A 115,343-nucleotide genomic window follows, 5' to 3' on the forward strand; every position below is an offset into this window, starting at 1 on the left:
GCCGCCGAGGCGCGCGCGAAGATCGTCTATGAACGCCTCATCAACGTGACCGACGATCCCGGCATCAAGGAGGCATTGGGCTTCCTGATGACGCGTGAAATCGCACATCAGAAGTCCTTCGAGAAAGCGCTGCATTCCATTCAGCCGAACTTTCCGCAAGGGAAGTTGCCCGGCGATCCGGAGTTCACGAGCGTCTACTTCAACATGTCCAAGGGCGAAGACATGCGAGGTCCATGGAACGAAGGCGGCGACTGGCGCTTCATCGAAGACCCGCAACCTGCCGTGGATGGCGGCGATGGGCTGGCGACCGTGAACGTCTCGGAACAGGACGTCGAGACGCTTCAGGCGATGGCGTCGCGCACGGCGTCGGACCCGGCGGCGGATCCGACTACGGGTGCGGATCTGGGCGCGGGCAAGGCCAACCAGGTGTAAGCGTGCACGTCCTTGGAGGCGCGTGCCGCCTCCAAGGCATTCCTTCATCGAACTTCATTCAGGAGCAACCATGCTGTCACCTACGCTCACCCCGCCGGGCTTCGACCTCGTCCGCGCCAACGTCGAGACCTGTCTTCGTCTGACGCTGACCATGAACGACGCGCTCCGGCAGTTCAGCGAACTCAACCGGAAGACGATCGACACGGCACTCTCCGGAGAGTCTTACCAGACTGCACTGCTGGCCCGCTGGCCGAGCTATGCGCTGAACTATGCGACTGAGGCATTCGAGACGCTGCATGCCACCGCAGCGGATGTCATGGCGACGCTCGTCGCACCCACGACCACGGACAAAGCGCGGATCGTGTACGACGTGAGTGACACGGCCGACACGCCGCGCCCGAATGTGATTCTCGATGCGGAAGGCGAAGTGGTGAGGCGCCTGACGCCTTGACCGTTTCTATACGACCGTGGAGCAAGCAATCATGACCAACGAACCTTCCGACCCCGTCGAACGGGCCGACACGCGGCGCGAGGAACTCGGCACCGGGGACGTCGAGGAAAAGCCTGACGGCACCATCCGGCAACGCGAACACGGCAGCATGGACGCCAGCCTGGTTCCGAAGGGCAAGGACCATCCGGAAGAAGGCGCTTATGCGCCGGAGCACGATCACAAGGATCCGGATCTCGAACCCGATCCCGCACAGACTTCCCCTTCACAGCAGAGCGGCAAGAGGTAGACATGAAAGCACTCGTCTGGCACGGCAAGAAAGACATCCGCTACGACACGGTTCCCGATCCGGCAATCGAAGACGGACGCGACGCCATCATCAAGGTCTCGACCTGCGCCATCTGCGGCTCGGACCTTCATCTCTTCGACGGCTTCATGCCCGGCATGAAACATGGCGATGTCATGGGTCACGAATTCATGGGAGAAGTGGTCGAAGTGGGCCGCGACAACACGGCGTTGAAGATTGGCGAGCGAATTGTCGTGCCGTTCACCATCACGTGCGGCGAGTGCGATCAATGCAAGCGTGGCAATTTCTCCGTGTGCGAGCGTTCCAATCGCAACAAGGAAACCGCAGAAAAGCTATTCGGCCACACGACGGCCGGCCTGTTCGGCTATACCCATCTGACGGGAGGTTATGCGGGCGGGCAAGCGGAGTATGTGCGCATTCCGTTTGCGGACAAGACGCATATCAAGATTCCGGACGGACTCACTGACGAACAAGTCCTCTTCCTTGGCGACATCTTCCCGACCGGCTGGCAGGCGGCGGTGAATTGCCAGATAGAACCGACCGATACGGTCGCAATCTGGGGCGCGGGCCCTGTTGGACAGATGGCGGTGCGCAGTGCCGTACTGCTCGGCGCGAAGCAGGTGGTGGTGATCGACCAAGTTCCCGAGCGTCTGGCCATGGCGCAGGCAGCGGGTGCGATTCCGGTCAACTTCAAGGAAGAAAGCGTGCTCGACCGGCTTCGTGACCTCACGCAAGGCAAAGGACCCGAGAAATGCATCGATGCAGTCGGTATGGAATCGCATGCGACGCGCTCGTTCGATGGCCTCTATGACCGCGTCAAGCAAGCCGTCATGCTGGAGAGCGACCGACCGCATGTGCTGCGCGAGATGATCCATGTGTGCCGGCCTGCGGGTGTGTTGTCCGTTCCGGGCGTCTATGGCGGACTGATCGACAAGATTCCCTTTGGCGCAGCCATGAACAAGGGATTGACCTGGCGCATGGGCCAGACGCATGTCAATCGCTGGAGCGAGGACTTGTTGAAGCGTATCGAGGAAGGTCAGATCGATCCGTCGTTTGTCATTACGCACCGCATGAAACTCGCGGACGGACCGAAGATGTACGAGACGTTCAGGGACAAGGAAGATGGCTGCATCAAGGTCGTGCTGACGCCCTGAAGGCCTTGAGATAAAGTCCGCGCCATCGTCAGGATGGCGCGGTTGCGCCCCAAACTACAGCACGATCTCGCCGTCTTCCTCGCCGAGCCAGTAATGCACGCGCTCGGCGCTTACCTTGATGAGCACGATACCCGGCGTTGCAAAGCCTTCCGAGAACCACTTCGCGATGTCTTCATTCCAGTGCGCCTTCATCGCGGGCTTTTCGCGGATCAGTTCAGCATTGCCTTCCACGGCCACGAACAACTGCGGCTTTCCGCCCGCGCCCGGCGCGCTGGTGAACGACAGCCCAACCTTCGCGTCCGCCTTGATTTCCTTCACCATATGCGTCTCTTCGGACGTGAAGTAGTAGCTGTCGCCGTCGAAGCGGACATCGCGGTTATTGCTCATGGGTCGGACAGCGATGTTGCCGTTCAGCGCGCGCGTGGAGAGCATCGCGAAGTCGATGTCTGCCATTTTTTGCGCAACTTGTTCCAGGTTCAGTGTCGTCATGGCTCATGCTCCTGATGGTGGTTTCAGAGGGTCATGAGCCGGACTCACGCAACCGGCATGCCACGCGTCAAACTCAATGCTATGACAGCTTGAACTCGCTCACGGCCATGGCCAGTTCCATCGCCTGTGTTTGCAAAGCCGAAGCCGCCGCAGCCGATTGCTCGACCAGCGCCGCATTCTGCTGGACCATCTGATCGAGCTGGGACACGGCCTTGTTCACTTCCTGGATGCCGCGCGTCTGCTCGTTCGCCGCATCGGTGATTTCCGCCATGATGGTCGAGACGTTCGCCACGCTGCCGACAATCTCGTTCATCGTCTCGCCCGCGCTGCGGACCTGATGCGAACCGGACGCCACTGCATCGACTGTCGATGTGACGAGGCTCTTGATCTCCTTCGCCGCCTGCGCACTGCGCGCAGCGAGCCCGCGCACTTCCGACGCCACCACCGCAAAGCCGCGTCCCTGTTCGCCGGCACGCGCCGCTTCGACGGCCGCGTTCAACGCAAGGATGTTGGTCTGGAAAGCGATGGCATCGATCACGCCGATGATGGAGCCGATCTGATTCGACGAGTCCTCGATCTCGGTCATCATGGTGATCGCCTCGCCGACCACCTGACCGCCCGCCGATGCCGTCGCCGCCGCCGATGCCGCCGTCACGTTGGCCTGATTGGCGGCCTTGGTCGAATGCGCAATGGTCGAGCTGATTTCCTCCACCGACGCCGCCGTCTGCTGCAAGCTCGCCGCGGCCGATTCCGTGCGCCCCGACAGGTCCTGATTGCCCGCCGCGATCTCGCTCGATGCGAGCCGCACCGATTCGCTCGAATCCCGTACGCGCGTCATCACGTCGTGCAGCTTCTTGATGAAGGTGTTGAAGGCGTGCGCGATCTGCGCGACTTCGTCGTTGCCGTCGGCGGGCAGCCGTTGCGTGAGGTCACCCGTGCCCGAGCCGATGGAATCCATCGCGTCGCGAATCGACGAAAGCCGCTTGAGCGCAATCGACGTCACCAGTCCGACGACGAGCGCGCCCAGCGCAATGATCACGAACAGCGCGATGGCGGACGTGAGGATCATCGAGCGCATGCCGGCAGTGGCTTCGGCCTTGTCGAGCGCGATGATCAGGGTCCAGTCCGTACCGGGCACTGCGCGCGCATGCGCGAGCACGTCCTGCGTGCCTGCGTGGGTGTCGAGCGGCTCCGCTGCGCCAACCAGGTTCTTTAACGCCGTGCCGGACAGGTCCGGGAACAGGTCCGTAAGCGGCTTGCCGGTCAGCTTGCGATCCGCATGCGCGACGATCGATCCCTTGCCGTCCACGAGCACGGCGAAGCTGGCGGGCGTCGGATGCACGGAGAGCACGTTGTCGATGACCGAGTCCATCGCCACCGCGCCCGAGACCACACCGGCCAGCTTGCCGTCGCGCTTCAGCGCCTGCGTGAACGCGACGATCAGCTTGCCCGTCGATACATCCATATACGGCGCCGTGACCACCGGGCCGCCTGCGCTGACCGCCGCCGTGTACCAGGGGCGCGTGCGCGGATCATAGTCGGGCGGGAGCTTGGTGGGCTCGGAGAAGAGCGAGGTCTTGTCCTCGTAGCCGGCAAGCACGTTGACGAAGTTGCCCGCCGATGCAATCTGCTTGAAGACCGGGACCGGGTCCGCCGAGAGCGCGGCGTCCTGGATCGACACGATCATCTGCTTCTTCGACGCAATCCATTCGCCGATCCCGCTGACATGGCCGCTCGCCACGGCGGACAGGTTCTCGCTGATTGTCTTGTTGTTATAGGAGCGCGCAACCGTATAGCTGAGCGCGGCGTTGGCGATGAGCGCGATCACCAGCACAGCAATGCTGGCCGAGACGACGCGCGAGCGAATGGTCGAAAACATGTATCCCCTTAAGTGCCTGCTGAAAAGTTATTTTCAGACATTACGGCCCTGTCAGGAGAAACTTGAGACGCGCGAGGCAAGGTTTTAGCGGAAAGGTCTAAACGGCGTCGCTGGCGGCCATTGCACCAAACTGGAGCGCTGCAAGCTGGGCGTACAGCGGCGAGTCGCGCAACAGCTCGGCGTGGCGTCCCTGCGCGACGATCCGCCCGTGCTCCAGCACAACGATCCGGTCGGCCTGCTGCACGGTGGCGAGCCGATGCGCGATGACCAGCGTCGTGCGGTTCTGCGCGGCGTTGTCGAGCGCGGTTTGCACGAGCCGCTCGCTGGCGGCGTCGAGGGCGCTGGTGGCTTCGTCGAGCAAGAGGATGGGTGGATTGCGCAGAATCGCGCGTGCAATCGCGATGCGCTGCCGCTGTCCGCCCGAGAGCCGCACGCCGCGCTCGCCGAGGAAGGTGTCATAGCCTTCCGGAAGCTGCTCGATAAAGTCCGCCGCAGCCGCCATCTCCGCCGCGCGGCGCACCTGCGCGGGCGACGCGTCGGGCATGCCATAGCGGATGTTGTCGAGCACGCTGCCCGAGAAGATCACCGAGTCCTGGAGCACGACGCCGATCGACTGCCGCAACGCGCCGAGCGACAGGTGCCGCGTCGGCACGCCGTTGATCGAGATGTTGCCGGACTGCGGATCGTAGAAACGCAGCAGCAGCTGGAACAGCGTCGTCTTGCCCGCGCCGGATGGCCCGACCAGCGCGACGTGTTCACCAGGACGCACCGCAAGCGAGAACGATGACAGCGCCTCGATGCCGGGACGCGACGGATACGAGAAACTCACCTGATCGAAACGAATGCCCTCGCCTTTGGATGGCATCGGCACGGGCGTGGAGGGCTCGGTCACCGGCGAGCGCGCCGCGAGCAGTTGCATGAGCCTGTCGGTGGCGCCGGCGGCGCGCTGGAGATCGCCCCAGACTTCGGCCAGTGCGCCGACCGCGCCCGCCGTGAACACTGCGTAGAGAATGAACTGCGACAACTGTCCCGCCGACATCTGCCCCGCCAGCACTGCCTGCGCGCCGAGCCACAGCACGAACACGATGGCCGCGAAGACGAATACGATGACCACGGCCGTCAACGCGGCGCGCGCGCGGATGCGGGCCAGCGCGGTCTGAAAGGCCCGTTCCACGGCCGCGCCGAAGCGCTTCGATTCATATGTCTCCTGCGTGTAGGACTGCACGGTCGGCATCGCGTTGAGCACTTCGCCGGCCAGCGCGCTCGCGTTCGCGACCGTGTCCTGACTGGCACGCGAGAGCCGACGCACGCGCCGCCCGAAGAACACGATGGGCGCAACCACCACGATCAGCACGGCAATGATGTAGCTGGATAGCACCGGGCTCGTCAGCACCAGCATGCCGATACCGCCCGCAGCCAGCAGCGCGTTGCGCAAGCCGAGCGAGAGACTGGTGCCGACCACGGTCTGGATCAGCGTGGTATCGGTGGTGAGGCGCGAGAGGACTTCGCCGGTCTGCGTGAACTCGAAGAACTGCGGGCTCATGCGCATGATGTGGTCATAGACCGCGCGGCGCAGGTCGGCGGTCACGCGTTCGCCGAGCCATGACACCCAGTAAAAGCGCAGCGCCGTGGCGCCCGCGAGGATCAGCGAGACGATGAACAGCGCGATGAAATAACGATCGATATGCGCGCGGCTGCCGCTCGCGAAACCGCGGTCGATCAGATATCGGAAGGCCATCGGCAACGCGAGCGTCGCGCCCGCCGAGGTCAGCAGCGCCAGGAACGCGAGCGCCCAGCGCCCGGCATAAGGGCGCAGGAACGGACCGAGCGCGAAGAGCGGACCCAGACGGCGGGTAGAAGCTTCAGCAGATGACATGGGCAAGAACAGTGTGTGAATGAGCCGATGGTATCAATCTATCGAGTGACGGATTCACAGACCGCTTTCCGGATTGCCGCGCGAAGCGGCACTCATCTTGTCGCGCAGTTGCTCGCGTTCCTCGGGCGTCATGCGCTGCCAGCGTTGCCAGTGCCGGCCTCCGCGGCAGCCGCCGTGTCCTCCGCGTGCCCGAAAGCCGCCGAACAGAATGCGGCACAAGACCAGCAAGCCGAGTGCGCGCGGATAGTCGATCAGTTGGGCATCGACGAAAAGGCCGGGCACGACCCAGTTCCACAGCTGCATGACCACCCAGCCCACCGCCGCGATGACAAACACGAGCAGCACGGCCTTGGCGAAGAATTTGCGGCGAAACATCATGTCATCTCTCCTTGCGTTCAAGATTCGAAATCGTCATGGGACGCCTGCAAGCGGGTACGCAGATGCAGCACCGCGTAACGCTTGCGCGCCAGTAGCGTGTTGATGCCGATACCCGTCGCGGCCGCGATCTCCTTGAAACTGCGGCCGTCGAGTTCATGGGCGATGAAGACATCGCGTTGGTTGGGCGGCAATTCGTCGAGGGCGGCTTGTAGCGCTGCAAGCAGCGCCGCGCGTTCGTAAGCGGCCTCGGGACCCACTTCGGGCGATGGCAGCGCGAGATCCAGCCGATAGTCTTCGTCGGTCTCGTTGTCGTCGATGGAAAGCGGTGTTTCCTTCTTCTTGCGAAACCGGTCGATGATCCGGTTGCGCGCGACACGGAACAGCCAAGCGCCCATCTGCTCGATCGGATCCGTGAGCCTGTAGGCCTCGACCAGTTCTTCGAACACGTCCTGAAGAATGTCCTCGGCGTCGTCCTGATCGATCACCCGCCGACGAATGAAATTGCGCAGCCGCGGCCGCTCACGGGCGACAGCAGCTGCGATTTCACGATCCTGTTCCGGCAGTGGGCTCGGGGTGTGCGGCGTTTCCATACCCGTGATGACGTTTCGGGGACGGAGATATTGTGGCGTGCCCGGATTATTTTTTATTTCTGTTGCCGGGCAGGTGCAGCAGCCTGCTTCAGCCGTCCGTCGAAACCGTCACGGTTTCCCATTCGCGCAACTCGCTCTCCATGGCGGACAGCTTGCCTCTCACCAGCCCGAGCGCATCGCTGCCGAGCAGAAGATGGGCCGGCGGATGGTCCGACGCGATGGCGGTGAGCATCGCCTGCGCCGCCTTGCGCGGATCGCCGAGTTGCTTGCCGCTCTTCTCCTCGCGCGCCTGGCGGATCGGGTCGAAGACCGCGTCGTAATCCGCGATGGAACGCGGCGTGCGACGCATCGAGCGGCCCGCCCAGTCCGTGCGGAAAGAGCCGGGCGCAACGGCGGTCACGGCAATGCCGAACGACGCCACTTCCTTGCCGAGCGCTTCGGAGATGCCTTCCAGCGCGAACTTGCTGCCGCAGTAGTACGTGATGCCGGGCATGGTGATGAAGCCGCCCATCGACGTGATGTTCAGGATGTGGCCTCCCCGACGTTCACGCATGAAGGGCAGGACGGCCTTCATCATGGCGACCGCGCCGAACACGTTCACGTCGAACTGCTTGCGCATCTCCGACAGCGGCGATTCCTCCATGACGCCTTCGTGACCATAGCCGGCGTTGTTCACGAGCACGTCGATGGGTCCGATGGTGCTTTCGATCTCCGCGACGGCAGGTTCGATGGCGTCGAAGTCGGTCACGTCCAGCACGCGCGCAAAGGCGCTGTGGGTCGAGGACAGAGCTTCGAATTCACGCTTCGCTTGTTCACTTCTCACGGTACCGACGACCTTGTGTCCCGCCGCCAGCGCCTCCAGTGCGAGCGCCCGGCCGAAGCCGCTGCTGACGCCCGTGATAAGCAGGGTTTTCTGGGTGGATGCCATGGAATATTTTCTCCGTGATGTGTTTCGGAGTATGCAGAATAGTATGCTTTGGCGGAACGGATCAGCTACAAATCGCTATTTATGTTGCCTAAAACTATGAGCCATCAACCCTCATCCGGCCGCAAGCGCACGATTGCGCTGCTGCGCTCGCTCGCGCCCGAGGAAGGCTATAACCTCACGACGCTGCCCAGCGTGCGCATCCTGCGCTCGAACCGGCCGCTGGCGCGCACGCCGGTTCTGTATGACCCGGGCATTGTGATCGTGTGTCAGGGGCGCAAGCGCGGGTACTTCGGCGAGCGTCTGTATTTGTACGACGAGGATCATTATCTGGCGGTGTCCGTGCCCGTGCCGTTCAGCATGGAAACCGATGCAAGCGCCGAGCGCCCCTTGCTCGCACTGTATCTCCATCTCGACTTCACGCTGGCGGCGGAGCTTGCGGTGGAGATCGATCGCTCGGGATTCGCGGCACCGGTGCAGGCGCCTCAAAGCATGATGTCCACGCCCATGGACGATGCCATGCAAGGCTCCGTCCTGCGCTTTCTCGAAGCGCTGCACAGGCCGCTGGAAGCGGGCGTGCTGGGTCCGGGACTGCTGCGCGAACTCTACTTCCGGGTGCTCACCGGTGCGCAGGGCAGCGCGATGCGTGAGGCGCTGGCCATGCGCGGGCAGTTCGGGCGAATAGGCAGATCATTGCACATGATCCACGCCGGGTACGCGCAGGCGCTCGACGTCACGCAACTGGCCGAGGAAGCCGGAATGAGCGTGCCGAGCTTTCATAGTCACTTCAAGACCATTACCCAGGTTTCACCGATGCAATACGTCAAGTCGACACGCCTTCATCAGGCACGCTTGCTGATGGTGCGCGAGGAACTGACGGCAGAGGCGGCGTGCATGGCCGTGGGCTATGCCAGCGCATCGCAGTTCAATCGCGAATTCAAGCGCTTGTTCGGTTTGACGCCGGCGGCGGAAACCCGACGCATGCGCGAGAGTTTCGCCATACCGGCGGCGTTTGACAACGCCGAGTACGTGTCGTCGCATTGAAGCGTGTCAGGCAGCCGTCGATGCAGTGCGTTTAGCATCGGTGCAGGCGGAGTGGAATGCATCAACCACGCGCCGGAAAGGCGAAGCGTCGTGTATATCTCTTGCAAGCATGAAATAGCAGAGATAGGGAAAGATCTGCTCGCTCAGCATGTCGCTGCATTCAACCGGCAGCATCGCGGTGATGTTATCGATGGCCATGATCTCGATGCCCGACTTCGTGCGACAGACCGGCGCGGCAAAACTCGTCGGGCTCGCATACAGCGGAAGCGGATTGCGTGGATGCGTTGCCTCGCAACTCACGTCGCCGATCAACCTGATTTTCGTATGCGGGCCGATCATTGCATCGTTCAGGAACAGCGGCGTGTCGGCGGCCAGCTTGATGCAATTGAAGACGAGCTCGTAGTCGTGAAGCCGCTCACGAAGCTCGGGGTGCTCCTGCGTGATCTTCGGTGAGCGATCGTACGCGAGTCCAAGTTCGTCGAGCAGCCATGTCACGCCGCTGCCGGATTTCCCTCGATCTCCGATCACCAGCGTGCGCGGCGCGCGGAAATCACTGCGCACAATGGCTCGTGCATAGCGGACGAGTGCGTTCACGCTTGGAAATTCATCCGGTACATGGTAGGGCCCGGCGCGGACGCCTTGCCTTTGCTTCCAGATGTCGAGGCATGCCGTCGCCGCAGCCATGCCGGCAAGATAGCCCGCGCCGCCCGTGACCAGTTGCGCGCTGAAGTTGTCCCTGATCTGTTCGAGGTCGTACAGGAAGCCGCCGCCGCGTTCGAATCGTTCGAGCAGACTGGCCGATCCCTGCTGCCGTTCATAGGCGTGCGCGAAGTACATATGCCGATGCCGCAGCGGGAACGTCGCATCAGGCAATTCCTTGAGACCGAGAATCAGCGTGTCACGATGAGAGAACCGCCAGCTGCCGCTTTCGACGAGCGTACATCCCACGTCCGAATAAGCGGAGTTGGGATAGATGCGCTTCTCCGATGATTCGACGCAGACCCTGAAACCGTTCTTGACCAGAATGCCCGCATGAATGGGAATCAGCGGGGTCCGACGTTCCTTTGCTCTGTATTCGGCGCGTAGCCACAGGGTGTGGTTCATGCTGCGTGCTCCCATTGAGCGTCTGCATTGGGTTTCGTGGCTTCGTGAAAGAACCAGGTTTCGATCGCGCGAAAGTGGGCGTAATCGCGAGTCAGTTGTTGCGGGCTATCCGCGACGAGCATCGCGTAGCCGGGATGTCCGAACGTCTGCCCGGTTCGTTCGAGTCTCGTGCCTTTTGCAAACGTCAGCTTGATGCTCATGAGGCTCGGCACGGACAGGAAGCACGCGAGGTCGGGTTGTGAGGCTATCTGACCGGCGAACTTCGAATTCATGTAGATGAAGCGGGCATGACGCGCGGGTGCCGTCACGCATGCCGCCTGTCTGGCTTCAAAGAGGTGAGGCGCGACCACACTGTCCGCCAGTACCGATACCTGGCTAAAGCCGTTACATTCCTCGACGATCGAATAGTCGATTCCGCCTGCAAGCCTCGCCCCCGTTTCGATCAGACGAGGGCCGTTTGCCGTCAGCATGACTTCTGTGTGGGCCGGGCCGTTGTGGATCTCCAATGCATCGAGAACATCGTGCACATACGCTGTCAGAATGGGGAACTCGGGGGCATCGCGGCGCACCGAGTCCGCGTATTCGTCGATGATCTGCGTGTGCCGGTGATGATTCGCTTCATGCCAGATATCCGTTACGAAGTGCCACCCTTCTACCGACACGGTGTTCACGACGAAATGCCGGCCCTCCAGATATTCCTGGACGACGTATTCATCCTTGATCTCGCCAACCACATTAAGGCGGCCAATATTGCGCTCGAAGATCGCGGCGATATCGGCCTTGCTTTCGCAGATGCCGACGCCGTCCGAATACGCGCCGAGCGCGGGTTTCATGACCACGCGCCTGAAGCCGGACGTCTCATACCATGTCAGGATGGCGTCGAGATCATGCGAATGGAATTGCGCCGCGCACGGCACGCCATTGAGGCGCAGCGCCTCGACCATGTGGTACTTGTGGCGATGCAGCCGTGAAGTTCCGGCGGGATTGCATGGAACGTCGAAGAACTGCGCCAGCTTGTTCGCGGGAATGACCCCGCTGTCCCCCGCCACGACGATAGCCTTGATCCGGTAGGGTTTCAGCTCGGAGACGAGTTCGAGAATGGCCGCGTCATCGTGCGATGTCAGCTGGAACTCGCGGCTGCACCAGTCGGGACATGCCGTCGCGGGGTCCGCTGCCATCGGACCCATTCTCACATGCACGCATTGATAACCGCGCCCGTGCAGCGTCGGCCCGATATAGAAGCCCTTTCGGTCCGCACCGACAATAACAACAACCTGTCTTTGAAGTTTCACGGAAGTCCCTCTATGAAGTTAAGGCGTCTGCACGCGCCGGCGCCTTCCTGATGACGACGATCGTCTGTCCGGGTTCGGTCGCCGCGCCCACGGGCAAGGTCTTGAGCAAATGATTGAGCCGCCAGCGCAGGTAGTGGTCGTGGGATAGCTTGTCGATCCAAGGCTTGAGGTCCGCAAGCCATTGCTGCACGTCCCAGCGTGAAATGTGCAGCTCCTGATGCACTTCGGCGGACATCGCGGCGAAGTCGATCGTTTCCAGAATCTCGCCAGCGGACAAGCCGCGGCGATGGAAGAATCCAAAGCTTTGCAGCAATGCGTTCGACCACTCGCATAGCGTGAAAGTCGTGCGCTGTGAAGCGATCGTCTGGTCCAGCCATGGCTCGCAAATGACGAGGCCATGGCGGGCCACGCGTGCGCCTTCCCTGATTGCGTCCCTGGGATTGGCGATGTGATGCAACGAGTTGGCGATCAGCACCCAGTCGAAGGTGTTGTCTTCGAATGGAAGGCGGCGCATGTCGCACACTCTTGCATCGATACCGGCCCGCTTCAGCGCGGACAGTGAAGGCTCGTACACGTCCACGCCGCTGACGTGCATGTGGTGCGTGTGTTTCAAGGCAAGCAGCGTGCGGCCTTCGCCGCATCCCATCTCCAGCAGCGTGTCGGGATACGGCGTCAACTGGCTCAGCCGCTCGACGAGACGTTGCTCGAGCACTCGCAAAGGAGAATCACACATGACACAAGGTCTCCGTCATTGCATCGAAAAGGCGCTGGCCGCACGGCGTAAATGCCGCCGATGAACGGAGAATCGCGTCTCCCTGAATGAACTTGTCGAGATAGACGGCCTCTCGTGCAGCGAAGGACAGCGGCAGCGCGGACAGGCTCATGCGGTCCATCTCGGCGCGCGGCGGACAGGAAGCCTCAGTGCGGCGGATGGCATCTGGCGCGTGCCGATAGGCATGCAGCAGACGGAAGAACACGAAATGCGCATGCAGAACGCCCTTCAAGGGCCGCAGCGTCTGCCGTGCAGGCGACGCGGCGAGCGCTGCGCCATTCGTCAGCAGCGGATCGAACGTCATGAGCATGTTGAGATAGATATGCGCAGACTCGTGGACGATGCGGTCGAAGTAGAAGAAGTGCGTGGACGTCTCGGGCGTGTCCATCGGGGGACGCACGAGGACCGTACCGAAGGCGGAAAGACTCGATGCGGCTTCCGCCGAAAACGACTGCGGCATCAACTGCACGACGGAAACGAGACTGGAGATCTCGTCCGCGAGATGAGGCTCGCTCGCGGCGAGCGCCATTTGCAGGGTCGCAAGATGACGTCGCGCCGATGCGGCTGTGCAGCGGGGAATGCTATCGGCGTATTCGAGGTAGGTTGCGGATTCGGGTGCGTCGATCGAAAGATGACTTGCGTCTGAAAGCGTCGCGGCGCGGTGAGCGCGCATGAAGGACAGCGCGATTTCATCCATCCGCTCGCGAACTTCGAAGCGATCCGCATAGGGCATGTGCAGACATCGGCGCAAGGCTGCACAGCGCGCGGCGACAGCGCGCACGTCGGACTGCGCCATGTCTTGAAGCAACATGAAGTAGTCGAAGTACAGTCGCGGAGAAAAGCGGCGCGCGGTATCCAGTCCTTCGACTTCTTCCTCGAGACCAGCGGCCGATCCCGGCAATACACGAGCAATCTGTAGCAAAACCTTTTGCAGAGAGTCTTTCATGTTCTCCTGCAAGGCGGTGCGAATGAGGATGCTGCGTCCGGATGATGGCAGCACGAGGTCTTGCCATGGGTCCGGTTCACGGAGAAATCGGGGAGTGGTTTTCATCGGACTGGCGAACGCATGACGCGTCCGCATGAACGGAAGAAATGCGGGGCGGCGGGCCGCTACATGAGGGCGTAGCGGCTGCGTACCCCGCGTGCGGTCACATCAGATACTGGACAGTGGGAACGAAATCCGTGCCGTCGGCGACGATGCCTTCAGGCAGCGTGAACGCTTGATCCTGCGGCGCGATGAGGTCGTTGATGACTTGTTCGGTGGTCAGATTCACGGTTGCATTCATGATGCTTCTCCAAAGTGAGGTCATCTGGATCAATCTGCTTTCTCAGGTGAGAACCAGCGTCCAGTCATGAATGTATGCCGCATGTGTTAGCGCGAAATTATGGGTTTGATCGTTGCGGAATTGCTTCGACGCCAGCCACGCGAAAGCATTGAAAACCATCCAGCCCGCGACATGCATATGCCGTAAAACGACGAGCCGTCTCGAACGTTCGGATTGAATTGCTGCGATGCGACATCTATAGGACCAGTTGCACGATCGTGCGAATACCGAATCATGAAATTGTGCCGAAATCGTCGCTTTCCGTGGGCCGTGGTGACAAGACTGGCTTGTTTGGCGTTCTTAAGATAGCGCCCACTGAACCACTGGTATTCAAGTGGACATATGGCGGTTAGTCAGCTTCCAGTGGGTTCAGACGGCGTGACGCGGTGCTTTAGAGCCGCGCATTCGCGGTGATAGACGACCAGCGCTCAGTCGGCTATCTGCTCATGGTGCTCGAGCGCGATCCCACGGCATCGTTTTCAAGGCTATGAGCAATCTTATGAACCCGCGAGACTGTGCAGGCATTCTTCCCTTCTCTCACTGCGTGCGCTCGGCCGGCACCGAGGACTTCGGCATCGGCTTGATTGGTGCGCTTGAAGGACTCGTCGAGATCGATCACTGCGCACTGGTGAACGTCAAGCCGCGTCATGCGGAAATGGCGGCGTTTGCGAGCCGCCGCAGAGGTGTGGGTGTTGGCGTTGGTGCGCAACTGACGCAGGCGTATATCGGCGGATGCTACCGGGAAGATCCGCTGGTGCGGGAATTCTCTATCTCCGGAGATGCGCTGACCACGCCGGCGATGCGGTCCCTGAAACCCGCGTCCACTTTCAATGAAGCTTATTTCGAACGCTTCTTCGTGGAGCCGGGCCTGGTGGACAAGCTGTCCATCATCGTTCCCGATGTAGAGCACACGTCTTATCTCAGCCTCTATCGCTCGAAGGAAATGGGCTGCTTCACGGATCAGGACAAGGCGCGTATCTGGGCCTTCACTGAGTTGCTCGCTTCGCTCGTTTCGATTCATACACGGCTCTGCGCCACGCCGCGCGTGCCACGTGAGGTGTCGGTGAAGTGGCATACGGCTTTGTCGGAACGCGAACGTTGTGTCGCGAAGCTGCTTGGACGTGGTGAGACCGCGAAGACCGTGGGGGCGATGCTCGAACTTTCTCCGGCCAGTGTGGTGACGTACAAGCAACGCGCGCTTGCCAAGCTCGGCATCGCGACCCAGCGTGAGCTCGTCGCGCTGACAGCGTTGCTCGGCTGATGCACGACACATGTCTGTCCTGTTTCGATAGGACAGACATGCACAATTGATCGCTCTACACTGCATTTGCTCGACTGATCGCAATCAACAAGACGCGGCGCCGGGCTCATCTTCTGAAGCGTCTGTTCAACATGGTTCGGATCTCGAATGAACAGACGCCGTTCAGCCTCCTTGAATTGATCGCGACGAATCGTCGCCAGGAAAGAAGGGACATCATGCGCGTGTTACTCATTGAAGACGATCTGCAAGTCGGTCAAAGCCTTTTTCGTGCACTGAAGGAAGCGGATTATCGCGTCGACTGGGTGCGCGATGCGCGCGCCGGCGGGCTTGCCATTCATGCGGCTTATTACGCTTTCGTATTGCTCGATCTTGGACTTGAATGTGGCGGCGGGCTTGATTTGCTGCGTGCTTCGCGAGAAGCGGGTAACAAGGTGCCCGTGCTGACCTTCACCACGTCAAGTGATCCGCATGCGCGTGTGCGCAGTCTTGATATCGGTGCGGACGACTGCGTGATCAAACCGTTCGATGAACGCGAAGTGCTCGCGCGGATTCGTGCTGTCTTGCGGCGGCAGGCGGGGTATGCGACATCGCGTATCGGCGATGAAAAGATCGGGCTCGATCTTGACCATCGAACGCTGTGGAGAGATGGGGCGGCTTCGTTGTTGTCAGCGCGTGAGTTTGCGCTCATGCATGCATTGTTTGAACGGCCTGGTGCGATTCTCTCGCGCTCGCAATTGGAAGAGCGGATTTATGGATGGGGCAAGGAAGTCGAGAGCAATGCGCTCGACGTGCTCATTCATTCCATGCGCAAGCGGTTTGGACATGCGCTCATTCGGAATGTGCGGGGGATGGGATGGATGCTGGTTCGTGGGGAGCACGGGTCTCGCGCGGCTATGGCGCATTGATGGAATGGCGCGCTTTAGTTGTCCGTGGCCGGGTCCCGCCTGGCGCTTCTGCGCAGGATGTCTGCGGGTACGCCAAAGGTACGGAGAAACGCGCGGCGCATCCGTTCCCGGTCCGCAAACCCCGTTTCCTGTGCCACTACGTTGATCGTGTGACTGCCCTGCTCGATCATGAATCGGGCTGCTTCCAGGCGGAGTTGTTCAACCGCTTTGGCCGGTGACTGGCCCGTCTCGGCCACGAAGGCGCGGCTGAACTGACGAGGACTGAGGCTGGCCACATCGGCAAGTTCCTCGATGGTGAGCGGATTGCGCAGGTTGCGGCGAATGTGTGTGAGGACGAGTTCGATCCGGTCGGACTTGGGCGTCATGTCGAGCAGCGCGGAATGTTGCATCTGCCCGCCAAGCCGACGCTGATTCATGACGAGAAGCCGCGCGACCCTTTTTGAGGTCTCGGCGCCGAGGTCGTTGTCGAGCAATGCCAGTGCGAGATCGATGCCCGCCGTCATGCCGGCCGACGTCCAGATGGGGCCGTCGTTGACGAAGATCCGGTCTTCCTGCGTGATGACATTCGGGAACCGCGCCCTGAATTCTGCTGCATGCGCCCAGTGCATGGTGGCGCGCCTGCCGTCGAGCAATCCGGCCTCGGCCAGGACGAATGCTCCGCTGCATATCGATGTGATCCTTCTTGATGCTTTGGCCGCTTCTTTCACGAACGCCACTACGGCTGGGGCGGAGGCCGGGATGCTCATCTCCGTGATCGACCCTACGATGACCGTGTCGAACGCGGTATCGCCGAAAGCTTCAGTCTCCAGCTTCATGCCGCCCGAAGACTCGACGGGCCCACCGTGTTCAGACAACACATGGACATCGTAGCTCTGGCCTGCGTGCGGCAGGTTCGCGATCTCGAACACCGTCAGGGCTGCGAGGCTCATCATCTGGAATCTCTTCGGCACTATGAAGCCAACACGGTGCATGGCTGATCCTGCAGTTTTGCGGTTTTGCGGTTTTGCGGTTTTGGGGCTTGGGGATGTCATGAAAGGTGGCAACAACGACATGGATCGTAATAGCTCGCGACGCTAAGGTACAAGCACTTCTCTCACCGCTTCGCAGCAACAAGGATTACCGTCATGTCGAAAATCATCCGGGCCGCCGCCGTGCAGATCGCGCCTGTTCTTTATAGCCGGGAAGGGACTGTTGATAAGGTCATAAGGAAGATTCTGGAGCTCGGTCAGCAAGGCGTTCAGTTTGCGACGTTTCCTGAGACTGTCGTTCCCTATTACCCGTACTTTTCGTTTATCGAATCTCCGTTTGCGATGGGGGCTGAGCATTACAGGCTGCTGGAACAGGCGGTGACGGTGCCTTCGGATACGACGCGGGCCATCGGCGAAGCGGCGCGGCAGGCGGGGATGGTGGTGTCCATCGGCGTGAATGAGCGCGACGGTGGGACGCTCTACAACACTCAACTGCTGTTTGATGCCGATGGCACGCTCGTGCAGCGACGTCGGAAGCTGTCGCCGACTTATCACGAACGAATGGTCTGGGGAATGGGCGATGGGTCAGGGTTGCGGGCTGTCGATACTGCTGTCGGACGTGTTGGGCAGTTGGCCTGCTGGGAGCACTACAACCCGCTCGCCCGCTATGCACTCATGGCCGATGGAGAAGAAATTCATTCGGCGATGTATCCGGGGTCGTTTGCGGGTGATCTTTTTTCAGAGCAGATTTCGGTGAATATCCGGCAGCATGCGCTGGAGGCGGGGGCGTTTGTCGTCAACGCTACGGCCTGGCTGACTTCTGAGCAGCAACAGCAGATCTTGCGGGATACCAATACGACTCAGGTCGGGCCGATTTCAAGCGGATGCTTTACCGCGATTGTTTCGCCTGAAGGGGAGTTTTTGGGTGGGGCGCCGTTGCGCGAGGGTGAAGGCGAAGTCATCGCGGATCTGGACTTCTGGCAGATCGATAAGCGCAAACGGATGATGGATTCACGAGGGCATTACAGTCGGCCGGATGTGCTTGGGCTTGTCATCGATCGTGAGCCGAAGTTGCATGTTGTGGAGAGGTCGGGGTTTGCGATGGGGGATGAGGCGGCGATTGTTTGAGCTTAATGTGGTTTGAGTCACTTATAGGAGCAGGCAATATGGACTTCAACGATGTCATGCTGGAACGCAACGCCGAATTCGTAAGCGCCGAGTTCGCGCCGGAGCTGAAGATGATGCCGTCGACCGGAACCATCGTCGTCGGATGTGTTGATCCTCGGGTCGACCCCGCTTTTGTGCTTGGGTTGAAGCAGGGTGAGGCTGCTGTGATTCGCAACGTCGGTGGGCGGGTCAACAAGAATCTGCTGGAAACACTGGCGGTGCTGAGAGTCGTCTCGAAGGCCGCAGGACGGCCCGATGGTGCACGCAATCTGGTACTGCTTCAACATACCGATTGCGGGATCATTGGATGTTATAAGCATGCGCCTGCTCTGCTGGCAAAGCATCTTGGAGTCGCGGCCGACAAGCTTGATGAGCTCGCTATCACCGAACCCTATGAGGCAGTGGCAATTGATGTGGCCGCCATTCGCGCGAATTTGGATCTCGACGATAGCCTCGTCGTGTCGGGGGTGGTTTATGACGTCAAGACCGGGCGCGTGAGGGTTGTCGTTCCTCCTGGGCCGTTGCGGGGGACTTCGAGGTGAGGTCGGATCAAGGTGAGCCAAGCCGTAGCGACGATGGCTGACGACATCCGGCTGGAGTCGCAGCAAAAAGTCGCTGGCGCTGCGCTGATTGGCTGCGGTCAAAGGATCGAGGAACAGCGCCTGACCGACATCGTGGGCGCGATCGCGGGGGCGTCGAATCAGGCCATCATGCTGCACTACCCCTTCATCCGCTCCTCCAGATACCGCACCGCCCGCGCGCAGCGTTCAGGTAACGGCCATTCCGCACGATGAATGATCCACGAGGTTTCGAGCACGGGTGACCCGCATTCCATCACCTCGATCTTGTCCTGCTGCGCGAACGCCACCCGCGCATAACGCGGAATGACGGTGAATCCCAGCCCGCGCGCCACGAATTCGAGGATGTGCGCGATCTGGTTGCTGAAACCGTTGCGCGGCAGGTCCCCGATGCCCGCGTTCTTCCGAAACCGACGACTCAGCAAGCGCTTCGCCATCGCCCGCCCATCCGGATGATCGATGAAACCGAGCGCTTGGAGATCGCTCCACGCACGCACTGTTGCGCCCGCCGGCACGACGAGTTCCAGAGGCTCCTGCAAGAATCTGCGCGCGGTGAGACGCGTGTCATCGGGTTCGAATGTGACGATGCCTAGGTCGTATCGATTGGTCAGCACCGCGTCGAGTACTTCCGGATCCGGCGCGAAACAGTGACGAATCCTCGATTGCGGATGCTGCGCCTGCCACTCCAGCATTAACGGAAACAACGCCAGCCCGATGCCTCCCGGCGTGATCAAGCCAATCTCTCCGGCCTCTTCTGCGGGACTGGACACGCGCGCATCAAGCCGCTGGCGCGCCTGTTTCACCGCGTCGCAATAGTCGAGCAGCGCATGCCCCGCAGGCGTCAGTTCGATGGCGCGCGGTCGGCGTATCACCAGCAGGCCGAGCGCATCTTCCAGATGGCGCACATGTTGAGAGACAGCCGCCTGCGTCAGATCGAGCCGTTTCGCGGCGCGTGTGAAATTGCCGAGTTCGGCCAGCGCCGCGAACGTGCGCAGCCATTGCGGATTGAGCATGAAGAGTTGTGGCCGGACCAGGGCCCGTTCGTCGGTCAGGGCTTCGCTGAACGGCCGATCGCTTCACCGGCGACCGTCTCTGATCCACTCTGAGCGGTCAACCATCGACACTGACACTAAGCCGCCGGTGGCCGAGGCAAAAGGCAGTCGCACATGCGACGCGCAGACGCGCCAGACCATGCTCCCTTTGGTTTCATCGATGTGCGAGCGCCTGGACGCGCACCGCTAAGCCATATCGCAGCGCGGCACCCGTATCAGCGGCATGCTGGGCAGCCAGGGTCAGGCAATCCATCCACCGTCGACGGTCAGGCTCTCGCCGGTCGTATAGCCGGCCTCGAGACTGGCAAGATAAGCTACCGCCGCGGCGATTTCTGCCGGTTTGCCGAAACGGCCCACGCTCGCGAGCTTTGTCATGGTGGCGTGGTCTTCCGTGCCGGGCTGTGGCGCAAGTTCCGTATCGATCGGACCGGGCTGGACCGCATTCACGGTCACGCCGTATTTGCCCAGTTCGCGAGATAGCCCGCGAGTGAAGCCCCTGAGCGCGAACTTCGATGCTATGTAGAGCGTCACGCCAGGCAGAGGCGCGGCTTCGCCAAAGGCCGAGCCTACATTGATAATCCGTCCCCAGCCCGCCGCGACCATCCGCGCGGCTGCGTCTTTGGCCAGTTCGATCGGCGCACGAACATTCAAGTTGAAGTGCGTGTCGTATGACGTTTCCGAGGAATCGAGAAAGGGTCCATATTCGACCGTGCCAGCGTTGTTCACGAGGATATCGAGCCGCCCCTCGAAGCGGCCGCCGAACACCCCGCTGATTGAATCGACAAGGCTTCTGACGCCTTCGGGCTTCGACAGGTTAGCGCCGACAGCCTCAGCCTCGCCACCGGCATCACGGATCTCCTTGACGACTGCATCGGCACGCGCCGGGCTCGACGCATAGTGAACGATGACGGATGCGCCGTCGCGCGCAAGACGTGCAGCAATAGCTGCACCGATTCCTCGCGAAGCACCCGTAACGAGGGCGAGTTTGCCTTTTAGAGCTTGGGTCATGGCTTTCCTGAGCAGGTAGATTGCAAAGCGGTTCTCTGGCCTGTATGGCCGACATGGACCGCTGGATCGGAGCCAACGCGTTCATGCACCGGCTGATGCGTATCCTCCGCTCGGGTGGCATCGTTCGGTAGCGGCGAGTGAGGAATAGCTCCTATTCCTGCTGCGAGGGGGCGGACGGAAACAGGCGGCACCCAACTGCGAAGCAGCTAGGCTGTGGGGTCTTCGCTGGATCGGCGATCGTTGAGAAGGTGCTCAACAAACGCGACGAAAGCACGCGTCTTCGTCGTTGCCATGCGGCCCGATGGAAATACGGCCCACAGGTCGATTGGCGGCAACGTCCAGTCAGTCAGGACGGCTTGAACTGTGCCGTTCGCGAGCTCGGGGGCGAACATCCATTCCGAAGCAACAGCCAGGCCGATGTGAGCGAGCACCGCCGCGCGCATGCCTTCGGCTGCATTCACGCTTACTCGGCCAGACAGGGTGACGTTCGAGTCGGCGCCGTCACCGCGGCTGAACAGCCACGATTCGCCGCCACCTCGCACGGAATAAACGACCGCCTGATGTCGGCCAAGGTCGGCAGGTGTTTGCGGAACTCCGGCTGCCGCGAAATATGACGGTGTGCCGATGACGAGCCGCCGCCCCGTGGACATGCGACGCGCGGTCATGGTCGAATCGTCCAGAGCGCCCATACGCAATGCGACATCAACGCCCTCTTCGAGCAAATCGACGGACCGGTCATCAAGTACGACATCGATGCTCAGGTTCGGGTGTTGATCCAGAAAAGACTTCAATGCCGGCAAGACGTGGAGCCGGGAAAATGTGACGGCTGCGCCTATGCGCAGTCGTCCGGACAGGCCTTCCGACGACTCACGCGCGGCCTGTTCGGCGTGCTCGGCCTCATCGATGGCCCGGCGGGCGTGGTCGTAGAACCGCTGACCGGCATCCGTCGGCGCAAGGCCACGTGTCGACCTCAATAGCAGACGGACGCCCAGACGGTCCTCCAACTGCGCGACTGCCTTCGAGACAGCTGGCTGACCCACTTTCAACCGGCGAGCGGCGGCGGAGAACGAGCCCGCATCGACAACTGTGACGAAAGTCTCCATCGCAACCATGCGGTCCATGTGCATTCTCCTGGCAGGGTATCGGCCGAAGTGCGCAGTGTAGCGAAACGACGACCTGCCTCGACCAACCGATCCGCCGATAGCCGTGCGCGGTCCCGCCATGCCGATACGCACGGCGTCAAGAAGCATGAGCACACTGTCGATCCCTTCGTTGGCTGCACTGATCGCCCTATGCGCCATCGCCGTGGCGGGGCCCACGTGGCAACAGGAACTTCCACCCTTCGATCAGGACAAGGCGCCGCTGATGATCGTCCTCGAACTCGCGCGTTCGATGGATGCGACCGATGTCGCGCCGAGCCGGATCGAACGTGCAAGGCAAAAGGTGCTCGATCTTTCAGCTGTGCGCAAAGGTGCGCGCACCGGGTTGCTGGTCTTCGCCGCGAGCGCGCATCTCGTCGTGCCGCCCACGGAAGATCCCGCGTTGCTCGCGCTTTATGTGCCTGCGCTCTCGCCTGAATTGATGCCACATGACGGCAGGAACGCCGCTGCGGGCCTGGCGCTTGCGAAACGCGTGTTGCACGAGGCCGACGACGCAGCGGGCACGATTGTCTTCTTGAGCGACGGTTTCGATGAAAGCCATACGGATGCCTTCGTTCGAATGGCGAAGGAATCGCGGCATCCGTTGCTTTGGCTCGCGGTAGGCACGGAACGAGGCGGCGCGATCTACCTCGATGGGAGAGACATCGTGTTCGGGTGTGTCGCACTGGCGGGTGTCGCGCTCGTGATCTGGTTTTATCCGCGCATGCGTGCACTGGTTGAGCGCGGCTGGCGCCGGTGGTCGGCATGGAGCAAAGTGCGCGCGGAAGGCGAGTTCGCCGCCTGGCGGAAGCTTCGAAAGGCCGAGAACGCGGGCCGGATGTCGCGCATCGTTCCAGCACTTTACCGATGGATGGACGCCAACCCGCGTTATCCGCGTCCGGCGCAACTTTGCAACATCGGCGAGTCAGAACAGAGCGACTTGAAGCGATTGGCGGATTCAGCGATTGTCCAATATCGATGCGGTGGCTGCGCCGAATAAGCGTCGCCCACGCGTCTGCGGCGTCACACCGGCTTCAGGAGAAGTCGAAGAACGAAACGCCTGGCGTTGCCTCCGCTCAACGCTGACAGCAGCGGATAACAGCGCCGTTTTCGTAAGCAACGCCGGCAAGCAGAGTCAACGTTCGGATTCGTGTACGAGTCGTTTGAATCGCCTTGATCGTCAACTCATGGTTCACGCTCTCTGCCAGATCATCCAGACCCGATGCTTCGATAGTCGTGCGGCAATCCCGACGTCACACAAGGCGCAGAAGGCAACGAGCGAAACCGACTGGTTATCGCGACTTCCCACACATTTTCCCGAACATTGTCGATTTCCGGCCATCAGCTTCGTCGTGGATATACACATCCAAAGGAGTTCCCATGAAATACCTCGGCCTGGCCTACTTCACCCCCGAAAAATTCGCCGCAATGTCGCCGGACGCCGTCAAGGCATTGGTGAGCCAATGCCCCCAACTGGACGAGAAGATGCGCGCCACCGGCAAGGTTGTGATATCCGCATCCCTCGGCGATCTCGATAACTGGCGAACACTTCGCCCTCGCAGCGGCAAGACGCACGTCACCGATGGGCCTTACACGGAGTCGAAGGAAGTCGTGGGCGGCCTGTTCATCATCGAAGCAGACAGCCTCGAGGACGCATTGCGCATCGCGTCCATGCACCCGGCTGCCACGCTCGGCGAAGAAGGCGGATGGGCCGTCGAGCTGATCCCCATGGATTTCTATCTGGCTCCATAAGGCCTGGCGCCGGTCTCAGGAACGGGTTCGCGTTCCTGTCCCCGCGAACACCGTCAAGGCTTCGTGAGCCATGGCGGCGGTGTCCACTTCATCGCGACCGGATCCAGGCTGGCGGCGGATCCCCGATGATCGAGCCGCCCCATTCCGCCTTTATTGCTCAGGAAAATCCGCTCCGCAAGCAAGTTCCCTGACATCCTCGAAGGCCTTGCGCTGGGTGTCGAGCCGCGCCATCGCCAGGCGATACGCATCGTTGCCGAGCAACAGCCGCAGCGGCGGCGCCGCCATGCCGACGACCGTCCGCATTGCCTGAGCCGCGCGAGCCGGATCGCCGCGCTGCTTGCCCGATGCGTCGCGGGTGGCTTTGCGGCGTGCGCCCGCCGTCCCGGCATAGTCCTCGATGACGGTCTTCGATTCGATGATCGAACGCCCCGCCCAGTCGGTGCGAAAGCCGCTCGGCTCCACGATCGTGACCTTGATGCCCAGGGGCGCCACTTCCGCCGCAAGCGCTTCCGAGAACCCTTCGACTGCAAATTTGGTCGCATGGTAATAGCCGGTCGCACCAAACGCCACCAGCCCGCCGATCGACGACAGATTCAGAATGTGACCGCTCCTGCGCGCTCGCATATCCGCGAGCACGTGGCGCGTCAACGCGAACAAGCCGAACACATTCGTTTCGAACTGACGGCGTATCTCGACATCCTCTCCTTCCTCGATCGCCGCGACATATCCATAGCCCGCGTTGTTGACGAGCACGTCGATGTGCCCGAACGCTTGTCGCGCGGCTTCGGCGGCCGCAACGATGCTGGCGCCGTCCGTCAGATCGAGTTTCAGCGAGCATGCACGTTCCGGATGGCGTGCCTGCAATGCGTCCAGCGTCTGCGTGTTACGCGCCGTCATGACGACGCGCCCGCCCGCTTCGAGGACCTGCTTCGCCAGTTCGCGGCCGAGTCCCGTCGAACATCCTGTGATGCACCAAACCTTGTCAGTCGTTTTCATGCGCTGATCCTCTTGAGTTGGCAGAACGCCCGATTCATGGTTTGCGACCGTGCTCAACGCGTGCGAACAGGACGCACGACGATGTCGTTCGTATCGACATCGGCGGGCTGCGTGATCGCGTGCAACACGGCACGGCCGATCGCATCGGGCTGAATGCTGATTTGCCGATAGGTCCGCATCAGCTCGGCGGCGGCGGGATCCGTGATCGTGTGAGCCAGCTCCGACTCGACGACGCCCGGATAGACGCACGTCACGCGCAGCGTGTCGCTTTCCTGCCGCAAGCCTTCCGAGATGGCCCGGACCGCGTATTTCGTGGCGCAATACACGGCCGCCGTCGGCGACACGGCGAGCCCGCCGACCGACGAGACATTGACGATATGGCCGTGACCCTGCGCATCCATCAGCGGAAGGACGGCGGCGATGCCGTGCAGCACACCACGGATATTCACGTCGATCATGTGGTCCCATTCGTCCACTTTGAGCGAACGCATCAACGAGAGCGGCATGACGCCTGCATTGTTGACGAGCACGTCCACGCCGCCGAACGTGTCCTTTGCCAGCGTGACGAAGTCCTGCATCTGCCTGCGATCGGTGACATCCAGTGCCTGCCAGGCGACCTGCGCGCCGCCGGCACGCAGGTCGGCAGTCAAGGCTTCAAGGCGTTCCGTGCGGCGCGCGCCCAGCACGAGCCGCGCGCCAGCGGCCGCCGCCACGCGGGCGATGCCTTCGCCAATACCCGCCGAGGCTCCGGTGATCAAGATCGTTTTATCGGTGTGTGTTGCGTGCGTGTTCATGTGGTCTGTCGGTCATGAGTGAGCGCCCGGTTGATAAAAGTGTCGCGACATCTGGACAATACGCGCCGCCGCTGCGAAGATCGAGTGGCTTTCGTTACATGGGCTGGTAACTGGACATTACCAATGGCAGACTTCTTCGACGGGATGGATGTCTTCGTGGCTGTCGCCGAGACGCTCAGTTTCCGGCGCGCGGGCGAACGTCTCGGCGTCACGCGGCCCGCAGTCAGTCAGGCGATCGGCAGGCTGGAGACGCGAGTGGGCGTTGCGCTTTTTCAGCGCACGACGCGCAGCGTGCGCCTGACGCCAGCCGGCGAGCGGCTCCATGCCGCGCTTCTGCCCGCGCGCACGGCGCTGGCCCACACGCTGGATGCCATCGGCGACGAACAGGGCGAACCGCGCGGCACGATACGGCTGGTGGTGTCGTCGATAGCCGAGAGCGTGATGCAGGGGCGCTCGCTTGCCCGCTTCATGGAGCGGCATCCGCGCATCGCACTGGATGTGTTCGTCACGGACGACGAATTCGATATCTTCAGGGAAGGCTACGACGCAGGCGTGCGACTCGGTGAGGTGATCGAAGCGGACATGATCGCGGTGCCGGTGTCGCGTGCGCAGCGGCAGATCGTCGTGGCGTCACCGGCTTACTGCAAGCGTCGGGGCAAGCCGGCACATCCGCGCGAGCTCGTGGAGTTCGATTGCATCGGATGGCGCCCTGCTCCCGATACGGCGCCTTATCGATGGGAGTTCGCCGAGTCCGGCCGCCCGTTCGATGTCGCGGTGCAACCGCGGACGACGACGAACGATATGCGTGTGATGATCCACACCGCGCTGGCCGGCGCCGGCATCACGTTCGGTATGGCGGAAACCTTCACGCCGTATCTCGCGCGCAAAGAACTTGTGACGATGCTGGACGCGTTTTGCCCGGAGATTCCAGGGTTTTATCTTTACTTTCCTGGGGGCAATAAAGTGTCGACGAAGCTGCGTGCGTTGATTGAGTGCCTGCGTATCGGTGATGATGTCTGAAGCTTTGCTTATCCGGCGATTGGCTGGTCCGATTGCGCAGGTCGTTCGTGTTCGATTCGAGCGGAGCTTGCATCGTGACTGGGCGCGCTCATTGCGTTTTTTCTCTGGGGTTGGGAGACGGCCAGCAGGCAGTGTGGCGGGTGGATCCGAATCTGGCATAAACCGAGACGTTGGTCTCTTGTCACGCATACGCGGTTCTGCAATTCCCAGTATCCGCGTTAATCACAAGCGCACCATTTCTCGCCGCATACGCGTTGCGACGCACCCGATGCACACGCGGCAAGGGATACGCGGAAGATCGTGGTGCACGAGGTGGGAGTTGTAGATCAGGTACAGCAGGCGCATCGCCCATTCCGCTTCGTTGATCGCGAACTGAGTGGGCGGATCGAGCGACTGGTCCGCTTTCAAGCGTGCAAGATGGGCAAGCAGTGTATTTTGGCCATTGCGGACGCTCGCCGATCAGACGCCGTGCGGCTGCTGTCCGTCAATTTGCTGTCGTTGGTATGCGGTGCAGTTGGATATCGGCTTCAAAAAATTGAATAGCAATCTTAATGCTACATTCGTGCCATTCGTCCGGCTTTCTCAGATGGCAATTTCACGTCGTCGTACTACGCCGCTGGGCACCAATGGTCTCGGCTCGTTGAACGCGCCGAACCCCTATTGTGTAGCGTCGACTAGATGCGCAAGCCTTCCTGCCCTCTAGAGGATACGCAGCGCCTGGCTGTCGCCCCCGTAGGCTTTTGCGGCAGGCGTCAAGGGCTATTCGTGCTCGTGCTTCAGGATGTACTCACCTCCGACAATCGTCTTGTACACATCAGCCACGAGTTTATAAGCACCCGTTCCGTCAGGAATAGCGTAATCGAGTTTTGCCTCGATGTGCGTCGTTTCGTCCATGGCCTGTACCACGAGCGTTAGTATGCCCATTACCGAACGCCTAAATTTAGACCCTGCTGAAGCTGCGGGCTTCACACCGTGAAATGCCAAGGACTCGCAAAGCTGTCGAACTGAGTCGTCGTCGAAGTCCATTGCACCGGCCTGATGCGCGAACTTGTTTCGGATCGACCGTATAAGGTGTAGATCTCGACGCGCGTTTTTTGGAATCAGTCCAAGCAAGTAGCAGAAATCAATACGGGCTGAGAATGTCCCGAGCGGACCATTGAACTCAAAAGCCCTCCTAGAGACCTTCTTATCATCAACGATTCGACTCTTTAGCAAGAGCATTAAGCGATCGTCGATGAATGCTGCTGCCATCAGCGCTGCCCCCCGGTCACTCTCATTCGTAAGGGACGTCCTGAATGCAAAAACATCACGCACTCTCTCGCGGCTGGGTCCATCGGGTATATGCGCGAGAGCGTTGTTAACCATCTCGCCCATTGCCGCCAAAACTCTTTCGGCGTTCTCCCTATCCAGGTCTGAATTCATCGCCCGTTCCTCAATATCCCATTCAGGTAGCTCACCCTAGTCTAGGGTGGCGCTAAAGTTGCGGGGCAGGTGCCGCCTGCCTGCTCACGACGACTGGTCGCGGCAGAGGGTGCGAGTCGTGCTTAAGCGACATTGACGGACTGGGGAGAGCGTGAACGGACGAGTGAAACGGGCCGTGTTCGTCAGGCATTTTCCGAGCGAGACCCGATCTTGATATTTCGGGCATTGAACGCCTTCGAATCTCGCCCGCATGAGAGTGATAAGGTCAGTATTCGGCCAGACGTCTATGGCCAGCGTTGTCTCATATGAAGCATAGCTGTCAAAGAACATGCGGCGGCTAGAGACGGAGGGCGGTTTCAAGTAACCCGTTGTATGAATATTCGTCCACGTTGGGAAGGTATCGACCAGCGTAAACCGCCTCCTGCGCAAAGCCGAAATATCCGAAAAGGCGTTCGAACTTCGGCGCGGCGAGAGATGATACTGACAAAAGCGGTTGCTCCGTTTCGAGAAGGTCGAAGGCCGTCTGAAAGAGGCGTACGCCCAACCCCTTGCTCTCAAAGTTTGGACGTATACGCAGTGTGCACAGCTTCTTTTCAAGCATCGTATGCTTAACGATTAGAAGTCCGACTGTCAGCTCATCACGTCGCTCGATCAGCATTGTGCGCTCTCCGTTGCGAATGCCTGGAATGACCTTAGTTGCAAACCAGTCATCGAACTGCGGGTAGCTGAACCGAAGAAACGCCGCATCCTCCGCTGCCAATCGCAGAGCTTCGTCCAACAGCCACGGACTTCGTTCCAAAGACGCCTTCGTTAGCAGATAGTTCATCCGCCCTCCTTTTCTTCCGCGGGCGTGTGCGATCCGCTCCCATCACGCTGCGGTCCTGTTGCTTGTCCTGTTGTATCCTTAACAGGCAGGGCCGTCGCACGAACCTCACCGTGACTTATGAGCAGGCCACATAGAACCTTGGCGCCATCCCAGAGCATGCTTCCCATCGCACCGACAATCATCGCCACTACGACAAACTTCCCGACCCCAAACTCTACGATTTTGAACCTTGCAAGAGTCCCGAACTCTTTCACAGGATCGGAACCGGCAGACTTCCAATGATACCCCAAGCTGTTTCGGACACGCTTAAGGCTGACATCGAGGGGTAGTTGAGTACCATACACACAATACTGAGCCCAAAAGTCTTCGTCTTCTAGAGACCGGGAGGCCTTGAACAGCTTATCTTGAAAGACGATGTCTTTGTCGCGTGAGCGCATTAGAAAAAGGTGGACCTTCGAGAACTCGAGGAAGCGGCCAATTTGGCTTTCAAGGCGCGGCGGAGCGCCGCGCCTCACGTTCAGGCGGAAGTCAATGTCTTCCGTTCTCTGCCAGGACGGTTGCCACCAGTCGCTTGTCCGCTCTCCCGCACCAACGCAGTAATAGTGCTTTTTGAACTCGAGTAGCCGGAAACGTACATATACCCGCTCAATACTCCGTCCCGTTGACTGAGAAACGGCATTCGCCCGGGTCACCAGTTCGCGAACAGAAATGGATAACGCATCATGTCCTACGTGCCGTGTTTCGGTGATGGCCCCGTTGGCGCTGACCACGGCGAAGCTCTTACCGATGTTGGCGGGGTCGTAGACGACCGAGTCTGAACCTTGAGATCCAGCGTGTGCGACTGCCCAGCTTTCGTTGAAAATGGCGGGAATCGCTTGGGCCTGCGTCAAAGTCGCAGATAGGTCAACGATCGACGTGACCGGCATCTTCTGCGGAAAAACCAATTCGATGGAGTCAGCCGGTTCCCCGAGATCCAACATTAGTCCAATGTCCAAAAGCGAGTCCTGGCTCTTCGAATGCCGATCCGGATCGCGCTCCCATATATTTAGATGAAGCTCGGGCAATGTCGAGGGCGATTGCGAGTGTGCTGCAACCGGTGTGGATCTCGGCTGACCGCCGCGGGCAAAGCAAAGCAGCCCGTAGGTAGAGAGTGTGTTACTTGTTGCCATGGGCTTCAGATGTAGCAGAACGACTGCGGCGGCGTATTGGACGGCAGATACCTGGATAAAGGTTGCGGTTGTGAGAAGCGGATTGGTTCGGAGACCTTTATCGCAAAAGCTTTCATTCGATCCTTGAAATACGCATCGAACTTTTCTCGAGTGACCCCTGCCCGAGCCTCGGTCTTGGCCCAGACTTTTACAGGAGTGTCCTGGAAAATCTCTTCTACTTTGAATCGACCGATGACGCGCGAAATTGGAGCCGTTGCGTAGACAAAGACCTCACTCACATTTTCTTTAAAAATCACCCGCCGGAATTCAAATCCCTTTTCCCCTGCGAAGATAGCATTCGCATACTCAGGATGAATAGACAAGAGAACGCGTTTTTTCATGATCACCGGAGAGCTGAAGGATATGTTCAAGTTGCGACGTTGAGATCTGGAAGAAACCCCAATACATATTGGCACTGATGCCGATCTGCTCGATCAAGGCCTTGCGGTTCGGCCGCTTGGAGAGCGCAAGGTTATATGTGAAGCGAATAACCCAAGGATATCGCTTGTTCTGGTAGAAAGTGCGCAGTTCCGAATCGGAGAAGATGCTGTATGGAGCACAGTAAGCGAGGAAGCTTTCCACCGTTGCAAAATTATTGATATTCGTCAACTCTTCGACTACGCACAACGACGTAACGACCGAAGTGTAGTATGCCGATCCGCCATCCGCAGTCCGGTAGATCAGCAAGGTGTCGCCCCGCCGCAACTGCTCAATACCGCTCATAGCTGCCAGATATATTTTGTGAATACTATTTGTGTGTGAGATATCCTGAAGGATTGAAGAGCTCTCGGTTTTCAGCAAGGAATCGGGCAGCAGGCGTGAATGCCACTGCGGGTAGAGTGACAGGATGAAGTGGCGGCCGACCCCGATTGGTACTCGCGGATAATCCCGCACCACGTCGTTCCATACCAGATCCAAGCGCCGCTCAAGAACCAGCTCTTTTCCATTGTCCGTGTGCTTGACAGCCTCCTGCACAAAGCCATAGCGCAAGAACAGATCGACCAACGCCGAATGCTTCGAAAAAATCGTTACGTAAAGGGCTTCCACGCGCAGATGTATGGCAACATCGAACGCCCTCTTTATAAAACGCTCCCCAAGCCGTGTGCCGTGCGGATTGATTTTGAATGTCCCGATCTTCAGCCTATGGGAACTTCGCAGTGGTGGAATGGTGTCGGCAACCGGCCCGTTTTCCTGCTTTAAATATAGGAAACCGTCTAGAAGCCCTGCGGCGTCACGGAACGTGTATGCCTGGTGATCTCCCTTTTTTTGGAACCATTCGGCAAACTCACCGTAGTCGGATTTTAAAGAATCGAAAAATGGATCGTTAAGTGAGATATCCTTGAATTTTTCGAATCCAAGAAGCACATCGTGCATGCCAGGTCCTCAGGCTTCAGTAGTTTTTCTGGTTACGACTCCGTCCCAGACGGAGGAGAGGCTCTCGGTGACTCCGAGATCCATTCGACCATCTGCGAACGACGCGCGAAATTCGCGGGTGGGACGCCATATTTTAGCGGAATATTTTATTACACAAACGCTCGTGTAACCGCCTTTCATCTGAAAATCTGTTACAACCTCGGTGATTTTTCAACGCGACTCCCACGTCGACGCCCGTAGGCGCGGGCTCTCAGCCCCAGGTCCGCCCGATGGCGCAGTGGATTTCAGCATGTAGGGGTCTTTCAATGTCCGTTTTTTAATCGTGGACTGCGCCGACAGACAACGCTGCCGCGGCTGACCGTTTCGACAGCAGTGATGCACGCGGGCCCGAAGAGCACAAAGCCATCTGTCACCGCCGATCTGTGTTCGGCATCATGTGGCGGGGCGTGCTGACCTATCGGCGACCCCAAACATCACAACGCTGGAGTGATGGTCGAGCGGCCGCGTACTTCAGCTTGCCCCCGCATCGAGTTATAGCCGCGAGCCCCACGAATTGCGAGCAGACGAAACCGGTTCAACAACACCCGATGTCGTCAGTCGCGAGCGCTCGCGTGAGTCGAACGTGACCGATTGAGCGAATAAGTTTCCAAGAAGCAGATGTTGGTGCAGGGAAAGCTGAGACCGACTAGAAGACTCCCCTATTTCCTAGTATTGTCAGGCTAAACCCCTTGCGCCGTCGTCCGGTGACCATTGCCAATGAATACGATACTTCAAAACGCCGTTCAGTCGATTCAGATCGGCGTCGAGGACTTTCAGTCATCTGATCCCCGAAGAGTCCTGTCCGCAACCCGCAACATCACAGCTGGTGTGCTGTTGCTTTTCAAGGAAAAGCTGCGACTTTTGTCACCCGCGGACTCCGACGAGGCGTTGATAAGGCAAAAGCTCGTACCGGAGTTCAAAGCAGATGGAACAGTACACTTCAAAGGGCAAGGAAGAAAAACTGTCGATATCCAGCAAATCAAGGACCGCTTCAAGTCGTTGAATATCACCGTTGACATGACGACGGTTGATAAAATTAGCGATATCCGCAACAACGTCGAGCACTATCTGACTAACGAGTCACCGAGTGCGATCAAGGAACTCGTGGCAGGATCGTTTTTGATCATCCGCGACTTTTTGACGAAGGAACTTGACCACGAACCTGTGGACCTGCTGGGGATGAAGACGTGGAACGTGTTACTCGAGACCGCGGAAGTCTTCGAAAAGGAACGCAAAGAGTGCAAAGACGCCATCGAAGCTATCGACTGGGGAAGTTCCACGATGCACGGTATGGCGACTGAGCTAACCTGTCCGAACTGCGAGTCGACACTGATAAAGCCGATTGATCCGGACGTGTCAGCGGTATCGGACTTGGAGTTCAAATGTACCGTCTGCGGTGAGGTGTCTGAACTCGTTGACATGCTCGAAAAGGCGCTTGCGGATTTTTTTGCCTATGAGATTTATTCGTCCGTCAAGGACGGCGGAGATTCGCCGCTCGCGACTTGCTGGGAGTGCGGCCGCGAAACATACGTCGTTGAGGATGGAGAGTGTGTTGCCTGTGGTACAACTCCGAAGCACGATCGTTGCGCGGTATGTCATGCGCACCTTGGTCCGGATGAACAGGAGTACAACGGCTTGTGCGGGTATCACTTCCACCAAGCGACGAAGGATGACTGACCTCGGAAGGCGCGTCGCACCTGTTAGGAGTAGGCCGCGCGCCGGACGGGCAGTTCATTTCTCGTTCATCAATTGGTGAGCACAAGGCCCCGGATATCAATGAGCCGCGCACGATGCGTTTGCTTATCGCCGCGGCCGCCTTCATAACCGGCCGGTTCCACGATGGAAGCGGCTCGGGCAGACCGCGTCCAGCGTCGTCTAAACGGGTGTGTCAGGTTGGCGCGGGGATCGAGCCAAAGAAGTCAGAGACGTAGATCCACTCCTACTGTACCCGCGTCGCATCGTTTACCATCCTCAAGCGTTGTTTCAATTGATCAATGGGCGTCTTCGATGAAAAGAGCTTCGGCTAAGCAGACCCGCGCCAGAGGATCGGAAGGCGCACTGGCCAAATTCGCGCCCCGGTTTTTGCGTGGACGGCTCGACGGATTCCAGAAAGACATGAAAACATGCCTCACCGGAATTCCTAATCCGAAGCGCCGGGGCAAAGAAACTCACGCATACTTTCCTGCTCTGATGGCGTGTTGCGGCATGTTGGAGTACATGGCGTGCTTGTATCGTGGACCAAGCAGGAACACGAGGAACACCTTCATTGCCAGTTGGCGAGATATAGCCGGTTTCCCAAATAGATTTGTTCCCGGAGTATATGATGAAGATGCAGTGCGGATCTTGCACGAGTCTATAAGAAACGCGGTAGCGCATAGAAGCATCCTATCTGGCGTCTGGGTTGACGAAGATAAACGAAATGCAGGACGCCGGCTCGTCTGGAGCATCTATGAGGACTTCGACGGCCTTGCCATTCAGATCGAGGCACACTCAGGCACGATCAGGCGCGACTCGCTCTGGGAATGTCCGTACACACATCGAGTGCATGTCCGACTTGGTACGCTTTCGAACGATATCTCTGAAGCCATAAATGCGTATATTGCTGAACTCGAATGTTCCGCTGACCTGCAAAATAAGTTCGAAAGATGCTTGAGGTATCTTTATCCCATCGATGCCTCATATCGGGTCTCCGAACGCGGGAACGCTGGTCTATGCGAGCAACCATCGTTGGAGCGGGCGAGAGGGTATGGAAACAGGCTCTTCCCACGCGTTCGAGGGTACGGTCGCAAAGCGCTTGTTGGGCCTAGGTAAGGCGCGTGGTTTGCCGGACTGAATTGCGGGGGGCCGCGTTTGCGGTTATGGGTATAGCGAGATACGACCGCAACCGGGGCCATCCATTGCACCATTTGTTTGTCCGTCTCCCCGTTTTTCGAAGATAGTCAATGGTCAACATGGTCCAATCTGAATGCGGTGCGGGGTGATCGAGCGGCACAGGTGCCATCTACGGGTGGTGATGGCAACAGCTCGACGGCGCCACAAAGGGCGAGCCCGTGCCGCACACAGTACGCGCTCAGCCCGCTGCTTGCGGTCCTTTGGATCTATTAGTTGTAGAACCGTCAGGCTACGTTTGGACCATCGGTCGGGTAGAATTTGCGCGCGAGTCTGCCCACGAGCACGCGTTCTTTCCGAAGGCCTTGATACGCTGCATGTTTCAATCGTAAACCTATTTAACCCCGCTCTGTGAAATTTGCGCGATGATTCGCATCTCCGTTAAAAGCTCCAATTGTGACCAAGACAATCACTACCTTGTCGAAGAGACGGCAACCGCTTCGGTCACGCTTGAAGTCCAGTTCGACGAAATTGTAAGCACTCAGTCCCGCTCGGAGCGGAAGCAAGAACTCACGAAGGCCATCCAGAGCGAACTTTCGCGCTTCAAGTGGCTCATCTCCGGCAGTGTGCAGATTGAGTTCGCCTGGTTTCTCCACGGCATCGAACGGCAGGAGACCGATAAGGTGGGCGACATCGATAACGTTACTAAACCTATTCTCGATGCGTTGACCGGATCTAACGGAATTTTGATTGACGACTCCCAAGTCGGTTCTATTCACACCTTTTGGATGTCACGAAACGAACAAGTCACCTATAATGTTCTGAAGCTAGACATTCAGTTTTCCAACGACGACTGCTTGGACAAGCGCAACCTCGTTTTCATCCAATATTGGAACGCTATGTGTGTTGCTATGAACGTAGACTTTGGCAACCAGAAGTCTGTTCTGGCCGCGCTTATCGTAGTCCAAATGCGCGAACGGCATCGCCAAACTGCTCGTGCGATTCGCGATGCGGGTGCCTGCGCCGACCACTATCTCGTTCAGTCAACATGGGATTTCCATCGAACACGTGTAGACGGATTCCCGAGGGAATGTATCCTCTCGTGGGCACAGTTTAAGCGAAAGGCGCTTGATGCCGGAGTAGCCGGGGTCGACCTGCACGAATAGTCCAGTAGAGCGACTACCGGGTGCTACTGCGGGACAGTGTAACCAGAGGAAGGGACAGTTCCGTCACGTTAGGGTGAGCTCACTGCTGGCAGGGGCTGTGGTCCCGCTGCGCAACGCTGCTAACGTCAGTATCTCGCCAAGATTCTGACGTTGAATGCGACCAACTCCAACGTCGGCTAAGCCCGAATTCCGGCCCTTACTACCGCCCCAACCACCCCCTCAAGCCACCCTCTGCAAATACCCCGGCAACACCGGATCCGGCAACACCGCAAGCACCTTGAGCCTCTGCCTAGTCCGAACCTGTCCGTTATGCAGATGCTCGGCAAGCGCGTCAGCCGCCTTCCGATACTCACGCCGAATCAAGCGTTCGATCACAACTTGATGCTCCACCAACGTGCCTTTATCCGGATGCAGCTGAAACGCGTCATAAAAAGCATGATTAACGATAAGCGGCATATGCGCATGCCCAATAGCAGCAAGCAGCTTCCCGTTAGGCGCCCGGTTTAAAAACGTGTCATGAAGCGTAGTCTCCAGCCGATGCAACTCCCCCGCATCAACCGAATCCGGATCTTCAATCGCGCGTTCAACATCCGCCAGAGCCTCTTTGAGCAGCAAAGACCCCAGCAACGGTCCACTGGCGATCAAAGCAGCCGGCTCCAACAACCCCCGCAGTTCATAATCCTGCGCGACAGCCCTCGCCGTAAGCGGCCCACAGAGCCAATGCGAGTAAGCCGACTTCTCCACCAGCCCCCGATCCCTTAACCGATTAAGCGCCTCTCTCACCGTCCCCCGACTGACCCCAAACCCCTCAGCCGCTTCACTCTCATCGATCCTGAAGTGACCAAAAACGATAGCCAGCGAAATCGCAGCCTCAAGCGAATCAAGAATCCGTTCACTGGTTGAGGGAATCGAAAGCGGCTCCGGCCTGCGATCAAACCCAAGCGTCTCTTCCGACAAAGGCACACGCAAAGGCTCCGGCACCCCGCCATCCGCCTGAGCAACGAGATACCCCCGCCCTTCAAACGTATGTAGCAACCCACCGGCATGCAGCATCTCGAACGCCTTCCTGACCGGCACCCGACTAGTCCCAAACAACCGCGCCACAGGCCCTTCAAGCAACACGAGCCCAGGCACAATCGCCCCAACAGCAATCGCCGACTTGAGTCGATCATGAATCACGCGATATCGCAGCCGGCTATCCGCCTCGATCTGCGTATCGGCGATTTGCGTCGCGTCACTCGACGCAACAACCTTATGCGGGGGAGCGCTTGCGCGTCTTGTCATCGTAAAAGCAACTGCGTAGAGACACTTGCACTATCAGGACCTCATGAACTCGGTCCATCGGCGCACGAGGTAGTTATGCTCATCCATCACCGAATCCCAAACCGCGATCCGGCTCATGCGCGCGACGTACCCACCGCCATCCCGCACTTGCCCGACGGGCACGAGATGCTTGCTGGTAGGCCCTGGCAATTCGGCGGAAGCGCGCGCACCATCGTACCAGTAGGCCCATTCCGCGTCGCTCATCTGAGCGCGTGACTGGTCGGGATTAGAGATATAGAACCCCTGCCGCGCCATCGTCGCGCCGGCCCAGCCTTCGAGCCACCAGTTCAGGTACTCGTAAGCCGCATCGAGTACGCGTCCATGCGCCAGCCGCGATATCCCGATACCGCCAAACCAGGCCCGATATCCCTCACGCGGACGAGCCAACCGAAAGTTCAGCCCTGCCCGCTCGAGCTCCACGGTAGCTGGCGACCAGATACTCTGAATCACGACCTTGTTGGCGATCATCAACTGCGCCGCTTCAGCAAAGCTCGACCAGAACCCTGCAAAATGCCCGCGCCGCTTGAACTCGATCAACGTCCCGATGAGTCCGTCGATCTCCTCGATCTCCAAATTGCCGATATCCCGAAACCGCATCAGTCCGCTGGCCTCGACAGCAAGCGCCGCATCGATAGCGCCGATAGCCGCATCCGCCTGCAACGCCACGCGCCCAGCAAGTTCTGGCGCAAGAAGCCAGGCCCAACTCTCCTCGCCATCGATGAGCGAAGCAGGCATGGCATCCGGCAGATACACGAAGCTATCCGCGTTATGCGTGAGCGGCAGCATGCTGATGCGCTCGCTTGGCTTGCGCGCGAGCGTGCCATCCGCCTGCACGAACAGCCGATCAGCGGGCACACAGCCCGCGCCACCTGCTGGTTGAGCCTTCGTCTTCGCAAGCCGACCCGTACGCGGCAACGCATTAACCTCATCCCATCGACGAATGCGTGAAAGCTCGATAGGCTGAAGCGCATGCGTGGGCCACAAACAATCGATGCTATGAAACCACTGGTCGTACAGTTCATAGCGATCCGGATGCATGACGCCATCGCGCTGCACGCTGCCGCCGTCCTGCACGACAAAGCGCAGCTTGATACCAAGGTCCTGTTCCGCGCGCTTGCGGATATGTTCCTGAAGCGTGACGCTCGTGCCCAGGACGCGCAACTCGACCTTGGAGGAATGCACCGCGGGTGCGGAAGGACTTGAACGAGCAGTGTTCAATCGACGGATTCGGCGTTGTGTGGATGAAGATGCCGGCTAAAGCGCCGGTACGAATCGCGGACGGCATCGCCATCGAGATGTTCCGCGATGAACACGAGACGCGAATGCCTGGCGCCGTCCGGCCAGGCATCGAGATGCAAGACCGGATGCACGAGATGATGCACCGCATGCACGACCACCGGCAGCTGTGCGCCCTCGAGCGCAAGCAGGCCTTTGACTCGCAGAATGTTATCACCGTGACGGTTCAGCAGCATCGTGAACCAGAGCGTGAAAACTGGCCAGTCGAGCGGCTCATCGAAGTCGATGCAGAACGATTCGATACCCGACAGCTTCCCCCGATGCGCGTTCAAACTCGCAAGCGGGCGTGCATTGCCAATAGCTCCAATCGCTTGCACATCGCGCGAACCTGATCGACGCACAAAATCCGTGAATTCATGCGCGTTTGCGGCAACATCTATCACCAGCGAAGCATCGTCACGCTGCGTGCGGCGCATGATCCGCGCTGCCGGATTCAACTGTGCGAGCATGCTTTCGAGCGCATCGACGACAGCGTCCTCCGCGAGATCGGCCTTGCTGATCAACAGCCGGTCCGCCGCCGCAACCTGCGCGAGCCATTCCGGATGGCGCGCCTGTTGCTGCGCCGCATTGAGGGCATCGACGACTGTGACAATAGCCCCGATCGAATAATGACTCGACACGATCTGGTCGCCGAGCAAGGTCGCGACAATAGGCGCAGGCGTAGCCAGCCCCGTCGTTTCCAGCACGACCCGCGAGAACGGCGGCACCTCGCCGCGCGCGCGTCGCGAGAAGAGCGTCGCCAGCGCATCCTTCAGTTCACCGCGAATCGCACAGCAAATGCAGCCGTTATCCAGCAGCACCGTCTGCGCCTCGACTTCGCCGATCAGCAAATGATCCAGCCCGACTTCACCGAACTCGTTGACGAGCACGGCCGTGTCGCGCGCCGCATCGCCCTTGAGCACATCAGCCAGCAACGTGGACTTCCCGCTGCCAAGAAAGCCCGTAACGATGGTGACTGGAATGACATCGTAGGCGAGGCTCATGATCGCGCCTCGTCGTCATCGGCGAACATGGCGAGCGGATCGAGCGGCTTGCCAAGCATCGTTTCAGCAGCCTTCCATATCTGCATGAAGTCCTCGACGATAAGCTGCGCGCCCGTCGGCGATGACAGCACGAACGACTGTCCATGAAAATCCGCAAGCGTCAGCCGATACGCCTCAAGCACACGATTCGCATGCGCCACCTGCACATAGCGTTGCCGCCGCGCGTTCGCGCCTTCGCCCGCGGCCACCGTATTCGACCAGTGCCGTCCGCCGCCGAGCAACCCGCACATGCCGCACATATCCATCCACTCCTTGCATCAGGGCATGACATCGCCGGAATTCGGACCCAGCGTCTGCCCGACAAACAGATTCCCACCCGGATCCGACGCCAGCAGCACAGCAGTCGGCGCCACTTCCTCCGCGCGTCCGAAGCGCCGCAACGGCAGTTCTTTCGACTTCATGTCCTTCCACGCCGAAGAGATGCCATCGACGAGCGGCGTCTCGATCGGCCCCGGCGCAATCGCATTCACCAGCACATTGTCCGGCGCAGCCTCCAGCGCAAGCGACTTCGTGAAGCCGATCACGCCCGCCTTCGCCGCCGCATAGTGCGTCAGTTCCGCGCCGCCCTTGATGCCCAGTTGCGACGCCACGTTGATGATGCGCCCCCAGCGCTGCGCGGTCATCGCGGGCAGCGCGCGCCGTGAGCACAAAAACACGCTGCGCAGATCCACGCGCATCATCTCGTCCCACATCGCAGCGCTGAGATCGACACAACGCGCCTGCGTCAGCATGCCCGCGTTGTTAACGAGAATATCAATGCCACCAAATGCTTCGATGCACCGGTCCACGATGCCATGCGCGCCCGCCTCGTCGCCCACATCGGCGGCGATGGTCTCGACACGCACGCCCTGCGCACGGCACAAATCGGCTTGCGCGGCGAGACGCGTCGCGTTGAGGTCGGCCAGCACGAGACGCGCGCCCGCTTCCGCATACGCGCTCGCAATCGCCGCGCCGATGCCGCTCGCCGCGCCCGTTACCACCGCGCGGCGGCCATCGAGTGAAAAGGTCGATGCCATATGACTTATGCCTCCACGTTGTGTTCAGCCTGGCCAGCGCACCGTCAGGCCACCATCCGCGATGATCGACTGGCCTGTGATGTACGAAGCGTCTTCGCTCGTGAGAAAGCGGATCAGCGTCGCGATCTCGCGCGGCGCGCCCACACGTTTGAGCGGAATGCCCTTCGCCGCTTCACGCAAGCCTTCGGGTCCCAACGAGTTGACTGCATCGAGCGATTGCGGCGTTTCGATCAAGCCCGGTATCACCGCGTTGCAGCGGATATTGCGCGGCGCGAGTTCCATCGCCACGGCTCGGCACAAGCCCGGCACGCCCGCCTTCGCCGCCGAGTAATGCGTGTGATCTTCCCAGCCGTACACGCCGCCCGCAATCGATGAAATCGCCACCATCGCGCCGCCGTCCGTCATGTGGCGAGCCGCCGCACGGAACGTGCGCATGACGCCGGACAGATCGACATCGAGCATCTGATGCCACTGGTCATCGCTCATGTCCGTCAACGGCGATGCCCTCAACAAGCCCGCATTCGCCACCGCATAGTCGATACGACCAAAGCGCTCCATCGCCGCCTGAGCAAAGGCCTCGACTTCCTCTGCCGATGTCACGTCCACCGCATGCATCAGGCATTGCCCGCCCGCCGCTTCCACGGCCTGCGCGGTAGCCTGCGGATCGTGCGGATCGCCCGGAAAATATCCGCCTACAACCGCCACGCCCTGCTCCGCATACGCCACCGCCAGCGCTTGCCCGATACCGCTTGCCGCGCCTGTCACCAATGCAACTTTCACGAAGACCTCCGGGTTATTTGACGTCGGCGGGATCGACATGCCGCGCGAACAGAATGAGCACGCCCGACAGGAAACACGGCACCGCGCCGAACCACAGCGCCGCATGCAGCCAGTCGCCACCATGATTCAGCATCGACGTGACGCCGACGCCCGCGAGAATGGCGCCAATCGGGCCCATTGCATGAACGATTGAGCTGCCCGTGCCGCGAATCGAAGTCGGATAACTTTCGCCGATAAAGAACAGCGCAGCCGAATACGGTCCGATCAGGAAGAACAGCCCAAGGCTATACAACGCGACGACCACCGCCGAACTGCTCGGCCCGAACAACATGCCCGCGAACGCCAGGCCGCCGAGCATCCAGCCAATCGCGAGCGTATTGCGCCGGCCAATCTTGTCGCCGATAAAACCGTGACTCAGATACCCGCAATAGCCAATCACATTCGACAGCACGAGGATCAGCAACGAGTTCTCGAACGACACGCCATGCACGCGCGTCAGCACCGTCGTGCCGAGCACGCTGAAGACCTGGATCGCCGACCAGTTCAGCAGGATGCCGCCGCCGAGCACGAGCGTCGCGCGCAACGCGCTGCCGCGAAAAGCTTCCGCCAAACCCGCGCGGCTATGTTCTTCATAATCCACCGCATGAGCGCTTGCCAGTCCGCGCGCTTCGCTGTCCTGTCCGGCTTCGCGCAATTGCTTGATACGCTTGTGCAGCAGGAACTGCGGGCTTTCCTTCAGCCGTCGTGTCATGAAGAAAATAACGATGGCCGGAAACGTCGCAAACACAAAGCAGCCTTGCCAGCCGATGCGCGGCAAGAGCAGCGCCGTCAAGCCCGATGCGATCAGCGCGCCAATCGGCCAGCCGCCCTGCACGAGGCTATAGATGAAGCCTTTGCGGGCGTTGAGTTTCGGATCGTTGGCGGCCGAATACAGTTCGTTGAGGTAGGTCGCGTTGACCGTTTCCTCCGCATAACCCAGCCCCGACAGCGAGCGGATCAACACGAGCGGAACCTGCCCCATCGCGCCGCCCACCACCGTGAGTCCCGAGCAGACCGCCGCGCCCGCCACGGTCCATAGCAACCCCGCCTTGCGGCCCAGACGGTCGAGTAACGGCCCAATTGCAAAGGCAATCACCGCAGTGCCAATCGCGACAAGCGTGGCAATCTCCGCCTGCGCGGCGGCGTCCCAGTTGTAGTGCTTGCCGATCTCCGGCAACAGCGTCCCGAACAAAATGAAGTCATACACGGCGAACACCCACGCGAAGAACGCGACGATGGTCGCGCGCTTCACGTCGGCCGGAAGGATCGTTTCGAGCTTGAATCCGGATGAAGCGGACGGCGCTTGGCCGTCCATCGTCGCGCCTTCGCGCAATGGAGAGGAGTTCATGGGTCGGGCCTTGGGTCGGTGAGGGTCAGGACTTGCGCGGGCTGCGCCGCAGGAAGTCGTCGGCAATCTCGTCGCACGTGACAAAACGCACGCCTTCATGCTTGCGGAAATGCGCGATCAATCGTTCGAGCATCAGCAGCACCTGCGCACGACCCGACACGTCCGGATGAATCGTCACCGGGAACACCGCATAGTCGTGCTCGCGATACACCCAGTCGAACTGGTCGCGCCACATCTCTTCCAGATGCCGCGGATTCACAAAGCCATGGCTGTTCGGCGCCTTCTTGATGAACATCATCGGCGGCAGGTCGTCGAGATACCAGTTCGCCGGAATCTCGACGAGATCCGTTTCGTGACCGCGCTGCAACGGCTTCATCCAGGTATCCGGATGCTTGCTGTAATCGATCTTCGTCCACGAATCACCGACGCGCACGTAGTACGGGTGATAGTCGTTGTGCATCAGGCTATGGTCGTACTTGATGCCTTTCTTCACGAGCAATTCATTCGTGACATTACTGAACTCCCACCACGGCGCCACATAACCCGTCGGCCGCTTGCCGCTCAGTTGCGTCACCAGTTCGATGCTGCGGTCGAGCACGGCCTCTTCCTGCTCGGGCGTCATCGCAATCGGATTCTCATGGCTGTAGCCATGGATGCCGATCTCATGTCCCGCATCGGCAACCGCCTTCATCTGCTCCGGGAAGGTTTCAATCGAATGACCCGGGATGAACCAGGTCGTCTTGATCTTCTCGCGCTCAAATAGCTTTAAGAGCCGCATCGAGCCGACCTCGCCCGCGAACAAACCGCGCGAGATGTCGTCGGGCGAATCCTCTCCGCCATACGAGCCGAGCCATCCGGCCACCGCATCCACGTCGATGCCGAATGCAACGAGTATTTCCTTGGCCATGCCGTTCTCCTTGAGCAATTCAATTCAGTGCGACCGTCTGCTCGACGGCCAGTGCGACGCCGATCAGCGCGTCGTCGTCGTTTTGCGCGCGCAGCAACTGCACGCTGGTGGGAAGTCCCTGTTCGTCGACGCCGGTCGGCATCGCGAATGCGGGCGTGTCGAGATAGCTGCCGGGCATCGTCATCGAGAGCGTCGCGAGATTGACCTGTGCAAAGCGTTCGGGATCGCGTTCCAGCGGCGCGGCTTCAGGCGCGACGTGCGGCACGGTCGGCAGCAGCACCGTCGCGCCCGCGAGTTCGTCGCGCAGGCGTGCGATCAACGGCGCGCGTGCATCGAGTAATTCGGCAAGACGTGAAGGCGGCACGCTGCGGCTGAGTTCAAGACGTGTACGCACGCGTTGATCGATGCGTTCCGCATCGGCGGAATCGAGCACCGGACGATAAAGCTCGAACGCTTCGAGCGAACCAAACCAGCCGCGTGTCTTCAGCAGATCGCAGGTTTCATCGAACGCCGCGAGCGGGATTTCGTCGATGCGCGCGCCGGCCCGCACGAGCCTCGCGACGAAGCGCATGAAGTTGTTCGCGACGCTGTCCGTCACCGCAAAACGCGTCTGCCATCCCGACGGCACGATGAAGCGTTGACCGCGCACGTCCGCCGGCGCTTCGATGGCGGGCTGCATGCGCACGGCGGCATCGAACGCCGCGCAGTCCGCGACGGTGCGCGCAAGCGGCCCGAGCGTGTCCGCTGAACGTGACAGGCCAGTCACGCCTGCCTGCGGATAGCGCGCCCGGCTCGCCCGATATCCGACGATGCCGTTCAACGCCGCCGGCACGCGAATGGAGCCCGCCGTGTCGGTGCCGATTGCAATCGGCACGACGCCCATTGCCACGGCAATCGCGCTGCCCGATGACGATCCGCCCGGCACGCGATGCTCGCCCTCGAAGGCTGGATTGAATGGCGTGCCGAAGTGCGGATTCAGGCCCAGCCCGGAATACGCGAACTCGCTGAGATTGGTCTTGCCGATGCCGACCAGTCCCGCGCGCACGCTGGCCGCGACGAGCGGCGCGTCGGCCGTCGCGGGCGCGCGGTCGCGATACAGCGCCGAGGCGGCGGTCGTCACGCTGCCGCTGATATCGAAGAGATCCTTCCACGCGACCGGCACGCCATCGAGCGCGCTGGCCGGACGCTTGTCGCGCCAACGTTGCGCGGCCGCGCGCGCTTCATCGAGCGTGCGGGTTTCATCGAAAGAGATGAATGCGGCATTGGCCCCGCGCGCGGCGGACAGCGCCCGTTGCGCGACCTCGACGGGATCGGCGCTGCCCTTGGCATACGCCTCGGCAAGCGCGCGGGCGCTGACGCCCTGGATGAACGATGAACTCAAGCCAAGCCACCTTGAACGAATGAGTGTTGAAAATGTACTTCGTCAACAACATCCGTTTACAGTGACGGGAACAAAAATAAAGGGCAAATCAGGGATTACCCTGGTTTGCCCTTCTACCGCGAACCGGCCATGCCGTTCAGTCAGGCCTTCTTCGCGCCAATCGTGCGATCGAGAAAGCCGAGCAGCAGCGGACCGATTTCATCCAGCTTGTCTTCCAGCGCGAAATGCCCGGTGTCAAGAATGTGCACTTCCGCATCGGGCAGATCGCGCAGATACGGATGCGCCCCTTCTTCCGGGAAGATCTTGTCGTTCTTGCCCCAGACGATGATCGTCGGCGGACGGTGTTCACGGAAAAACGCCTGGAACTGCGGATAGAGCGGCACGTTCGTGCCATAGTCGAGGAACAGGTCCATCTGGATATCGCGGTTGCCCGGACGGTCGAGCAAGGCCTGGTCGTGAACCCAGTTGTCGGGGCTGATTCGGGAGACGTCCGAAACGCCATCGGTGTACTGAAATTTGGTGATGTCGAGCGTCACGAGACCGTGCAGCGCTTCGCGATTCTTCGCCGAGTTGTCGTTCCAATAGGCCTTGATCGGATTCCAGAATTCACGCAGGCCTTCTTCATACGCATTGCCGTTCTGCACGATCAGGCCCGTCACGCGCGCCGGATTCTTCAGCGCAAGCCGATAACCCACCGGCGCGCCATAGTCCATCACATACATGGCAAAGCGTTCGACGCCAAGCCGCGCCAGCAAGGTATCGACGATATCGGCGAAAGCCTGGAAGCCATACTTGAAGGACTTGTGATCCGGCGCATCGCTTTGACCGAAGCCCGGATAGTCCGGCGCAATCACACGATACTTTCCGGCGAGTACCGGAATGAGGTTGCGGAACATATGCGACGAAGTGGGGAAGCCATGAAGCAGCAATACCACAGGCGCATCCTTCGCACCGGCTTCGCGATAGAACACGTTGAGGCCATCGATGTTTTCGGACTGATAGCGAACGACTGGAATCGAAGTCATGATTGAATCTCCTGTTGGAAGGACATCACAACGCTGCATTCGTTAGAAGCTATTGCGGCTCTCGGGGTCGTGTCTGCAGCGCAACTGAATTCATGTTGCCGGATTGATCGCGACGACAGAATCCATCAAACGAAGAAGGCACCATTCGGGGATGGAGAAGAATGCAGGCGCCGTGTCAGAGCAGCGGCAGCACGGATTTGACGTGTCCTTCGAAGCGGTCGAGCAATCTCGACGAAGGCCCACGGCCCCGCTGCACCATGATGCCGACGGAAGGCAACGCGGGCAGACTGTTCGATGCAGGCAAGGTCACAAGATCGGACGGCACAGCATGCTGCGTGAGCACCGCGATAGCCTGTCCCGAGCGCACCACCGCCGTCAATCCCGCAAGACTGGCGCTTGCATAAGCAATACGATATTTCCGGCCGATGCGCTCAAGACTGGTAATGGCCGCCTGATGATCCAGCGTGTCCGGTTCGGAGAGCGCGAGTTGCAAGGGATCGTGATTCATCGCGTCGCTGTCACCGCTGCCGACCCATACGAACGATTCACGACGCAGGACGTGCTCGCTGCGGACGCCGTCCGGCACGGAGACGATGGCCAGATCGAGGTCATGTTGATCGAGCAGTTGCAACAGGCGCACGGTCGGCGCACAGACCACTTCGATCAGCACCTGCGGGTGCTGCATCGCGAATCCCTGAAGAATCGGCGGAACGAAGACCTGCGAGTAATCCTCGGGACAACCGAGCCGCAACGAACCCGACAAACTTTCGCCGATGAGTTCGGCCACGGCGTCATCGTGCGTTCGAAGAATCTTGCGCGCGTGCACGAGCAGTCGCTCGCCGTGCATGGTCAGCGTGACGCCTCGTGCGCCCCGGACGAGCAGCGGCTTCTCGACGATCAGTTCCAGCCGCTTGATCTGCTGGCTCAAGGCCGCCTGCGTGCGCCCGACTTCGCCGGCCGCGCGGCTCATCACACCGGATTCGGCAATGGCGACGAAATTGCGCAGCAGATCGATGTCCAGTTGTGGGCCCATAGCCTGAGTGACGTGACGACGCGTAAAGGGAAGAAAACGATTCTCCCAGAAAGCACAGTCCCTCACACTGCCCACGTCACCTCGTTACGAAGCCAGCTTCCGGAATGTGGCGATCACCGCATCGCCCTTGAACGGCTTCACGATCCAGCCCTTCACGCCCGCCGCCTTGCCCCGCTCCTTCATGGCCGGGCTGCTTTCGGTCGTCAGCATGATGACGTTGACCGTCTGGTTCGCGAGTTCACCGCGAATCTTCTCGACCATCGTCAGGCCGTCCATGTTCGGCATGTTCACGTCGCTGACGATCAGGCGGATGCCCGCATCCGCGCGCAGCTTCGCCAGGCCGTCCTTGCCATCCACCGCGGTTGCCACATCCAGTCCGCTGCTCTTCAGAAAGCCGGCCACTTCGTCGCGTACCGTGCTCGAATCGTCCACTACCAATACTTTTGCCATCTTTCTCATTCCTTGCGCCCGAGGCGCTTCATTGCCATTGACACAGTCCCGCGCGCGTTCAGATTCAGAACAGTTCGAGTTCGCCTTCGCCCTGTTCTTCCATGGCGCTTGCGGTGAAATCCATCGCCGCCTGCGCACAGACGCACGCCGTGACCGCCAGCCGCGCTTCCCCGCCCGGACGCAACGCGTAGCGCCAGACGTGATCCGGCCTGAGTTCATCGATGAAGTCGATGCAGCGGCTGCTCAGCGCAAAGGGCGTCGACATCCCCAGATCCGGAAAATGCGCGACCAGTTGCTGGTTGATGGACCCGCAACACAGGTTGACGTGCTCCATCAGCACGTCTGCCAGCGCTTGCTCGCGTTTCGCGCCGGGATAGCAGGCGCGGGTGGCGTCGTCGTCGTTGAAGTGCAGCACGAAGAGCAGGCGGAACGTGAGCGACGAGATCGTCAACACCAGCGCATGCTGCGGCAGCGTGGCGCGATGCTGCTGCACGTTCGCGTGCGTGATCTCCATGGGCGCGTCGTCTCGCGCGCGCAGCCGCGAGCCAACCGCCTGCTCCACAATCTGACCGATACTGCGCCTCGCCTCTTCCGAAATCATGCGGCCACCTGTTCCATCTCCGTGCGGAACCGGCCCGCGAGCATTTCCACGCTGCCGAGCGACGCCGTGATCATCTTGCCGCCCGCCTGAATGTCCTGGAACGTGGCGGCGGTGGTCAGGTCGTTGCGCAGCAGGCTGTCGCGATAGCTCTTCGACAACTCTTGCGACCGCGAAGCCAGCGCCCGCACCTCGCTTGCGACGATCGAAAATCCACGCCCCGCCGAGCCCGCGCGCGCCGCCTCGATCGACGCATTCAGCGACACGATCAACACATGCTGCACGATCGAAGACAGCTCCTGATTCTTCGAGTGCATGTCGCGGTTCTGCGCCATCAGCGAGATCATCTGCTCGTGCCAGCGCTCGAACGTGAGCGTCAGCACCTTGAGGCGCGCGGCTTCATCGGCGATACGGTTTGCCTGTTGCAGGCGCTCATCCGCGTGCGCTCTTGCTGCCGTCAGCGAGACGTGCAGGTCGTCGCGTTCGGCATGCGCCCGATCGAGCGCGGCTTGCAGCAAGGTCGCCCGTTGCGTCAGTTCATCGATACGCTTGCCGCTTGCCGCCAGTTCGTCGCGGCAGGCATTTTCGATCGCACCGAGCCGCTCGCGAAAAGCGATGTCCTGTTGCAGTTGAATGCCCAGATGCCTCTTGCTCATCTTGTGCACCCAGACCATCACGCTCACGACGAACATCGCGCCCACGCAGGCCGCCATCCACTTGTACTCCATTGCCATCACCTTCCGTTATCCGATTACGGCATCGAAGCCAGCTTCTTCCTCGATCACCACGCTCGCCGGCAGCCACACGACCGTCTGGAACGCGCGAAACGCCGCGCCGTGATCTTCATCAATGAACTGCATCTCGATGCGCCCGCCCTCGCGCTCGACGAACGCCCGCACCGCATCCATGCCGACACCGCGCCCCGACACTTCCGTCACGTTCTGCGCCGTCGAGAATCCCGGGCGGAACACGAGTTCGGCGAGGGCTTCGTCGGCGGGAAAGGTGGCTGCATCCAGCCAGCCGCGATGTAGCGCGTTCTCGCGGATCTTGTGCAGCGCGAGACCTCGGCCATCGTCGCCGAGCGTGATGCGCAATGCATCGCCGTGCATGCGTGCATCGACATGAATCGAGCCTGCGGCCGGTTTGCCTTGCGCGATCCGTTCTTCCGCCGTCTCGATGCCGTGATCGATGCTGTTGCGTAAAAGATGCGTGAAGACATTGGCGAGACGGCCCGCCAGTTCGCCGCCGATACGACAGCCGTGATCATTCACGCTCACGCGCGGCGCAGGCTTGCCGAGTTCTTTGGCGAGCGAAGGCAGCGAGACGATCGGCGCATCGAGCGCGTCCCCGATTGTCTCCTTATCCAGCACCCGCAACATGCGGTGCAGCGATGCGCGCACGGCGGCGAGCGTCTGTGCGTCGTTGGCATCGGCGGCTTCGAGCAGCTCGATGTTCTGCTGGATGAACTCGCGATCGATCCCGCCCTGACCCGCCGATGTCTTGCGTCCCAGGCTCACTTCATTGACCGTCGCATAGCTTTGCAGCGCCGCGCGCACGCGCTCCAGGTCGGCGATCAGTTCGTCGCGATTCCAGAGCGTGCCGTCGCTGTCCTGGCGGATCGCGTCATAGCGCTGCTCGGTGTCGTGCACCACGCTCGTCAGATGCTGAAGGCTATAAGTACGCGCGTTGCCCTTCACCGTATGCATGTTGCGGAACAGTTGCGCGACCGCTTCCTTGCTCGGAATGTCGTGCTCGCGAATGATGCGTTCGTTTTCGCCGACAAAACTCGCCGCGCTCTGCATGAAGCGCTCGAACTTCTCCTGGCTGATGGCGAGCACCTCGCCGATCATGTCGAGCCTGCGCCGTTGTTCACCGGCTTCGGCGGCCAGCGCCTTGAGTTCGGTGACGTCGCGCACGCACAGCATGAGGCGCACGATCACGCCTTCTTCGTTCGTGATGGCGGACCAGCTCAGGTCGAGCACCTTCTTGCGGCCATCGCCCATGTCCTTGACGATTTCATCGGCGAGCAGATGCCGGTTGAAGTCGAAGTTCATGATGTCTTCGCCGAGGCAGGCGTCGATGGCCGCGCCCTGCTGGTCCAGCGTATCGCTGCCGAGATTCGTGCCGCCGAACACCACATCCATCACGCGCAGTCCGGCTAGCTGATCCGTTTCGAAGATCGCTTCGAGGAACGCCGAATACTCGGGATGAATCGTCGCGCCCGGCACCACGGTGAGAATGCCTTGCGGCATGTTCTGCAACATCGCCTGAATGTCGGCGGTGCGCTGTTTCAGTTGCTGTGAGCTTTCCTGAATCTTCTCGATCATGCCGTTGAATGCGACGATCGAGCGGCCAATCTCGTCCATGCGCTCCACCGGCACGCGGCGCGTGAAGTCCTGACTCGATGCAATCTCGCTCATCATGATCTGCATGCGGCTGAGCGGGAGCGAGATCTGCCGATAGAGCAGCACGCTGATGCCCACGAGAATCAGCACCGCGACACCCGTAGCCGCCGAGATGATGACGCTCGTCGTGGCGAGCGCGTCGTTCAGCGTGCCGATGGCCGCGTCCTTCTCGCGGTTCTTCTCGATGCGCAGCGTCTCGACAATGCCCTGAAGCTCGTCCTTGTACTGCGCGACGTTCGCGAACAGGAACGCTTGCGCGAAGGCGCTCTTGCCTTGCGCCTGCATCTGCTCGGTTTGCTTGATGGCGTCGAAGTAGTTCGCGAGGCTCTCGCGCGCCTGCACGACGAGGCCCTTTTGCGCAGTGCTGTTTGCGGCGCGCTCCTGAGCGTCGAGTGCCGCTTTCAAGGTGTGCTCGCGCTCGGTCAAAAGCTCGCGCGCCTGCGCGGCGATCTGTGCGTCCGGTGCATAGACCAGCGTCATCGTCGCGATCTGAACGTCCTTGACTTGCGCGGCGAGATCCGCAGAAGCGAGCGCGCTTGGCACTACACCTTGCGTAACCTGCTGCACTTCGCTTGCGCTGTCGTGAGTCCGCTTGACGGCATAGCCGCCGATCGCCGCCAGTGCCGTGAGCATGAGCACGACGAGCAAGGCAATGCGCTGCCTGATAGTCATCTGTGAATCCCCGTTTCGTTGCGATACAGGCCGCATGAAGCAACCGCCCGTCTGGTCTGACTTTTATGTGTTCGGGCGCCGGGATTATTCGTTCTGGGCGTGTCAGGTGCGTGACACGGAGCGCATCGGCATAAAAAAACGGCCACCGGTCCGAAGACCGATGGCCGTATTCACACGCTTGCAGCTTCTAGCGTTACTCTTCGCTCTTCAACTGCGGCAGCGCCGAAGCTTCGCCCGGCGTCAGCAGACCAACCTGCGCGTAGATGCGCAGCTTGTCGCGCGTATCGGTGATGTCGAGATTGCGCATCGTCAACTGGCCGATGCGGTCACGCGGCGAGAAGGTCGACGCAACCTTTTCCATCGAGAGACGTTCCGGCTGATACGTGAGGTTCGGCGACTTCGTGCTGAGCAGCGAGTAGTCGTTTCCGCGACGCAGTTCCACCGTCACTTCGCCGGTGATCGCGCGCGCGACCCAGCGTTGCGCCGTTTCGCGCAGCATGATGGCTTGCGGATCGAACCAGCGGCCCTGATACAGCAGACGGCCGAGACGGCGGCCATTCTCGCGATACTGCTCAATCGTGTCTTCGTTATGGATGCCCGTCACGAGCCGCTCATACGCGATGTACAGCAGCGCGAGTCCCGGCGCTTCATAAATGCCGCGGCTCTTCGCCTCGATGATGCGGTTTTCGATCTGATCGCTCATGCCCAGACCATGACGGCCGCCGATACGATTCGCTTCCAGCAGCAACTCGACGGCATTCGGGAAGGTCTTGCCATTCAGCGCGACCGGCTGGCCTTCCTCGAAGCGGATGGTGACTTCCTCGCGATCCACCTTCACGTCATCGCGCCAGAAGGCCACGCCCATGATCGGGTTGACGATGCGGATGCCGCTCTCAAGGCTCTCCAGATCCTTCGCTTCGTGCGTGGCGCCGAGCAGGTTCGAATCCGTGGAATAAGCCTTCTCCGCCGACATCTTGTACGCGAAGCCCGACTGGCGCATGAACTCCGACATCTCCGAGCGGCCGCCGAGTTCGTCGATGAACTGCTGATCCAGCCACGGCTTGTAGATCTTGAGATCCGGGTTCACGAGCAGACCGTAGCGGTAGAAGCGCTCGATGTCGTTGCCCTTGTAGGTGGAGCCGTCGCCCCAGATATTGACGCCGTCTTCCTTCATCGCGGCGACGAGCATCGTGCCCGTCACGGCGCGGCCGAGCGGCGTGGTGTTGAAGTAGGTGACGCCCGCCGTCGAGACGTGGAACGCGCCGCTTTGCAGCGCGGCGATGCCTTCGGCGACCAGTTGTGCACGGCAGTCGATCAGGCGCGCACCTTCGGCGCCATATTCGGTCGCGCGGCGCGGGATCGAATCGTAGTCGTCCTCGTCGGGCTGGCCGAGATTCGCGGTGTACGCGTACGGCACGGCGCCTTTCTGCTTCATCCAGTGAAGCGCGGCGCTGGTATCGAGACCGCCGGAGAATGCAATGCCGACCTTCTGGCCAACGGGGACACTTTCGAGAATTGTGCTCATGAGCAAATACCGTCTAATCGACAAAAGGAAAACGTGGTCGGACTGCCGAGTATCGGCGAAGCCCCGACAGATGACAAGTTCGCCGGAAATGGCTCGAGAACCGGTCGGTACAAACTACCTTGCGCCGCCGGCCCTTGGATAACACCCCTATTCAGCGAGTTCGGCAGGCTCTGGAAACAGCGCGATGAAATCCAGCATCTGCTCGCCCAGCAGGTTCACGTGCCCGGACATGGCCTTGTCGGCGGCATCGCCGTCACCGCGTTCGATGGCGCCGATCACCTGCTCGTGCTCATCGACGGTATCCAGCCGCCGGCGCACCTTCTGCGTGACCATCTTGCGGTAGATCGACACCCGGTTGCGCAGGCCGCGCGTCTGGTCGGCGAGAAACTCGTTCTGGCTCGCCTCGTAGACGATCTCGTGGAAGCGCCGGTTGATCTCGTAAAACGCATCGACGTGGTTCGAATCGAGCGTCTCGCGCAGTTCCGCTTGCGTGTCGCGCAGACGCTGGATCTGCTGCGGCGTGGCCCGGCGCGCGGCGAGCCGCGCACACAGGCCTTCGAGTTCGGCCATGACCTGGAACATTTCAAGCAGCTTGCGGGCCGAGAGCGCCGCCACCATCGCGGGCTGGCGCGGCCGCATCGTGATCAGCGCTTCCGACGCCAATTGGCGCAGCGCCTCGCGAATTGGCGTGCGCGAACATTCGAACCGCTCCGACAACTCCGTTTCTTCCAGCCGCGACCCGGGCGGCAGTTGCCCCGACAGGATTTCGCGCTCAAGCGTCGTCAAAATCTCGTCCGCTCGGGTGGTCATGTGTATCTCCAGAACCCATTGCCTGTATTTCTTGCGGGCTAGATTGTCGCATGAAACGGTGCCCGAGCCGTCCGTGAAGATGCCTTGGGCGGGCTTCAGGCGGATTTCGACGCGCGGCGCGGCGCCAGATGCTGCTTCAGCACCGCATCGAGAATCTCGACGAAGCGCCGCGCCGCGTTCGACAGCGGCTCGACGTGCGAATACACGAGGCTCGCGGTCAGCCGGTGCGAGCCTTCGGCGCGCAGAGGCACGACATCGAGCGCGTCGCGCATGGCGTCGTCGATGCAGAACGGATCCACGATCGCCACGCCCACGCCCTCTCTCGCGAGCGTGCAGGCGCTGATGGCCGAACGCACGCGCACGACCGGCTCGGGCCTGCGCTCGTTGCTGAAGACCGTGCCGACAATGCGCCCGAGCGGCGTGTCGTGTTCATAGTCGATCCACGGCAGCGCTGCGATCTGCTTCGGCTCGAGCGCGCGCCGCTTCCCGAGCGTGCCCTTGCGCGCGACGCACAGCACCTGGCCGCTTTCCATCGGCACGGTGACGATGTTCGGATGCTGAACTTCGAACATCGACACACCAATCGTGCCCTTGCCGAACAGCACGCGCGGCACGAGGTGATTGTGGGTAAGCGGTTCGAACGAAACGGGCAGCTTACGGAATTCGGCATGAAAGCGCGCGATGGCGAGCGGCACCAGATGCACGCCGAGGCTCGGACTGCACACGACATTGAGCGTGCCGCTCGAACCGTCCGAGAGCGCGCGCACCAGATCGTCCACCCGTTCGATGCCTTCATACGCACGCATCACTTCCTCGAAGATGCGCTTGGCTTCCGGGGTCGGATACAGGCGGCCGCGCGTGCGCTCGAACAGCAGGAAGCCGAGCCGGCGCTCGGTCACTTGCAGCACGCGGCTCACCGACGGCTGCGCCACGTACAGCGAGCGCGCCGCCTCGCTGATGGAGCCGGTCATCATGATCGCGCGGAAGACCTCGATCTGACGCATGCTCATCGTGCGGGAATGGGGAGAGGCGTCGTCGTAGTTCATCTTCGGGCGCGGGAATGGGCGTTGGCCCGGCAGTTTAACGCGCAAGCCGGGGAGCCATGCATTGCGTCTATGGGATACCAAATTTGGACTATTTCACAGCGCGGAGCGCCGTTGATATCGTGCGAATCAAGTTGGTCTCTTCACGTTTTCTTCGCGTCGACTCATGACAGCTCCCATCTATTTCCTGAACCCGAACGGTCTCGCCGACGTCACGCGCGACATCGAGCGCACCGTTCGCGCACTGCGCGCCGGCGACGACGCGCCCGTCGCGTTCGACACGCTATACGCCGTGCCGGGCGGCATCGAAACCCAACGGGATGCGGATCGCGCCGCCGTCGCGGTCGCGGACTTCGTCGAGCAGCACGACGCGCACGCGGCGGCGTTCGTCATCGCCTGCTTCAGCGATCCAGGCCTGCACGCCGCCCGCGAAATCACGCGCCGGCCGGTGATCGGCATCGGCGCGGCGGCCATGGCGAGTGCGCTGGCGCTCGGTTCGCGCGTCGGCGTGATCGCAGCCGGAACGCGCGGCATGCCGCGCCACTGGCGGGCGTATCATGCTGCCCGCATCGGCGCGGCGGTGGCGGGCGAACGTGCGGTCGGACTGAGTGTCGAGGAATCGGGCAACCGTGCACTGGCGCTCGACAAGCTGATCGCCACCGGCCGTGCCCTGTGCGAAACGGACGGCGCGGATGCCATCGTGCTCGGCTGCGCCGGCATGACGCCCTTGCGTGCCGAACTCGAAGCGGCGCTCGGCGTGCCGGTGATCGATCCGTGTTCGAGCGCCGCCGCTCTGGCCTTCGCGGTCTGCCGCGAGCGGGGTGGCGCATGAACGACATCGCAGCGCCGCTGCCGCGTCTGGGCGTGCTCGGCGGCATGGGCCCGCTCGCCACGGCGGATTTCCTCGTCAAGCTGATCCAGGCGACGCCCGCCGCGTCCGATCAGGAACATATGCCGGTCATCGTGCACAACGTGCCGCAAGTGCCCGACCGCAGCACGGCGTTTCTCGCCGGCTCGGACGCGCCCTGGCCGCATCTGCTCGACGGCCTGCGCACGCTGGAACGCGCCGGCTGCTCGGCGATCGCGATCCCGTGCAATACCGCGCACGTGTGGCATCAGCGGCTGGCCGAAGCGAGCACGCTACCCGTGCTGCATATCGGCGAAGCGGCGCTGGCTGCGCTGACGCGCCGCTATCCGCGAGCGCGCCGCGTGGGCATCCTGGCAACGGCCGCGACGCTCAAGGCGCGCATCTATCACGATCAACTCGTGGCGCGCGGCATCGAGGCCATCGATCCGGAGCCGGCCATGCAGGCCATGTATGTGTCGGCGGGCATTGCGGCGGTGAAAGCCGGCCGGCTCGACGACGCCCGCGCGCTCTTGTCCGGCGCAGCGGATGCGCTGATGACACGCGGCGCCGACGCGCTGCTGCTCGCCTGCACGGAAATCCCGGTGGCGCTGGCCGGCGCCGCCTATCATGCGATCGACCCGACCGACGCGCTCGCGCGCGCCTGCGTCGACTGGTGGCTCGCGGCGCGCGCGGACAACGCGCAGCTTGCCGCGCAACCCTGAATTTTCAAGCGGATGACAGTTTATGCAGCAGTTTGATCTCACGATACGCAACGGCCGCGTCGCCTCCGACGAAGCGGTTTTCGAGGCGGATGTCGGCATTGTCGGCGACCGGATCGTTGAAGTGGCGCGCGGCCTGCCCGCCGGCAAGCGCGACATCGACGCCACCGGCAAGTACGTGCTTCCGGGCGGCATCGATACGCATTGCCACGTCGAGCAGCGCTCGGGCATGGGCATCATGGGCGCCGACGACTGGTACTCCGCAAGCGTCGGCGCGGCTTTCGGCGGCACGACGATGATCGTGCCCTTCGCCGCGCAGCATCGCGGGCATTCGCTCAAACAGGTAGCGGAAGAGTACGCGGCGCTCGCAACGGCGAAGTCGGTCATCGACTGGAGCTATCACCTGATCGTCTCGGAGACGGACAAGAAGACCTTGCAGGAAGATCTCGTCGAGCAGATCCGCAAGGGCATCACGTCGTTCAAGGTCTACATGACCTACGAGCAACTCAAGATCGACGACTATCAGATGCTCGACGTGCTCGCGCTCGCCGCCCGCGAACGCGCGCTCGTGATGGTGCACGCCGAGAACAACGACGTGATCCGCTGGGTCTCGCAGAAGCTGCTGGAGAATGGCCGCAGCGCGCCGAAATATCACGCGACGAGTCACGTGGCGCTCGCCGAAGCCGAAGCGACGAACCGCGTCATCCAGCTCTCGAAGCTGTTCGACGTGCCCGTGCTGATCGTGCACGTGTCCGCGCGCGACGCGCTCGCGACGATTGGCGCGGCGCAGCGCATGGGCGCGCAGGTCTACGGCGAAACCTGTCCGCATTACCTGCTGCTGACCGAAGACGCAATGGACCTGCCGGGCGTCGAAGGTGCAAAGTATTGCTGCAGCCCGCCGCTGCGCGACGCGGATGCGCAAGAAGCGCTGTGGACCGCGCTGAAGGACGGCGTGCTGCAAACCGTGTCGTCGGATCACGCGCCGTATCGTTTCGATGAAACCGGCAAGCTGCCGCACGGCGACGCCACCACCTTCAAGCAGATGGCCAACGGCATGCCCGGCCTCGAAGCGCGCCTGCCGCTGCTGTTCTCGGAAGGCTTCGTCAAGGGCCGCATGACGCTGCCCGAGTTCGTCGCATTGAGCGCGACGAATCACGCGCGCATGTACGGCATCGCGCCGCGCAAGGGCCTCGTGCAGGCGGGCGCGGACGCGGACATCGCCGTGTGGGACCCGCAGCACGAAGTCACGCTGACGGCCCCGGCGCTGCATGACCGCGTCGGCTACACGCCGTATGAAGGCATGACGGTGACCGGCTGGCCGCGCACCGTGATCAGCGCGGGACGCGTGATCGTCGATGACGGCGTGCTGCATGCACAGCCCGGCAGCGGCCGCTTCATTCCGCGCTCGACGCCGCTGCCCTTCCAGAACGAACGCGAAATCTCGGCGCGCGGCCAGTTCTTCCGCGCACTCGCCGACGGCAACGCCGAAGGCCACGCCGGCTTCGGCTACACGGACAAGCACTGAAACCGCATCACACAAGGAAACAGGAAGTCATGAGCAAGTCACGCAAAATCGGTCTCGCGGTCGCGCAAATGGGACCGGTCCATCTCGCCGACGACCGTCAGGCCGTCGTCAAGCGTCTGGTCGAGATGCTGAACGAGGCCAAGGCCCGCAGCGCGAAGTTCGTCGTGTTCCCGGAACTGGCGCTCACCACGTTCTTCCCGCGCTACTGGATGAGCGAGGAAGCGGCCATCGAACGCTTCTTCGAGCGCTCGATGCCGAACCCGGACGTGCAGCCGCTCTTCGACGCCGCGCGCAATGCGGGCATCGGCTTCTATCTCGGCTATGCGGAACTGACCGCGAAGGGTGAATGCTTCAACACCGCGATCATCGTCGATGACAGCGGCAAGATCGTCTCGAAGTATCGCAAGACGCATTTGCCGGGCCATTCGGATCACAAGCCGGACGCGCCCTTCCAGCATCTGGAGAAGAAGTTCTTCGAAGTGGGCAACACCGGCTTCCCGGTCGTCGAGACGATGGGCGCGAAGCTCGGCATGTGCATCTGCAACGACCGCCGCTGGCCGGAAACCTGGCGCGCGATGTCGCTGCAAGGCGCGGAACTTGGCGTGCTCGGCTACAACACGCCGTCGCTGAACATCCACTGGCCGGAGCCGGTGCATCTGCGCATGCACACGCATCTCGTCTCGCTGCAGGCGAGCGCCTATCAGAACGCGATGTGGATCGGCGCCGCAGCGAAGTGCGGCAAGGAAGACGGCTTCCATATGATCGGCGGCTCGGTGATCGTTGCGCCGTCGGGCGAGATTGCCGCGCAGACCGTGAGCGAGGAAGACGAAGTGATCTTCGCGAACATCGATCTCGCACTCGGCGACACCTTCCGCGAACACGTCTTCAACTTCGCGAAGCATCGCCGGCCGGAACACTACGGGCTGATCGTCGAACGCACCGGCGCAGGCGAGCCGCTGCCGCACGATCCCGACGCACTCAACTGATGCGTCCACGAGGAGACCACTGATGAACCAACCTCTCGACCACACGGCCGACGGCGCGCGCGGCGCCCCGCCGAAGTCGATCTTCGGCCCGCCGCACGTCCGCGCGCTGGTCGCGTCCATTTCCGGCTACGCCATGGACGGCTTCGACCTGCTGATCCTCGGCTTCATGCTGAGCCTGATCTCGGCGGACCTCGGCCTCACCTCGGCGCAGGCCGGCTCGCTCGTGACGTGGACGCTCGACGGCGGCGTCGCGGGCGGCATCGGCTTCGGCATTCTGAGCGACTATCTCGGCCGCGTGCGCGTGCTGACCTACACGATCCTGCTGTTCGCCGTGTTCACCGGGCTGTGCGCGTTCGCGCAGGGCTATCACGACCTGCTCGCGTACCGCTTCGTCGCGGGTCTCGGGCTGGGTGGCGAGTTCGGCATCGGCATGGCGCTCGCCATCGAGGCCTGGCCGGCTGAAAAGCGCGGCCGCGTCTCGTCGTATGTCGGCATGGGCTGGCAGATCGGCGTGCTGATCGCCGCCATCGTCACGCCGATCCTGCTGCCGCACATCGGCTGGCGCGGCATGTTCCTCGTCGGCCTCGCGCCCGCCGTGCTGTCCTTCGTGATCCGCAAGGCGATTGGCGAGTCCGAGATCTTCATCGAGAAGGCCGCCCGCAAGCGCCACGAGTTCCCGCTCAAAACGCTGTTCCGCGACCGCGAGACCACACGCCGCAGCATCGGCATGATCATCATGTGCTCGGTGCAGAACTTCGGCTATTACGGCCTCATCATCTGGATGCCCGGCTATCTGACGAAAGCCTTCGGCTTCACGCTCGCGAAGTCGGCGACGTGGACGGCGGCGTCGATCCTCGGCATGCTCGTGGGCATCTGGATCTTCGGGCAACTGGCGGACAAGATCGGCCGCAAGCCGACCTTTGTCATGTACCAGATCGGTGCGCTCGTGATGGTGTTCATCTACTCGCGCATGACCACGCCCGAGGCGCTGCTGATCGGCGGCATGGTGGTGGGCGTCTTCGTGAACGGCATGATGGGCGGCTACGGCGCGCTGATGGCCGAGCTCTACCCGACGCATGCACGCGGCACCGCGCAGAACGTGCTGTGGAGCATCGGGCGCGCGGTGGGCGGCTTCGGGCCGCTGGCGATCGGCGCGGTGGCGAGCTATTACTCGTTCGGTATCGCGATCGCGGCGCTGGCGTGCATCTATGTCGTCGATGTCATCGCCACCCTCACGCTCATTCCGGAGCTGAAGGGCGTCGAGCTCGAATAAGAACAGAAGTCGCGCCGGCGCACGCCGGCGCGACTTTCGTACTCGCGGCCGGCCTTCGCGCCGCCGCATCTCCCGGCAAGTCTCCCCGTTTCCTCGCGCGACCCGCCCCTTCAGCGCAGGTCAGCGCGCATCTCCCTCACGCCACGCCCGAGTTTCCGACGCAGCAACGTGCGCAGCGTCGCCGAATCGGCATAGCCGACTTCGCTCGCGATGGTTTCCAGATCGCATCCGGCCGACACGAGCTGTTGCGCCCGCTCGATGCGCAGATCCTGAAAGAACGCCAGCGGCGATTTGCCGAGCACCGCCTCCGTGCGCCGTTGCAGCGTGCGCGGGCCGACGCACAGCGCGCTCGCGGCCTCCTTAAGAGAGAAGCCGTGCGACAGGTGATCGCGCGACCAACGCTCGAACCGAGCGATCAGCGGGTCGGCGTGCGCGACGTAATCCGGCACGATGTAGTGCGCCTGTGAGGAGCGCTTGTCGATCAGCAGGAAGCGCGCGACGAGCGTCGCGAGTTCCGGACTCGCCTGCCGCACGAGCCAGAGCGCGAGGTCGAGATGACCCATCGCCGAACCCGCCGTGACGACGCGGCGCGACGCGACCACCATGCGCGAGTCGTCGAGATCGACGGCCGGAAAGCGCTGCCGGAACGCGGGCGCAAGCGACCACGTGGTGGTGGCCTTGCCGTCGTCCAGCAAGCCCGCTTCCGCCAGCACGAACGTGCCGGTGCATGCGGCCGCGATTCCGATACCTTCGGCATGCCAGGCGCGCAGATGGTCGATTGTCTTGCGCACGTCCGGCCGCGCGAGCGCCTCGATCAGCGGCCCCGGCTGCTTGGCGTTGAGCGCGGGCACCACCACCCAGTCTGACTGGCGCACCGTGCCGAGCGGCTCGACCTGCGCGGAAAAGCCCAGCGCGGTGCGCACGCGCCGCCGTACGCCGACCAGATTCACGTCGAAGGGCACATGCGCGGAACCCTGCGCCGCCGCCAGTTCGTTGGCGGTCGCGAGCGTGTCCAGCAGCGCGGCAAGGCCGGTGTCGAAAACGCCATCGAGCGCGAAGATTGAAAGTCGCATGTCGCAAATGATGCCATTAATGTCATTTGCGACTATAGTCCGCGACCGGCGCGGCGTCTAGACTGCCCAGCATACCGACCCAAGTCCGCATCGATGAAGCTCACCCCCGAACTGCTTTTCCTGACGCTCGCCGCATCCGCCACTGCGCTGATGTGGCTTCCCTATACGCTCGCGCGCATGCTCAAGTGGGGCGTGCCCGCAGCGCTGGCCAATCCGGACACCGCGCAGCGCCCCGATCCCGTCTGGGCCCGGCGGGCAAAGCTTGCACACGCCAACGCGATCGAAAACCTCGCGGTGTTCGCCCCGCTCGTGCTGGTCGCGGCCGCGATCGGCGCCAGCACGCCCGGAACCGTGCTTGCCGCGAAGGTCTACCTGGGCGCGCGCCTGCTTCACTATCTGGTCTATGCCGCCGGCATTCCGCTCGTCCGAACGCTCGCCTTCCTTGCCGGATTCGGCGCGACACTGGTGTTCGCCGCCGCCATCCTCGGTCATGCCGCCTGATTCAATCCCATCGACAGGAACTCATCCATGAACGCCACGCCGCATTCCGTTCTCGACACCATCGGCAATACCGCGCTGCTGACGCTCCGCCGCGTCGTGCCGTCCAATGGCGCGCGCCTCTCCCTGAAACTGGAAAGCCAGAATCCGACCGGCAGCATGAAAGACCGCATCGCGCTGGCGATGATCGACGCGCCCGAGCGCGACGGCCGCCTGAAGCCCGGCGGCGCGGTGGTCGAATACACCGGTGGCAGCACCGGCGTGTCGCTGGCGCTGGTGTGCGCGGTGAAACAGCATCCGCTGCATCTGGTGAGTTCGGACGCGTTCTCGAAGGAGAAGCTCGATCACATGCGGCTGCTCGGCGCGCGGCTGACGATCGTCCCGAGCGAAAACGGCAAGCAGACGGAGAAGCTCACGCGCGACATGATCCGCGAGGCGCATCGCATCGCGGAAGAAACCGGCGCGTACATCACTGCGCAGATGGAGAACACGGACCAGCTTCATGCCTACACGAAGATGGGCGACGAAATCTGGCAGCAGACGGAAGGCCGCATCGACGCCTTCGTGCAGAGCGTCGGCACGTCCGCATCGCTGCGCGGCATCTCGGCGACCTTGCGCGGTCATGACGCCCGCGTGCGCGTGGTCGGTGTCGAGCCGGCGGAGTCCGCCGTGCTGTCGGGCGGGCCGAGCGGCGCGCACAAGATCGACGGCATCGGCGCGGGTTATGTCGTGCCGCTGTGGCATGACCGCATCGCGGACGAACTGGAACGCGTCTCCACCGCCGATGCCCGCGCCATGGCCTTTCGCCTCGCCGCCGAGGAAGGGCTGTTCTGCGGCACCTCGACCGGTGCGAACGTCACGGCGGCCTTGCGCGTGGCCGAGCGTCTCGCGCCGGATGCGCACATCGTCACCATCATGTGCGATACCGGCATGAAGTACCTGAAGTCGTACGCGCAGACGCTCGACGGCGCCGCATAGCTAACCCAGGATCGGATGCGACGTGCCGGGGATCGGGTAGCCGCGATTGTCGGTGGGCACGAGTTGCGTCTGAAACGCGACGAACAACGCCTGGAACTTGCCGTCCACTTCCACCATCACGGCGCCGTCCTGGAAGACGCCGTTCTCGTTCGAATGGTCCCTGACCTTGCTGCCTTTCGCGGGCTTCGGATTGCCCTGATTCATGTGCGTTTCGTGCAGGCCGTCCTTGTCCGGTTCGAACAGGAAACCAAAGCCGTACACGGTGATGTCCTTCGTCGGTTTCCAGCCGCGCCGGTTGTCCTTGTAGGTCGGCGTCGGATAGACGTAAGGCACGCCGTTGCCCGACATATCGAGCTGCAACATCTCGTTGAGCAACTCATTGATGTCGTTGTGCTCGCCTGCCTCATCGAGCGCGATGGGGCGCATTGCGCTCAGGTCGACGAGCTTCGTATCGTGCACATAGTCCAGCTTCGGGAAGTTCGACGTGGACACGCCTGCCGCGAGCTTCGTGAGATCGGCGGTCATCGGATGCTCGAAGTATTGATTCCACTGGTACAGCACGAAGTAGCCTTCGGGGCCAGCCAGCGAGCTGTCCGACTTCACATTGGTGACGATGCGGAACTCCTGGCCCTGCTGATCCTCGCTGACGATCACATAATGCGGATCGCCTTTGTAACCCTGCAGAAAGGGAACGCCGAGCGTGACCTTGCCCTTGAAGAGAACGTATTCGTTGCGTGCCATGAGCGTGGCTCCTGAAGTGGACCGCTCTCATTGGATAGCTTGCGTATGACAGCGTTCCGTTCGATGCACGGATGAACTCATGCACTGTCACGGCACGGTCATGCCGATGACAATAATGTCTCGTGACAACGCGAATCTTCCCCACGACGAGACACACGCACATGGTCACGAAGAACCCGCAAGACTCCGCACCGCTCGCTTCGCGCCGAGGTTTTCTGAAGTTCGCGGGCGCCTCCGGCCTCGCCACGGCGGCGGGCGCGATGAGCCGCTCCGCTTCAGCGACGACAGCAACCCCGGACGGCACGCCCGAACAGATCCACCTGACCTGGGGCGAGGATCCGTCGAGCGAAGTGGTCATCAGCTGGGCATCGCTTGCACAGGCCACTGCGCCGCGCGTGCGGCTGCAATCGGACGATGGCCATGCGCACGTCTTTCATGCCGTGCAGCGCACCTATACGGATGGCCTCAACGGCGAGATCGTGTGTACCTACCATGCGCGCCTGCACGACCTCCGTTCCAACACCCAATACCACTACGAAGTCACCGCCGACAACGACAGCAACGCCGGCCAGCCCTTCACGTCGAGCTTCCGCACCGCGCCGCGCGGCCGTCACGCGTTCCGCTTCACCAGCTATGGCGACCTGGCGACGCCGAACACGAACTGGGTGCTGTCGTCGCCACAGAGCCGCTTCGCGGTGCAGGCGGTGGAGCGCTTCGAGCCGCTGTTCCATCTCTTGAACGGCGACCTCTGCTACGCCAACCTCAATCCCGCGAGCCAGCCGGATGTGTGGCGCGACTTCGGCAACAACGCGCAGACGTCCGCCGCGAACCGTCCGTGGATGCCGTGCCCGGGCAATCACGAGATCGAGTTTCACAACGGCCGGCAGGGCTTCGATTCGTATCTGACGCGCTACACGCTGCCTGACAACGGCACGCGTTATCCGGGCCGCTGGTACAGCTTCCGCGTGAGTTCGGTGCTGTTCGTTTCGCTCGATTCCGATGACGTCGTCTATCAGGACGGCGCCGCCTTCGTGGCCGGGCCCAATCCGCTCGTGCCGGCCGCGAGCACCGGCAATCCGCCGATCACCCCCGGCACCTCGTTCTATGTGCGCGGCTACAGCCAGGGCGAGCAGACGCGCTGGCTCGAAAAGACCTTGCGCGAAGCCTCGCACGATGACGGCATCGACTGGATCATCGTGCAGATGCATCAGGACGCGCTCAGTTCGTCGAAGACGGGAAATGGCTCCGACAAGGGCATCCGCGAAGCGTGGCTGCCGCTGTTCGACCGCTATGGCGTCGATCTCGTGCTGTGCGGCCACGATCACGACTATGAACGCAGCCATCCGGTGCGCGGCTGCAATCATCACGCGGGCCGCGACGCCGTGACGGGCGAACGTGTGGATACGCTGCAACCGCGCCCCGTGCACGGTTCGCCGCGCGCGAACGATCCGATCGATACATCGCACGGCACCGTGCATCTGATTCTCGGCGGCGGCGGCACCAGCGCACCGCTCGACGTCTACGGCACCGACACGGGCACCGGCCTGCCGCAAGCGCAAGTCTTCACGAAGCCGAACCGGCCCGTGCCCGGCACGACGGCGGGCACGTTCGTTCGGCCTGTTGCGGATGCCGTCGAGGACGCGATCTGGTCGGCGCAACGCGATACGGGCACGGGCTACGGCATCGCCGTATTCGATCACGACCCGGGCGAACACGGCGGCCGCACCTCCATCACGATCAACTACTATCACGCCCCCGGCGCCGACAAGACGCCGACGGCGGACTACGAGCTTTTCGAAACCATCGTGCTGGAGAAATCGCGCGGACGTTGATCTTCGGCGCCGGCTACCTCGTCCTCGTCGATGGCGTCCGCTTCGGCCGGGCGCACGAGCAAGGCAAGGAGTTCGGGCTTGAGGCCATCGCCGCGCGGGGCGAAAAGCGCGTGAAGCGGTAGAAGCGGCAACATGGCTGAACCTCTTTTGAGCGGGGAGTCGAGCCGTCATCCTGATGCTCGCGCGGCCCCGCCGCGCCCTGTTTCTTGCTGAGTCATTGTCTACATGCTCGGTACGTTTCTTGCCCCTCTTTCTGTTCCGCGAGACAAAGGACACGGACATGAAAAAGGGAAACGACGACGCGTTAGCGGAAGCAAGCTTCTCGACTTACGCCGATCCGCTGATCGGCGAGGCGTCCGCGCAGGCCGCGGTGCTCGAAGACAGCACGGACGCCGAGGACTTGCACAAGCTGCGTGTTGCACTGCGGCGACTGCGCACGCTGCTGTGGGCCTATCGCCCGATTCTGAAGAAGGATTTCGACGACCAACAGCGCGTCCTCCTGAAGTATCTGGCCGGCGCGGCGGGCAACACGCGCGACTGGGACATCCTGATCGAACTGGTCGACAAGAAGGGCAGCGCGCCATTGCTCGACGCCTTCCGCGAACAACGCACCGCCACCGCAGCAAAAAGCCGCGATACGCTCTCGCACGCGAAGCTGAAACAGATGCTGCACGAGTCGCTGAGCGAGGCGAATCGCGAACTCAATACGGCGCCGCGACGCACGCCGCTGACCCAGTTCGCCCGAAAGCGCGTTGCGTCGGCGCAGAAACAATTGAGCAAGCGCATCCGCCTGGCCGCAAAGGCCAAAGGCGCGGATTACACCCAGTTGCACGATATACGCAAGGCGGGCAAGAAGGTGCGCTATCTGGTCGAGTTTTTCGAGCCGCTTCTCGGCGGCAAGCAACGCAAGACGCTAAAGGGCCTCAAGCGGATGCAGAAGCGCTTCGGCGCATTGAACGATGTCGTGGCGAGCCGCGCGCTCCTCGAACAGCATCTCGACGCGCTGCCGGATGGCGCAGCCGCGCAGAAGGCGCTGCGCTCGCTCAGGAAGGAGCAGAAGCGGCGCACGAAAGCAGCGGTGAAGTTGCTGTGAGGAATCACCCGCGCGCGACGATCCCGCGCGGCAGATGCGGCGCGTTCTGCGCAATCTGATCGAGTTCGTCGCGCACGCCGTCGATGTCGCGCATATCGTGCAGATAGGGATCCGCGGCGTGAATCGCTTCCAGACGGCGTCGCACGGCGCCGTACTGCGCGCCCGCGCGCCGATGCAACTCGGCGCGCTCGCTGTAGCGCAGAAAGGTCTGCAAGGAGGCGAGCACGGCAGCGCCGATACTCGTCAACCCGATGACGATACGCAATTGCGGCGAGATGGCGGTCGCGACAAGCGAGAGAAACGCCGAGGTGCCTGTAGCGGTCGTGATGCCGATGACAGCCAGCCCGAGCTTCCTGCCGCTCGCGGTCAGACGGTCGGCCATTGTGTAGTGACGAATCTGCGATTCGCGGGCCCGTCTGATCCAGTTCAGCACCAGTGCCCGCGCATCCTGCGGCGGCTCGTAGGTTTGGTGTAACGATGCGGTCATATTCAATGCAGGGTTCGAGTGAAACCCAGTGTAGCGTCCGACCGTGGACAAACCGTGTCCTGGTCGCGCGTTCTGAAGCGCGCTCCAACGCCTCCGTGAATTCGCTGGACAGAACTGAAAAGCCACGCTTCTTCGGGCAATTGAATCGCGCGTGGCTGCGTACACTTCTCTACATGGCGCAACACACCGCGCCAGTAAAAGCGAAGCGATATTCACTGAGCAAACCGGCTTACCCTCAAATTTTTACCGGTTGCAGCATGTGTCGTAGTCGCGGAAGTTCCGGAGTGGTTGCAGTAGCGGAAGTAGCGGGAGTGGCGTTGGCGGGGTGCAGGACGTCGTTGAAACAAGCTTCACAAGCAGGTGCAGTGTGCCGTTTCAGCAGTAGCAGTAACAACACAAAAGCAGCAGTAAGAGACGTACCGGTAGACGTAAAAAACTTGCCCCGGCCGAGCGCATCCGCCGGGGCTTTTCTTTGGCTCGGCGGTTTTCGCGTTCAGGGAAGGGGCACGCCGCGCCGGACGCGGCTATCGATGCAAAAGATCGTGCAAGGTGCTCCACAAGAAAATTCACCTTGGGTACACTAGCTGCTGCCCGACAGGGCGATACCCTGCGAACGGTAGCGCGAGAACAAAAACATCGGAGCGATTTTGAGGAAACGAGCCACGGTCGTCTGCCGGAGAGGCAAACACATTCTGCTGGTCGCGCGGCGCGAATCCAAATGGGCGCTGCCCGGCGGCATCCTCAAGCGCGGCGAAGCTCTTTCGGACGCCGCGCTCCGCGAGCTGAAAGAAGAAACCCGTCTGTCGGGCAAGTCGGCAAAACACCTGTTCAACTATCGCGGCGACCAGAAACATCACCACGTGTTTTTCTGCGACGTCTCGAAGAGCGCAAAAGCTCGCGCCAACAATGAGATCGCGCGGTGCCGCTGGGTGCATGTCGACGAGATCGCGCGGCTCGCCACCAGTTCGCCCACCAAGGTCATCGTCAAGATTCTCGGCGAGAAGCGCAACAGCGTGCGCGGCAAGTAGCGTCAAAGCGCGGCGCACGCGCATCGGTTACCCTGAGAACCTTTTGCGTTCCAGGCGCCCGCCTGACAGCCCATGAACACGCCCCAAGAAGACTACGCGCTCAATCTCGACCTCATGTCCGCCGACGACATCGCGGCGACGCTCCCCGCCAGCGTGCTTGCCACGCTGCACGGCACCGACATCACCGTGTTCCGCGTCCCCGACGATGCCTCCGATACCGCCGCATGCAGCGAGCGCTTCGGCATCGACCTGGAGGACTGCGCGAACACCATCGTCGTGCGATTCAAGAAGGACGGCGGCGAACACTATGCGGCGATCGTCACGCTCGCCTCGAAGCGGCTCGATGTGAACGGCGCGGTCAAGCGCGCACTCGGCGCACAGCGCATCTCGTTCGCGTCGCGCGAAGTGGCGACCGAACACTCGGGCATGGAGTATGGCGGCATCACCGCCTTCGGCGTGCCGGCGTCGTGGCTCGTGCTGGTGGAGGCCGCCGTCATGGAGCGCGCGCGCGTGGTGATGGGCGCCGGCGTGCGCGAGGCGAAGCTGCTGATGTCGCCGCAACGGCTGCTCGCGCTGCCGAACACGACGGTCGCGGCGCTCGCCACCTGAACCTTCACGGGCACGCGCGTTGCCCGCTCACTTGCCCGGCGTCAGCACCACTCTGAAGCGCGCCTTGCCGCTCATCATGCGGTCGTAGGCTTCCGCCGCGCGCGACAGCGGATATTCCTCGATCATCGGCTTCACGCCGGAAAGCGCGCTGAACGCGAGCGTCTCCTGCGAATCCGCCGCCGTGCCGGACGGCCAGCCCTGCACCGAGTTACGCCCCATGATGAACTGCGTGATCGGCACTTCGACGGGTTCGTCGGAGATGCCCACCATGATCATCTTGCCGTTCAGCCCAAGCCCGCCGATGGCCGCGTTCATCGCGCGGCCGCTCGTCGCTGTCGCCAGGATCACGCGCGCGCCACCGAGCGCCTTCAGTTCATCGGCGACATTCTGTGCTTCGCTGTCGATGTAATGATGCGCGCCCAGTTCCTTCGCCAGCGGCGCCTTGTCCTGACCGCGCGCGATCGCCACGGTCTCGAAACCCATCTTGCGCGCGAACTGCACGCCCAGATGCCCCAGCCCGCCGATACCCAGCACCGCGACCACATCGCCGGCACGCGCGCCGCTGTTGCGCAGCGCATTGAAGGTGGTGATGCCGGCGCAGAGGAGCGGCGCGGCATCGACGTCGGACAGATCGTCGGGCATGCGCGCCAGCGCTTCCTGCGGCGCCACCATGTAGTCCGCATAGCCGCCGTCGTAGCTGATGCCGGGCACGAGCCCCTTCTGGCAAAGCACGAAGTCGCCATGTCGACAATGCTCGCAATGGCCGCAGTGCCCACCGTGCCAGCCCACGCCGATGCGCTGTCCTTGCTGCCATCCTTCGACGCCCGCCCCGAGTTTCTCGATCACGCCCGCGATTTCATGCCCCGGCACGCGCGGAAACTGGAGTCCCGGCCACAAGCCTTCCTTCGTCAGTGAATCGCTATGACAGATGCCGCACGCCTGAACCTTGATGAGCACATGGCCTTCCGGCGGTTCCGGCACGTCGCGCTCGACCACTTCGAGCGGACCATTCGCTTGCGCCACCTGCACTGCCTTCATCTTCGCCATGGCTTGCTCCTGTCGCATGAAAGAGATTTCGGAGGACACGCAAAGAGTTTCAGAATAGGATGCCGTCCGTCGTTTTGAAAGCTCGGGGCGCGGTCAGCGCTCGTCGTCGGCGAGCAGCGATGCCAGCGGCACCGTATGCCTGACGAACGGCGAGCGAATGACGATATAGCTGAAGTATTTCTCGATGCCCACATTGCGGTCGACGAGCTTCTCGATCACCTCCTGATAGTGACCGATATCCTTGACGAGAAACTTGAGCAGGTAGTCATAGCCGCCGCTGACGAGATGACACTCGGTGACTTCCTCGACATCACGCAGATTGGCCTCGAAGCGCACGAAGTCTTCACGACGGTGATCGTGCAGCATGATCTCGGTGAAGACCGTCACTGTGCTCGTGAGCCGCGTCAGATCGAGATGCGCGCCATAGCCCGAAATGATGCCCGCCGCTTCGAGCCGCCGCACGCGTTGCAGACACGGACTCGCCGACAGCCCGACCACGCTCGCCAGATTCGCGTTCGTGATGTTGCCGTTCTTTTGCAGTTCGGCCAGGATCCGGATGTCGATGCGGTCCAGCTTGTGTCGGTGGTTCATGTCGTGCGGGATCGATGGGCGCCATGCGGCCGGGTCAGCCTTCCTGGCCTTCAGCGAGTTCGGCGTGATGCGCGGTGACGAGTTGCGCCATGCTCGTAAACTTGAATTCGACGGCGGGTTCCGTGAGCGTCTTCATGGTCGCGCCGAAGCCGCGCTGCTCGAAGCGCCGGTGAATCCAGCAACCGTGCATGCCGTATTCTTCCGCCGGAAGCAGATCATGATAATTGCTGTCCGCAATGTGCAGCGTCTCCCGCTTGTCCACGCCGAGCCGGGTCAGCACGTCGAACAGGTAGTCGAAGTTGCGGCGCGCGGGCTTGTATGAACCGACGTCCTCGGCGGTCACGATGGCGTCGAACGCGACATCCAGCTTGCGCTTGCTCGATTCGAAGCTCGCATTGTCCACGTTAGAAACGATGACCAGCTTGAAATACTTCTTCAGATATTGAAGCGTGCTGGCCGAATCCGGAAACGCGGGCCAGTCGCCGACGGACGCCCCATAAGCCACGGCCTCGTCCCACGTATAGCCGACCTGCCACTCTTCCGCCACGCGCTTGTACACGATCTCCAGCAAGCGGTTGTAGGCCATGGCGGGCGTGAGCAACTGCTGCTGCGACTCGTGGCGCGCATGCGCTTCCAGAATCTGGTCACGCGTGGGCGTTTTGGGAAGCCGTGCCGCGAGCTTTGCCAAGCCGGCGGCAATGCCGGCTTCCCAGTCGATCAGCGTGCCATAGCAATCGAACGTCAGTGCCTTGAACTCGGTAAGCCGCACACCTTTCTCCTCATGACTGTGCCAACGCTTCGCGATGCGCCTGCGCGAGTTCCGCCATGCTGTTGAAGCGGAATGCGATGGTCGGCTGCGTGCCCGGATCCATCGTTGCGCCAAAGCCCGGCTGCGCATGCCGCCGATAAATCCAGCACGACGTCAGGCCGAACGCGTTGGCCGGCTTGTGATCGTGGAACAGGCTTTCGGCGGTATGAAGGATCTTCTCCTTGGCGATGCCGCGCTCGCCCAGCTTCTCGATCATGTACTCGAAATTGCGCGGCGACGGCTTGTATGAGCCGACGTCTTCCGCCGTGATGATCGCATCGAACGTCACTTGCAGCTTCGTGTTGCTGTGCGTGAAGCTTTCGTTGTCCACGTTGGAGAGGATCACGAGCTTGTAATGCTGCTTCAGATAGCGCAGTGCCTCGGCTGAATCTGCGAAGGCCGGCCAGTGCCGAATGGAACGGCCATACGCGACGCATTCCTCGTGCGTATGCGGCACGCCCCACTCCTCGGCCAGTCGCTTGTACACGATGGCCAGCAGATCCTGATAACGCTTCGCCGGCGTGTACTTCTGCTGCGACGACTCGTGGCGCGCGTGTGCTTCCAGCACCTGGTCGCGCGAGAGTGCGGGCTGCACGCGTTCGAGCAGCGGGCGCAGCCCTTCGAAGATGCCGCTTTCCCAGTCGATCAGCGTGCCGTAGCAGTCGAAGGTGAGGGTGTCGAAGTCGGTGAGTTTCACGGTCGCTCCTGTCTGATGGCGAGGGGTGGAGCAGTCAGTGTAGTGAGACACAGCGGCAGCCGGAGCCGATGTTGCCCGCCCCAACCGCAGCTTGTGCGGTTTGCGCGCAGTGCCGCAGCAGATTCTGCCGTGCGCGCGCAAAGGGTTTCAAGACCTTACCAGAACGACCGGTCTTATTTTTAACTGCTTGAGAGGCCCATCCATCTGCACTACATTGGTGTTCCTTCGAAACCGTCTGGAGACGAGTCCATGCGCTATTCCGTCCTTGCACTGGCTGCCGTATCCGTTTTCTCCGTGGCCGCGTCCGCCACCGCGCAGGAAGTCGTCACCTTCGGCCACTCCGCGCCGCTCACCGGCCCGCAGGCGCCGAACGGCAAGGACAACGAGAACGGCGCGCGGCTTGCCATCGACGAACTGAACAAGGCGAATATCAGCATCGGCGGCAAGAGTGTCACCTTCAAGCTGGATTCGCAGGACGATCAGGCCGACCCGAAGGTTGGCGTGCAGGTCGCGCAGAATCTCACCGATCACAACGTGCTCGCAGTGCTCGGCCCGTATAACTCGGGCGTCGCGATTCCGGCCTCGCGCGTCTACAGCACGGCGGGCATTCCGCTGCTGCCGGTCGCGTCGAACCCGGCGCTCACGAAGCAGGGCTTCAAGAACATCTTCCGCATCGGCGCCAGTGACGAGCAACTCGGCGGCACCATGGGCGAGTTCGCCGCGAAGACGCTGAAGGCGAAGACCGCCGCGATCATCGACGACCGCACCGCGTACGGCCAGGGCGTCGCCGAACAGTTCGAGAAAGTGGCGAAGGCGAACGGCATCAAGATCGTCGATCAGCAGTTCACCAATTCACAGGCCACCGATTTCCTCGGCATTCTCACGGCGATCAAGGCGAAGAATCCCGATGTGATCTTCTTCGGCGGCTATGCGTCGCAAGGCGCGCCGATGGCCAAGCAGATGAAGCAACGCGGCATCCGCGCGAAGCTGCTCGGCGGCGACGGCATCTGTTCCGCCGACATGGGCAAGGTCGCGGGCGAGGCGGCATCCAGCGTCTATTGCGCGCAGGGCGGCGTGGCGCTGGACAAGACGCCGGAAGGCCGCGCCTTCCTGAAGAAGTATCAGGATGCCTATCACACGGACACGCAGGTCTATGGCGTCAATTACTACGACGGCGTGAAGATGCTCGCCGATGCCATGGTCAAGGCCGGCACCACCACCGACAAGGCGAAGCTCATCGCGCAACTGGCGAAGGAGAAGTACAAGGGCGTTGCGGGCACCTATTCGTTCGACGCCAGCGGCGACCTGCAGGGCGCGCCCACCACGGTCTACATGATCCGCAACGGGCTGCCCGTTCCCTACGCTCAATAAGTCTCACCGCACACCGCAATGAAACTCTCCCGATCCATTTCGACCGTCGAAGTCCATACCGGCGGCGAGCCGTTCCGCATCGTCACGAGCGGCCTGCCGCGTCTGCCCGGCGACACCATCGTGCAGCGCCGCGCCTGGCTGAAGGAACATGCCGACGACATCCGCCGCGCGCTGATGTTCGAACCGCGCGGCCATGCCGACATGTACGGCGGCTATCTCACCGAGCCGGTATCGCCGGAAGCGGACTTCGGCATCATCTTCCTGCACAACGAAGGCTATAGCGATCACTGCGGACACGGTGTCATCGCGCTGGCCACGGCGGCGGTCGAACTGGGCTGGGTGCAGCGCACGGGTCCGGAGACGCGCGTGGGCATCGATGCGCCGTGCGGCTTCATCGAAGCCTTCGTGAAGTGGGACGGCGATCACGCGGGTTCCGTGCGCTTCGTGAACGTGCCGTCCTTCATCTGGAAGCGCGACGTGACCGTGGACACGCCGAGCTTCGGCAAGGTGACGGGCGACATCGCGTATGGCGGCGCGTTCTATTTCTACGCCGATGGCGCGCCGCACGACCTGCCGGTGCGCGAGTCGTCTGTGGAGCAATTGATCCGCTTCGGCGCGGAGGTGAAGACGGCGGCAAACAAGGCGTTCCCGCTCGCGCATCCGGACATTCCGGAAATCAATCATATCTACGGCACGATCATCGCCAATGCGCCGCGTCATCCCGGCTCGACGCAGGCCAACTGCTGCGTGTTCGCAGATCGCGAAGTGGACCGTTCGCCGACCGGCTCCGGCACCGGCGGACGCGTCGCGCAGCTTTATCTGCGCGGACAGCTCGGCGCGGATGAAACGCTCATCAATGAGTCGATCGTCGGGACCGTCTTCAAAGGGCGCGTGCTGAAGGAAACGACGGTGCACGACATTCCGGCGGTCATTCCGGAAATCGAAGGCGAGGCGTATATCTGCGGCTTCGCGAACTGGATCATCGACGAACGCGATCCGCTGGCGTACGGCTTTTTAGTGCGCTGAGGCGCGGCGGTCGATGCAACGCGTGCGTGGCAAGCCCGACGCAACCGGCGACCTCGCCGTGCTGATCCTGCTGGCCATCGCACTGTTCCTGCTGCACACGCTCACCAACGGCCGCTACGGCTTTCATCGCGACGAGCTGTCGACGCTCGAAGACGCCCGCGCGCTCGCGTGGGGTTATGTTGGCGTGCCCCCCGTCACGCCGTTCCTGGCCTACGTGGCCACGACGCTGTTCGGGCCATCGCTCGTCGGGCTGCGAGTCTTCTCCTCGCTCGCGATGAGCGTGGCGCTCGTGCTCACCGGACTCATGGCGCGGCACATGGGCGGAAGCCGCTTCGCGCAGATCGTCGCCGCGCTGGGCGCCGCGATCAGCAGCGTCGCCCTGAGCGCGGGCAGCCTGTTCCAGTACGTCAGCCTCGACTATCTGTGCTGGGTCGCGGCGGCGTACTGCATGGTGCGCGTGCTGGCGTCCGATGACCCGCGCGCGTTCATCGGCGTCGGCATCGCGGTCGGGCTGGGCTTGCTGACCAAGTACACGATGTCGTTTCTCGCGGCGGGCATCGTCGCCGGCGTGCTGCTCACGTCCGCGCGGCGGCATCTGCGCAGTCCATGGCTGTGGGGCGGCGTGGCGCTTGCAGGCGTGATCGTGCTGCCGCATCTCGTCTGGCAGATCCGGCATGACTTCATCTCGCTCGACTTCCTGGAAAGCATTCATCAACGCGATGTCGCGCTGGGCCGCACCGCAGGCTTCCTGTCCGGCCAACTGTGGATCGCGGCGAGTCCGTTCACGCTTCCGTTATGGCTCGCCGGGCTCTACAGCGTGCTGATCGGCGCGGGCAGCACGCGTTTTCGCGCGATCGGCTGGATGTTCGTCGTGCCGCTCGTCTTGTTCATGTTCGCGCACGGACGCGACTACTACATGGCGCCCGCCTATCCGATGCTGCTCGCCGCCGGCGCCGTCTCTGGCGTGCGCGCGATGGCCGCGCTGGGAGCGCGGCGGACACGCGTCGCGGGCGTGTGCGTGTGGACGCTGCTCGCGTTCGGCGGCGTGCTGGGCGCGGCGCCCGTGCTGCCGGTCGCCCCGCTGGGATCGGCATGGTGGCGCAGCGCCGACCGCCTCAACGGCGGCAACTTCAACGAGGAACTCGGCTGGCCGGAACTTGCGCAAGCCGTCGTGCGCGTCCGCGATGCGCTGCCCGCCGAGCAGCGCGCGAACGCGGGCATTCTCGCTGCCGATTCGGCCCAGGTCGCCGCGCTCAGGCTCTATGGCGCACGCGACGGCCTGCCGCCCGCGATCTCCGGCACCAATACGAACTGGTTTCGCGGCTACGGCAATCCGCCGCCGCAACCGCTGATCGTCGTCGGCGTGCCGGATGATTTCGTGCAACGCGAACTCGTCGCGTGCCGGATCGCCGGGCATGCAGACACGCCGCTGGGCATCGCCAACAGCTCGATGCGCCAGCGCGACATCTATATCTGCGACGCTCCGCGCCAGCCCTGGCCCGCGTTCTGGCGCGCGGTGAAGCGCTACGGCTAGCGCGCCGTCTCTTCCCGCGCGCACGCGTCGCCCTCGCGTTCCAGCCACGAACGGAACAGCACGATCAGCCGATCGTCCTGACGGCCTTCCGCGACATACGTGCAGTACGTACGCGACGGCAAGCGCGGCGCGTCGAACGGCGCGACCAGCCGGCCCGACACGAGATCGTCGGAGACGAGCGCCGTTGGACCCATCGCGATGCCCATGCCATCGACTGCCGCCTGCAAGGTCAGATAGAAATGGTCGAAGCTCATGACGGCGGCCGGACGCAGCGTCGGCACCTCCGCTTTCGCGAGCCAGTCGGGCCACACACGCGGCAGACTCGATGCGTGCAACAGCGTGTGCCGTTCGAGATCCTGCGGCACACGCAGCGGCACGCGACGCAACAGCGCCGGACTGCAGACCGGCAGGCGCTCTTCGGCGAGGAACGGTTGCATTGCGTAGCCGTAGAACGTATCCGGACCGCCGCGTATCACGATGTCGTGACTCTCCTTGAGCGCCTCGACCGGCTCGTTCGACGTCTCCACCCTCACTTCGACATCCGGATGCGCGCGACGGAAATCTTCCAGACGCGGCACCAGCCAGCGCAGCACGAAGGTCGCGGGCGCATTCACGCTGAGCGTGCGGCTCACGGCTTCGGACAGACCGTAGCGCGCAGTGGATTGGGACAGTTGATCGAACAGCGGGCCGATCTGCGCGAGATAGGCCTCGGCAGCCGGCGTCAGCGCGACGCGCCGATTATGGCGCTCGAACAGCGGCGCGCCGAGCCACGCCTCGAGCAGACGCACTTGCTGGCTCACCGCACCGTGCGTCACGTGGAGTTCGGCGGCGGCCTGCTTGAAACTGCCGAGGCGCCCGGCGGCTTCGAACGCACGCAAGGCATTCAGCGGTGGCAAGGTCCGGTTCATTTTTCAGGAGAGATTTTCTGACGCGACATCCGAAGATAAGTGGTTTGTGAGCCGCTTACAAGATAGTTATTCTCTTGAATACGCCAACCACAGCCCACAAGCACGCTCATGCTCAGCTATACCGGCGGCATCGTCCTGCTCGCCGCCCTGCTCCATGCAAGCTGGAACGCGATGTTGCACGGCAACCGCGACCGCTTCCTCTCGATGACCTGGATGAGCATCGCCATCGGCGCGGTGTCGCTCGTCGCGGTGATGTGGCTGCCGTTGCCGGCCCCGGCAGCGTGGCCGTATCTGATCGCCTCCGGGCTCGTGCATGTGGTCTACAACGTGAGCCTCGTGCGTTCGTACCGGCGCGGCGATCTCGCGCAGGCCTATCCGATCGCGCGCGGTTCGTCGCCGCTGCTCGTCACCCTGGGCGCGGCGCTGTTCGCGCATGAGGGAATCGGCGCGCTCCGCGTGCTCGGCATCGCGCTGATCTCGGCCGGCATCATGGCGCTCGCGCTGCGCGGGCGGCACGTCTCGCGCGCAGGCGCACTCGCGGCGCTGACGACCGGCGTGACCATCGCGGTCTATACGGTGATCGACGGCATCGGCGTGCGGCTCTCGGGCGATCAGCCGTTCGCCTACACGGCGTGGATGTTCCTCTTCTACTGGTTCATGCCGCTGATCTTCATCGTGCGACGCGGCGCCGACGCCATCTGGAAGCCGGTCTTCGCCGCGCCGATGTCGGTCGCCTCGTCGATCGTGGGCGGACTCGTCTCGATTGCCGCCTACGGCATCGTCATCTGGGCGATGCAATCAGGCGCGATGGGCGCCGTCTCTGCGTTGCGCGAAACCAGCGTCGTGTTCGCGGCGCTGATCGGTCGTGTGTTCCTGCGCGAGAACGTCGACGCGCGGCGCTGGATGGCATGCGTGGTCGTCGCTGCGGGCGCGGTGTGCCTCGGGCTTTGAGCGGCCGTCACATGCGCGCGACGTCGATCACCGCATCGGCGAATGCGCGCGGCGCTTCCTGCGGCAAGTTGTGTCCGATCCCACCGCCGATGGTCCGATGCTCATAGCGCCCCGTGAACTTCTTCGCATACGCCGCCGGCGCGGGATGCGGCGCGCCGTTGGCATCGCCTTCCAGCGTGATGACCGGCACGACGATCGACGGCCCCTTCGCGAGTTGCGCCTCGAGCGCATCGTATTGCGCCTCGCCCTGCGCCAGCCCGAGCCGCCAGCGATAGTTGTGAATCACGATGGCCACGTGATCCGGATTGCCGAACGCCGCGGCTGAACGCGCGTAGGTCGCGTCGTCGAAGCGCCATTGCGGCGACGCCGTCTGCCAGATCATCCGGTTGAACGCGTTCCGGTTCGCGTCGTAGCCCGCGCGGCCGCGTTCGGTCGCGAAGTAAAACTGATACCACCACGACAGCTCGGCCTGCGGCGGCAACGGCGCCTGATTCGCCTGCTGGCTGCCGATCAGATAGCCGCTCACGGAGACCATCGCCTTCACGCGCCCCGGCCACAGCGCCGCGACGATGTTCACCGTGCGCGCGCCCCAGTCGAAACCGCCCAGCACCGCATGCTCGATCGAAAGCGCATCCATCATCTCGATCACATCGCGCGCGAGCACGGCCTGCTGGCCGTTGCGCGGGGTATCGGCGGACAGGAAGCGCGTCGGGCCATAGCCGCGCAGATACGGCACGATGACCCGATAGCCCGCCGCCGTCAGCATCGGCGTGACTTCGGCGTAGCTGTGGATGTCGTACGGCCAGCCGTGCAGCAGGATCACGACCGGACCGTTGCGCGGGCCAGCCTCTGCATAGGCGATGCTGAGCGTCGAGGTCTCGATATGCTTCAGGTGCGTGAAGGCTTCCGGCAACGCGGGCGCGGGAGCATTCCGCGCGTCCGCCGCCTCGACGAGCCCGCTCAGCCCCATCTCAAGCAAACCCATGCCGGCAACAGCGGTGCCAAGCAAGCGGCGGCGACGGGTATCGATACGGTCCGGCATGATCTTTCCTCTCGTTTTCAGGTTATTCGATGAGGGGATCATTTGAAGCGCCACACGTATCCGGCGTGTGTCGAGACAGGCGGCGCGTGCAACGCACTGTGTCGGTGGCCCGGATGGACACAGTGAGATACACGACAATCACGCACCGTAACAATAAGCAAATGACGGCATCCACACGGGCGGAGCCGGTTACCATTCTTGTCTGAGCGCTTAATAGCAAGCGCGGGCGAGTCCGGTCACCACACGACAAGGGCCGCCCGATAGCGAACTTCAAGGGTGTCATGTCAAAAACCGAAGACGCAATCGCACGAGATCCGGCGGGCGATGCCGCAGAGCCGCCGCACGGAACACAGGAAGAGACAGCAAGCGAAGCACCGGCGGACACGAGCCTCGAACTGGAAGCGCCCGCCGTCACCCGCACCGGGCCGCTCACCGAAGCCGCGCTGTTCGGCCGGCAGACGCCGCCGGCCGCGCCCGCGCCGCCCGAGGCCGCACCGCACGTGCATCCGGCCGGCGCGGGCAGCAGTTATCGCGCGCTCGCAGGGCTGCTCATCAGCTATGCGCTGTTGATCGTCGGAAATGGTTTGTTCCAGACGCTGATTCCGTTGCGCATCATGCAGTCCGGCTATCCGACCATCGTGATCGGTCTGGTTCAGTCGTGTTACTACGCCGGCTTCATTCTCGGCGCGATGGTCAACCGCAGGCTCATCGACCGCATCGGGCAGCACCGGACCTTCGTCGCGTACTCGGCGGCGGCGTCGATTCTCGCGCTCGCGTTCGGCGCCGCGCAATCGCCATGGACGCTCGCCCTCGTACGCCTCTTGACCGGCTTCGCCTTCATGGGCCTGTACGTGTCGATCGAAAGCTGGCTCAACGGCACGGTCGAAAACGAAAAGCGCGGACAGGTCTTCGGCACGTATGCGGCCATCAACTATCTCGCGGTGGGCAGCGGACAGTTCCTGCTGAACTTCGGCGCGGGCATGGGCGGCCAGCAATTCTCGATCGCGGCCGCCCTGTTCGCGGCGGCCGTGATGCCGGTGACGCTGCTCGAAGGCTGGCCCGTCAAAGTGGCCGACGAATCCCTGCACCGCGTGCCCGCGCGCACCTGGCGGGAAAGCGTGCGCGACATGATGGCCGCCGCGCCGCTCGCCGTGCCGGGCTGCGTGCTCGCGGGTTTCATCTACAGCGCCTTCTACGCGATGATGCCGGTCTATCTCCAGCGCGCCGGCTTCTCGACGAGCGAACTTGCGACCTTCATGGGCGTCGCGCTGATCGGCGCGCTCGTGCCGCAATGGCCGATGGGCCGCCTCTCCGATCGCTTCGACCGGCGCCGACTGGTGTACATCACGGCGTCGATCTCGGCCACGCTGAGCCTCGTGCTGTTCTGCATCGACGTGCGCGTGGTCACCTGGTGCGCAACCCTCGCCTACGTGGCGGTCACCTTCACGCAGTACGGCCTGATCGTGTCGCACGTACAGGACCGGACCGAGCCGCATCATCGCGTGGCTATTTCGGCTACGCTGCTCGCGCTGTTCTCGTTCGGCGGCATGGCGGGCCCGGCGCTGGCGTCTTCGTTGATGACCGTCGTCGGTCCGAGCGGACTGTTTCTCTTCAACGCGCTGTCCTGCGTGTTGCTCGCGTTGAGTGCACGGCGCGCGCTGGGTATTCATTTGCGCGGCGCGCATGCCGGCGCCTGACGGCTGTCATGCTTGCGCGCGTTTTACCAAAGCGCGTTTTACCAATGCATTACGCAGAGAAAAACAAAAGCTTACGGATAATTGCGTAAAATCGCTTATTCCGAAGACAAAATGCCATCATCTTTCGCTTTCTGCGTGAAAAGCACTGATAGTTGGCCGACAAGTCGTCGTCACCCCGAGTAGATTCGTACTAGGCATGAACTGGCGGAAAGGACGCAACGAGACGTCCGCCGCTGGAGCATCCGTGACGGGCGCAGTCGCGCTCGCGCATCGGGTCTCGGGGATTCAATGAACGACCATCACGACCAAACACGACTTGAAGTCGTTTGCGATGAGCAGGGTTTCCTGGCGCTCGAGCGCGAATGGAATGCCCTCTGGCTCAAGGCAAACGGACGGTATTTCCAGCGCTTCGACATCTGCTTGCTCGCCTGGCGGCACGTGGCCGCTCCTCAAGGAAGGAAGCTGCATTGCATCGTGCTGCGCGAGAACGGCGAACTGCGGCTCGTCTGGCCGCTCGTTTCGTGGCGACGCATTCTCTGGACCTATCTGCTGCCGCTCAGCCCGGATGCCGCCGACTACACCAGCGTGCTCGTCGAGGACGGCCCGCGCGCGCCGAGGCTGATCGACGCGGCGTGGCGTCTCGCCCGCGCGAAGTGCAAGGCGGACTTCGTGCATCTGCCGTATGTGAACGAGGGTTCCGAACTGCATCGCATCGCGCTGCGCGAGCGACACGTGCTGGGGCGTTCGCGCCATGAGTCATGGGTCGCGCAGTTGCGCGACGAAACCGACTGGGCCACGTACTGCCGTTCGCTCGGCACCATGAACGGCAAGAAGCCCGGACAGCTCGAACGGCGTCTCGCGAAGGAAGGTGACTTGCGCGTGCGGATGATCGAGCCGTCGGATGTGGGCACGATCGATCGATGCGTGCGCGCGATGCTCGCGTGGAAGCGTCAATGGGGCGAGCGCACCGGCAAGCAGGGCGTCTGGTTGTTCTCGTCGCATTACCAGGCGTATCTGATGGCGACGCTCACCCGGCCCGGCGGCTTTCCCGCGGGCGAGCCGCCCGCCCGGCTGATTGCCGTCACGCTCGGCGAGCAGCCGATTGCGGTGTCCATCATGAGTCACGGCAATCCGCTCGCCAACGCGGTGATCGCCAGTTTCGATCCGGCTTATGGCAAGTTCGGCGCCGGCGCGGTGGCGTGGGAACACGCGGTGAAGTGGGCGCTGGAGCAACATTACGACATCGACTTCGGCGTCGGCTCGGAGCGCTTCAAGACTTACTGGGGCCGTGGCAATCGCAGCTATGCGTGGTCGATGCAGATCGGCAACTCGGCATGGGGCGTGATCAGCCACCGGATCGTGCACGCGCTGCGCGATCTCTATCTGTGGCTCAAGGGCGGCATGCCTGCTCCACGCGGCGCAACGGCACGCGCGGGCGAAGGGCCCGACGGCGCGGCGACGATGGAGAATCTGGGGAAGTAAGCGGTCCGCGCGTGGCGGTGTCTGAGGATGCTGCCTGGCTGCGCTTTGGCGCGGTTCGCGTCTGCCGCATTGCCGGCTTTATTGCACGGCACGGCACGGCACGGCGGCTGCCGGTCACTCAACGGACGGTTTCGTCCGATCCATCCACCGATGACGCGAGCGGCCCGCGCCGCTCCGTCACGGTCTTTCATGCTTACACCAGTGCTTCGACTTGACGACGCGGCAGCATCCGGTCGAATTCGCGCTTGACGATGCCGTAGCATTCGCATGCACGCTCTTCCAGGCCGGCACGGTCCAGCACCTTGATGCAGCCGCGGCTGTGATGAATCAGGCCCAGGTCGTGCAGCTTGCCGGCGGCTTCGGTCACGCCTTCGCGACGCACGCCGAGCATGTCCGCGATCATCTGTTGCGTCACGCGCAGCTGGTCCGACGGCGTGCGGTCGGTCTGGATCAGGAGCCAGCGGCACAGTTGCTTCGAGAGCGAGTGATGGCGATTGCACGCGGCCGTTTGCGCGACTTGCGTCAGAAGGGCTTGCATATACAGCAGCATCACGCGGCGCAGGAAATCGGAGCGGCCGAAGTGCTCACGCAAGGCGCCCGCGCTCATGCGATACGCGAAGCCGGAGCACTGGACCTGCACGCGGGTCGGCATCGTGTCGCCGCCGGTCAGGACCGGCACGCCGGACATGCCTTCGCGTCCGACCGCCGCGACTTCGACCGAACCGCCGTCTTCCATCGTGTGGAGCAGCGAGATGATGGCGGTCGTCGGGAAATACACGTGATGAATGCGTTGTCCCGAATCGCAGAGCAGTTGCTCGGTGCGCAACTGGACGAGTTCGAGATGCGGCGCGATGGCCTGCCATTCTTGCGCCGGAAGCGCGCCCAACAGGTGATTGCCGTGCAGATCCGATTGAAGTGTCAACATGTTCTTATGCTCTTTTCTCTGTGCGCTTCTGCGCGCCTGATTTTTTTCTGGCCCCCAGCGGCTTCGCGATCAATTCTGTGTCGATCGTCGAAGCCGCTGTGACCAGCCCCGTTGCACCCGGCCGCCGCTGCTTCTTGTGGTTTTGGATCGCGGCGGCCTTCGTGCTTGGTCATACATTAGCGAGAGGTGTGCCAGGCCACGTTCTGTATAGGGTCTGTGTGGGTTTGCGTCCGGACGCCCGAACCCGCGACCGGTCGCCGAACGAAAATGATTCAGTCGTGAACAGTGACGTTCATACCGTAAGCGCACAGACCCTCCCGGCGCGCCAACGTTTTCGTCTGCTGAATAGCCCGTCAGACGGTGGATCAAGGCACCGGCAAAGATTGCCGATGAGGTGGATGGTGGATATGAAGCCCCCTTCCACGAAGAAACAAGCGTTTTGCGAAAAACGTTGCATTCGTGGATAGGGTTTGGGCCGGCGTTTCGGTCAGCGTCGGTGCCGCGTATTGCAGAGTCCTTGCCGGACGGGGCTCGGGCTGTTTTGCAGTCGGTTCGTGCACGGAACCATTAAACGCTCACACCGAACGCAAGGTTCGTTAAAAAATGTTGCATTGCGTACACGAATTGCGTTTCTGGACTGACCAGAAACAAATCAGGCCGGAAGCATGAGTGTGATTCGAGTCTTGTTGAACAAGCTTCGTTGTGATCGAGGCGTGCTCGCGTCACCATGAAAGCCGTCGTCGTCCATCTGATTGGAGCGAAGCATGAACGACGTCATCGAGGCACCCGCAACGGTCGCGGAGTTGGCCATCGATCTCAACGGCCGGATGTCGATCTATCAGCCTGGGCAAGCCGGGCGGATCTTTCCCTACCGTTCTTTCCGGGGCACGCCGAGCATCGCCAGTGTCTGAAGGAGCGCTTGGTAGCCGCGCGCCGCGCGCTTGCCCGACAAGCCTGCGACTACGGTTTTGCCGGGCATCACACCGAAGCTCGTGGCGACGCAGGCGGACATGTTCGAGTGAGATGAGCCGGGCACGGCGTTCGCGCGGTGCTCCGAAGCGCGCGATGCGGTGGAAACCCCATCGCGCGACACGAGCGTGTAAGTCAACGCACGACGCTTTTATGTGCGCTCGCGTACCCTCGGAAAATTCAAAATCCCCGGGCGTAAAACTCGCACCCAAAGCGATCAAAACCCGCTAGTGTCTCTACTTCCTTTGTACTGAACGATGCGATCGTTGGCGGCTCTGTCGACCGGGCTACGCTTCAGCGGGTAGGGCGCGCATCGCGTCGCAATCCGGAGCGCCGCCGCCTCGGTGCCACCGTACCTTCTCCACGACCATGAAAAATCTGGCGTTGAGCAAAGCCCCCGCTTCAATGGGTGTGACCCGCAGCCCGGGCGAACCGGCGTTCTTCTCCACGCCCGCAGGCTGGGCATTCCTGGTGATCGCAGCAACCATCATATGGTTTCTCGTCACCGCTGATCGTTCGATCTATCGGATCCCCGATCAGGACGCGTACCTCGTCTACTTCCGTTATACCGACTGGGCGTGGCTGGAAAGCTACTTCCAGCGTCGCGGCTTCGGCCCGAGCCTCATCCCGCGCATGATCACCGATGAAATCGGCTGGCGCCTGTGGATCATCTTCGTCAATGCATTCGGCTTCACTCCCGACACGGGCATCCGGATCACGGTCGCGCTCTCGAATGGCCTGGTGTTCTGGGCGCTCACGCGTCTGCGCCGGCCACTGCTCGGGCTGGCCTTGTGGATCGTGATCCCATCGGCGCTCGCCATCACCGGACTCTTTCAGGTGCGTCAGGGATTCGCTTTTGCGATTGCCATGACGTTCGCTTTCGTCTGGCGCCGCCCAGTGCTGGGCATGCTGATCGCAAGCACGGTCCACACGACCATCGCCTTTCCGGCGGCGCTCCTGATCGCCGCGCGTCTGAGCGGTCGCAATAACCGCGTCGCGATTCCCTTGGTTTGCGTCGCCGCCGGGGTGCTGGCCGCCAGTGCGCAGATCCTCTTCGATACCTTCGGTGGCCGGAGAATCGGCGACTATGCAAACTACGAAGCGGAATTTTCGATCAACCTGCTCGTGTTGATGATGTCGTACGCGATCGGCTCGGCCCTGCTGCTCATCTCGCTTCCCTATGTTCGGGCGGTGCGCCTGCAGACAACGCTCCGCGAACTGTCGCTGATGCATTTCGGGCTGGTGGTGTATCTGGTCTTCGCCTTCGTGCTGTTTCCGTTCGGCAAGGACCGGGTGTTCTACTACATATCGCTGATGCTGCCGTTCTTCGTTCAGGAGATACGGATCAGGAACAGCATCACGTTATGGCTGACCACCCTGCTCTATCTGATGATCGCGGCCGAGGCGTACCTCGGCTGGCAGCGGGGCTCATACGTTTATCTCTTCCGCTGAAGCCGGAATCACGGCACATGGCCTTCTCCTGCAATGTTTCGAGGTCGCGGCCGCGCGAACATCAGCCTGTATGATGGCGGCCTGCGCTGGCACGCTCCGGCGCAGGCGCATCCCGCACTCATACCCGCTGACTCAGGAAGAGGAAGTCCGCCATGACGGCCGCAACGCAATTCGACCAGGTTTCCGTTATCAAACGCGCCAACGTCTACTTCGACGGTAAATGTGTCTCGCACACGGTTCTCTTCGCGGACGGGAAGAAGAAAACACTCGGCGTGATTCTTCCGGGCACGCTCAACTTCGGCACGGATGCGCCGGAACTGATGGAAGTACAGGCCGGCACATGCCGCATCCGCCTGGACGGAAGCGACGAATGGAAAACCTATGGCGCAGGCGAGTCATTCCCGGTCCCGGGCAAGAGCCGCTTCGACATCGAGGTGATCGACACGCTGGATTACGTCTGCAGCTATCTCTGAAGTAAATCGGGCGATCGCCGGCATTCATCTCATCCGGCCAGTCTGTCCAGTTTTTTCGCTTGTCCACGTACCGTGTACAATCAGGAAAACCAGACAGAGGGATTCGTCATGCCGCCCCGTGCCGAGCGTCAGAAGGAACACCTCGAACAGATGACCGAAGCGGCAGCCGCCGCCTTCGGCGACGCCACCGGCCTCGTCGCGCGCCGCGTCAAAACACCGGCGGGCAGCCAGCACGATGCCGCCATCGAGTTCCGTGTCGGCGCAACGCGCTTCAGGCGGCCCGTCGTCGTGCGTGAAGTCATCGACAGATTCAGCGTGCTGTCGGCCATTGCCGAAGCGCAATCGGAAAGGCTGACGCTCGTCACCACCCATCTTTCGTCGAACATGATCCGGGCGTGCCGGGAATTCGACGTCGACGCACTCGATCTTGCCGGCAACGCCAGCCTCATCGAAGGCAATTGCGTCGTGATCGTGTCCGGCCAGCCGCGCGTGGCCGAGAGCCGGGCACGTCGCTCGACAACCTGGACCAAATCGACGCTGCGCGTCACGCTCACCCTGCTCGTCGATCCGTCACTGCTGGAGCGCAGTTATCGCGATATCGCGCAGAGCGCGGGCGTGAGTCACGGCACGGTACAGAGTGCCGTGCGCGCGCTGACCGGGAACCGCGATCTGATCGAGCGGCCGGACGGCCGCGGCCTGCGCTTCGCCGACCGCGAACAGCTCATCGACGACTGGGTTGCGCTGTATGCGCGGCAGTTGCGCGAATCGCTGGTGCTGGGACGCTACCGCGCCGACTCGAACGACTGGTGGCGCACCATTCCCGATTTGCCCGGCCAATGCCAGTTCGGTGGCGAACCGGCGGCCGCGATTCTCACCGGATATCTGAAGCCGGCGGTGGTCACGGCCTATTGCGCGGATGCCGTGCCGCGCGAATGGATCATGCAGGCGCGGCTGCGGCCCGATCCGGGCGGAAACGTCGAGTTCCTGCGTGCGCCGATGAAACTCGCCCCCATCAGGGATCTTCCGCAGAACGTCGTCGCCCCTTTGCTCGTCTATGCCGATCTGATGGCGAGCGGCGACCCGCGCAATCTCGACACCGCCAGGATGCTGCGTGAACGCTATCTCACCGCCGCTTGACCTGCTGCCCCACCGGCCGCTCGCCGCGCCGGTTGCCGCGATGCTGCGCGAAGTCGCCGCTGCCGCGCAGGCGACCGGCATCGCGTGGTTTGTCGGCGGCGCCAGCGCGCGTGACATCCTGCTCACGCATGTGTATGACATCGAGGCGATCCGCGCGACCGCCGACGTCGACATCGGCATTTCGATTCAAAGCTGGACGGGGCACGACACGCTGCGCAACACACTGATCGCGTCCGGCCATTTCGCTGCACCGAAACACGCGATTCATCGGCTCGACTTCAGCGCGCCACACACGAACGAGCGCACCTGGCTCGACATCGTGCCGTTCGGCGGCGTGCAGGACGAGCGCGGCGAGATCGCGTGGCCGCCCGACCAATCCGTGCGGATGAACGTCGCCGGCTTCCGGCAGGCGCTCGATGCGGCGATTCGCGTGCGCATCGCGCCGGATCTGGTCGCGCCGGTTGCTTCGCTGCCCGCGCAGGCGATGCTGAAGATCGTCGCCTGGCAGGACCGGCACGCTTCCGAGCGCAAGGACGCGATCGACCTGCTGTTCCTGATGGCGCGCTACGCTCAGACCGGCCAGCTCGACCGTCTCTATTCCGATGCCTTCGATCTCGTCGAGCGCCACGGCCATGATCCCGACATCGCGGGCGCCGCGTTGCTGGGCCGCGATACGGCGGCGCTCGCCGTCGGCGAAGTCCGCGCGCACCTGCTTGCGGTACTGCGCGTGGACGATCCTGCGCCGCCGATCCTCGATCACATGCTCGGCACGCGCCTTCCGGTCTTCGACGCCGACACCAGCGAGCGTATCGCCGCGCTGTTCGACGCGTTCAGACAGGCTTTCCGCGAAGCCGCACCGTGATGCACCTCAGCCGTTGCGGAACAGATAGCTGTACGCGTTGAGGGCCGGCACGCCGCCGAGATGCGCGTAGAGGACCTTCGAGCCCTCGGGGAATTCGCCGTTGCGCACCATCTGGATCATGCCGTCCATCGACTTGCCTTCGTAGACCGGATCAGTCAGCACGCCTTCGAGCCGCGCGCAAAGGCGGATGGCGTCCAGCGTGCCTTCGTTCGGCAGGCCGTATTCGGGGCCGCCGAAGCGCGTGTCGAGAATCACATCGTCGTGGGTGAGATCCTGGCCGAGTTCGACGAGCTCCGCCGTGTGCTTCGCGATACGCAGGATCTGCTCATGCGTCTGCGCGGGTTTCGCCGATGCATCGATACCGATCACGCGCCGCGCCCGCCCGTCCGCCGCGAAGCCGACGACCATCCCCGCCTGCGTGCTGCCCGTCACCGAGCACACCACGATGTAGTCGAACTTGAAGCCGAGCTCCGCTTCCTGCGCACGCACTTCCTCTGCAAAGCCGACGAAGCCCAGCCCGCCCAGCGGATGCTCCGAGCAGCCCGCCGGCACCGGGAACGGCTTGCCGCCGGCTGCGCGCACGCTTTCCATCGCGTCCTGCCAGCTCTTGCGAATGCCGATATCGAAACCGTCGGCAACCAGACGCACGTCCGCGCCCATCACCCGTGACATCTGGATATTTCCGACGCGGTCGTACACCGCGTCCGAGTAATTGACCCAGTTTTCCTGCACGAGCACACACTTCATGCCGAGGTGCGCCGCCACCGCCGCGACCTGACGCGTCTGGTTCGACTGCACCCCGCCGATCGACACCAGCGTATCGCAGCCTTCCGCGAGCGCTTCCGGAATCAGGTATTCCAGCTTGCGGGTCTTGTTGCCGCCGAAAGCAAGTCCGCTGTTGCAGTCCTCGCGTTTGGCGTAGAGATCGACCTTGCCGCCCAGATGCGCCGAGAGCCGTTTTAGCGGCTGGATGGGTGTCGGTCCGAAGGTGAGCGGATAACGGGGGAAACGTTGCAGGTTCATGATCGGCATCCTCGTGATGATGGAAGTCTGGCCGCCGCGTGCGGCATCGCCTGAGGACAATCGTAGAGATTTGACGTTATTCGCGGGTTGCGAAAAAATTCCTGTTTGCCTAACGTTCAAGCCTGAAGATCGGTAATCTCAAACTTTTACTTCGTTCATGGTCTATTCAACGCAATGAAAAAAACCGTCCTGGCTTCGAACCCGCAGCCGGCGGGGCCGCAGACCGACAGGGTCGATCGCGCGATCCTGCGTCAGTTGCAGCGCGACGCATCGATCTCGAACGTCGCGCTTGCCGACAAGGTCAACCTGAGTCCACCCGCCTGCCTGCGCCGGGTCGAGCGCTTGCGCGAAGCGGGGCTGATCCGCGCAACCGTTGCGCTGCTGGATCCGAAAGCGCTCGATGCCGGCATGCTGGTGCTGATCGGCGTGATCCTCGACCGGTCCACACCTGACTCCTTTGCCGCGTTCGAGACGGCCGCGCAGCAAGTGCCGGGCTGCATGGAATGCCACGTCGTGACGGGAGAATTCGATTTCTTCATGCTGATCCGCACGCGCGACAGCGACAGCTTCAACCGCCTGCATGCCGAAAAGCTGCTCTATCTGCCCGGCGTGCGGCAGATTCGCACGTTCGTCGTGCTGCGCGAGATTCTCTCGACCACGGCGTTTCCTATCGGCGAATCGGCGGGAACGAGGGCGGCGTGATCGCGCTGCCGTCGAAAGAAACGTGCTCGACGGTAAGCCTGCTGAAAAATTACGCTAGGATTCAGGGTTTTCCTTGTCCGAGCATTCCGTTTCGTCGTGACCGCGTCTGATTTCAAAGCCCTGGCCCGGGCGCTTCTGGCCCGCCTGCTGCCCCGGCTGCGTCCGCATCTGCGACCCCGCACACTGCTTGTGCTCCCCGCGCTCTTGATCCTGTATGTGCTGGTGCTGATTCCGTTCACGCCGGGCATCCGCGACATTCGCCGCGCAAATGTCGATCAGCCTGCGCAAATCTATTCCGCCGACGGCAAGCTGCTCGCGGAATTCAAGCCGACGCATCGCGAATGGGTCAGTCTCAAGTCAATTTCGCCGCAGGTCATCGACGCGCTCATCGCGACGGAGGATCGGCGCTTTTACGCGCATCACGGCATCGACTTCAAGCGCACGGCTTCCGCTGCGCTGCATACGCTGAAAGGCGACAAACAAGGCGGCTCGACGCTCACGCAGCAACTCGCGCGCAATCTGTATCCGGAGGAAATCGGCCGCTCGCAGACGCTCACCCGCAAGGTGAAAGAGGCGATCACCGCGTTCAAGATCGAGGCGGTCTATTCGAAGGACGAGATCCTCGAAACTTATCTGAACACGGTGCCGTTTCTCTATAACGCGTACGGCATCGAGATGGCCGCGCGCACGTATTTCGGCAAATCCGCGGGCGAACTCGACGTCCTTCAGAGCGCGACGCTGATCGGCATGTTGAAGGGCAACAGCTATTACAACCCGGTGATCAATCCGGAGCGCGCAATCGACCGACGCAACATCGTCCTCGGTCAGATGGTGAAATTCGGCCACCTGCCGGCCGCGAAACTCGATGCGCTCGTAAAACGGCCGCTGCGCATCGACTTCGAGCGCCAGACCGAGGAGCCCGGCCGCGCGCCGCATTTCGCGCAACAACTGCGCAAGTGGCTGATCGCATGGGCCGACGACAACGACTACAACATCTACTCCGACGGTCTCGTCGTCCGCACGACCATCGACTCGCGCCTGCAGACCATGGCGACGAACGCGCTGGTCTTGCAGGGCAATCAGTTGCAGTCGATCGCCAACGCGGCCTGGGGTACGCGCGGTGGCTGCGCGAAGGCGAACGCGGACCTCGCGCATGCGTTCATTCGGGAGACCAGCGAATACCGCGCAGCGCGCAGCGGCGGCATGAACGACGCGGACGCCGTCGGCAAGCTCGGCGCGGACCGCGCGTTCATGCAATCGCTGTGCGAGAACAAGACCCGCGTTCAGGCCGGGTTTGTCGCGCTCGATCCGCGCAACGGCCAGATCAAGGCATGGGTCGGCAGCCGCGATTTCGCGCAGGATCCGTTCGATCACGTCGCGCAATCCCGCCGCCAGCCCGGCTCGACCTTCAAACCCTTCGTCTACGGCGCAGCGTTCGAGCACGGCGCGCAGCCGACCGACACTTTCGTCGATCAGGCCGTCGAGATCCCGATCAACAGCAACGAAATCTGGCGTCCCACCGACGACTCGCCGCCGAGCGGCAAGCCGGTCAGCCTGCGCGACGGCATCGCGTATTCGAAAAACCGCATCACCGCGCAACTGATGGAATCCGTCGGGCCGGGACGCGTTGCGCGGCTCGCGCGCGACATGGGCGTACGCGAGAGCCATCTCGACGTCGTGCCTTCGCTCGCGCTCGGCACGAGTCCGGTCACGCTCAAGGAGATGGTGTCGGCCTATGGAACGATCGCCAACGACGGCAGTTATATCGAGCCATTGCTGGTGACGCGTATCGAGGACAAGGACGGCGAAGTGCTCGCCCGGTTCGAGAACGCACCCGAGCGCGCGCTGCCGGTTGGCGCGACGCGCAAGCTCGTCGACGTGATGCGCGACGTGATCAACCGCGGCACCGGGACGACCATCCGCACACGCTTCGGAATTCGCGGCGATGTCGCGGGCAAGACCGGCACGACGCAGGACAATGCCGACGGCTGGTTCATCCTGATGCATCCGCAACTGGTAGCGGGCGCGTGGGTCGGCTTCAACGACAGCCGCGTCACGCTGCGCAGCGACTACTGGGGGCAAGGTGCGCACAGCGCGTTGCCGATCGTCGGCGATTTCGTGCAGCGAACGTTGCGCGCGCATCTGATCGACGCGCGCGCGCGCTTCGACACGCAGGAAGCGCCTGGGCTGTGGCAGACCCTTGTCACGCGCGCGAGCGTCTGGTTCGCGCAGACCTTCTCGAAAGAGCCGAAACCGAGTGCGACGAAACAGAGCACGGCGCAGAAACCGGCCCGTGTGAAACGCACGCCGGCCGAGCCGGACGCTGAGGTGACCGAGGCGCCGCCGAAGCCGCCCGTGTTCGCGACAATGCCACCGATCTTGCCGACGCCCGACGATGCCGCAGGCTCGAGGCCGGCGGAGGCGGCATCCGCGTCGCAGGAATAGCGCGCGATCATCCATGAGGATGCCGTGGAGACCCGGCGATCACCACGCGGCCCGCCATCGCCTGCGGTCGCGAATCGGCGTGATTCTGGAGCGCTTCTAGTTGCGTGTCCCGGCAATGGGAGTCGTGCGCGGCAATAGGCTTCCGCAGCAAGGTCGCCTGCCGAGACGACTCGGCGTGTCTGGCCAGGTCAGACGGTTCACGATTTTATTCGTCTTCCTGATCAGGAAAGGGAATGAACCCAGGTCAAGAAAAAGAAATGTTCGTCAGGCAAAAACATGACCGAACCGGTTTCTTCTTCTTCAGCTCATTGGCAAACACCGCAGAGTCGTGCCCGTATCGACCTCGAGCATGAAGGTTCGAGTTTCTGCGCTGTAGTGAGGAAAACACGATTGACGTTCGGCCCGTCATGCTGTCACGATGCGGAGGCCATAAAGCGTGCTCGCGTCGGTTGTTTCATGCGAAGAATGACGAGGTTCTCTCCAAGGCCCGAATTGCCGGGCTCCTATTCTTGCAGTCACCAGGTCCTCACAGGAGCACTCCATGCTGAACGCACGAGTTGGCGCCAGGTCCGCCGAGACTGTCCGTGTCTTCGCCGCATTCCTGATGCTGGTGGCGATGGGCTTCCTTGCGATTCGCATGGTCATCGTCTACCACTATGTTCTTGCCTATCGCGCAAATCATCCACAGGCGTTCAGCGATTTCAATTTCTACTATTACGCGTTCCAGTCGGTCCTGAACGCGCCGCACGATGCCTCGCTGATCTATAACAACGAGCAACTCGTCGCGTTCCTGAATGGGCTCGGCGTCAATACGGTCGGCGATATCCTCATCTATTGTTATCCGCCGCATTTCGCGTTGATCTTCTCGCCGCTCGCGTGGTTGCCACCGTTTACCGCCAAACTCGTGTGGGTAAGCATGTCGGCGATCCTGTGCGTCATCGGAGCGGTTCTGGTCGCGAAGCTGTCGTATCGCGGCGGCGACCGGCGGGTCACCGCACTGCTTGTTGCGATTACGCTTCTGAGTTTCCCGGTGCTGCATGACGCCTATCTCGGGCAATCGAACGAACTTCTGTTCTTTTTGCTGGCCGCCGCATTCTTTCTTATCGAGCGCAACAATCGCTGGACCGCGGGCCTATTTCTCGGGTTTGCCGTCGTCTTCAAGGTGACGCCCCTCGCGATCGTCGGACTGCTTCTGCTTCGCAAGGAATGGCGCACGGTGTTGTCGACATTCATCTGCGCTGGCGTGCTGACCCTCTACACCGCGAGTCAGCTGGGTTTCAAGGTCATCCTCACTTACTTTACTGAAGAGCTCGCCCGGGCTCAGGCACAAATCGCCGCTGCAGGCGGCCTGCCGGGCAATAGCTCCGTGCGCGGCGTGCTGCAGACGCTCTCCGAGAGCCTGGGCATGCCCGCATCCGCCGCCGCACTACGGTTGACGTCGACCCTCTTCGCTGCGCTGATCTGCCTGTTCGCGTGTTACCTGGTGCTCCGCCGAAGCCGCGATAACCGCACCGTTTTCGCGCTCGCCTGCATGACGATGCTGCTCGCTGCGCCGGTGCTCGAACCCATCCACATGGTGATCGCACTGATTCCGCTTGTGATCCTGATCGGAACCGCGCTCGAACAAACGGACCTGCAACTGTCCGCCATCACTCCACGTACAGAGCTGTTGCTTCTGGCAATCGCCACACTGCTCCTGTTCTTTCTCGAACGGTCGGCGACATACGCCGTCTCGGCCTTCCTCACCTATGCGCTGTGCGTGGCGCGCTATTTCCCGCCGGCGGCCGTATTCGCACGCACCGCGCGCAACGGGCCCGGTCGCCTTGATTCGAGAGTCCTATAGTTTCTTAGCCGATTCAGACCGCTCGGGAAAAAGCCGTCCGCCGTCGGCGACAAGGGCTCCCCGTTTTTTGTCCGCCCGGCTCGGAAAGGCACTCTCATCATACGATAAGCGCTTCGGGAATTTTGGCGGCGCAGTGATGGCAATGGCGCACACGCTACATGCCGGCCCCGATATAGTTTCCGTGCCTCGTGTCCTTTCGTTCGTTCGCAGCCGAGCGCTTTTCGCCTCGACGCCAGCGCAAGCAATACCCGCGATGCCCCCGTTCACTTTCCGGAGACCACGTGCTGACATCCGCGATTGGCGTACTGAGAAAGCGGCTTCTGAATCTTCACACCGACCATCGACGCATAGCGAAGGGCGCATTGATCGTTTCGCTATTCGTCTTTCTCGGCAAGGGAGCGGGCGCGTTCAAGGAAATGGCGATTGCGCAGCAGTATGGTGTGGGCAGTGTCGTCGATGCCTACCAGCTTGCACTCGTGCTCGTCACCTGGCTTCCGCTCACGCTCACCAATGAACTGAGCATTCTTCTCGTCCCGCTGTTCGTACGCATGCGCGAGAACAAGGAAGAGCTCGGCGAATTCGTGAGCGAAATGGAAACCGCATGTCTTGGTCTCGGCATCGTGCTGACGGGGCTGCTCTTACTCGCATGGCCTTTTCTCGCTCACGTGGTGGCTGGCAATCTGTCCGAACAGACCCGCCAGATGTGCTTTCAGTTGCTGCTCGGCCTGGCGGTGGTCGGCATCCTCAGCTTGACCATCTGCATCAGTTCGGCGCGGCTGCAGGCGAGCGGCAAGCACCTGAATACGCTGCTCGAAAGCGTTCCCGCGCTCGTGTTGCTCTGCTGCGTGCTGGTCCTGCCGACGCAGGGTTCGCTCGTACCCTTGATGCTCGGCACGTCGCTGGGCTACGTCGTGCAGACCGCGCTGCTTCACTTCAGCGCCCGGAGCGCCGACAGCGTTCGGTTGCGGCTGCGCTTTTCATTTCGTTCGCCTCACTGGCGCAGTGTGTTTCATTCCACGAGCATGCTCGTATTCGGCGGCGTGTTCGCTACATTGATCCCGCCGCTCGATCAGTACTTCCTTGCGCACGTGGGCGACGGTGCAATCTCGACCTTCGGCTACGCTTACCGCGTACTGGCGCTGCTGCTGGGCATGGGCGCGCTTGCCATCAGCCGCGCCATCCTGCCTATCCTCGCCGAGATGCTGACCGCGAAAGATCATGTCCGTGCGCGTGATACCACCTTCAAGTGGTCGCTCGTGATGGCCGCGATCGGCGCAATCGGCGCGGTGATCTTCTGGTTTCTCGCGCCCTGGATCATCACCTTGCTCTTTCAGCGCGGTGCCTTTACGGCTGAAGATTCGGTAGCGGTCACTCAACTCTTCCGGGTTGGCCTCGTGCAGTTGCCGTTTGCGTTCGGCGCGCTTGTGATTCTGCAATTGCTGGTGAGCGAGGCGCGCTATCGAATGCTTGCGGCCATCGCGGTCGCGATCTTCGTGGTGAAGATCGTGGCGAACATCGTGCTGGCGCCGCGCTACGGTGCGCAAGGCGTAGTGCTCGCGACCGGCGTGATGGCGGCCGCCAATTTCGCCTGCTATCTGATGTGCCTGCGCGCGCCGCGCCGCGACGGCGAATGACTCCCGCCTGCGACTTCGCGCGACCTCGACAGTTCGGCTCGAAAGGTTCGGTTTCGCACATAAGCCGCGCGGCACTCGCGGTCCAATGCCAGAGTCTCTTCCACACGACCGCGCGTAGATAGCAGTCCGTTTCGAAGGCGATTCATATGCCACCGTTTTCGTGGCATGCGGCCACTTCACTGTCGAATGAATCCGGCGACCCGCATGGCGGCGAATGCCATCCCGACAATCGCGCCTATTCGACGATGAACATGAATCAGCGCTTTCCCCTGATGCTCGATATGTGGGTCAGATTCGAGCGCATGCTGTACAAGACATCTCCCGGCGACATGCTGCCCGGAGCCGGGCGCTCCGCTCATCCGCAATGCGAAGTTCTCTATAACGGCAGCGTCAGCATCACGAACTTGTGGAAGACCTTGCTGATGCGCGAAACACCGCATCTTCAGATCGTGTGGCGTGCGCCGGGTGAACCTGCACGTTTGATTGCGGAATCGCACGTAGCCATACCGAATCGCCTCTTCTTTTGCAATTCGCTGTCGCTTGCGCTAGAGCGTCAGCGGCTGCTGTGCGAACGCGCGCGACAGCGCCTCGAGACCGCCGCTTCGCCACGCGATTTTCCCGTGATCGACCTGACCGGCGAAACGACCCGCATGTCCAACGCCGACGTGATGCGTTTCGCTTTTCGCCATCTGCGCGAGAAGGTCGTCAATCAACTGCGCAAACGGTTCTCGCGACGGGGTCACTGGGGAATTGCCATACAGCGCGCGGATCCAGGCGTGAGCGCCGAAGGCGCGCAATGGTGGCTGCAGATCCCATCCCCGAGCGATCGCTTCTTCGCCGATCCCTTTCCCTGGCGCGATGCGGCCGGTCAATATCATCTGTTCTTCGAAGACTTGCCGTACGCGACCGGCAAGGGCGTCATCTCACACGTCGTCCTCGATCCCGCGACGAACACATGGGACGCCCCGCCTCGCATCGTGCTGGAGCGGCCCTATCATCTTTCGTATCCGTTCATCTTCGATTACGAAGGCGAAGTCTTCATGATCCCGGAGACATCGGGGAACCGGACGATCGAGGTCTATCGCGCCGCGCCGTTCCCGGACACATGGGTGCATCACGCGACCTTGATGCAGGACATCCTTGCTGCGGACACCACGCTTCTGCACGAGGCGAACACCTGGTGGCTCTTCACGACGATCGAACAGGGGGAAGGTCCGAACTGGGACGAATTGCATCTCTACAACGCGCCCACGCCTTTCGGCCCATGGCACCCGCACCCGGGCAACCCTATCGTCTCCGACTGCCGTCGCGCCCGCATGGCGGGCAATATTTTCAGGGATGACGAGGGCCGTCTCGTACGACCGGCGCAGGACTGCGAGCGCGAATATGGCGCAGCTGTGTGGTTTTGCGAGATTACGAAACTCGATATGCGCGAATACGCCGAATCGCCGATACGCGTGAAACACGCTGCGCCTGGCCAGTCAGGCTTGCACACCTGGAATCAGGCCGGTGACATCACGGTGGTGGACATCAAGATGAACCTTTCCCGGCGAGCGAGCGCTCGAATGGAGTACAGCCGCTTGTAGTGACAACAGCGAAGATAGAGGCAGCGATGGTTGGTGAGACTGGATGCTTAATGGTCAGTGCCGTTTGAGCGCTTCAATTCGCGAGCACTGCCCGGACCGGACGCATGTGTTGCAGAAGACCGCGCAGCGTCGGCCGATTCGTCGTTGGTAAGACGTTTCGACCGCGGCGAGCGAAACACGATATCGAACACTGCGATGAGTGCAAGCACGATGACGGCGCCGATCGCGATCGTGCCGCCCAGATTGAGCCAAGCCATATCTTCTCCGCGAGTTGTACGTGACGACTACAGAGCTGAATTCATGACATGTTGGATATCGCCTGCAGCACGCTTTCAAGTCGGCATTGCCGAACGGCAGCGGCAAGTATTCTAACACGCACCTTTTTTATGTACGGTAAGGCACACAAAGGTCAAGGTCCTCTTTCAACCCTTTCCGGACAACACCTTCATTGCGTGTGGTGGTGCACAGAAGCGCCTGATTTGCAGGCCGGGCGCGCGGGATTCCCTTGAAGAGGGAATCGTCTCGGCGGAACGCGGGAAGATCGAGGACAGCAAGGGCATCTGCTTTCAAGCTAGCAAACCAGATGCCCGAGACCCTTCTCTCAGCACTTCATGAGTAAACGGCGCGACGCCACGACTCTTTAGACAGACCGCTCATCAATTTTAGTCTGACGAAAACAAGGACGACTGCCATGCGAACCCGGATCATGTTCGTCATAACCGGCCTCAACCTGGGCGGTGCCGAGAGTCAATTGCTATTGCTCGTACGCGCCTTGCAGCGTCTGGGCTGGGAGGTGGCCGTAGTCTCGATGATCGAGCCGAAATACTTTGTTCAGGACTTTGCAGAGATGGGCGTGGAAGTCATCACGTTGAAAATGCTGCCGGGAAAGTCCGACCCGCGCGCACTCTGGCGGTTCGCAAAACTCGTCCGCTCATGGCGTCCCGACATCGTGCATTCGCACATGGTCCACGCCAACATCTTCGTGCGCGTTGCACGGCTGTTCTTTCCGACAATTCCCATCGTATCGACCGCACACAGCATCAACGAACTCGAGGGCAGCTATGCAAGGCTCCTGGCATACCGCCTCACGCGCCATCTTTCGCACTACACGAGCAGTGTGAGTGCGAGTTCGTACCAGCATTACGTGTCGTTGCGCATGATCAGTCCGCGCAAAGGTGGCTTCGTGCCGAACGGCGTGGATCTGGAACGCTTCGATTGCGACGCGGACGCGCGTGCGGCACTTCGCGTTGCACTCGGCATCGAAGATCAGTTTGTCTGGCTGGCTGTCGGCCGGCTGGTCCCGGCGAAGGATTTTTCCAACCTGATCAAGGCCGTCGCACTGCTGCGCGACCAAGGCCTGTCGCGGATGCGCGTGCTGCTGGCTGGCGACGGCCCCGAGAAGGCAGACCTGCTCAAACAATGCGAACAGGCCGGGCTAGGCCCGATCATTCAGTTTCTCGGGCCGCGACACGATATTCCGGATCTGATGAACGCGGCCGACGCAGTCGTGCTGTCGTCCGCCTGGGAAGGCATGCCGATGGTCATCCTCGAAGCAATGGCTGCAAGGCGTACGGTGGTCGCAACCCATGTCGGCGGCGTGGGCGAATTATTTCCGGCCGACGACGTCGACAAACTCGCACGACCTAAAGACCCCGTGGCTCTTGCCGAACGCATGGCGTACACCATGCGGCTTTCGGCTGAAGAGCATGAGCAGGCCGGGCAACGGGGCCGCGCTTTCGTTGAGCGAAGTTTCGATATCCGCAAGGTGGCGCGCGACTGGGACGCCCTTTATCACCGCCTCGCGAACTCCGCGAGCACCCGTGAAGCGGCTGTGCAGGCCGGCCTGCACACGGGCTCCGAAGAAGCGCGCGACTAGCGTCCCGGTGTCTGCGTCGTCGCGCGTCGGCCGGCTTCGGCAAGCCGGCTATTCCGTCTTGCAACCGCCGCTGCAAACATTGTCGAGATACTTCGCATCGGTACCCTTGTGCTGGTGCTTGATGAGCACCCAGGTATCCTTTCCGGCCACGGTGTTGTATCGGACCGTATTGCCGCCGTAATTCGTGCGGTCACCGTAGACGCCGCCGGTCAGCTTGGCCTCGGACAGGTTCGACGTGATCTGATTACATTCGAAGACATTGCCGCCGCTGTTCTGCGTCGCGTCATCGTTCTCGACGCCCACCGTGCAACTCATCGCCTTGTTATAGCCGACATAGCCATTGCGATGTCCAACGAAGACCGGTCCATAGAGCGGACAGTTATCGAAGGTGTTGAAAACAACACGATCTCCGCTGCCTCCATTGGCTCCGCCGGTCTGGAACATCGACTGTCCGAAGAACTGCCTGAACGTGTTGCCGGCCAGGAAGAAGTTGCTGACGTTGTCGTTGGTTTCCACCGGGATATCCCAGTGCCCTGGCGCGTCCCAGTCGACCACCGGCTTCGGCGTGTTTGCGCCTTCGAACGTACAGCCGACGATGCTGTTGTTCAGCATCAGTCCATTGCCGGCCCGATAGAGAAACATGGTGTGCTCGCCCGCGACATTGCGCCTGAGCACGGCACCCGGCTTGCATTCCATGCGGCGATAGCTCGTCTTGATCGTGACCGTATGCGCAATGACACAGGTCCGGGCGGGCACCATCACATCGCTCGCGTCGATGGCTCGCTGGAAAGCCGCTGTGTCGTCCGTGTGACCGTCGCACTTCGCGCCATAGCGCATCGGATCCACCGGGTCATGCAATGCGGGGCGTTCGAACGAAGTCTCGATGCATTTCGGGTTCTTCGGAAGCGTCAGGATCTGCGCTCCGGGCAGGCCGGAACCGGCAAGACAGAGCGTTGTCACCGCGAGCAGCACATGGCGGCTGCCTGAAGTCACGCGCTGCCACCGTCTTCGTGCGCCACTCATCGCGTCACGCCCCAGGAAGTGCGCCCGCGCCGACGCGCGCAAAAAGCAGGTCCCATTGCGGCAGTATCGCCTGCAAGCCGAAACGCTCGCGCATCGAGTTCGCAGCCTGACGGCCCATCTCATGGCACAGGCGATCGTCGCTGACGAGGCGGCGCAGCGCATCGGACAGCGCCTCGCGATCACCCACCGGCACGAGCAGTCCGTCCTGTCCATCGCGCGTGAGTTCGCGCGGACCACTTGGACAATCGGAGGCCACACATGGCAATCCGAGCGCGAGACTCTCCATCAACGCCATCGGCATGCCTTCGAACCGCGACGACATGGCAAACGCCCGGGCGTTGGCCAGCTCGTTCCACAAGGTGTCGGTCGTTCCCGGCAGGAAGATGCGTTCGCGCATGCCAAGCCGTTCGATCTGCGCTTCGAGCAGAGTGCGGTCGCTGCCTTCCCCCCAGATCCACAGATCGACGTCGTCGCGCTCCCTGGCGACAATCGCGAAGGCGTCGATCAGAATATCGAACTGCTTCTGTGCCGTGAGACGCCCGACCGACATCACCTTCATGCGACCGCCTTCATGGGCGCGCAGGAGTCCGCGTTCGAACACCTCGTTCGGCAACGGATTGGGCACGACGGCGATGCTTCGCGCACCCGGCACCATCCTCCGGAACGATTCGACGATGCTCTCCGTCAGCACCGTCACGACGCCCGCGCGCGGATAGAAGACGCGGCACAGGAACGCCCAGAACCGCGAGCGGCCGTCGACCGAAGGATTGTTGTGTTCGCATGCAATGACGGGTATCCGCAGTCCGCGTGCGGCAAGCAGCGTCATGATGCTCACGTTCGGCAGGAAGGAGATCAGCACATCGGGTCGCCCTTCGCGGATCAGGCCGCGCAGCAGCTTCACGCGGACCCGGTATCCGGCGGGCCCACGCCCCTCCCCCGTGGCCAGGCGCGCGAGGTGAACCACGCGCACGCGCTCGTCCACCGGATAAAACACCGCGCCGCCGCCTGAGAACGTGGGCACGAGCGTCACCTCGTCGCCGCGTGCGACCCACGCGTTCACGAGTGTCGCCGCAACCCGCTCTGCGCCGCCCGAACCCATCGAACTGACTAACAGGAAGATCTTCATGAAAGGCCGCTATGCGAACGATGCACCAATTGACGTGGATGAAGATCAGGCGATCCCAGCCTGCGATTTCACGCCGACAGTCGAAAACACCTCGCCCCACAACGCGATGGTCTTCTCGAAGGCGAAGGTCTGCGACACGCCCGCCGCACGCGCGGCCATCTCGGCACGTTCGGCATCGTTGGCCATGAGCCGCTCCAGTGCCCGCGCAAGCGCCTCCGTGTCACCCACCGGATGCACCAGCAATCCGTTGTCTTCGTGACGGATGATGTCCCGCGGTCCGCAATCGCAGTCGTAGCTGACCGCGGCCACGCCGGCGGCCATCGCCTCGACGAGCGTCATCGAAAAGCCTTCGAAACGCGATGTGAGCACGTAGAGATCCGCGCGCTGATACCAGTCGCGGACATTACCCGCGTGCCCGGGCATCTTCACGCGATCGTGCAGCGCGTGGCGCTCGACCATCGCTTCGAGGCGCGTACGTTGATCCCCTTCACCGACGATCACGAGATCCCATTGCGGCAAGTCCCCGGCGATACGGGCGAACGCGTCGATCAGATAGTCGAAGCCCTTCGCTTCGTGCATGCGGCCAACCGCCAGCAGCATGCGGCGCCCGGCTTGCAGCACGGTCTCGGGCATGATGATGGGCTCGGTACGCGGAATCGGATGCGAAAACGGCGGCGGAATCACCGACACCGCCGAACAGTCACAATGCTCGCGCAGCCAGGCCTTGCTTTCCTCGGTGAGCACGACAACCCGGTCGGCGGACGGAAATACCCAGCGCCGCAAGGTCGCCCATAGCCGGCTCGGCACGATCGGCGGATGCGTGTGCTCGGTCGCGACGACCTTGCACGGCAGCCCCCAGCCAGCGAGGATCGTCAGAACGGACGTGGCCGTCATCATGCCGACAGCGATATCGGGCTTCACCGACCTGAGAATGCGGCGCGCGGCGCGCACGCGCGCGAAGTTCGCCAGGAGACCGCCCAGCCCGCCAAGCGGCCCGCTGCGTCTTGCGGCAATAGGCATGTGCAGTCGCTTCACGGAGCCGTCGAGCGGATAGAAATCCAGATCCGGCGACACTTCCGTCACGATCGTCACGTTCACCGAACGCGACGCCCACTCGTTCGAAAGATTCGCGGTGACGCGCTGCGCGCCGCCGCACTCCATCGAATAGATGAAGATCACGATGTTCATTGGGCCCCCGCCGGTCTCGATGCGCGGCACGTCAAGATGAACTCGTTTCCTGATAGTAGGCCTTGTATGCCCCCCCGCCGTAACGTCGCGCGTACGCATAGCCGCCCGCGCCGTCGGGCACCGCATTGAGGACCAGCCCGTTCACCTTGCAGCCGGCCTGATTGAGGCGTTGAATGGCCGTGTCGATTTCAGTCGCACGCGTGACGCCGTAGCGCGCAAGCAGCAGCACCGTTCCGGCCGACGGTGCAATGATGCCGACGTCGGATACCGCGAGCACCGCCGCCGCATCCACGACGACGATGTCGTAGTCGTCCGCTACCTGACGAATTTCACGCTCGAAGTCGCCTCGCAGCAGCAGTTCGGACGCGTTGTCCGGGTACTTGCCCACACTGAGAAAATCAAGATTGGGCAGGACATCGCGACGAATGGCTTCCTGGATCGTGACCGATCCTTCCATCACCTCCGCCAGTCCGCGTTCCCACGGCAGCCCCAGAATGCGATGCATGTGGCCGCGGCGCAGGTCCGCATCGACGAGCAGCACGCGCTTGCCGCCGGCGGCCAACACTGCCGCGAAATTCGCCGACGTGAATGACTTCCCGCTATGCGGCATCGGGCCGCTCAGCATGACCACGTTATTGCGCGCGCCGATCATCGCGACCTGCACCGCGGTGCGGAGCATGCGCAGTCCTTCGATCGCCGCATCCTGCGGGCACTTCACGGCGAGCAGGCGTTCGTCGATCGTCGGCTTGCGCGTTCTCGCCAGGCGCGCCTCGTCATGACTCATCGGAATCGCGCCGAACATCGTGAGACCCGTGCCCTGCAACTCGACCGGATCGACAACGCCCTTCTTCAGGAAATCACGCGCGAAAGCGAGCCCCAGCCCGGCGAAGAGCCCTCCGAACAACGACAGGACCACGATTATCATGCGGTTCGGCTTGGACGGCTCCTCGGGTACGACGGCCGCGTCGACCACGCGCACGCCGCTGATCTTGCCGGCACGCACGAGTTGCAGTTGCTCCATGTTGGAACGCATCGTGGAATAAACATCCGTCGAGACGCGCATTTCGCGCATCAGCCGCACCGCGCCCTGCTCGTCCGCGGGAAGTTCTCGTACGCGCTCCGTGAGGGAATCGCGATAGCGCTTCGTCGCATCGATTTGTTTGTCGATCTGGAGCACTTCCGGATGGGTGGCGGAGAAGCGCGTGGCGAGTTCCTGGCGTCGCTGCTGCAGTTGATAGAGCGACGTATCCGCCGTCGATGACTGTTGCAGGAGTACACGCGCCTGCTCGCTGATATCGACCGACAGATGCTTGTTGCGATATTCGTTGTACTGTTGCTCCGCCTGTTCGACCTGCTGCTTGAGTGCGGGAAGCTGCGAGTTGAGGAAGTCGAGTGAAGACTGCGCTCGCACCGCCTTGCGCTCGGAGTTCTGTCTGACGTACGCCTGCGAGATGGCATTGAGCGTAGCGGTCATCAGGACCGGGTCGGAGCCGGATAGCGTTGCCGACAACACATCCGACTTGTTGCCCTGCTCCTCGACTTGTAGCGAGCGCCTCAGTTCACTGATCGCCGAAGCGCGTGACGCGCGCTTCAAAACGAACTCGATTCCCGGCTCCGCCTGGATACTGGCGACGCGCAGATCCAGAGGCCCGTTTGCGGTCTTGACATTCAAGGCCTGACCGACCTTGCCCATCACGGGCGCGTCAAGGCCAGGGCCGGTCAGTTCGAAGCGGTCCCCACCCAGGGTCTTGAGCTGAAACGGCCGGCCCAGCGCTCGCTTCGGCACGTCGAAAACCGGCACTTCAATCGCCTCGTTGCCCCAGGCAAAACCGCCCAGACCGAAAATACCCGGCGTCGAGAGGTCCTCCGCGTTGCGCGCGATGACTCCGCCAATCACGGGAAAATAGCGTGGCTTCGCCGTTACCGCCAGATTCAGCGCATCGACTGCCTCGCCGATGACGAGGTTCGAGCCCAGGATTTGAATTTCACCGTCCGCATTTGACCGAACCCCGACTACCGATGACACATCGCCGACATAATCATTCGGGGAGCGCGATTGCCCTTCGCCGGTACTCTCCAATTGAATGACAACACGCGTTTGATAAATCGACGGCGCGATAGTCGCATAGACAACTCCGGCGACGAATATTAAAACGAACGTACAAATAATGAGCCACCGATGCGAATAAATGCTATCGATGACGCCCACCAGATCAAATGCGGAAGCCGAAGCATTTCCCGCACCGCGCTGCTCGATGTGCTCGGCCATGCGTTACCCCTCTCTCTCGTTTCTCGCTCGGCGACCGGCGGTCGAGTGTGACGCACCTATACGACGAGATGAAATGCTCGCAGCGATTCGTACGAGGTTATGCGAGTTGCAGCTTTTATCTGACTTAACGCCGGAATGCTCTGGCTATCATGGTTTGCCGCCTCCAGTCCTTTAGACATACATAACGGCTCGGCTGGCCCGGATCGACGACGCCACGTATCCTATAACGCGCTCGTCGATAACGCCAACAACGCAGTTTTTATATGGTTGGTTGATCTGAACAATTCGGCAGCGCACATAAAAAATCTATCGTCGGATTGGGGAAAAAACTCCTTGGAATGACCATGGATTGTTGATTACGATACCGATTCGGACGCGGACCAGCCCGCCCTGGCAATTCGCCATATCATTGTCCGTCTATTGGATTTCTTGGCTTTTTCGTGTGTGACAGCATTAGCGACCGCGTTGTAACGAAGGTGTCTTTTACCTTAAATCGCGCACCTCACTTTGCCGCTTTCGTAAGCTCCCGGAGAAGCAAATGATCAACCTGGCAGTGGGCTTCACAGCCGCATTTCTGGTGACCTGGCTCGTCGTCAGATATGCCGGCACCTACGCGCGCTTTTCACTTGATCTCGATCTTGATGGTGTACAGAAGAATCACTACAGTGCGATTCCGCGTGTGGGCGGGCTATCCATATTCACCGCCACGGCGATAACTTTATCGGCTTCGACATTTCTTCATACTTCACCAAGCTACGAATCATTCATCTTGTTGAGTTGCGCGACGCCGGTTTTTATCGGCGGCCTGGCAGAGGATCTCACCAAGCGCGTCAGCCCCCGCATGCGACTGCTTTGCGCCCTCGGCGCGGCACTCGCCGGTTGCCTTGTCCTGCATGCCGTGGTTGACCGGGCGGATGTGCCCGCGATCGATTTCGCCTTGCGTGTGCTGCCGATCGGGATCGCGTTTACCATGATTGCGGTTGCCGGCGTCACGAACGCGATGAACATCATCGACGGGCTCAACGGTCTCTCGTCGGTCGTCGCGATCCTGATCTTTGCATCGGTCGGCTATGTTGCGGTCACGGTCAACGACTGGCTAGTGGCAAGCGTGGCTTTCACGATGATCGGGACGATCGGCGGCTTTGTCGTATGGAACTATCCATCGGGCCTCGTTTTCATGGGCGACGGCGGCGCTTATTTCATCGGCTTCGTGATGGCCGAACTCGTGGTCTTGCTGATTGCGCGTCATCCGGGCGTCAGCGCGTTCTACGCGATCGTACTGATGTATCCGGTGTTCGAGACACTCTTTTCCATCTACCGGCGCCGCTATATTCGCCACAGGCCAGTCGACGCGCCTGACGCGCTGCACCTTCATACGCTGATCTATAAGCGGATTGCCCGCAAGGGCATCTCGTTCAGGGACAAGCAGAACTGCGTCCGCCGTAACTCGCTGGGCTCGGTCTACCTGTGGCTGCTGAGTCTGGTGACGATCGTTCCTGCAACGCTCTTCTGGAACGCGCCTTATGCGCTTGCGATCTCGGCCATTGCATTCGTGAGCATCTATATCTGGATCTATTCATCCGTGGTGAGATTCAAGACTCCGGGCTGGATGATTCTTCCTATTGCAGCGATCAGACCGGCGTCTCGCGCCGAAAGACCGCCTGCTGCGCCCGACCGCCTGCACTGATCCTGCAACCAGCACTCCTGCCTTCGCCCGCGCGCTGCAGACGTACGGGACGGCAGCGCGCACCGCGCGCGCCCAGCTTTGCATTTCATTTTTCGGCATGTCACATGATTGGGAGGCCGCATGAATCCGCGCAAGGTCGTGCTGTTTGCGAACACGGACTGGTATCTCTATCATTTCAGGCTCTCGTTCGCGAGCCGTCTTCGCGATGAAGGTTATGAGGTCGTCCTCCTGTCTCCCGAGGGGCAATATAGCGAACGACTCATCGAGCTGGGATTCCGCTGGCACGCCGTGCCAATGCATCGTCGTAGCCTCAATCCTCTGCGTGAACTGCGGCTCATCCTGTGGCTGGCGGAGTTCCTGGCGCGGGAGCGGGCGGGCATCATCCACGGCTTCACGATCAAGGGCGCGGTGTATGGCGCCCTGGCTGCCAAACTTGCTTCCGTGCCGGTACGGATCAACGCGATCGACGGCATGGGCTACGTCTTCACGAGCAACGGAATCAAGGCACGCGTGCTGCGTCCGATGGTGCGGCAGGTGATGCGACTCGCGTTTCGAGGCGGCTCGAGCGCACTGATTCTCCAGAATCCCGACGACGTAGCGCTCTTCATGCAGGCGAGGATCGTCGATAAGGAAGCGGTGAGAGTCGTGCGCGGCGCAGGTGTTGACTTCCGGCGCTTCATGCCGCGTCAGGAAACAACAGGCGGCGAGGCGGCGCCCTTGCGTGTGCTGCTGGCCGCGCGCCTGATACGCGAGAAAGGCATTGAAGACTACGCGGAAGCCGCGCGGATCCTGAAGCACGAGAACCGCACGATACGTTTTCTTTTGGCGGGTGCGCCTGATGAGGGCAACCCCACGGCAATCGGCCTCGACGTGGTCCGACGCTGGACCGAAGAAGGGCTCGTTGAGTGGCTGGGTCATGTGCATGACATGCCGGCGCTTCTGTCGAACGTCGATGTCGTCGCGCTGCCGAGCTACTACCGCGAAGGTTTGCCCACCACGCTGGTCGAGGGCGCGGCGTGCGCGCTGCCCCTCATCACGACCGACGGCCCCGGTTGTCGCGAGGTAGTCAGCCGCAACGGCGAAGATGGCCTGATCGTTCCGGCTCGCGACGCACGGGCGCTGGCCGACGCCATCCGATTGCTGGACGACGACCGCGCGCTCGCCCGCAAGCTGGGGCTGGCCGCTCACGAGAAAGGCTTGCGTGAATTCGACGAGAGGGTCGTGCTGGACAAGTTGCTCACCACCTATCGCGAATTGGGCACTTTGCGGCGCCGGCCGCCCATGATGCAGAGCGAATCCGCATGAGCGCGATCGACGAAGTGCGGCCGGTTGCCGCCGGGACGGACCTAACGCCCTTCCTGACCATCGTCACGCCGACTTTCAATCGGGCGCATACCTTGCCGCGCCTGTTCGAGAGCCTTGCAAGGCAGGCGGACCACGGCTTCGAGTGGCTCATCGTGGATGACGGCAGCACCGACGCGACACCGGAGTACTGCGCCTCGCTGCTGGCGCAGTCTGAGGTGTCGGTGCGCGTGATCCGAAAGGCCAACGGCGGCAAGCACACCGCCTTGAACGCAGCAATGCCGGCAGTGCGGACAGAACTCGTATTCATCGTCGATAGCGACGACTATGTGACAGCGGATGCAGTGTCGAGTATTCGCGACGTGTGGCGCGATCACCGTGTGGCAGATTGTTCGGGCGTCTGCTTCCTGCGCGGGACGACCGAGCACGACACGCTCGGGGCGCGCTTTCCAGTGGACGGCGAGGTAGCGTCTTACATCGAGATGAGGTTCAACCGCGGCGTGAGAGGCGACAAGGCCGAGGTCTATCGCAGCGATCTCTTGCGACGCTTTCCGTTTCCCGAATTCGAAGGCGAGCGCTTTCTCGCGGAAGACGCGGTCTGGGCTGCTATCGGACTCGAGTACCGAATGATTCACATCAACCAGATCATCTACGTTGGTAACTATCTGGAGGCGGGACTGACGCAGGGCGGAAAGTCTTTCATGGTGAAGTGCCCGAACGGCGCGATCGAAAGCGTGCGATGGTTTCTGTCGCCCAAAGTCCGCTTGAAAGTGCGTCTGCCGATGGCATGGCGATATATTGCCTATGGACTGTTCGCGAGGCGCTCAATCGTGCGGCACATCGGATCGAGTGGCGCGGCGTTGCTCGTCGCCAGTCAACTGCCGGCGGGAATCGCACTCTATTTCTACTGGCGCCGTCGTTTCCGGAACGAACTGGGTGCCGCGAAAATCGCTTCGAAAACGGGACGGACGGCCGCGAGCGCATCACGTCCGTAACGCAAAACGCGCGTACCTGCCATGCGATAAGCACGACAGGTACGCGCGTGTGCGCGTCGAACGCAGCGACTGCGCGTCCGACGATGACCCGAGCGCTTACTTCGGGTTGGTGACAGTGACCTTCGGTCCTGACGGATCCCAGTCGGCGAAGATGTACGCCGAAGAGAGCGGACGGCCCCAGACCGGATTCGTGCTCGTGATCGCACCGGTCACGTTCGAGCCTCTCGGCAGTGCCTGAACCGAGAATGCGCACACCTTGCTGCCCGTGTCCACGTGGTTGGTGATGGCGATGTTGACCGTCTTCTTGACGTTGCTCGCAAACGCCGACAACCAGATCTGGATACCGGGACCGGCGCAGTTCTTCGACGTCGGGTTATTGATCTTGATGTTTTCGAGCACGGTCAAATTGTTGTCCGGTTCGATGTCGAGACCCGCGCCGGGAGCCGTGCCGCCGATGTTTTCCCAGATCGGGCTATTGAGCGTCAGACCGCTCACGCTTCCGATCGACATGCCCTGACGACGGCAACCGATAGCATGGTGATTGTTGATCGTGATGTTCTTGCTGTAGGCGTTGCTGCCCGAGCAGCTGTTGTCGAGGTAGATGCCATCGCCCCAGCAGTTGATGGTCGTCGGCGATTCGATCGTCAGGTTCGTCGCGCCGTTGATCGAGATGCCCATGCCCCATTCGCCGGTCTTAGACGAATTCAGTTCCTTGCTCCCGTCGAGATAGGCGTTCTCGATGATCACGCCGTCCACGTCCCACACGCGGATCATCTGATACACCTCGGCGTTGTACGAGAGCAGCTTGATGGATGCGCCCGGCGCGAAGCGGATGTGGCTCTTGTCCCGAATATCCAGTCCCTTCATGTCGATGCGGGACTGACCCGTGATCAACAGGATCTGACCCACGGAGCCGTCGATTGCGGCTTGCAGCGCGGCACGATCATTGGTCTTGCCATCGCCCTTCACGCCAAACGACTTATCGGTCAGCACGCCTGCAGTGCTGCTGGTGCTCGAATTGTCCGTGCTCGCCGGCGTGCTGGCAGCGGGTGCGCTCGCGGCGCTGGTGCTGGAAGCCGGCGAACTCGCCGAGGAGGAGCCCGACGCGCCGCGGCGGCGCTGACGCTCGGCTACCGATTCAGCGACACCGCCGTCGCTGCCTCCGCCACATGCGGTCAGCACGACCGAACCTGCGCCGGCGATCAGCGCCGATAGAAATTTGCGGCGGAAGGCGATGACGCCTTCGCGATTCGCGGAGTCTTGGATGCTGCCATTTTCGAGGTGCATTTTCATTTCAATTTGAAAGGAAACGGCAAGCACAGGCGTGTCTAAGCACGAGCCCATTAATTAGGACTACCACTCGACTATGCCGACGCTCGACCTTGGTATTAGGGTGGCTCAAACTTCTCTGAACCAATGCATTCACTTTGGACTGCTACTCATCCATTTGCGAATCGTTCGTTCAGCGATCAGCGGAAAGAAAGCGAAAGACGTGTGCGGAACGGTTCGGAGGATGCGCCGCGTTGCTGCTGTGCGGCTTTGAACTCTGAGAGAGGTGCAACGGGTCTGTCTGTTTCGTCTCGAGCGATACTATCTTATCGTAATATCTAGGTAAGATTTTCTCTACTTTGGTAAGTGTCTGTAACGCCCCGGAAATTCGGCATTTATTGCTTAAATCGATTTGTTTTATGCGGGTTATTACGTACAACTTCCGTTGTCTGGAAATGGGGATGTATTCATTAGACGTCAAACGGGCGCATCGCTCGAATTGGACGCCAAAGAGTCGGGAACACCCCTATTAGTGGGACGAACGGTCGTGAGCGGGATGCTGCATGGTGAAGCCTCAGAGCATGTTTATTCTTCAGTTTTTTGCTTGTCCTAAGCTTTTTGCTCAGATGAAAAGGCGAGATCGCCGCTAATGGGTAGTATTGGCAGATCGAGCAGACAATATGGGCATCGCGCCAATTTTGCAGCCAACGCGAGAGGTCAAGAAATTTTTTCCTGACACTCGGTCAACGCCATGCTTCGCGTGTTCTATTCGAACGACGACGCATCACTTCGGCAGCGCCGCGCATCCAGAACAGCACGAACTGAAGCCCACAGCGGATAGCATCAGCGCCACCGTTTGGACGTTTCGCTGGATGACTCGTCGCGACTCCATGCCGATCTGGTGACCCTGACGTCGGATCCGAGAGCGAGCGCTCGGTTCAGTATTGCGCGTGTGCCAGGCGTCGTGCTCACGTGTGCAAGTTGAGACGGCTCGAGCCAGACCACTTCATCGACTCTACCGCCCATGGCGGGCTGTGGATGAACATCGTCGGGAATCGCGACGCGGAATACATGATGAAGGTGATGCGCGGACACCTGCTGGAATAACAAGGCCGCCGCGCTCGCCTCGACGCCAGTGTCATCGAACAGCGCGCGGATTGCGGCCACGATCGCCAGCTCGTCGTGCCCGATCGTTCCTCCCGGCAACAGCCACGGGCCGCCTCTCTCCCTGACCAGAAGCACTGTGTGATGACGCACCAGCAGCACAGTCGCTCTTGTTCTCATCCCCGTCTCCGTTTGCACTTGAGTTCATTGTTGGCATGATGGTGCGGCCCGACGCGCCGGATTTCCGTTACCTACCTCGCCATCGAAACGATTCTCAGCTTCGAGCTGCCGCGCGATGTCGATCTTGCTCGTCCGCCAGGCCTTCGGCCATTCGGGCATCCCCCGTCCGGCGACGTGCGCTCCGGCGCGTCGCAGCGGGAGCGCAGGCGCGGACGGCGCACGCAACCAGGTGGTTCCGAACGGATCGGAGCGGAAGAGTTCCGGAAAACGGGGAAATGGAGACGATCGCGCGCCCAGCGACGGGGCGCGCGATCCGGGAGATCACTGCGGCGGATGCGCCGCGGCGGACATCACGCGCCGAGCGCAGGATCGCTCATGCTGTCCCGGCCGGTCTCGACGTGACCGGCCAGCCTACGGACGAACGTGTTGTCGGTATCGACCTTGATTTCGACGTCATACCAGCCGTGCGCGTCGCGTAGATCCAGATAGACCTCCGCCGTATCGCCGCCGCGCACGCGCCGCGAAACAGTCCGCGTCGGCGCGTAGGCGTTGCTGACGCTGAACGTGCAGGCGGCCGTTCCGCGGTTCTCGAGCCGCAGTTGCAGGTTGCCGTTGGCCACGTCGTAACCTTCGGCGACGTCCGGTTCGGCCTGTTCCTTCGACCACCATGAATGCGGTTTCCCGACCGTGCCCGCGATACGGCGCACAAAGCCGTTCGGGCCATGTACGACGAAATCGAAGCTGCCGTCGGCTTCCGCCGCGACGCGGTCGGCCAGGCGCTTGCGCGCTTCTACGGTGTAGCTGCGCGGCGCCTGCGTACTCGCGTTGCGGTAGAGCAGGAAGACCGCGCCGGCGCTGCCCGTGTTGATGAAATCGAACGAGACGGCGTCTTTCGACGCATGCGGCTTCGTGCGCACAAACAGCTCGTACGGCAGCGCGCGCGCCGGCCGCACTCCCGGCTCCTGCTGCGGGACGGTCTGCGCATCGGGCGGCACCGGCTGGTATTGCGGGTGACGCAGCTTGTCGGGCGGCGCGTAGGCGCTGGTGGCGGGCAGCGTCGGAAGATGGGCGTTCGGCTGACGGAAGTCGAACGCGGACGTGAGGTCGCCGCAGATCGCGCGACGCCACGGCGAGATGTTCGGCTCGGCAAGACCGTGCGCGCGCCCGAAGCGCTTCTGGATGAAGCGGATCACCGACGTATGGTCGAAGGTCTCCGAGCACACCCAGCCGCCGCGCGACCACGGCGACACGACCAGCATCGGCACCCGCGCGCCGAGTCCGTACGGCCCGCTCGCATAGCTTGCGTTGCCGGCGAAGATTTCGCTGGCGGTATCGACGGTCGAAAGGCCATTGGCGCTCGACGTCGGCGGGAACGGCGGCACGACGTGATCGAAGAAACCGTCGTTTTCATCGTAGTTGATGATCAGCGCGGTCTTGCTCCACACCTCCGGGTTCGACGTCAGCGCCTGCAACACCTGATCGACGTACCACGCGCCATAGTTCGCCGGCCATTCGGGATGCTCGGAAAAGGCCTCCGGCGCGACGATCCACGAGACCTGCGGCAGCGTGCCGTTCGCGACGTCGCGCTTCAGCAGCGTGAAGTAGTCGTCCCCGGCGGCCGCGTTGGTGCCGCGCCGCGCCTTTTCGTATAGCGCACTGCCCGGCTGCGCGTTCTGATACTGCGTGAAGTAGAGCAGCGAGTTGTCGCCGTAATTGCCGATGTAGGCGTTGTCGGTCCAGCCCCAGCCGTTCTTCGCGTCGAGTCCGTTGCCGATGTCCTGGTAGACCTTCCACGAGATGCCCGCACGTTCCAGCACTTCGGGGAACGTGGACCAGCCGTAGCCCGCTTCCGCGTTGTCGACGACGGGGCCGCCGCCGCTGCCGTCGTTCCCGACGTAGCCGGTCCACATGTAGTAGCGGTTCGGATCCGTCGATGAGTTGATCGAGCAGTGATAGGCGTCGCAGATGGTGAAGGCGTCCGCGAGCTGGTAGTGGAACGGGATGTCGGCGCGTTGCAGGTACGCCATGGTCGTCGTGCCTTTGGCGGGCACCCACTGGTCGTAAAGGCCGCCGTTGAAGGCGGCGTGTCCGGTCACCCAGTCGTGCGGCAAGCCCTGCAGAAACTGCAGCCCGAGGTTCGCCGCGTCCGGATGGAACGGCAGCAGCTCGCCCGCGCCCGATGTCGTCGGCTGATGGAAGACCGGCTTGCCATTCGGCAACGCGACTGCGCTTTTGTCGCCGTAGCCGCGCACGCCGCGCAGCGTGCCGAAGTAATGATCGAACGAGCGATTCTCCTGCATCAGGACGACGATGTGCTCGATATCCTCGATCGAGCCGCGGCGGTTGTTGGCGGGGATCGCCAGGGCCTGGCGGATGCCGAGCGGCATCACGTTCAGCGCGGCGGCCGCGCCGGCCGCTTCGACGGACGCGCGCAGGAAGTCACGACGGTTCTTGTTTTTCATGGGTAGGCGGGGAAGGTGAAGGGAAAGGTCAATCCACCGTGTGAATCATGGGGGCCGCAAGCGCGTCCGACGATGCCTGCGCGCTGCCTGTCTGCGCCGGGCGGCTTGAGGTGGTGCCGGTGGCCTGCTGTGCCCAGTCTTGAAGCTCGCTGGTGTCGGTGGTTGCGGGCGTCGGAGGATCGAGCGCGGCGGGCGACGTCGCCGGACGCGTGACATCCGCATCCGGACGGCTGCATCCGCAAACGATTGCGCTCAGGAATACGGCGAATCCCGCCGCCATGCGGCGACCTGGCACGAACGACATCGGGTTCTCCGGCAGAGGCGCGCCGATCGACGCAGCGTCGCGAAGCTTAGCCATCGCTTGTGTAAGCAGTGTGACCAGTCCGCGCGATACCATACGGCGGGCGTAGAACGATAAGAGGACGACAGAGCGTGACCCAACGGAATGACGCCCGCGAGGAAGGGCTCGAAGCAGAACGCATGCAGGCGCTGATGCTCGCGATCGCGTTATCGCTGGGGAGCGCGATCGCGCTCGGCCTGGCGCGCTTCTCCTACGCGTTGCTGCTGCCACCGATGCGCCAGGATCTCGCGTGGAATTTCGCGCAGGCCGGCGCGATGAACACCGCGAATGCCTTCGGCTATCTGCTCGGGGCGCTCGCCTTCTCGCGATGGTCGACGCGCTTCACCTCGCGCTCGTTGTTCGTCGCGGGCTGCATCGCCACGGTCGTACTGATGGCAGCGAGCGGCGCTGTAACCGGCACGCGCGCGCTGCTCGCGCTGCGCGTGGCGACGGGCATCGGCAGCGCACTCATCTTCGTGAGCGGCGGCGTGCTGGCGGCCCGGCTCGCCTCGCTCTCGCCGCGCGACGCCGGACTCATCATCGGGATCTACTACGGCGGCACCGGCTGGGGCATCGTCATCTCGTCGATACTCGTGCCGTTCACCGTGTTGCCCACGCTGCACGGCTGGCGCTACGCGTGGTTCGCGCTGGCCGTCGGCTGCGCCGTGTTTTCAGTGGTCGCGGCGTCGGCCGCGCGGCGGATAGACAGCGCGCAGTCCGCGTCCACGAGCCGCCACGGCGCGCACGACGCAGCCCGCGCGCCGGTACAGCGGCGCCGTTTCACGCTCGCGCTGGCGGGGTATGCGTGTTTCGGCATCGGTTATATCGGCTACATGACCTTTATCGTCGCGTTGCTGCGCAATGCAGGCATGAGCGCGCCGGTGGTGAGCGGCTTCTATGTGCTGCTCGGCGTGGCGACGGTCGTCTCGGCGCGCATGTGGTCGACGCTGCTCGACCGCATGCGCGGCGGCCAGGCGCTCGCGATCCTCAACGCCCTGCTCGCCGTCGCGACGCTCGTTCCCGCGATGATCGCGCATCCGCTCGCGGCCTTCGTCTCGGGCGCGCTGTTCGGCGCGACGTTCCTGTCCGCCGTGGCGTCGACGACCGCGTTCGTGCGGCACAACCTCCCGTCCGCGCAGTGGGCGCGCGGCATCAACGCCTTTACCATCGTGTTCGCGTTCGGGCAGATCGTCGGGCCGGTGGTGATCGGCAAGATATCGGACAGCGCGGGGCTCACCCGCGGACTCGTGTATTCGGCGCTGGTGCTTATGGTCGGCGCGCTGCTGGCGGCGTTCCAGAAGCCGTTGGGCGGCCGCTAGCGGGGACGCGCAGCCCTGCACGCTTCAACGACTAGGACGCGCCTTCTTCATCTTCGCGAACACGTGTGAGCAGAACGCGTCGCCCACTACGCGGTTCACGGTGAGAATGTTGTCGGCATTCAGCGCGTCGCGCGACAGGCCCTGCTTTTCGATCAGGCGCTGCGGAATCAGCTGGCTCAGGAACGCGTGACACAGATCCCGGCGCAACGGGGTATCGGCGGACTCGAAGTATTCGCGGCCCGCGCGGACTTCCTCGCTCATCTTGGCTTTCGCGGTGTCGTTCTGCACCTGGATGCTGGCTTCGAGCTTCGCCTGCGCGGCATCGCGCGAGCGGCGGTCCTTGCGATCGTCTTCGAGCTGCCGGGCCTTGACGGCCGCCATCTTGCGATCCGCTTCGCCGATCCGGTAGTTCCCCTCCAGCGCCTTGAACAAGTAGCCGCGCGGGCTCACCGTCACCTTGCCTTCGTTGAGCTTGTAGCGCGTGTATTCGATCGCCTGCTCGAGGCGCTCGTCGGTCCACATGTCGCGCTGCTTGGCAAGACGCTCGAAGTCGAGGGTATCGAAGGCGAATTCGTTATGCAGCAGGAGGTACATCGAGTCCTGGATGCCGGCGCGCGCGGCATCCGCGCCCTGCTTCTTCGTGAAACGAAAGCGGATCTTGAGCTTCTCGGGCGGCACGCGCTCGGCGTTGGGCTCCCAGCTGACATCGAAATCCGACACTTCGTTCAGCTGGTCGATGGCCGGTTCCAGGAAGCGCTTCTTGAACTCTTTCACCTCTTTGCGCGATTCGCCGACCTTGCCCGGCCATTCGAGGACTTCTTCGTAGGCGAACCATTCGGTCACGCCGTGACCCTCACAGGGGATCAGGCGGTCGTAGATGGCGCGGGACAGCGACAGCGAGAAAGCGGTCGAAGCTCTCAAACTGAGCCAGTGAGCCTTGTACGGGCTGATGAGGTACTTGATGACGCGTCCTGCCAGCAGAATGCAGACGACATTGCGTTCGATGTAGCAATCGCCCAGCAGGCTGATGGTGCCCCACGAGTCCTTTTCCGTGAGCTCCTCGATCGACGGGGCCGTCATGATTTCGACGCGGGCC

The 115,343-nt window shown here is 62.0% G+C and carries 108 protein-coding genes and 1 pseudogene (2 of these 109 cut by a window edge); 48 read left to right on the top strand and 61 right to left on the bottom strand.

Going from position 1 to position 115,343, the window contains the following annotated elements:
* The 4 genes from QCE88_RS22390 to QCE88_RS22405 form a co-directional block, all read left to right on the top strand.
* A protein-coding gene (locus QCE88_RS22390; protein WP_309906219.1) for a manganese catalase family protein crosses the window boundary here: on the top strand, positions 1-432 show its 3' end. The gene continues 444 nt to the left of window position 1, outside the view; only the last 432 of its 876 coding nucleotides appear in the window; its start codon lies beyond the left edge, outside the window; the stop codon is at positions 430-432.
* 70 nt (positions 433-502) lie between these two features.
* Entirely contained in the window at positions 503-883 is a 381-nt protein-coding gene (locus tag QCE88_RS22395) for a hypothetical protein (RefSeq protein WP_309906221.1), read from the top strand.
* Positions 884-914: 31 nt separating this feature from the next.
* A complete protein-coding gene (locus tag QCE88_RS22400) occupies positions 915-1,169 on the top strand; it encodes a hypothetical protein (RefSeq protein WP_309906223.1) in 255 nt (84 codons plus the stop codon).
* A gap of 2 nt (positions 1,170-1,171) precedes the next feature.
* Positions 1,172-2,341: a zinc-dependent alcohol dehydrogenase gene (locus QCE88_RS22405; protein ID WP_309906225.1), complete on the top strand. Its 1,170-nt coding sequence runs from the start codon at positions 1,172-1,174 to the stop codon at positions 2,339-2,341.
* Between the two features lie 54 nt (positions 2,342-2,395).
* On the opposite strand, the gene QCE88_RS22410 is transcribed toward QCE88_RS22405, so the two are convergent.
* The 6 genes from QCE88_RS22410 to QCE88_RS22435 all read right to left on the bottom strand — a co-directional run bounded on the left by QCE88_RS22410 (position 2,396) and on the right by QCE88_RS22435 (position 8,481).
* Positions 2,396-2,830 carry a pyridoxamine 5'-phosphate oxidase family protein gene (locus tag QCE88_RS22410; protein WP_309906227.1) on the bottom strand — a complete coding sequence of 145 codons (435 nt, stop codon included), beginning with the start codon at positions 2,828-2,830 and terminating at the stop codon, positions 2,396-2,398.
* Positions 2,831-2,909: 79 nt separating this feature from the next.
* Complete coding sequence (locus QCE88_RS22415; RefSeq protein WP_309906229.1) at positions 2,910-4,709, bottom strand: methyl-accepting chemotaxis protein; 1,800 nt, start codon at positions 4,707-4,709, stop codon at positions 2,910-2,912.
* 97 nt (positions 4,710-4,806) lie between these two features.
* On the bottom strand, positions 4,807-6,585 hold the full coding sequence (locus QCE88_RS22420) for an ABC transporter transmembrane domain-containing protein (protein WP_309906231.1): 1,779 nt from the start codon (positions 6,583-6,585) through the stop codon (positions 4,807-4,809).
* 54 nt (positions 6,586-6,639) lie between these two features.
* Entirely contained in the window at positions 6,640-6,963 is a 324-nt protein-coding gene (locus tag QCE88_RS22425) for a hypothetical protein (protein WP_309906233.1), read from the bottom strand.
* 17 nt (positions 6,964-6,980) lie between these two features.
* Positions 6,981-7,553 (bottom strand): sigma-70 family RNA polymerase sigma factor, encoded by a 573-nt coding sequence (locus tag QCE88_RS22430; RefSeq protein WP_309906234.1) that lies wholly within the window; start codon positions 7,551-7,553, stop codon positions 6,981-6,983.
* Between the two features lie 88 nt (positions 7,554-7,641).
* Positions 7,642-8,481 carry an oxidoreductase gene (locus QCE88_RS22435; RefSeq protein ID WP_309906237.1) on the bottom strand — a complete coding sequence of 280 codons (840 nt, stop codon included), beginning with the start codon at positions 8,479-8,481 and terminating at the stop codon, positions 7,642-7,644.
* A 96-nt stretch (positions 8,482-8,577) separates the two neighbouring features.
* On the opposite strand from QCE88_RS22435, the gene QCE88_RS22440 reads away from it, so the two are divergent.
* On the top strand, positions 8,578-9,522 hold the full coding sequence (locus QCE88_RS22440; RefSeq protein ID WP_309906239.1) for an AraC family transcriptional regulator: 945 nt from the start codon (positions 8,578-8,580) through the stop codon (positions 9,520-9,522).
* Between the two features lie 6 nt (positions 9,523-9,528).
* Here QCE88_RS22440 and QCE88_RS22445 read toward each other — a convergent pair whose 3' ends face one another.
* The 5 genes from QCE88_RS22445 to QCE88_RS22465 form a co-directional block, all read right to left on the bottom strand.
* The gene (locus QCE88_RS22445; RefSeq protein WP_309906242.1) at positions 9,529-10,626 is read right to left on the bottom strand and encodes a hypothetical protein; all 1,098 of its coding nucleotides are present in this window, start codon (positions 10,624-10,626) and stop codon (positions 9,529-9,531) included.
* Complete coding sequence (locus QCE88_RS22450; protein WP_309906243.1) at positions 10,623-11,918, bottom strand: ATP-grasp domain-containing protein; 1,296 nt, start codon at positions 11,916-11,918, stop codon at positions 10,623-10,625. Before QCE88_RS22450 ends, QCE88_RS22445 begins: the two co-directional genes overlap by 4 nt.
* 10 nt (positions 11,919-11,928) lie before the next feature.
* Positions 11,929-12,651 carry a methyltransferase domain-containing protein gene (locus QCE88_RS22455; RefSeq protein ID WP_309906245.1) on the bottom strand — a complete coding sequence of 241 codons (723 nt, stop codon included), beginning with the start codon at positions 12,649-12,651 and terminating at the stop codon, positions 11,929-11,931.
* Entirely contained in the window at positions 12,644-13,636 is a 993-nt protein-coding gene (locus QCE88_RS22460) for an aKG-HExxH-type peptide beta-hydroxylase (protein ID WP_309906247.1), read from the bottom strand. Before QCE88_RS22460 ends, QCE88_RS22455 begins: the two co-directional genes overlap by 8 nt.
* A 202-nt stretch (positions 13,637-13,838) precedes the next feature.
* Positions 13,839-13,976, bottom strand: coding sequence for a hypothetical protein (locus QCE88_RS22465; protein WP_309906249.1), 138 nt, complete (start codon positions 13,974-13,976; stop codon positions 13,839-13,841).
* A 538-nt stretch (positions 13,977-14,514) separates the two neighbouring features.
* Between QCE88_RS22465 and QCE88_RS22470 the strand changes: the two genes are divergently transcribed.
* Entirely contained in the window at positions 14,515-15,276 is a 762-nt protein-coding gene (locus QCE88_RS22470) for a helix-turn-helix transcriptional regulator (RefSeq protein WP_309906250.1), read from the top strand.
* Positions 15,277-15,491: 215 nt separating this feature from the next.
* A complete protein-coding gene (locus tag QCE88_RS22475; protein ID WP_309906572.1) occupies positions 15,492-16,181 on the top strand; it encodes a response regulator transcription factor in 690 nt (229 codons plus the stop codon).
* 14 nt (positions 16,182-16,195) lie between these two features.
* Here the strand turns inward: QCE88_RS22475 and QCE88_RS22480 are convergent, their stop codons facing one another.
* A complete protein-coding gene (locus tag QCE88_RS22480) occupies positions 16,196-17,152 on the bottom strand; it encodes a DJ-1/PfpI family protein (RefSeq protein ID WP_309906252.1) in 957 nt (318 codons plus the stop codon).
* Positions 17,153-17,305: 153 nt separating this feature from the next.
* Between QCE88_RS22480 and QCE88_RS22485 the strand changes: the two genes are divergently transcribed.
* Positions 17,306-18,277, top strand: coding sequence for a nitrilase-related carbon-nitrogen hydrolase (locus tag QCE88_RS22485; protein ID WP_309906255.1), 972 nt, complete (start codon positions 17,306-17,308; stop codon positions 18,275-18,277).
* A 38-nt stretch (positions 18,278-18,315) separates the two neighbouring features.
* Positions 18,316-18,858: a carbonic anhydrase gene (locus tag QCE88_RS22490; RefSeq protein WP_309906257.1), complete on the top strand. Its 543-nt coding sequence runs from the start codon at positions 18,316-18,318 to the stop codon at positions 18,856-18,858.
* Between the two features lie 176 nt (positions 18,859-19,034).
* Here the strand turns inward: QCE88_RS22490 and QCE88_RS22495 are convergent, their stop codons facing one another.
* From QCE88_RS22495 to QCE88_RS22505, 3 genes are all read right to left on the bottom strand, one after another.
* Positions 19,035-19,907, bottom strand: a complete 873-nt coding sequence (locus tag QCE88_RS22495) for a LysR family transcriptional regulator (protein WP_309906259.1) — start codon at positions 19,905-19,907, stop codon at positions 19,035-19,037.
* A 279-nt stretch (positions 19,908-20,186) separates the two neighbouring features.
* Positions 20,187-20,954 carry an SDR family oxidoreductase gene (locus tag QCE88_RS22500; protein WP_309906261.1) on the bottom strand — a complete coding sequence of 256 codons (768 nt, stop codon included), beginning with the start codon at positions 20,952-20,954 and terminating at the stop codon, positions 20,187-20,189.
* A gap of 206 nt (positions 20,955-21,160) precedes the next feature.
* Positions 21,161-22,075: a LysR family transcriptional regulator gene (locus QCE88_RS22505; RefSeq protein WP_309906263.1), complete on the bottom strand. Its 915-nt coding sequence runs from the start codon at positions 22,073-22,075 to the stop codon at positions 21,161-21,163.
* A 127-nt stretch (positions 22,076-22,202) separates the two neighbouring features.
* Here QCE88_RS22505 and QCE88_RS22510 point away from each other — a divergent pair, with 127 nt between their 5' ends.
* On the top strand, positions 22,203-23,093 hold the full coding sequence (locus QCE88_RS22510) for a VWA domain-containing protein (RefSeq protein ID WP_309906265.1): 891 nt from the start codon (positions 22,203-22,205) through the stop codon (positions 23,091-23,093).
* A 380-nt stretch (positions 23,094-23,473) separates the two neighbouring features.
* Positions 23,474-23,845: a YciI family protein gene (locus tag QCE88_RS22515; protein ID WP_309906267.1), complete on the top strand. Its 372-nt coding sequence runs from the start codon at positions 23,474-23,476 to the stop codon at positions 23,843-23,845.
* 150 nt (positions 23,846-23,995) lie between these two features.
* Here QCE88_RS22515 and QCE88_RS22520 read toward each other — a convergent pair whose 3' ends face one another.
* Together QCE88_RS22520 and QCE88_RS22525 are read right to left on the bottom strand one after the other, a co-directional pair.
* Complete coding sequence (locus QCE88_RS22520) at positions 23,996-24,841, bottom strand: oxidoreductase (RefSeq protein ID WP_309906269.1); 846 nt, start codon at positions 24,839-24,841, stop codon at positions 23,996-23,998.
* 53 nt (positions 24,842-24,894) lie between these two features.
* Entirely contained in the window at positions 24,895-25,635 is a 741-nt protein-coding gene (locus QCE88_RS22525; protein ID WP_309906271.1) for an SDR family oxidoreductase, read from the bottom strand.
* A gap of 18 nt (positions 25,636-25,653) precedes the next feature.
* Between QCE88_RS22525 and QCE88_RS22530 the strand changes: the two genes are divergently transcribed.
* Complete coding sequence (locus tag QCE88_RS22530; protein ID WP_309906273.1) at positions 25,654-26,655, top strand: LysR family transcriptional regulator; 1,002 nt, start codon at positions 25,654-25,656, stop codon at positions 26,653-26,655.
* Positions 26,656-26,875: 220 nt separating this feature from the next.
* Here QCE88_RS22530 and QCE88_RS22535 read toward each other — a convergent pair.
* The 6 genes and pseudogenes from QCE88_RS22535 to QCE88_RS22560 form a co-directional block, all read right to left on the bottom strand.
* Positions 26,876-27,039: pseudogene (locus QCE88_RS22535) on the bottom strand (aminotransferase); the annotation flags it as partial.
* A 375-nt stretch (positions 27,040-27,414) separates the two neighbouring features.
* The gene (locus tag QCE88_RS22540) at positions 27,415-28,077 is read right to left on the bottom strand and encodes an MltR family transcriptional regulator (RefSeq protein ID WP_309906274.1); all 663 of its coding nucleotides are present in this window, start codon (positions 28,075-28,077) and stop codon (positions 27,415-27,417) included.
* A gap of 337 nt (positions 28,078-28,414) precedes the next feature.
* Positions 28,415-28,903, bottom strand: coding sequence for a GNAT family N-acetyltransferase (locus QCE88_RS22545; RefSeq protein WP_309906276.1), 489 nt, complete (start codon positions 28,901-28,903; stop codon positions 28,415-28,417).
* Positions 28,900-29,883, bottom strand: a complete 984-nt coding sequence (locus QCE88_RS22550; RefSeq protein WP_309906279.1) for a hypothetical protein — start codon at positions 29,881-29,883, stop codon at positions 28,900-28,902. The genes QCE88_RS22545 and QCE88_RS22550 overlap by 4 nt, the downstream gene beginning before the upstream one ends.
* Before the next feature lie 194 nt (positions 29,884-30,077).
* Positions 30,078-30,452 carry an ASCH domain-containing protein gene (locus tag QCE88_RS22555; protein WP_309906281.1) on the bottom strand — a complete coding sequence of 125 codons (375 nt, stop codon included), beginning with the start codon at positions 30,450-30,452 and terminating at the stop codon, positions 30,078-30,080.
* The gene (locus tag QCE88_RS22560) at positions 30,418-31,485 is read right to left on the bottom strand and encodes an N-acetyltransferase (RefSeq protein ID WP_309906283.1); all 1,068 of its coding nucleotides are present in this window, start codon (positions 31,483-31,485) and stop codon (positions 30,418-30,420) included. The genes QCE88_RS22555 and QCE88_RS22560 overlap by 35 nt, the downstream gene beginning before the upstream one ends.
* Before the next feature lie 756 nt (positions 31,486-32,241).
* Between QCE88_RS22560 and QCE88_RS22565 the strand changes: the two genes are divergently transcribed.
* Both QCE88_RS22565 and QCE88_RS22570 read left to right on the top strand, forming a co-directional pair.
* Entirely contained in the window at positions 32,242-33,201 is a 960-nt protein-coding gene (locus QCE88_RS22565; protein ID WP_309906285.1) for a zinc ribbon domain-containing protein, read from the top strand.
* A 1,577-nt stretch (positions 33,202-34,778) separates the two neighbouring features.
* Positions 34,779-35,519, top strand: a complete 741-nt coding sequence (locus QCE88_RS22570; RefSeq protein ID WP_309906287.1) for a RusA family crossover junction endodeoxyribonuclease — start codon at positions 34,779-34,781, stop codon at positions 35,517-35,519.
* A gap of 219 nt (positions 35,520-35,738) precedes the next feature.
* On the opposite strand, the gene QCE88_RS22575 is transcribed toward QCE88_RS22570, so the two are convergent.
* From QCE88_RS22575 to QCE88_RS22660, 18 genes are all read right to left on the bottom strand, one after another.
* Positions 35,739-36,803, bottom strand: a complete 1,065-nt coding sequence (locus QCE88_RS22575) for a GntR family transcriptional regulator (RefSeq protein ID WP_309906289.1) — start codon at positions 36,801-36,803, stop codon at positions 35,739-35,741.
* A 33-nt stretch (positions 36,804-36,836) separates the two neighbouring features.
* Entirely contained in the window at positions 36,837-38,024 is a 1,188-nt protein-coding gene (locus QCE88_RS22580) for an extracellular solute-binding protein (protein ID WP_309906574.1), read from the bottom strand.
* Positions 38,025-38,056: 32 nt separating this feature from the next.
* Entirely contained in the window at positions 38,057-39,121 is a 1,065-nt protein-coding gene (locus QCE88_RS22585; protein ID WP_309906292.1) for a GTP-binding protein, read from the bottom strand.
* Positions 39,118-39,411: a hypothetical protein gene (locus QCE88_RS22590; RefSeq protein WP_309906294.1), complete on the bottom strand. Its 294-nt coding sequence runs from the start codon at positions 39,409-39,411 to the stop codon at positions 39,118-39,120. The genes QCE88_RS22585 and QCE88_RS22590 overlap by 4 nt, the downstream gene beginning before the upstream one ends.
* A gap of 27 nt (positions 39,412-39,438) precedes the next feature.
* On the bottom strand, positions 39,439-40,197 hold the full coding sequence (locus tag QCE88_RS22595; protein ID WP_309906296.1) for an SDR family NAD(P)-dependent oxidoreductase: 759 nt from the start codon (positions 40,195-40,197) through the stop codon (positions 39,439-39,441).
* A gap of 24 nt (positions 40,198-40,221) precedes the next feature.
* A complete protein-coding gene (locus QCE88_RS22600; RefSeq protein WP_409018183.1) occupies positions 40,222-40,977 on the bottom strand; it encodes an SDR family NAD(P)-dependent oxidoreductase in 756 nt (251 codons plus the stop codon).
* A 13-nt stretch (positions 40,978-40,990) separates the two neighbouring features.
* Positions 40,991-42,364 (bottom strand): MFS transporter, encoded by a 1,374-nt coding sequence (locus QCE88_RS22605; RefSeq protein ID WP_309906300.1) that lies wholly within the window; start codon positions 42,362-42,364, stop codon positions 40,991-40,993.
* Between the two features lie 25 nt (positions 42,365-42,389).
* Entirely contained in the window at positions 42,390-43,271 is an 882-nt protein-coding gene (locus QCE88_RS22610; RefSeq protein WP_309906302.1) for a polysaccharide deacetylase, read from the bottom strand.
* Positions 43,272-43,290: 19 nt separating this feature from the next.
* Entirely contained in the window at positions 43,291-44,652 is a 1,362-nt protein-coding gene (locus tag QCE88_RS22615) for an amidase (RefSeq protein ID WP_309906304.1), read from the bottom strand.
* A gap of 140 nt (positions 44,653-44,792) precedes the next feature.
* A complete protein-coding gene (locus QCE88_RS22620) occupies positions 44,793-45,677 on the bottom strand; it encodes an alpha/beta hydrolase (protein ID WP_309906306.1) in 885 nt (294 codons plus the stop codon).
* Positions 45,678-45,852: 175 nt separating this feature from the next.
* Entirely contained in the window at positions 45,853-46,710 is an 858-nt protein-coding gene (locus QCE88_RS22625) for a LysR family transcriptional regulator (RefSeq protein ID WP_309906307.1), read from the bottom strand.
* A gap of 84 nt (positions 46,711-46,794) precedes the next feature.
* On the bottom strand, positions 46,795-47,160 hold the full coding sequence (locus QCE88_RS22630; RefSeq protein ID WP_309815121.1) for a response regulator: 366 nt from the start codon (positions 47,158-47,160) through the stop codon (positions 46,795-46,797).
* A 64-nt stretch (positions 47,161-47,224) separates the two neighbouring features.
* On the bottom strand, positions 47,225-47,674 hold the full coding sequence (locus QCE88_RS22635; protein WP_309906309.1) for a hypothetical protein: 450 nt from the start codon (positions 47,672-47,674) through the stop codon (positions 47,225-47,227).
* 83 nt (positions 47,675-47,757) lie between these two features.
* A complete protein-coding gene (locus QCE88_RS22640) occupies positions 47,758-48,486 on the bottom strand; it encodes a methyl-accepting chemotaxis protein (RefSeq protein ID WP_409018184.1) in 729 nt (242 codons plus the stop codon).
* A gap of 15 nt (positions 48,487-48,501) precedes the next feature.
* The gene (locus QCE88_RS22645) at positions 48,502-50,835 is read right to left on the bottom strand and encodes an ATP-binding protein (RefSeq protein WP_309906311.1); all 2,334 of its coding nucleotides are present in this window, start codon (positions 50,833-50,835) and stop codon (positions 48,502-48,504) included.
* A 193-nt stretch (positions 50,836-51,028) separates the two neighbouring features.
* Positions 51,029-52,360: an argininosuccinate synthase gene (gene argG, locus QCE88_RS22650; RefSeq protein ID WP_309906313.1), complete on the bottom strand. Its 1,332-nt coding sequence runs from the start codon at positions 52,358-52,360 to the stop codon at positions 51,029-51,031.
* Between the two features lie 147 nt (positions 52,361-52,507).
* On the bottom strand, positions 52,508-53,170 hold the full coding sequence (locus tag QCE88_RS22655) for a GntR family transcriptional regulator (RefSeq protein WP_309906316.1): 663 nt from the start codon (positions 53,168-53,170) through the stop codon (positions 52,508-52,510).
* Between the two features lie 95 nt (positions 53,171-53,265).
* The gene (locus QCE88_RS22660) at positions 53,266-54,216 is read right to left on the bottom strand and encodes a LysR substrate-binding domain-containing protein (RefSeq protein ID WP_309906318.1); all 951 of its coding nucleotides are present in this window, start codon (positions 54,214-54,216) and stop codon (positions 53,266-53,268) included.
* Positions 54,217-54,379: 163 nt separating this feature from the next.
* Here QCE88_RS22660 and QCE88_RS22665 point away from each other — a divergent pair, with 163 nt between their 5' ends.
* Genes QCE88_RS22665 through QCE88_RS22685 form a run of 5 tightly spaced genes read left to right on the top strand, consistent with a single transcriptional unit; the run spans position 54,380 to position 59,563 of the window.
* Entirely contained in the window at positions 54,380-55,045 is a 666-nt protein-coding gene (locus tag QCE88_RS22665) for an aspartate/glutamate racemase family protein (RefSeq protein WP_309906320.1), read from the top strand.
* On the top strand, positions 55,042-55,782 hold the full coding sequence (locus QCE88_RS22670; RefSeq protein ID WP_309906323.1) for an amino acid racemase: 741 nt from the start codon (positions 55,042-55,044) through the stop codon (positions 55,780-55,782). Before QCE88_RS22665 ends, QCE88_RS22670 begins: the two co-directional genes overlap by 4 nt.
* A 22-nt stretch (positions 55,783-55,804) precedes the next feature.
* Entirely contained in the window at positions 55,805-57,304 is a 1,500-nt protein-coding gene (gene hydA / locus QCE88_RS22675; protein WP_309906325.1) for a dihydropyrimidinase, read from the top strand.
* A 29-nt stretch (positions 57,305-57,333) separates the two neighbouring features.
* Positions 57,334-58,290 (top strand): N-carbamoyl-D-amino-acid hydrolase, encoded by a 957-nt coding sequence (locus QCE88_RS22680; RefSeq protein ID WP_309906327.1) that lies wholly within the window; start codon positions 57,334-57,336, stop codon positions 58,288-58,290.
* A gap of 22 nt (positions 58,291-58,312) precedes the next feature.
* On the top strand, positions 58,313-59,563 hold the full coding sequence (locus QCE88_RS22685) for an MFS transporter (RefSeq protein ID WP_309906329.1): 1,251 nt from the start codon (positions 58,313-58,315) through the stop codon (positions 59,561-59,563).
* A 110-nt stretch (positions 59,564-59,673) separates the two neighbouring features.
* Here the strand turns inward: QCE88_RS22685 and QCE88_RS22690 are convergent, their stop codons facing one another.
* Entirely contained in the window at positions 59,674-60,636 is a 963-nt protein-coding gene (locus QCE88_RS22690; RefSeq protein WP_309906331.1) for a helix-turn-helix domain-containing protein, read from the bottom strand.
* A gap of 93 nt (positions 60,637-60,729) precedes the next feature.
* Here QCE88_RS22690 and QCE88_RS22695 point away from each other — a divergent pair, with 93 nt between their 5' ends.
* Both QCE88_RS22695 and QCE88_RS22700 read left to right on the top strand, forming a co-directional pair.
* Positions 60,730-61,137 (top strand): MAPEG family protein, encoded by a 408-nt coding sequence (locus QCE88_RS22695; RefSeq protein ID WP_309906334.1) that lies wholly within the window; start codon positions 60,730-60,732, stop codon positions 61,135-61,137.
* A gap of 27 nt (positions 61,138-61,164) precedes the next feature.
* A complete protein-coding gene (locus QCE88_RS22700; protein ID WP_309906336.1) occupies positions 61,165-62,112 on the top strand; it encodes a cysteine synthase family protein in 948 nt (315 codons plus the stop codon).
* Here the strand turns inward: QCE88_RS22700 and QCE88_RS22705 are convergent, their stop codons facing one another.
* The gene (locus QCE88_RS22705; protein WP_309906338.1) at positions 62,113-62,853 is read right to left on the bottom strand and encodes a DUF2278 family protein; all 741 of its coding nucleotides are present in this window, start codon (positions 62,851-62,853) and stop codon (positions 62,113-62,115) included.
* 161 nt (positions 62,854-63,014) lie between these two features.
* Here QCE88_RS22705 and QCE88_RS22710 point away from each other — a divergent pair, with 161 nt between their 5' ends.
* From QCE88_RS22710 to QCE88_RS22720, 3 genes are all read left to right on the top strand, one after another.
* The gene (locus QCE88_RS22710) at positions 63,015-64,685 is read left to right on the top strand and encodes a fibronectin type III domain-containing protein (protein WP_309906340.1); all 1,671 of its coding nucleotides are present in this window, start codon (positions 63,015-63,017) and stop codon (positions 64,683-64,685) included.
* Entirely contained in the window at positions 64,682-64,807 is a 126-nt protein-coding gene (locus QCE88_RS22715) for a hypothetical protein (protein ID WP_309906342.1), read from the top strand. Before QCE88_RS22710 ends, QCE88_RS22715 begins: the two co-directional genes overlap by 4 nt.
* A gap of 158 nt (positions 64,808-64,965) precedes the next feature.
* Positions 64,966-65,778 carry a CHAD domain-containing protein gene (locus QCE88_RS22720; protein ID WP_309906344.1) on the top strand — a complete coding sequence of 271 codons (813 nt, stop codon included), beginning with the start codon at positions 64,966-64,968 and terminating at the stop codon, positions 65,776-65,778.
* Between the two features lie 4 nt (positions 65,779-65,782).
* On the opposite strand, the gene QCE88_RS22725 is transcribed toward QCE88_RS22720, so the two are convergent.
* Positions 65,783-66,265, bottom strand: coding sequence for an SLATT domain-containing protein (locus tag QCE88_RS22725; protein WP_309906346.1), 483 nt, complete (start codon positions 66,263-66,265; stop codon positions 65,783-65,785).
* Between the two features lie 647 nt (positions 66,266-66,912).
* On the opposite strand from QCE88_RS22725, the gene QCE88_RS22730 reads away from it, so the two are divergent.
* Together QCE88_RS22730 and QCE88_RS22735 are read left to right on the top strand one after the other, a co-directional pair.
* Positions 66,913-67,293, top strand: a complete 381-nt coding sequence (locus tag QCE88_RS22730; protein ID WP_309906348.1) for an NUDIX domain-containing protein — start codon at positions 66,913-66,915, stop codon at positions 67,291-67,293.
* A gap of 72 nt (positions 67,294-67,365) precedes the next feature.
* Entirely contained in the window at positions 67,366-67,902 is a 537-nt protein-coding gene (locus tag QCE88_RS22735; protein ID WP_309906350.1) for a YbaK/EbsC family protein, read from the top strand.
* Positions 67,903-67,929: 27 nt separating this feature from the next.
* Here QCE88_RS22735 and QCE88_RS22740 read toward each other — a convergent pair whose 3' ends face one another.
* The 4 genes from QCE88_RS22740 to QCE88_RS22755 form a co-directional block, all read right to left on the bottom strand.
* A complete protein-coding gene (locus tag QCE88_RS22740) occupies positions 67,930-68,949 on the bottom strand; it encodes an alcohol dehydrogenase (protein WP_309906352.1) in 1,020 nt (339 codons plus the stop codon).
* A 93-nt stretch (positions 68,950-69,042) separates the two neighbouring features.
* Positions 69,043-69,540 carry an Lrp/AsnC family transcriptional regulator gene (locus QCE88_RS22745; protein ID WP_309906354.1) on the bottom strand — a complete coding sequence of 166 codons (498 nt, stop codon included), beginning with the start codon at positions 69,538-69,540 and terminating at the stop codon, positions 69,043-69,045.
* A gap of 34 nt (positions 69,541-69,574) precedes the next feature.
* The gene (locus QCE88_RS22750) at positions 69,575-70,309 is read right to left on the bottom strand and encodes a haloacid dehalogenase type II (RefSeq protein ID WP_309906356.1); all 735 of its coding nucleotides are present in this window, start codon (positions 70,307-70,309) and stop codon (positions 69,575-69,577) included.
* Between the two features lie 10 nt (positions 70,310-70,319).
* Positions 70,320-71,045 carry a haloacid dehalogenase type II gene (locus QCE88_RS22755; RefSeq protein WP_309906357.1) on the bottom strand — a complete coding sequence of 242 codons (726 nt, stop codon included), beginning with the start codon at positions 71,043-71,045 and terminating at the stop codon, positions 70,320-70,322.
* Positions 71,046-71,294: 249 nt separating this feature from the next.
* Here QCE88_RS22755 and QCE88_RS22760 point away from each other — a divergent pair, with 249 nt between their 5' ends.
* The 3 genes from QCE88_RS22760 to QCE88_RS22770 are packed head-to-tail and all read left to right on the top strand — an operon-like array spanning position 71,295 to position 74,976.
* Complete coding sequence (locus QCE88_RS22760) at positions 71,295-72,416, top strand: branched-chain amino acid ABC transporter substrate-binding protein (protein WP_309906359.1); 1,122 nt, start codon at positions 71,295-71,297, stop codon at positions 72,414-72,416.
* Between the two features lie 18 nt (positions 72,417-72,434).
* A complete protein-coding gene (lhpH, locus tag QCE88_RS22765; protein WP_309906362.1) occupies positions 72,435-73,442 on the top strand; it encodes a trans-3-hydroxy-L-proline dehydratase in 1,008 nt (335 codons plus the stop codon).
* Between the two features lie 13 nt (positions 73,443-73,455).
* Positions 73,456-74,976 carry a glycosyltransferase family 39 protein gene (locus QCE88_RS22770; protein WP_309906363.1) on the top strand — a complete coding sequence of 507 codons (1,521 nt, stop codon included), beginning with the start codon at positions 73,456-73,458 and terminating at the stop codon, positions 74,974-74,976.
* On the opposite strand, the gene gcvA is transcribed toward QCE88_RS22770, so the two are convergent.
* Positions 74,973-75,884: a transcriptional regulator GcvA gene (gene gcvA / locus QCE88_RS22775; protein WP_309906365.1), complete on the bottom strand. Its 912-nt coding sequence runs from the start codon at positions 75,882-75,884 to the stop codon at positions 74,973-74,975. The two genes, QCE88_RS22770 and gcvA, sit on opposite strands and share 4 nt — an antisense overlap.
* Before the next feature lie 108 nt (positions 75,885-75,992).
* Between gcvA and QCE88_RS22780 the strand changes: the two genes are divergently transcribed.
* Positions 75,993-76,835, top strand: a complete 843-nt coding sequence (locus tag QCE88_RS22780) for an EamA family transporter (RefSeq protein ID WP_309906367.1) — start codon at positions 75,993-75,995, stop codon at positions 76,833-76,835.
* 7 nt (positions 76,836-76,842) lie between these two features.
* Here QCE88_RS22780 and QCE88_RS22785 read toward each other — a convergent pair whose 3' ends face one another.
* The gene (locus tag QCE88_RS22785) at positions 76,843-77,877 is read right to left on the bottom strand and encodes an alpha/beta hydrolase (RefSeq protein ID WP_309906369.1); all 1,035 of its coding nucleotides are present in this window, start codon (positions 77,875-77,877) and stop codon (positions 76,843-76,845) included.
* Between the two features lie 281 nt (positions 77,878-78,158).
* Between QCE88_RS22785 and QCE88_RS22790 the strand changes: the two genes are divergently transcribed.
* Entirely contained in the window at positions 78,159-79,574 is a 1,416-nt protein-coding gene (locus tag QCE88_RS22790) for an MFS transporter (protein ID WP_309906371.1), read from the top strand.
* A gap of 288 nt (positions 79,575-79,862) precedes the next feature.
* Positions 79,863-81,056, top strand: coding sequence for a GNAT family N-acetyltransferase (locus tag QCE88_RS22795; protein WP_309906373.1), 1,194 nt, complete (start codon positions 79,863-79,865; stop codon positions 81,054-81,056).
* A 193-nt stretch (positions 81,057-81,249) separates the two neighbouring features.
* Here the strand turns inward: QCE88_RS22795 and QCE88_RS22800 are convergent, their stop codons facing one another.
* Complete coding sequence (locus QCE88_RS22800; RefSeq protein WP_309906375.1) at positions 81,250-81,981, bottom strand: Crp/Fnr family transcriptional regulator; 732 nt, start codon at positions 81,979-81,981, stop codon at positions 81,250-81,252.
* Positions 81,982-82,745: 764 nt separating this feature from the next.
* Here QCE88_RS22800 and QCE88_RS22805 point away from each other — a divergent pair.
* From QCE88_RS22805 to QCE88_RS22825, 5 genes are all read left to right on the top strand, one after another.
* Entirely contained in the window at positions 82,746-82,892 is a 147-nt protein-coding gene (locus tag QCE88_RS22805) for a hypothetical protein (protein WP_309906377.1), read from the top strand.
* Between the two features lie 442 nt (positions 82,893-83,334).
* Entirely contained in the window at positions 83,335-84,402 is a 1,068-nt protein-coding gene (locus QCE88_RS22810) for an EpsG family protein (protein ID WP_309906378.1), read from the top strand.
* A 152-nt stretch (positions 84,403-84,554) separates the two neighbouring features.
* The gene (locus tag QCE88_RS22815) at positions 84,555-84,875 is read left to right on the top strand and encodes a pyrimidine/purine nucleoside phosphorylase (protein ID WP_309906380.1); all 321 of its coding nucleotides are present in this window, start codon (positions 84,555-84,557) and stop codon (positions 84,873-84,875) included.
* Between the two features lie 108 nt (positions 84,876-84,983).
* Positions 84,984-86,012: a type IV toxin-antitoxin system AbiEi family antitoxin gene (locus QCE88_RS22820; protein ID WP_309906382.1), complete on the top strand. Its 1,029-nt coding sequence runs from the start codon at positions 84,984-84,986 to the stop codon at positions 86,010-86,012.
* A complete protein-coding gene (locus QCE88_RS22825) occupies positions 85,987-86,874 on the top strand; it encodes a nucleotidyl transferase AbiEii/AbiGii toxin family protein (protein WP_309906384.1) in 888 nt (295 codons plus the stop codon). Before QCE88_RS22820 ends, QCE88_RS22825 begins: the two co-directional genes overlap by 26 nt.
* Positions 86,875-86,880: 6 nt before the next feature.
* Here the strand turns inward: QCE88_RS22825 and QCE88_RS22830 are convergent, their stop codons facing one another.
* Positions 86,881-87,897, bottom strand: a complete 1,017-nt coding sequence (locus QCE88_RS22830; protein ID WP_309906386.1) for a 1-aminocyclopropane-1-carboxylate deaminase — start codon at positions 87,895-87,897, stop codon at positions 86,881-86,883.
* A 174-nt stretch (positions 87,898-88,071) separates the two neighbouring features.
* Here QCE88_RS22830 and QCE88_RS22835 point away from each other — a divergent pair, with 174 nt between their 5' ends.
* From QCE88_RS22835 to QCE88_RS22860, 6 genes are all read left to right on the top strand, one after another.
* On the top strand, positions 88,072-88,599 hold the full coding sequence (locus QCE88_RS22835) for an Lrp/AsnC family transcriptional regulator (RefSeq protein WP_309906389.1): 528 nt from the start codon (positions 88,072-88,074) through the stop codon (positions 88,597-88,599).
* A 96-nt stretch (positions 88,600-88,695) separates the two neighbouring features.
* Positions 88,696-91,044 carry a transglycosylase domain-containing protein gene (locus QCE88_RS22840; RefSeq protein WP_309906391.1) on the top strand — a complete coding sequence of 783 codons (2,349 nt, stop codon included), beginning with the start codon at positions 88,696-88,698 and terminating at the stop codon, positions 91,042-91,044.
* Positions 91,045-91,585: 541 nt separating this feature from the next.
* Entirely contained in the window at positions 91,586-92,887 is a 1,302-nt protein-coding gene (locus QCE88_RS22845) for a glycosyltransferase family 87 protein (RefSeq protein WP_309906393.1), read from the top strand.
* Positions 92,888-93,168: 281 nt separating this feature from the next.
* Positions 93,169-94,521 (top strand): lipid II flippase MurJ, encoded by a 1,353-nt coding sequence (gene murJ, locus QCE88_RS22850; protein ID WP_309906395.1) that lies wholly within the window; start codon positions 93,169-93,171, stop codon positions 94,519-94,521.
* 146 nt (positions 94,522-94,667) lie between these two features.
* Positions 94,668-96,107, top strand: coding sequence for a hypothetical protein (locus QCE88_RS22855; protein WP_309906397.1), 1,440 nt, complete (start codon positions 94,668-94,670; stop codon positions 96,105-96,107).
* Between the two features lie 691 nt (positions 96,108-96,798).
* The gene (locus tag QCE88_RS22860) at positions 96,799-97,983 is read left to right on the top strand and encodes a glycosyltransferase (RefSeq protein WP_309906398.1); all 1,185 of its coding nucleotides are present in this window, start codon (positions 96,799-96,801) and stop codon (positions 97,981-97,983) included.
* Positions 97,984-98,031: 48 nt separating this feature from the next.
* On the opposite strand, the gene QCE88_RS22865 is transcribed toward QCE88_RS22860, so the two are convergent.
* The 4 genes from QCE88_RS22865 to QCE88_RS22880 are packed head-to-tail and all read right to left on the bottom strand — an operon-like array spanning position 98,032 to position 103,589.
* Positions 98,032-98,976 carry a hypothetical protein gene (locus tag QCE88_RS22865; protein WP_309906400.1) on the bottom strand — a complete coding sequence of 315 codons (945 nt, stop codon included), beginning with the start codon at positions 98,974-98,976 and terminating at the stop codon, positions 98,032-98,034.
* A 34-nt stretch (positions 98,977-99,010) separates the two neighbouring features.
* Positions 99,011-100,132 carry a glycosyltransferase family 4 protein gene (locus QCE88_RS22870; RefSeq protein WP_309906402.1) on the bottom strand — a complete coding sequence of 374 codons (1,122 nt, stop codon included), beginning with the start codon at positions 100,130-100,132 and terminating at the stop codon, positions 99,011-99,013.
* A 45-nt stretch (positions 100,133-100,177) separates the two neighbouring features.
* Entirely contained in the window at positions 100,178-101,320 is a 1,143-nt protein-coding gene (locus QCE88_RS22875) for a glycosyltransferase family 4 protein (protein ID WP_309906404.1), read from the bottom strand.
* 31 nt (positions 101,321-101,351) lie between these two features.
* Positions 101,352-103,589: a polysaccharide biosynthesis tyrosine autokinase gene (locus QCE88_RS22880; RefSeq protein ID WP_309906407.1), complete on the bottom strand. Its 2,238-nt coding sequence runs from the start codon at positions 103,587-103,589 to the stop codon at positions 101,352-101,354.
* A gap of 538 nt (positions 103,590-104,127) precedes the next feature.
* Between QCE88_RS22880 and QCE88_RS22885 the strand changes: the two genes are divergently transcribed.
* The 3 genes from QCE88_RS22885 to QCE88_RS22895 all read left to right on the top strand — a co-directional run bounded on the left by QCE88_RS22885 (position 104,128) and on the right by QCE88_RS22895 (position 107,573).
* On the top strand, positions 104,128-105,276 hold the full coding sequence (locus tag QCE88_RS22885; protein WP_309906409.1) for a glycosyltransferase: 1,149 nt from the start codon (positions 104,128-104,130) through the stop codon (positions 105,274-105,276).
* A 120-nt stretch (positions 105,277-105,396) separates the two neighbouring features.
* Positions 105,397-106,581 (top strand): glycosyltransferase family 4 protein, encoded by a 1,185-nt coding sequence (locus QCE88_RS22890; protein ID WP_309906410.1) that lies wholly within the window; start codon positions 105,397-105,399, stop codon positions 106,579-106,581.
* A complete protein-coding gene (locus tag QCE88_RS22895) occupies positions 106,578-107,573 on the top strand; it encodes a glycosyltransferase family A protein (RefSeq protein ID WP_309906412.1) in 996 nt (331 codons plus the stop codon). The genes QCE88_RS22890 and QCE88_RS22895 overlap by 4 nt, the downstream gene beginning before the upstream one ends.
* A 96-nt stretch (positions 107,574-107,669) precedes the next feature.
* On the opposite strand, the gene QCE88_RS22900 is transcribed toward QCE88_RS22895, so the two are convergent.
* Positions 107,670-108,566: a right-handed parallel beta-helix repeat-containing protein gene (locus tag QCE88_RS22900; RefSeq protein ID WP_309906415.1), complete on the bottom strand. Its 897-nt coding sequence runs from the start codon at positions 108,564-108,566 to the stop codon at positions 107,670-107,672.
* Between the two features lie 7 nt (positions 108,567-108,573).
* Here QCE88_RS22900 and QCE88_RS22905 point away from each other — a divergent pair, with 7 nt between their 5' ends.
* On the top strand, positions 108,574-108,696 hold the full coding sequence (locus QCE88_RS22905) for a hypothetical protein (protein ID WP_309906417.1): 123 nt from the start codon (positions 108,574-108,576) through the stop codon (positions 108,694-108,696).
* 989 nt (positions 108,697-109,685) lie between these two features.
* Here QCE88_RS22905 and QCE88_RS22910 read toward each other — a convergent pair.
* From QCE88_RS22910 to QCE88_RS22920, 3 genes are all read right to left on the bottom strand, one after another.
* Positions 109,686-110,126, bottom strand: coding sequence for an NUDIX domain-containing protein (locus QCE88_RS22910; protein ID WP_309906419.1), 441 nt, complete (start codon positions 110,124-110,126; stop codon positions 109,686-109,688).
* 350 nt (positions 110,127-110,476) lie between these two features.
* Positions 110,477-112,588, bottom strand: a complete 2,112-nt coding sequence (locus QCE88_RS22915; RefSeq protein ID WP_309906421.1) for a phosphocholine-specific phospholipase C — start codon at positions 112,586-112,588, stop codon at positions 110,477-110,479.
* Positions 112,589-112,616: 28 nt separating this feature from the next.
* Positions 112,617-112,892, bottom strand: coding sequence for a hypothetical protein (locus QCE88_RS22920; protein WP_309906423.1), 276 nt, complete (start codon positions 112,890-112,892; stop codon positions 112,617-112,619).
* 176 nt (positions 112,893-113,068) lie between these two features.
* Here QCE88_RS22920 and QCE88_RS22925 point away from each other — a divergent pair, with 176 nt between their 5' ends.
* On the top strand, positions 113,069-114,247 hold the full coding sequence (locus tag QCE88_RS22925; protein WP_309906578.1) for a YbfB/YjiJ family MFS transporter: 1,179 nt from the start codon (positions 113,069-113,071) through the stop codon (positions 114,245-114,247).
* A 24-nt stretch (positions 114,248-114,271) separates the two neighbouring features.
* Here the strand turns inward: QCE88_RS22925 and QCE88_RS22930 are convergent, their stop codons facing one another.
* A protein-coding gene (locus QCE88_RS22930; RefSeq protein WP_309906425.1) for a replication initiation protein crosses the window boundary here: on the bottom strand, positions 114,272-115,343 show its 3' portion. It continues 329 nt past the right edge of the window; the window shows 1,072 of its 1,401 coding nt (coding positions 330-1,401); the start codon falls outside the window, past its right edge; its stop codon occupies positions 114,272-114,274.

The organism is Caballeronia sp. LZ035 (genome assembly GCF_031451175.1).
Classification (GTDB): Bacteria; Pseudomonadota; Gammaproteobacteria; order Burkholderiales; family Burkholderiaceae; genus Caballeronia.

Coding starts and splice junctions, on each gene's coding strand:
- QCE88_RS22395 (WP_309906221.1), top strand. CDS start 503: ATGCTGTCACCTACGCTCACCCCGCCGGGCTTCGACCTCGTCCGCGCC.
- QCE88_RS22400 (WP_309906223.1), top strand. CDS start 915: ATGACCAACGAACCTTCCGACCCCGTCGAACGGGCCGACACGCGGCGC.
- QCE88_RS22405 (WP_309906225.1), top strand. CDS start 1,172: ATGAAAGCACTCGTCTGGCACGGCAAGAAAGACATCCGCTACGACACG.
- QCE88_RS22410 (WP_309906227.1), bottom strand. CDS start 2,830: ATGACGACACTGAACCTGGAACAAGTTGCGCAAAAAATGGCAGACATC.
- QCE88_RS22415 (WP_309906229.1), bottom strand. CDS start 4,709: ATGTTTTCGACCATTCGCTCGCGCGTCGTCTCGGCCAGCATTGCTGTG.
- QCE88_RS22420 (WP_309906231.1), bottom strand. CDS start 6,585: ATGTCATCTGCTGAAGCTTCTACCCGCCGTCTGGGTCCGCTCTTCGCG.
- QCE88_RS22425 (WP_309906233.1), bottom strand. CDS start 6,963: ATGATGTTTCGCCGCAAATTCTTCGCCAAGGCCGTGCTGCTCGTGTTT.
- QCE88_RS22430 (WP_309906234.1), bottom strand. CDS start 7,553: ATGGAAACGCCGCACACCCCGAGCCCACTGCCGGAACAGGATCGTGAA.
- QCE88_RS22435 (WP_309906237.1), bottom strand. CDS start 8,481: ATGGCATCCACCCAGAAAACCCTGCTTATCACGGGCGTCAGCAGCGGC.
- QCE88_RS22440 (WP_309906239.1), top strand. CDS start 8,578: ATGAGCCATCAACCCTCATCCGGCCGCAAGCGCACGATTGCGCTGCTG.
- QCE88_RS22445 (WP_309906242.1), bottom strand. CDS start 10,626: ATGAACCACACCCTGTGGCTACGCGCCGAATACAGAGCAAAGGAACGT.
- QCE88_RS22455 (WP_309906245.1), bottom strand. CDS start 12,651: ATGTGTGATTCTCCTTTGCGAGTGCTCGAGCAACGTCTCGTCGAGCGG.
- QCE88_RS22460 (WP_309906247.1), bottom strand. CDS start 13,636: ATGAAAGACTCTCTGCAAAAGGTTTTGCTACAGATTGCTCGTGTATTG.
- QCE88_RS22465 (WP_309906249.1), bottom strand. CDS start 13,976: ATGAATGCAACCGTGAATCTGACCACCGAACAAGTCATCAACGACCTC.
- QCE88_RS22470 (WP_309906250.1), top strand. CDS start 14,515: ATGAACCCGCGAGACTGTGCAGGCATTCTTCCCTTCTCTCACTGCGTG.
- QCE88_RS22475 (WP_309906572.1), top strand. CDS start 15,492: ATGCGCGTGTTACTCATTGAAGACGATCTGCAAGTCGGTCAAAGCCTT.
- QCE88_RS22480 (WP_309906252.1), bottom strand. CDS start 17,152: ATGCACCGTGTTGGCTTCATAGTGCCGAAGAGATTCCAGATGATGAGC.
- QCE88_RS22485 (WP_309906255.1), top strand. CDS start 17,306: ATGTCGAAAATCATCCGGGCCGCCGCCGTGCAGATCGCGCCTGTTCTT.
- QCE88_RS22490 (WP_309906257.1), top strand. CDS start 18,316: ATGGACTTCAACGATGTCATGCTGGAACGCAACGCCGAATTCGTAAGC.
- QCE88_RS22495 (WP_309906259.1), bottom strand. CDS start 19,907: ATGCTCAATCCGCAATGGCTGCGCACGTTCGCGGCGCTGGCCGAACTC.
- QCE88_RS22500 (WP_309906261.1), bottom strand. CDS start 20,954: ATGACCCAAGCTCTAAAAGGCAAACTCGCCCTCGTTACGGGTGCTTCG.
- QCE88_RS22505 (WP_309906263.1), bottom strand. CDS start 22,075: ATGGACCGCATGGTTGCGATGGAGACTTTCGTCACAGTTGTCGATGCG.
- QCE88_RS22510 (WP_309906265.1), top strand. CDS start 22,203: ATGAGCACACTGTCGATCCCTTCGTTGGCTGCACTGATCGCCCTATGC.
- QCE88_RS22515 (WP_309906267.1), top strand. CDS start 23,474: ATGAAATACCTCGGCCTGGCCTACTTCACCCCCGAAAAATTCGCCGCA.
- QCE88_RS22520 (WP_309906269.1), bottom strand. CDS start 24,841: ATGAAAACGACTGACAAGGTTTGGTGCATCACAGGATGTTCGACGGGA.
- QCE88_RS22525 (WP_309906271.1), bottom strand. CDS start 25,635: ATGAACACGCACGCAACACACACCGATAAAACGATCTTGATCACCGGA.
- QCE88_RS22540 (WP_309906274.1), bottom strand. CDS start 28,077: ATGAATTCAGACCTGGATAGGGAGAACGCCGAAAGAGTTTTGGCGGCA.
- QCE88_RS22545 (WP_309906276.1), bottom strand. CDS start 28,903: ATGAACTATCTGCTAACGAAGGCGTCTTTGGAACGAAGTCCGTGGCTG.
- QCE88_RS22550 (WP_309906279.1), bottom strand. CDS start 29,883: ATGTTGGATCTCGGGGAACCGGCTGACTCCATCGAATTGGTTTTTCCG.
- QCE88_RS22555 (WP_309906281.1), bottom strand. CDS start 30,452: ATGAAAAAACGCGTTCTCTTGTCTATTCATCCTGAGTATGCGAATGCT.
- QCE88_RS22560 (WP_309906283.1), bottom strand. CDS start 31,485: ATGCACGATGTGCTTCTTGGATTCGAAAAATTCAAGGATATCTCACTT.
- QCE88_RS22565 (WP_309906285.1), top strand. CDS start 32,242: ATGAATACGATACTTCAAAACGCCGTTCAGTCGATTCAGATCGGCGTC.
- QCE88_RS22570 (WP_309906287.1), top strand. CDS start 34,779: ATGATTCGCATCTCCGTTAAAAGCTCCAATTGTGACCAAGACAATCAC.
- QCE88_RS22575 (WP_309906289.1), bottom strand. CDS start 36,803: ATGACAAGACGCGCAAGCGCTCCCCCGCATAAGGTTGTTGCGTCGAGT.
- QCE88_RS22585 (WP_309906292.1), bottom strand. CDS start 39,121: ATGAGCCTCGCCTACGATGTCATTCCAGTCACCATCGTTACGGGCTTT.
- QCE88_RS22590 (WP_309906294.1), bottom strand. CDS start 39,411: ATGTGCGGGTTGCTCGGCGGCGGACGGCACTGGTCGAATACGGTGGCC.
- QCE88_RS22595 (WP_309906296.1), bottom strand. CDS start 40,197: ATGGCATCGACCTTTTCACTCGATGGCCGCCGCGCGGTGGTAACGGGC.
- QCE88_RS22605 (WP_309906300.1), bottom strand. CDS start 42,364: ATGAACTCCTCTCCATTGCGCGAAGGCGCGACGATGGACGGCCAAGCG.
- QCE88_RS22610 (WP_309906302.1), bottom strand. CDS start 43,271: ATGGCCAAGGAAATACTCGTTGCATTCGGCATCGACGTGGATGCGGTG.
- QCE88_RS22620 (WP_309906306.1), bottom strand. CDS start 45,677: ATGACTTCGATTCCAGTCGTTCGCTATCAGTCCGAAAACATCGATGGC.
- QCE88_RS22625 (WP_309906307.1), bottom strand. CDS start 46,710: ATGGGCCCACAACTGGACATCGATCTGCTGCGCAATTTCGTCGCCATT.
- QCE88_RS22630 (WP_309815121.1), bottom strand. CDS start 47,160: ATGGCAAAAGTATTGGTAGTGGACGATTCGAGCACGGTACGCGACGAA.
- QCE88_RS22635 (WP_309906309.1), bottom strand. CDS start 47,674: ATGGAGATCACGCACGCGAACGTGCAGCAGCATCGCGCCACGCTGCCG.
- QCE88_RS22640 (WP_409018184.1), bottom strand. CDS start 48,486: ATGGAGTACAAGTGGATGGCGGCCTGCGTGGGCGCGATGTTCGTCGTG.
- QCE88_RS22645 (WP_309906311.1), bottom strand. CDS start 50,835: ATGACTATCAGGCAGCGCATTGCCTTGCTCGTCGTGCTCATGCTCACG.
- argG (WP_309906313.1), bottom strand. CDS start 52,360: ATGAGCACAATTCTCGAAAGTGTCCCCGTTGGCCAGAAGGTCGGCATT.
- QCE88_RS22655 (WP_309906316.1), bottom strand. CDS start 53,170: ATGACCACCCGAGCGGACGAGATTTTGACGACGCTTGAGCGCGAAATC.
- QCE88_RS22660 (WP_309906318.1), bottom strand. CDS start 54,216: ATGAACTACGACGACGCCTCTCCCCATTCCCGCACGATGAGCATGCGT.
- QCE88_RS22665 (WP_309906320.1), top strand. CDS start 54,380: ATGACAGCTCCCATCTATTTCCTGAACCCGAACGGTCTCGCCGACGTC.
- QCE88_RS22670 (WP_309906323.1), top strand. CDS start 55,042: ATGAACGACATCGCAGCGCCGCTGCCGCGTCTGGGCGTGCTCGGCGGC.
- hydA (WP_309906325.1), top strand. CDS start 55,805: ATGCAGCAGTTTGATCTCACGATACGCAACGGCCGCGTCGCCTCCGAC.
- QCE88_RS22680 (WP_309906327.1), top strand. CDS start 57,334: ATGAGCAAGTCACGCAAAATCGGTCTCGCGGTCGCGCAAATGGGACCG.
- QCE88_RS22685 (WP_309906329.1), top strand. CDS start 58,313: ATGAACCAACCTCTCGACCACACGGCCGACGGCGCGCGCGGCGCCCCG.
- QCE88_RS22690 (WP_309906331.1), bottom strand. CDS start 60,636: ATGCGACTTTCAATCTTCGCGCTCGATGGCGTTTTCGACACCGGCCTT.
- QCE88_RS22695 (WP_309906334.1), top strand. CDS start 60,730: ATGAAGCTCACCCCCGAACTGCTTTTCCTGACGCTCGCCGCATCCGCC.
- QCE88_RS22700 (WP_309906336.1), top strand. CDS start 61,165: ATGAACGCCACGCCGCATTCCGTTCTCGACACCATCGGCAATACCGCG.
- QCE88_RS22705 (WP_309906338.1), bottom strand. CDS start 62,853: ATGGCACGCAACGAATACGTTCTCTTCAAGGGCAAGGTCACGCTCGGC.
- QCE88_RS22710 (WP_309906340.1), top strand. CDS start 63,015: ATGGTCACGAAGAACCCGCAAGACTCCGCACCGCTCGCTTCGCGCCGA.
- QCE88_RS22720 (WP_309906344.1), top strand. CDS start 64,966: ATGAAAAAGGGAAACGACGACGCGTTAGCGGAAGCAAGCTTCTCGACT.
- QCE88_RS22725 (WP_309906346.1), bottom strand. CDS start 66,265: ATGACCGCATCGTTACACCAAACCTACGAGCCGCCGCAGGATGCGCGG.
- QCE88_RS22735 (WP_309906350.1), top strand. CDS start 67,366: ATGAACACGCCCCAAGAAGACTACGCGCTCAATCTCGACCTCATGTCC.
- QCE88_RS22740 (WP_309906352.1), bottom strand. CDS start 68,949: ATGGCGAAGATGAAGGCAGTGCAGGTGGCGCAAGCGAATGGTCCGCTC.
- QCE88_RS22745 (WP_309906354.1), bottom strand. CDS start 69,540: ATGAACCACCGACACAAGCTGGACCGCATCGACATCCGGATCCTGGCC.
- QCE88_RS22760 (WP_309906359.1), top strand. CDS start 71,295: ATGCGCTATTCCGTCCTTGCACTGGCTGCCGTATCCGTTTTCTCCGTG.
- lhpH (WP_309906362.1), top strand. CDS start 72,435: ATGAAACTCTCCCGATCCATTTCGACCGTCGAAGTCCATACCGGCGGC.
- QCE88_RS22770 (WP_309906363.1), top strand. CDS start 73,456: ATGCAACGCGTGCGTGGCAAGCCCGACGCAACCGGCGACCTCGCCGTG.
- gcvA (WP_309906365.1), bottom strand. CDS start 75,884: ATGAACCGGACCTTGCCACCGCTGAATGCCTTGCGTGCGTTCGAAGCC.
- QCE88_RS22780 (WP_309906367.1), top strand. CDS start 75,993: ATGCTCAGCTATACCGGCGGCATCGTCCTGCTCGCCGCCCTGCTCCAT.
- QCE88_RS22785 (WP_309906369.1), bottom strand. CDS start 77,877: ATGCCGGACCGTATCGATACCCGTCGCCGCCGCTTGCTTGGCACCGCT.
- QCE88_RS22790 (WP_309906371.1), top strand. CDS start 78,159: ATGTCAAAAACCGAAGACGCAATCGCACGAGATCCGGCGGGCGATGCC.
- QCE88_RS22795 (WP_309906373.1), top strand. CDS start 79,863: ATGAACGACCATCACGACCAAACACGACTTGAAGTCGTTTGCGATGAG.
- QCE88_RS22800 (WP_309906375.1), bottom strand. CDS start 81,981: ATGTTGACACTTCAATCGGATCTGCACGGCAATCACCTGTTGGGCGCG.
- QCE88_RS22805 (WP_309906377.1), top strand. CDS start 82,746: ATGAACGACGTCATCGAGGCACCCGCAACGGTCGCGGAGTTGGCCATC.
- QCE88_RS22815 (WP_309906380.1), top strand. CDS start 84,555: ATGACGGCCGCAACGCAATTCGACCAGGTTTCCGTTATCAAACGCGCC.
- QCE88_RS22820 (WP_309906382.1), top strand. CDS start 84,984: ATGCCGCCCCGTGCCGAGCGTCAGAAGGAACACCTCGAACAGATGACC.
- QCE88_RS22830 (WP_309906386.1), bottom strand. CDS start 87,897: ATGAACCTGCAACGTTTCCCCCGTTATCCGCTCACCTTCGGACCGACA.
- QCE88_RS22835 (WP_309906389.1), top strand. CDS start 88,072: ATGAAAAAAACCGTCCTGGCTTCGAACCCGCAGCCGGCGGGGCCGCAG.
- QCE88_RS22845 (WP_309906393.1), top strand. CDS start 91,586: ATGCTGAACGCACGAGTTGGCGCCAGGTCCGCCGAGACTGTCCGTGTC.
- QCE88_RS22855 (WP_309906397.1), top strand. CDS start 94,668: ATGCCACCGTTTTCGTGGCATGCGGCCACTTCACTGTCGAATGAATCC.
- QCE88_RS22860 (WP_309906398.1), top strand. CDS start 96,799: ATGCGAACCCGGATCATGTTCGTCATAACCGGCCTCAACCTGGGCGGT.
- QCE88_RS22870 (WP_309906402.1), bottom strand. CDS start 100,132: ATGAAGATCTTCCTGTTAGTCAGTTCGATGGGTTCGGGCGGCGCAGAG.
- QCE88_RS22875 (WP_309906404.1), bottom strand. CDS start 101,320: ATGAACATCGTGATCTTCATCTATTCGATGGAGTGCGGCGGCGCGCAG.
- QCE88_RS22880 (WP_309906407.1), bottom strand. CDS start 103,589: ATGGCCGAGCACATCGAGCAGCGCGGTGCGGGAAATGCTTCGGCTTCC.
- QCE88_RS22885 (WP_309906409.1), top strand. CDS start 104,128: ATGATCAACCTGGCAGTGGGCTTCACAGCCGCATTTCTGGTGACCTGG.
- QCE88_RS22890 (WP_309906410.1), top strand. CDS start 105,397: ATGAATCCGCGCAAGGTCGTGCTGTTTGCGAACACGGACTGGTATCTC.
- QCE88_RS22895 (WP_309906412.1), top strand. CDS start 106,578: ATGAGCGCGATCGACGAAGTGCGGCCGGTTGCCGCCGGGACGGACCTA.
- QCE88_RS22910 (WP_309906419.1), bottom strand. CDS start 110,126: ATGAGAACAAGAGCGACTGTGCTGCTGGTGCGTCATCACACAGTGCTT.
- QCE88_RS22915 (WP_309906421.1), bottom strand. CDS start 112,588: ATGAAAAACAAGAACCGTCGTGACTTCCTGCGCGCGTCCGTCGAAGCG.
- QCE88_RS22920 (WP_309906423.1), bottom strand. CDS start 112,892: ATGTCGTTCGTGCCAGGTCGCCGCATGGCGGCGGGATTCGCCGTATTC.
- QCE88_RS22925 (WP_309906578.1), top strand. CDS start 113,069: ATGCAGGCGCTGATGCTCGCGATCGCGTTATCGCTGGGGAGCGCGATC.